A 115,343-nucleotide genomic window follows, 5' to 3' on the forward strand; every position below is an offset into this window, starting at 1 on the left:
GCCGGCGCGCTCGGCGATCGCGAGGAACAGGAACGAACCGAGCGGAATCCCCAGATAGCTGCCGCCGACTTGCGCGACGTTCGCGAACGGGCGGCTGCGGGCGTCGGTCGTGCAGATCGCGATGCCGTTCGCGTAGATGCCGTGGCTCGCGGACAGCAGCGACAGCAGCATCAGCGACACGACGATCGCGCCCGCCGCGTGCGCCGGCGGCAGCAAGCCGATGCACGCGATGAGGGCCGCCATGCCGAGTTGCAGCAGCGCGAGACTGCCCTGATAGCGGTTGCCGCGCAGCGGCAGCGCGTGACGCTCGCACCACGGCGCCCACAGGAATTTGCCGACCCAGGGCAGCATCGCGAGCGACAGCCAGCTCAACTGGGCGAGGTCGGCCCCCGCGTGCCGGAAGTAGCCGACGACGCCCTGCATCGTCAGCGCGCTGACCATGCCCTGGTGCGCGTAGTACGACCAGTACGGCAGATAGCGCTTCATGCGGCGGCTCCTCGCCGGCGCTGCAGCTTCGCTCTGCGTTGGTCGAGGAGCGCGCGCCGGTTCGCGTCGTCGGCCTGGGCCGGCGCGTGCGCGCCGCCGAGATGCGCGGCGAGCGCGTGCGGCGACGCATGCGTGAAGAGATCCGTCACCGCGAGCGACGCGTAGCCCGCGTGCCGAAGCTTGACGTGCCATTGGACGAGTTCGAGCGACGACGCGCCGGCTTCGAAGAAGCTCTGTCGCGCGGCGATCGGCAGGCCGAGCGTCTGTTCGAAATGCTGGCGCAGCCGGCCGACGAGCGCGGCGTCGACCGGCGCGTCGTCGCGAAGCGCGGTGATCGGCGCCGCGGGCGCGGCGGCGGCGGAGCCGACGGCGCCCCCGCCGTGCATCGACCGCGCGCCGGCCTGGCCGACACGCGGCACGAGGACGTCGAGCGGCAGCCGCCACGCCGATGCGTCGGTCGCGAGCCGCTGCAGCAGCGCGACGTACTGATCGAACATCGCGCGCAACCGATCGGGCTCGAACAGCGCTTCGACCGCATCCCAGTTGAAGCGCAGCTCGCCTTCCGATTCGTAGACCTGGTGATCGAGCCATACCTGCGGCGTCTGCGAGATGCCCGAGCGCGGTTCGAGCCACGACGCATGGGCGAGGAAGCGGTCGTGATCGAAGCCGAGCGCGCTCGTGAACACGACCGGCATCTCGGCGGCGGCCCGGCCGTGCCGCTGCGCGAGCTGGCGCATCACCCAGAGCGCCGACACGTCGCGGTGCGCGAGGTCTTGCCACAGCCGCTGCTGCAGCCGCTGCGCGCTCCCGAGCCAGTCGTTCGCGGGCTGCCACGCGAGCAACAGCAGCGACGTGAAGTCGCCGAGCACCTGCTCGATCTGCGGATGCACCGGCTGCCGATCGAACAGCGTGAGGTTCACGCACAGCTCGCGCTGCGCGCTCCACGCGGACAGCACGGCCGAATACGCGGCGAGCAGCAGGGCCGACGGCGTCAGGCTCGCCGCGCCGGCGCTCGCCTTCAGCGCGTGCCATTGCGCGCGCGACAGGCGCGCCGACAGCCGCATGAAGCGCGGCGTCCCGATTTCCGCGGGCGTGCGGCGAAGCGGCAGTTGCGGCGCGGAGGGCAGGCCGTCGAGCCGGCGCTGCCAGTAGGCGAGCGACGCTTCGCTGGCGCGCCGGCCAGCGACGTGCGTCACGTAATCGCGAAAGCCGATGTCGAGCGGCGGCAGCGCGCGTTCGGGCGCGACATACAGTTGCTCGAGCTCGGCGAGCAGGATCTGCATGCTGAGACCGTCGAGCATCAGATTGTCGAGACACACGTAGAGCCGGCTGCGCTCGCCGCCGTCCTCGGCTGCTTGCACGTCGAACACGGGCCAGCGCGCGGGATCGAGGACCTGATGCGCGAGCCGCTCGCGCAGCGCGGCGGCGTCGGGACCGTCGAGGCTCGTGACGCGATGGCGCGTCAACGCGAACGGCGGCGCTTCGGCGAGCACCTGCTGCCGGCCGTCGCGGACGACCGCGCGCAGCATGTCGTGGCGCGCGATCAGGCGGTTCCACGCCGCTTCGAAACGCACGACGTCGAGCCGCTCGACTTCGAATTCGACGAAGAAGTGCGAGCCGACGCCGCCCAGCGCGAAGCCGGCCTGGCGGCCGACGAGATACGCCTGCTGGACGTCGGTGAGCGGGAACGGCTGGAAGCGCGACGCGGCGTCGGGCCGCAGCGCGTCAGTTGCCGGCTCGATGCGCGGGCGCAGCGTCGCGGCGAAGGCGGCGAGCGTCGGGTAGTCGAACAGATCGCCGAGCCGCGCCGTGTAGCCTGCCCGATCAAGTTCGCCGATCAGGCGCGTCGCGAGCAGGCTGTCGCCGCCGAGCTGCAGGAAGTGGCTGTGCCGATGCACCGCGTCGACTTGCAGCAAGCGTTGCCACAGCGCGGCGACGGCCGTTTCGGCGTCGCCCTGCGGCGCTTGCCGCGCGGCGTCGGCGTCGGCATCGGCGACAGCGGCGGCGGGCGCGCAGCGGGCCAGCAGCGCCTTGTGGTCGATCTTGCCGTTCGCGGTGAGCGGCAGGGCGTCGATGAAATAGAGGCGCTGCGGCAGCATGTAGGACGGCAGATGCGCGGCGAGCGCCGCGCTCAGCTTTCGCGGATCGGGCGTGCGCACGATGGCGGGCGCGCGCAGCACGAAGCGCCGGTGCGCGCCGACGTCGTCCGACTGCTCGCACGCGAGCGCGCGATCGTCGAATGCATGTCGCCAGTCTTCCGCGCGGCGCAGGCTGTGCTGCGCGGCGGCGCCGCCCGCGAGCAGGTCGGCGCTGACGAGCGCGAGCGCCGATGCATCGCGCAGCTCGGTCACGTAGACGAGCGCCGACGGCGCGGCCAGCCCGGCGAGTTCGTCGAGCGCCGCATCGCCGAGGCGGTGCAGCGCGTTGTTGGCCCAGACCACGTCGGCGCCGTGCGCGAGATCGTTCAGCGACGCGGGGTCCGCGCGCCGCGCTTGCGCATGCGGGAACGCGGCGAGGCGCGCCTGCGCGCGCAGCACCATGTCCTGCGACGCGTCGATGGCCGTGTAGGCCAGCCGTTGTGCGTCGAGGCGGCGCAGCAGCGCTTCGCCGAACAGGCCGCTGCGCGCGCCGATCTCGACGAGCCGTGCGGGCCGCCCCAGCGAGCGGGATAGCGCCGCGACCGCGGTGGCGAGCGCATCGATCGCTTGCCCGGCGCCATCGCTGCGCAGCAGCAGCGATTCCGGCGACCAGAACGGATGGTCGAGCAGCGTGTGCGCCGGGCGCAGCCCGCGCAGGATCGCGCCGAGCGCGTCGTGGTGAGTGAGCAGCGCGTCGGCGGTCGTGAAGAGCGGGTCGTCGGCGCGCGGCCGGCGGCGCGCGTGGTCGTAGCGCGGGCCGCGGCGATACGCGCCGTCCCGTTCGGCGAGGCGGCCGTGCGCGGCCAGCAGCGCGAGCCAGCGCGCGAACAGCGCACGCCACGCCGGCTGCGCGCGATAGCGCGCGAGCGCCGTGTCGACGTCGAGCGGCGCGTCGAAGGTCACGCCTTCGCGTTGCAGATGGTCGTGCAGGAAATCGGCGACGAGATGTTCGATGGCCACGTCGGACTTCGCGTCGGTGTCGGTGTCGGCGTCGCGGCTGGCGTCCGCGCTTGCGCTCGCGTTGCCGATGGCGTCGATGGCGCGGCCTGCGTGTGTGTCCGCATCCGCATCCGCGTCCGGATCGGCTTCCCGAGCGGAGCCGCAATCGCCCGCGGGCGCGAACAGCGCGCGAAAGTCGGACGGCCATGCCGGACCCGCGCGCCGTTCGTCGAACAGCGCGTCGCCTGACGGCACGACGAACGCCGCAAGCGATTTGTCGCGTTCGCCGACCGCGAGCGCGATGCCGGTCTTGACGCCGTCGATGCGATTGAGCGCCGCGTCGATCTCGCCGAGCTCGATCCGGTAGCCGCCGATCTTCACCTGCTTGTCGCGCCGGCCGAGAAATTCCAGTGTGCCGTCGGGCCAGTAGCAGCCGTGATCGCCCGTCCGATACCAGCGGCCGCTCGCGTCGTCGACGAATTGCCGCGCGGTGCGTTCGGCGTCGTTGAAGTAGCCGAGCGCGACGCCTTCGCCGCCGATCCACAGCTCGCCCGGCACCCAGTCCGGGCAATCGCGGCCCTGCTCGTCGACGACGCGATAGCGCTGGTTCGCGAGCGGATAGCCATAAGGGATCGAGCGCCAGGGCGGCGGCACGTCGCCGACGTCGTAGGCGTTCGACCAGATCGACGCCTCGGTCGCGCCGCCCATGGCGACGAGCTCGCCGTCCGCGCGAAACGCACGGTAGCGCGCAGGCAGATCCAGACCGATCCAGTCGCCGGACAACATCGCGACGCGCAGGTTCGACGGCGCGCGCAGCCCCAAGCCTTCGGCGTACGTGACGAGCATGTCGAACAGCGCGGGCACGCTGTTCCATACGGTCACGCGATGGCGGTCGAGCAGTTCGCACCAGACGGCCGGATCGCGCCGCTGCGCTTCGTCGACCAGTACGAGCGCGCCGCCCGCCGCGAGCACGCCGAAGATGTCGTAGACCGACAGATCGAAGTGCAGCGCGGACAGCGCGAGCACGCGATCGCCCGCGCCGACGCGGTAGCGCCGGTTCAGCTCCGCGCATGTGTTGAGCGCGCCGCGATGCGAGATCACGACGCCCTTCGGCGTGCCGGTCGAGCCGGACGTGTAGATCACGTACGCCGGCGTGCGCGGATCGACCGCGACGGGATCGCGCAGCGCGTCGGCCGCGACGGCGTCCTGCCACGCGAGATAGCGCGCCGGATCGTCCGGCGCCGCGATCGCCGCCGGATCGTCGCGGCAGACGAGCACCCGCTTCACGCGAGCGTCGTCGTAGATCTTGCGGCGGCGTTCTTCCGGCTGGTCGAGCGGCACGGGAACGTAGACCGCGCCCACGTGCAACACGCCGAGCACCGCGACGATCTGCCCGATGCCCTTCGACATGCTGACGGCGACCGTATCGCCCGCTTCCACGCCGCACGCCGCGAGCGCGCCCGCGCAGCGGCGCGCCTGTTCGGCGAGCGTCGCGTAGCTGATTCGCGCGTCGCGATGGATCAGCGCGACGGCGTCGGGCGCGCGCCCGGCCGCGTGGAAGAAGCCGTCGTGCAGGCAACCGTCCGGCACCGGCCGCGCGGTGTCGTTGACGCGCGCGCGGACCGCGCGCTGCGCGTCGGGCATCGGATCGGGCAGCGGCTTGCGCCAGGCGCTGGCGTCACGCACGAGATGCCGCACGAGCGCGACGTACGCATCGAACAGCGCATCGACGAGGCTCGCCGGAAAGAGCGCGTCGACGCTGTCCCACTGCAGCCATGCCGACGCGCCGTGTTCGAACGCGAGATGGTCGATCCATACTTGCGGCGTTTGCGAGATGCCCCACCTGGGCTCGCCGAGCGCGGCGGCGGTGTCGCGGCCGTACAGCGGGCGGCCGAGATTGCTCGTGAACACGACGGGCGCGCCGTGCGGATGACGCTGTTCCTTGCGCAGCTCGCGCAGCAGCTCGACGCCCGACCAGTGGCGATGCTCGTATGCGTCGGCGAACGTCGCCTGGTTCGCGCGCGCGAGCGAGTCGAACGGCGCGCCTTCGGCGGCGAGATCGATCAGCAGGATGTTCGTGAAATCGGCGATCATCCGCTCGACGGCCGGATCGAGCGGCTGTCGATCGAACAGCGTCAGGTTCAGCAGCAGGCGTGGCTCGCCGCTCCAGCGCGCGAGCACCGCGCCGAAGCACGTCGCGAGCGCCATCGTCGGCGTGACGCCGCACGCGCTCGCCTGCGCCTTGAACGCGCGCCAGTCGGCCTCGCCGAGCGCCGCGCGGCGGCGGCTGAAGCGAACCGGCGCGACGCGCTCGGGCTCCTGGGCGAGCGGCAGACGCGGCGCGGCCGGCAGTTCGGGCAGCTTCGCGCGCCAGTAACGCTGCGCCGCTTCGCGCGCGGCCGCGCTGTCGTGCTGCAGATGCGCGACGTAGCTGCGAAAGTCGTAACCGCTGCCGATGTCCGGCAACGCGCGGCCGCTGGCGAGCGCCGCGAGCTCGTCGAACACCAGCGTGAAGCTCGCCGCGTCGAGCACGAGCAGATCGAGGTCGACGTGCAGGCGGTGCCGCCCGCCGGGAAGCAGCGACAACTGGAAGTCGAACGTCTCGCCGTGCTCGACGTCGAGCACGCGATGGCCGAGGCGTTCGCGCAATGCGGCGAGCGCGTGCTCGCGTTCCGCATCGCCGCAGGCGCGCAAATCGTGCACGGCGACGCCGGGCCAGCTCGAACCCGCACGCCATTGCTGGCGGCCGTCCGCGCGGAATGCGACGCTCAGCATCGGATGGCGGGCGATCAGCGCGCGGACGGCGGATTCCAGCCTGTCCGGCGTGAGCCCCGCGCCGTCGAACTCCTGATACAGATGGCAGCCGACGCCGCCGAGCGGCTGCTGCGCGGCGCGGCCGACGAGATACGCATGCTGGACGGGCGTGAGCGCGAACGGTTCGCCGTCGCGCATCGTCGGCCATGCCTGCGGCGCGGCGGGCCGCTCGGCGACGCGCGCGGGGCTGCGCCGCATCAGCGCGAGCCAGCCGGCGAGCGTCGGCTCGCGGTACAGCTCGCGCAGCGTCAGCGTGTGGCCGCGCGCGCGCAGCCGGTTCAGCCACGCCATCAGGCGCATCGAGTCGAGGCCCAGTTGCAGCAGGTTGGCGTCGGCGTCCAGTTGTTCGGGGTCGACGGACAGATCGGCGGCAAGCTCGCCGCGCAGCGATGCGCCGTCGAGCGCGATGCAACCGGCTTCGACGGCTGGATCGGGGGCGAGGCTCGTATGAAGGTCGGACATGAATGAAGATCCCGAGTCGGTTGTGATGCGAAACCCTGAACGCAAAGACACCCCGTCGACGCATACGCCGCCGCCCGTTTGCGGGCGATGGCGCGATGCTTCGTGCAGTCGTCGGTCATCGGATGAGTGGCGGCGGCATGCGCACGCGACGCGGCGCGACGGCGGCTGCGGCGTGTGCGATGCGCGACGCCGCGTGCCGGTTCGATGGGCGCGGCGTTCCCGCGCGCGTCGCTAAGGACTTCGGCGCGTGCCGCGCGTCGCGGCCGACGTGCGTGCGCGGCCGCTGCGCTGCTCGAGCCAGGCTTGCGCCTGCGCGCGCGCTTCGATGTGCGTCGCGGCGACGCGGAACGGATAGGGCGCGTGCTCGGCGCGATCCCACGCACGGGCTTTCTCTTCGTAGGCGCGCCGCCGCGCGAGGTCCGCCTCGATGCGGATCGCGCCGGCGCAAAGCCGCTGCTGCGCGACGTTGTCGCGACACCATTGAACGTAGGCGGATACGAAGCGCGGCGAATGACGCGGCAATTCCTCGCCGTCCATCAGCAGCACGAACGGCTCGGCGCGCGTGTACAGCGCCTTGAACTGCGCGAGCCGCGCGTCCGCTTCCGTATCGGGAACCTGCGCAGGCATGTGCAGGTACACGAGCGGCCAGGAGCGGGTGTCGATGAAGTCGTTCATGAGTCCCTCGTCGGTAACGCCACGCAAGCGAGAAGACTCGGGACAGACGACGTGTCGGACGGTTTTCGGGCAAGACGCGCAATCGATTCGCGGTTGCCTGAAAGAACCGTTGACGGATCTGCGATCCGTCATCTGCCTGCCCCGAGTGCAACGGCGCTGTGCGACGCGCGCTGCCTCGATTTGCGGTGTCTCTTATGACTGTGAACGATAAGCATTATTGTTTAGAAGCTCTACCCGAAACGGATTTATTTCCGCTCGCATCGGTATCTTGCCGCCGCCCCAATGGAACTCGCCCGGCACGGCTGGCGATGCATCCGCGCCGGGCGGGCAAGGCGGGCAAGGGCGGCGAAAAGCGCGTGCGGGCGCGGACGGGCCGTGCCGCGAAAGAGAACGTCGCGAAGGACTGCGTCGCGAAAAGCCCGAACGCCGCCGAACCGATTGTCAGCGGCGCTGCTTGAACGCCGAGGGATTGACGCCGAACTGCTTCTGGAACGCCGCGGTGAAGTGGCTCGCGTTCGCGTAGCCCATGTCGGCGGCGACGGTCATCACCGGCGTGTCCGCGCTCGACAGCCGGCGGCGCGCTTCGTGCATTCGCTCCTGCTGGAAGAGCCCGTAGACGCTGTGATCGAACAGCCGCCGGAACCCGCGCTTGAGCTTGAGCACGCTGAGCCCCGTTTCCTTCGCGAGCATCGCGATCGTCGGCGCGCGGCTCAGATCCGCGAGCAGAAGATCCCGCGCGCGCAGCAGCTTCTGCCGCTCCGCCGCCGGCAGCGGCCACGCATGCGGCGCGGCGTCGCCATGCGCTTCGATCACGAGGCTCGCGAGCGCGAGGCTCTGTCCGAGCAGCCACATCGACGGGCGGCCTGCGCGGCCGTGCGCGCACCGATGCCTGTCCTGCAGCGCGTGGCTCAACGATTGCGCGGTCGCGCGCATCTCCGCGTCGCACCGGCACGGCGCGCAGCAGCGCCCCGAATCGAGCTTGCGCTCGAGCGCCGCGTCGAGCTCGGGTGCGAGCTCGCGCACGAGATCCGGCCGGATCGACACAGTCACGCTTTCGATCTGGCCCGAATGCATTGCGCGGCCGCTGCAATCCGGCGTGTAGCTGATGCATCCCGTGCCCGCTGACAGCACGTGCTCGGTTTCGCTGCTGCCGGCGTCGATCGAGAAGCGCGAGCGACCTTGCAGCGCGCAGCAGAAATGAACGCGGCCCCAGTCGTCGCGGATATTCATCGAGATCGGCTGCCGCAGCTCGCCTTGCCAGACGAGCACATCGATGCCGTCTTGCAGCGCGACTCTGAGCAGTCGGCAATCGGGCGCGGACTCGGCGGGCGGCGTCGGACTGGCGAGCAGCGTCGATATCGCGACTTCGGGTTTCGCAAGCGTAGAACTGGAAGAAGGCATCGGTGGTCGTCTCCGCGCGGCATACCGATTGGGGTGGAAGTCGACCCGATCGGGGTAGAAGTGTAAATGCGAATTGTTATCATTATTGCAATTCCAGTCGCCGCCGTCGAGACAATCTGCTCGTTCCGGAGAGTCAGTCTGTCTCGGCGGCTTCTCGCGCCCTTCGGGCGCGTGACGGTCTCGTCTCGCCGTGGCGCGCGCCCACGGCGAGACAGGATTTCTTCGTGACGCACGATTGCACGATGAGTCCGCCCGGCCGTCCTTCGAGATCAACAAGGAGTGTGTGTGATGCGGTATCAGCGAGCCTGGCGGGGCAGGCTCCCGGCGTCGAACGCCTTTGCGATGGCAGTCGCGATTTCTCTCATTCCTTTGTCGAGCGTCGCTCATGCAAGCGCCGCCGGCACGCCGTCGGCGAAGCGGTCGGGCAGCGGTCCGGCCGGGGCCGGGGCCGGCGCGGCGTCCGGCGTGACGGCGGCCGGCGAGCTGTCCGCCGTGACCGTCACCGCGAGCAAACGCGATCAGCCGCTCGCGACGCTCAACGGCGCGGCGGTCGTCGTCGAACAACCGGCGCTCGACGATGCGCAGGTCGCGAACACACTCGATCTCGCGCGGGTGCTGCCCGGCGTGCAGATCACGAGCGGCGGCTCGATGCTGTTTCCGATGATCGGCCTGCGCGGCATCTCGTCCGCGCAGGATTTCTACAACCCGGCGTTGACCGTGTATGTCGACGGCGTGCCGCAATTGCCGACGTTTTCGTCGCAGACGCTCCTCAGCGTCGATCGCGTCGAGTTGCTCAAGGGGCCGCAAGGCACGCTGTACGGCAAGAGCGCGGAAGGCGGCGTGCTGAACATCGTCACGCTGCCGCCCGACAACACGCCGCGCGTGCATCTGCGGGCGGGCGTCTCGAGCCGCGGCGGCAACGTCGAGCAGGCGGAGGTCGCGGGGCCGCTCGTCAAGGATTTGCTGTACGGCGCGGTGTCGCTCGCGCACGTCGACGCGCCCGGCGATTTGCGCAATCCGGCCAGCGGCGCGAATCATCAGGGCGGTTCACGCTCGTTCGCCGGCAGCGCGAAGCTGCGCCTCGCGCCGTCCGGCGCGCCGTGGGAAGTGAACGTGTCGGTCGGGCGCGATTGCGCGAAGGCGACGCAGGACATCTATGTGCCCTTCGACGACATCGGCAGCCGCACCGCGGACATCGATCCGCGGCTGCCCGCGCAATATGCGGAGTCGTACATGCGCCGCTGCGGGAACAGCTATGCGCTGTCCGGGCGCTACGATTTCGGCCAGTGGCGTCTGTCCGCGATTTCCGCCTGGCAGACGGTCGACATCGAGCGGCGCTTTCCGTTTCTCCAGTATTTCTCGCAGCAGCCGGAGGACTGGCGGCAGAACGTCCAGGAACTGCGGCTCGCGACGCACGCGCCCGGCCGGCGCTGGGACGCGGTGTTCGGCCTCTATCGGCAGGACGTGCATCAGTCGCGCACGTACGTCAACGACATGGTGATTCCGTCGGTCGTCAATCTGTCGACGACCGCATCGAGCAACGAAAGCAAGTCGCTCGCCGCGTACGGCGACGTCACGTGGCACGTGACGGACGCGCTCGATCTGTCGGCCGGCCTGCGGGCGTCGCGCGATCAGGCGTGGACGCAGTTCGCCGGCGCCGCGATGGCGTCCGCGTCGACGTATGCGCCTTTCGCCGGCGTGAGCGGCACGGCCGGCAACCGGATTCTCGGCAAAGTGTCCGCCGGCTATCAGATCGATCCGGCGTGGCGCGTCTATGCGAACGTGTCGCAAGGCTATAAGCCGGGCGGCTTCAATCTCGCGCCGTCGAGCCTCGCGGATGCGCAGGCCTATGGTCCGGAGCGTGCGGTCAGCTATGAGCTCGGCGCGCGCTATGACGGGCGGTCACTGCGCGGCAGCGTCGCGCTCTATCGGATCGACATCCGCAATGCCCAGCTCTACAGCAGCGATTCGCTCGGTTATCAGTCGCTGCGCAACGTTGGCGACACGCGCTCGACGGGCGTCGAGTTCGGCGTCGAATGGGGTATCGCGCGAGGCTGGACGGCCGGGCTCGACGGCTTCGTCAATCACGCGACGTTCCGCAGCTACACCGATCCGTTCGGCTGCGCCACGTGCTCGGGCAACGACGTTCCGTTCGCGCCTCGCTACGGCTTCACGCTGAACGTCGGCGGCGAAGTGCCGACGATGGTCGGCACGGTCCGGCCGCGTGTCGCGGTGCGCTGGCTCGGCGCGCAGCACTTCGACGTCGCGAACAAACTGCGCCAGGGCGGCTATGCGCTGGTCGACGCGTCGCTCGGCTGGCGTCCGCGCCGCGACGTCGAGCTTACGCTCTATGCGCAGAACCTGACGAACCGCGACTACCGCACGTATGCGTTCCGTGCGCCGACAGGCAATCTCGCGCAGGTCGGACTCGGACGCACGGTCGGCGTGACGGTTGCGTTCGATTATTGACCGTGCGCGACGCGGCCGGCCGCATGGCTCGCCGCGTCGCAGGCGATGAGCGCGGCTGCATGCCGCGCGTAGTGTGTTTCGTCGGCGCAGGCCGTGTACGTCGTTCCATGCCGTTGCAAATCGTCGCGCGTGCACGTGGGCGCGCCGCTTCGATCCCATTTAGCTCCGCCCGCTGCCGGGCTCACGAGGAATCGCCATGTCCGAACCACCGACCGAAGCCGTCCATTCAGACCGCCGAAGACGCGCGGATGCCCGCCCAAGCCCGTGGAGCATCATGCGCCCGGTGCGTGCGCAAATCCGTTTCGCGATGGCCGTCTCGTCGCTCGCGACGCTGCTGAACGTCGCATTCCTGCTGTCGCTCGCATGGACGGTCCGGCAGCTCGTCGAGCGGCCGCATGTCTGGCCGGCGTGGCCGGTCGCGGGCGCCGTCCTGTGCCTCGCCGGCAGCTATTTTCTGCGGCTGGGCGCGTTCAGCCAATCGCACTACGCGGCATTCCGCCTCGAAAAGATCCTGCGCAGCGATCTGGCGGACCGCCTGACGCGCGTGTCGCTCGGCACGCTGCAGCAGGCCGGTGCGGGCGCGCTGTCGAAGGTCATCCACGACGACGTGAAGGCGCTCCACATTTTCGTCGCCGACAGCACGCCGCTCTATGCGCGCGCGTTCGTCGGGCCGGCGTGCACGCTCGTCGTGCTGCTGTGGCTCGACTGGCGGCTCGCCGCCGGCGCGGCCGCGGTGATGGCGATCGGATTCGGCGTGCTGACGCTCGCGATGCGCAACGCCGTCGAGATGAGCCGGCTGTACAACGACGCGCGCGAGCGAGTGAGCGCGGCCGTCATCGAGTTCGTGCAGGCGATGCCTGTCGTGCGCACGTTCGACGCCGGCTATTCGACGTTCGGCCGCTTTCAGCATGCGCTCGACGCATATCTCGACGTGCTGACGCGCTGGTATCGGCAGGCGGGCTTCTCCGCGCGTTTCTCGTTCGCGATGCTCAATCCGCTGCCGACGCTGCTCGTGCTGCTGTGGCTCGGCGCGTGGCTGATCGCGCGCGATGCATCGGATTTCGGCGCGTGGATCGCGGTGCTGCTCGTCGGCACCGGGATGGCGGAAGCGATGATGCCGATGATGATGCTCAATCACATGGTCGACAAGGCGAAGCTGAGCGTCGCGCGGATTCAGCAGACGATGGCGCTGCCGACGCTGCCGATGCCCGTCGATGGGCGCGCGCCGGCCGATGCGAGCGTGACGTTCGAGAATGTCGGCTTCGGCTATGGCGCGCCCGCGGATGCGAAGCCGGGAACCGTGCCCGCCCGCCGCCATGCCGGCCATGACGATGAAGGAGGCGGCAACGGCAACGGTGACGCCCGCGTGCTGCGCAACGTGAGCTTCCACGTCCCGCAGGGCTCGACGACCGCGCTCGTCGGCCCGTCGGGCGCGGGCAAGACGACCGTCGCGCGGCTGATTCCGCGCTTCTGGGACGTCGATGCGGGGCGCGTGCTCGTCGGCGGCGTCGACGTGCGCGACATGACGGCCGACGTGCTGATGTCGCAGCTCGCGTTCGTGTTCCAGGACACGTTCCTGTTCGCCGACACGATCGCGAACAACATCCGCGTCGGCTCGCCGAACCGCACGATGGACGACGTGATCGCGGCAGCGAAGGCCGCGCAGGCGCACGACTTCATCATGTGCTTGCCGAACGGGTACGACACGCTCGCGGGCGAGCGCGGCGCATTCCTGTCGGGCGGGCAGCGGCAGCGCATCACGATCGCGCGCGCGATCCTGCAGAACCGTCCGATCCTCGTGCTCGACGAGGCGACCGCGTTTTCCGATCCGGAAAACGAGGCCGAGCTGATGCGCGCGCTGTCCGCGCTGATGCGCGGCAAGACGGTGATCATGGTCGCGCATCGCCTGTCGACGATTCGTCATGCCGATCAGATTCTCGTGTTCGATCGGGGCGCGCTCGTCGAAGCGGGCCGCCACGACGCGCTGTTGTCGATGCGAGGCGTTTACGCGCGGCTGTGGGACAGCCATGAACGCGCGCAGCGCTGGGCGCTGCGCGGCGGCGCGCAAGAGAATCGGACCGGCATCGAAATGGAGCGCACGCGATGAAACACGAATCGACCGAAACCCGGCGCCCCGCATCGTGGCGCCTGACGTATCGACGACTGACGAGCGTCGCGGGCCCGAATGCAGGCGCGCTGCGCGCGAGCATCGTCGGCCTGTGCATCGCCGCGGCCGCGCAGGGACTCGCGCTTGCCTGCCTGTTTCCGTTGATCGCCGCGATCGTCGACAAGCGGCCGACCGCGTCGGCGCTCGGCTGGCTGAGCGCGATGACGCTGATCGCGGCGTTCGCGACATGCGCGCGCTGGCGCGCGCAAGGCTTCGAATACAACGGGCGAATGGCGTACACGACGCACGCGCTGCGCATGCGGCTCGGCGAGCAACTGCGCCACATGCCGCTCGACCTGCTGCAGGACAAGCGCTCGGGCGAGATGAACGCGCTGCTGCTCGGCAGCGTCGACGAGAACCTCAACTACACGCTCGCGATCGTCAACATGATCGCGCTCGCGACCATTACGCCTTGCGTCGTCGCGCTCGCCACGCTGTTCGTCGACTGGCGCATGGGCCTGATCCTGCTGCTCGTGTTCCCCGCGATCGTGCCGCTTTACCGCTGGCGCCGGCCGGCGCTCGGGCGCGGGATGCGCGCGCTCGCGGACGCGCACAGTCGATTGAACGCCGACATCGTCGAATTCACGCAAGGGCTGCCGGTGCTGCGCGCGGCGTGCAGCGACGCGTCGAAAGCGTCGACGCTCGCCGACGGCTGCGCGAAACTGCTCGATATGCAGACGGCCGCGCATCGCAGGAGCGCGAAGCCGAATCTCATTGTCGCGAGCGTCGTCGAGCTCGGCCTGCAACTCGTCGTCGCGGCGGCCGTCACGTGGGTGGTGATGGGCACGCTCGAACTGTCGGCCGTCGCGGCCGTGATGGTGATCGTCGTGCGTTTCTCCGAGCCGATGGCGACGTTGATCGGCTATACGGCGGTTATCGAGATGATCGAAGCCGCGCTGGAACGCATCGAAGCGCTGCTTGCGATCGAGCCGCTGCCGGCGCGGCAGCCGCCGTGCGTGCCGACCCGCTTCGAGCTGCGTTTCGACGACGTGTCGTTCCGTTACGCGCGCGCGACGGGCGATGCGCTCGGCGGCTTCAGCGCGACGCTGCCGGCGAACGGGATGACGGCGCTCGTCGGTCCGTCGGGTTCAGGCAAGTCGACGATCGCGCGCTTGCTGCTGCGTCATGCCGATCCGCAGCGCGGTTCGATCGAGATCGGCGGCGTCGACATCCGGCAGATTCCGGAAACGGCGCTGAATGCGTTGGTTTCAGTCGTGTTTCAGGACGTCTATCTGTTCGACGACACAGTGCTCGCGAACATTCGCATGGCGCGGCCGGACGCGACCGACGAGGAAGTCGAAGCCGCGGCGCGCGCCGCGCAGTGCCACGAATTCATCGAACGCCTGCCGCTGCGCTGGCAGACGCGGCTCGGCGAGATCGGCGGCAGGCTGTCGGGCGGCGAACGCCAGCGCATCTCGATCGCGCGCGCATTGCTGAAGGACGCGCCGATCGTGATTCTCGACGAGCCCACCGCGGCGCTCGATGTCGAAAGCGAACTGGCGGTGCAGCGTGCGATCGATGCGCTCGTGCGGAACAAGACCGTCGTCGTGATCGCGCATCGCCTGTCGACGATCGTCGGCGCGGACCGGATTCTCGTGATCGACGGCGGGCGGCTCGTGCAGCAGGGGCGGCATGACGAGCTGATCGCGATCGATGGACGCTATCGGGCGATGTGGGAGGCGCAGTATCGGGCGAAGGCGGCGTTCGACGGGTTCGGCGCCGGGCCGGGCGATCGTCTTGCGCTATTGCCGGCGACGACGGATGGCGCGGTGGCGCCAAGCCGCTGACCAGGGCAGGGGCGCTTGACATGCACGCGGCTTCCTTCGGGCGAAATCGCGTGCGATCCGATTGCCGCGATTCGGCGTGGCGGCATGCGCGCGTGCCCGGCCGCGAGTCGCCGCCAGCGGCGCGCGCTTCGTACTCGGCGTCACGAAATGGCCGTACTGGCCGGGCAGCCCGGTCGCGGCGGGCGACGCGCCGATCATCCGCCATGCGTTGTTCCGCGTCGTGCGGAAGTAGATGAACGCTGCCTGCCCGTTACGGGCGCGATCGACAAGCACGACGTATTCACGAGCCAGTTCGTCGAGACCGTTCGCGCCGAGCATCTGCCGCAGGCGCTCGCCATACACGCGCTGCCCGGCGAGCGGCACTTTCAGGCGTCGCGTGATTTCCTGCGCGAACATCGTTTCGATGCCTGTTTTAGGTGCGGTAATGCAACTGACCGGAAACGATCGACCGGCACGTCGACGAATGCTCGTCGCGCCTGAGCGCGGAGTGTATCTCCGCGACGCTGCGTCGAAGTCGCGCCGTCGCGACGGCTGGCACGAACGTGGACGCATGACGGCTGGTCGTGTCCGAAGCAGGCGCGCGCACCGTTTTTCCGGCGACTCGGCATAATGAAGCGTCGCTTTCTTCCATTTATCCGGAGCGCCCCTTGTATCCACCGATCGAACCCTACGCACACGGCTTCCTCGACACCGGCGATGGCCATCGCGTGTATTGGGAGCAGTGCGGCAACCCCGACGGCAAGCCGGCCGTCTTCCTGCACGGCGGCCCGGGCGGCGGCTGCAGCGCCGATCACCGCCGCCTCTTCGACCCCGCGCGCTACAACGTGCTGCTGTTCGACCAGCGCGGCTGCGGCCGCTCGACGCCGCACGCGAGCCTCGAGAACAACACGACGTGGCATCTCGTCGACGACATCGAGCGGCTGCGCGAGATGCTCGGCGTCGAGCGCTGGCTCGTGTTCGGCGGCTCGTGGGGCAGCGCGCTCGCGCTCGCGTATGGCGAGGCGCATCCGGCGCGCGTGACCGAGCTCGTCGTGCGCGGCATCTTCACGGTGCGCCGCTCCGAGCTGCTCTGGTATTACCAGGAAGGCGCGTCGTGGCTGTTTCCGGACCTGTGGGAGGATTTCATCGCGCCCATTCCGCCCGCCGAGCGCGCGGACCTGATCGCCGCGTATCGCCGCCGGCTGACGGGCGACGACGAAGCGGCGAAGCGCGAAGCCGCGCGCGCATGGAGCGTCTGGGAAGGCCGGACGATCACGCTGCTGCCGAACGCCGCGCACGAGGCGCATTTCGGCGACGCGCATTACGCGCTTGCGTTCGCCCGCATCGAAAACCACTACTTCGTTCATCAAGGCTTCATGGAAGACGGGCAGTTGCTGCGCGACGCGCATCGTCTCGCGGACATTCCGGGCGTGATCGTTCAGGGGCGCTACGACGTCGCGACGCCCGCGCGCACCGCGTGGGAGCTCGCGAAGGCGTGGCCGCGCGCGTCGCTCGAGATCGTGCCCGACGCGGGCCACGCGTACGACGAGCCGGGCATCCTGCGCGCGCTGATCGCGGCGACCGACCGCTTCGCGCGCGGGCGCTGATCCGCCGTTCCCGAACCTCGGCGCACGTCGCCGCCGCGCAGCGGTGCGCGCGCCGCTTCGAACATTCGTTCGAAATCCTGCCGAATGTAAGCCGCAGAACAGAGGCGCGTGCGTGCGCATGACGATACTCGAAGCGAGTTCAACGAAGTGCGGCGATTCGCCGGGGCCATCGGCGAAGAGGGGGAATCGTGAACGCAGGTTTCGTGCAGGACCGCATCAATCAAGCCGTCTGGCGCAGCCGCAGCGCGCTGCGCGGATACGGGCGCGCATCCGGCTGGACCGATCCGGGCGAGGCGGCGGCGATCGCGTGGATCGCCGAGCGCGTGCGCGACGAGCCGATTCTCGACGTCGGCGTCGGCGGCGGGCGCACCGTGCCGCTATTGAAGACGATCAGCGCCGACTATACCGCCGTCGACTACACGCCCGAGCTCGTCGAGATCTGCCGGCGCAATCATCCGGGCACGCGCGTCCAGCGAATGGACGCGCGCGACATGTCGGCGTTCGCCGACGAGAGCTTCTCGCTCGTCGTGTTCAGCTACAACGGCATCGACGCGGTCGATCACGATGGCCGGATCGCGATCCTGAAGGAGTTCGCGCGCGTGCTGAGGCCGGGCGGCTTCGCGCTGTTCTCGACGCACAATCTCGCGGGGCCCGGCTATCGCGAAGGGCTGTCGCGGCTCGCCCGCCTGCCGCGGCGCTCGGCGAACCCGCTCGCGATCGCGATCGCGCTCGACGCGGCGAGGATCGCGTATTCGCTGCCGATCGGCGCGTTCAATTATTTCCGCCATTCGCGTTTCAATCGCGCGTTCGACGGCTATGCGATGCGTGTGTGCGCCGCGCACAAGTTCGGGATACTCATCATGTACACCGATTTCGCGACCCAGCAGCGTCAGCTCGCCGACGTCGGCCTGAAGCTGCGCGCGGCGTTCGGCGGATCGACCGGCGAGCCTGTGCGGCGCGATCAGAATCTCGGCGACGAAGCGTGGTTTCACTTCGTCGCGAGCAAGCCGTGCATGTAGGCCGCCGCCGTCGCCGTTGGTTTAACTGTCGCCGCCGCTTTCGCCCTGCAGCGTGAACACCGCCACCGCGCCGTGCAGCGCGTGTGCCTGTTCGGCGAGCGCGTGCGCCGCCGCGGACGCCTCTTCGACGAGCGCCGCGTTCTGCTGCGTCACGTTGTCCATTTGCGCGACCGCGTGATTGACCTGTTCGATGCCGATGCTCTGCTCGTTCGACGCCGACGCGATCTCGCCGACGATGCCCGTCACCTGCCGCACCGAATCGACGATCTCGCCGATGATCCGCCCCGCATCGTCGACGAGCGCGGAGCCCGCGCCGACGCGCTCGGTCGACTGCTCGATCAGCGTCTTGATTTCGCGCGCCGCCGTCGCGCTGCGTTGCGCGAGCGTGCGCACCTCGCCCGCGACGACCGCGAAGCCGCGCCCCTGCTCGCCCGCGCGCGCCGCCTCGACGGCCGCGTTCAATGCCAGGATGTTGGTCTGGAACGCGATGCCGTCGATCACCGCGATGATCTCGGCGACCTTGCCCGAGCTGTCCGCGATGCCGCGCATCGTGTCGACGACCTGGCGCATCACGTCGCCGCCGCGCGTGGCTGTCGTCGATGCGTCGGCGGCAACCGCGCACGCGTGCTGCGCATGCTCGGCGTTGCGGCGCACGGTAGACGTGAGCTCGTCCATGCTGGCCGCCGTTTCCTCGAGCGACGCCGCCTGTTCCTCGGTGCGCGACGACAGATCGAGATTGCCCGACGCGATCTGCGCGCTCGCGGTGGCGACGCCGTCCGCGTTGTGTCGCACGTCGCGCACGACGTGCGACAGGCTCGCCTGCATGTCCTTCAGCGCGGCGAGCAGCTCGGCGATTTCGTCGTCGCCGCGCGCGTCGATCGGCGTCGACAGATCGCCCGTCGCAACCCGCCGCACGCATGCGAGCGCGCGCGACAGCGGCCGCGTGACGGCGCCGCTGAACCAGACGCCTCCGGCGAGCGCGAGCGCGAACACGACGAGCGTCGCGACGATGCTGATCGTCGTTGCGCGCACGGCGTCGCTCGCGGCGTCGGCCGACACGCGCGCGCTGTCGGCGGCGATGTCCTGCGCGGCCTTTTCAAGCAGCTCGGCGGGCGCGCGATCGACGCCCGCGACGGCCTGGTCGCTCGCGGACGGATCGAACCCCGATGCCTTGAATACTTCGAATCCCTTACGATAGCCTTGCCCCATTTCCGCGTGCGCCGACGCGAACTGCTCGATCAGCCTGCGGCTCTCACTGTCCGGCAGCTTCGATTTCAGCTCGGCGGCGAGCGCGTCGACGGTCCGCTCGCGCTGCTGGAACGCGCGCCAGTACTTGTCGAGTTTCGCCGGGTCCTTGCCGCGCAGCAGCGTGTCCTTCCATTCCTGCACTTGCAGCTTGAACGCGGCGAGCATCGCGGATGGCCGCGGTGTTGACATCAATCACGAATGGGGACGAGGGCGCAAGCGAGCTGCGTCGCGCGATCCGGATGCGCGGTGTCGCGCGTCGGCGTCGTGCGTGTTTCGTGCGTGTTTCGCGTGCCGCGAACGGCGAATGACGACGCGGCGAGCGGCCGTTCTCGTGGCAACGCATGTGCGTTCCGTATGTCAACAGACCCTAGGCATCACCGCCTCCGTCGTTGCCGCCACTGCCACTGCCACCGCTACCACCACTACCGCGCCGGCCGCCCCGCGCGCTCCCTTCGCTCGCCGCGAGCTTGCGCCACAGCGTCGTCTTGCTGATGCCGAGCATCGCGCATGTGCGATCGCGATCGCCGCCGCATGCGTCGAGCGCGGCGCGGATCTCGTCGGCTTCCGCGCGCCGGCGGCGCTGCACGAGCGTCGGGCGCCGCGCATCGGCGTCGCCGTCGGCATGGCCGACATTCGCGCCGCCGCCGCGTCCGCCATCGCCGCCCGCCGCGAACGCATCGAGCGCGAGCACCTCGGGCGCGATCGCGCGCAGCGTGTCGACGCTCACGGCCGCGCTGCCGCGCTCGTTTGCGTCGGCGAGCTCCACCGCGATCCGCTCGATCACGTTCTGCAACTCGCGCACGTTGCCGGGCCATCGATAGCGGATCAGCGCGGCGTTCGCGGCATCGAGCGCGCGCGCCGCGTCATTCGCGTCGCGCAGCCGCTCGGCGAGCCGCGGCTCGCGGCGCGCGGCCTGCGCGAGCAGCGTCGCGGCGAGCGCGGGAATGTCGGCCGCGCGCTCGCGCAGCGGCGGCAGCCCGATGTTCAGGATGTTCAGCCGGTAATAGAGATCCGCGCGAAACGTGCCCGCCTCGACGGCCGCGAAGAGCGGCCGGTGCGTCGCCGCGACGACGCGGATGTCGACCGGAACCGGCTCGGTCGAGCCGACGCGCACGACCTCGCGCTCCTGCAGCACGCGCAGCAGCCGGCTTTGCAGCGACGGCGGCATCTCGCCGATCTCGTCGAGAAACAGCGTGCCGCGGTGCGCGGCCTCGAAGAGCCCCGCCTTGCCGCCGCGCCGCGCGCCGGTGAACGCGCCTTCCTCGTAGCCGAACAGCTCGCTCTCCAGCAGCGATTCCGGAAACGCGCCGCAGTTCACCGCGACGAACGGATACTTGCGGCGCGCGGACAGCGCATGCAGGCTCTGCGCGATCATCTCCTTGCCGGTGCCGCTCTCGCCCAGGATCAGCACGGTCGCGTCCGATTTCGCGTAGCGCCGCGCGAGCTCGCGCGCGTGCGCGATCGCGGGCGTCGCGCCGACGACGTCGTCGAGCCGGTAGCGCGCGGTGAACTGCTGCGCGTGCTGATGCGAGCGCAGCGTGCGGTCGAGCCGCTCCACCGCGCGCGATTCCTGGAACGTCAGCACGCTGCCGGGCGCGCCGCCGCTCGCGGCGAGCGGCCCGCGATGGACGACGTAGCGCACGCCGCGCACGGTCGCGAGCGTGTCGCCGTCGGCCGCGCGCAGCGTGCGCAGCTCGGGCGTCAGATCGTGCAGCGCGCGGCCGACGGCGGCCGACGGCGACACGCCGAGCGCGAGCGCGAGCCGCTCGTTGATCGCCTCGACGCGGCCCTCGCGGTCGAGCGCGACGACGCCGTCGCGCAGATGCTGCAGCAGGTTGTCGAGCCGCTCGCGGCGCAGCGCTTCCGCGTGCGTCGCGTGCGCGACTTCGAGCGCCGTGTTGACGGCCGCGCGCACCGACGCGTGCGAATAGACGAACACCGCGCCCATCCCGGCGTTCGCCGCGAGATCGGTGACGAGCCCCGGCCCGACGACGGTCTCGATGCCGCGCTCGCGCATTTCGAGCACGCGCGTTTCCGCCTCCTGCGCGCTCTGGTACGACGCGAACACGATGTCGAGCCCGTATGCGGCCGCGAAGCTGCGCACCTCGGGCGGCGTCTCGCCGTAGCTGACGAGCGCGATCCGGCTCGCGTCGCGCCGCGCGCGGGCGAGCGCGTGCATCACGTCGAAGCCGGTCGGATTGACGAGCACGACGGGCACGCGCACGCGCGCCTTCAGATAGGTGCCGTTCGAGCCGGCGGCGACGATCGCGTCGGGGCGCTCGCCGCCCGCCGTCGCGAGCGCGGTGATCGCTTCCTCGTAGCCGCGCGCGACGATCCGCAGGTCGGCGCGCTCTTCGTATTCGTCGGCGATGTCGCGAAAGAGCGCGCGCAGCCGGCTGATGCCGACCGCCCAGACGCGCGGCCGCACGCCGGTTTCGGGTAGGGTGCTCATGCTGGATGGATGAAGGGCGCGGCGCGCGCCGCGCCCGAACGAAGAGAATCGATGCGGCGCATTATCGCGCATGAATTTCAATTCTGGAATCCGGATTTCGAAATTGAAATCGTCTGATCGGTGCGCCGAATCCGGAAAGCGCGCAGAATCAGCGGGTTAGCGGCCGGCGGCGCGTCTGGCCCGGACCTTGCTATTTATCGGCATCTTTCAGGAGGAGTCGATGGGCAACCCACAACTGATCAGCGCCGGCGCGAAATTCCGCGCGGCGGTCGCGGCCGAGCAGCCGCTGCAGGTGGTCGGCGCGATCACCGCGTACGCCGCGAAGATGGCCGAAGCGGTCGGCTTCAAGGCGGTCTATCTGTCGGGCGGCGGTGTCGCCGCGAACTCGCTCGGCATTCCCGATCTCGGCATCAGCACGATGGACGACGTGCTCGTCGACGCGAACCGGATCACGAACGCGACGAACCTGCCGCTCCTCGTCGACATCGATACCGGCTGGGGCGGCGCGTTCAACATCGCGCGCACGATCCGCTCGTTCATCAAGGCGGGCGTCGGCGCCGTGCACCTCGAGGACCAGGTCGGGCAGAAGCGCTGCGGCCACCGTCCGGGCAAGGAATGCGTGCCGACGGGCGAGATGGTCGACCGGATCAAGGCGGCCGTCGACGCGCGCACCGACGAGACCTTCGTGATCATGGCGCGCACCGACGCGGCGGCGGCCGAGGGCATCGATTCGGCGATCGAGCGCGCGATCGCGTACGTCGAGGCGGGCGCGGACATGATCTTCCCCGAGGCGATGAAGACGCTCGACGACTACCGCCGCTTCAAGGAAGCGGTGAAGGTGCCGATCCTCGCGAACCTGACCGAGTTCGGCTCGACGCCGCTCTTCACGCTCGACGAGCTGAAGGGCGCGAACGTCGACATCGCGCTCTACTGCTGCGGCGCGTATCGCGCGATGAACAAGGCCGCGCTGAACTTCTACGAGACGGTGCGCCGCGACGGCACGCAAAAGGCCGCGGTGCAGACGATGCAGACGCGCGCGGAGTTGTACGAGTATCTCGGCTACTACGCATACGAAGAGAAGCTTGACCAGCTTTTCAGCCAAGGCCGGAACTGATGCACGGAAGCACCGAAGCACGGATTCAAGGATTCGAACCCAGGAGAGTATAAGGATGAGCGAGACGAAGGAAGCAGCAGCAACGGGCGCCGCGAGCGGTTTCAAGCCGAAGAAGTCGGTCGCGCTGTCGGGCGTCGCGGCGGGCAACACCGCGCTGTGCACGGTCGGCAAGACCGGCAACGATCTGCATTATCGCGGCTATGACATTCTCGATATCGCCGGCTCGAGCGAATTCGAGGAGATCGCGCACCTGCTCGTGCACGAGACGCTGCCGAACGTGACGGAACTGGCCGCGTACAAGGCGAAGCTGCGCGCGATGCGCGGCCTGCCCGCGAACGTGAAGGCGGCGCTCGAATGGATTCCGGCGTCCGCGCATCCGATGGACGTGATGCGCACCGGCGTATCGGTGCTCGGCACCGTGCTGCCCGAGAAGGACGACCACAACCTGCCGGGCGCGCGCGACATCGCGGACCGGCTGATGGCGTCGCTCGGCTCGATGCTGCTGTACTGGTATCACTACTCGCACAACGGCCGCCGCATCGAGACGGAAACCGACGACGACTCGATCGGCGGTCACTTCCTGCACCTGCTGCACGGCAAGACGCCGTCGAAATCGTGGGTCGACGCGATGCATACGTCGCTGATCCTGTACGCGGAGCACGAGTTCAACGCGTCGACATTCACGGGCCGCGTGATCGCCGGCACGGGCTCGGACATGTACTCGTCGATCACGGGCGCGATCGGCGCGCTGCGCGGGCCGAAGCACGGCGGCGCGAACGAAGTCGCATACGAGATCCAGAACCGCTACCGCACGCCCGACGAGGCGGAAGTCGACATCCGCCGCCGCGTCGAGAACAAGGAAGTCGTGATCGGCTTCGGCCACCCGGTCTACACGATCTCCGATCCGCGCAACAAGGTGATCAAGGAGGTCGCGCGCAAGCTGTCGAAGGAAGCGGGCGACCTGAAGCTCTTCAGCATCGCCGAGCGGCTCGAATCGGTGATGTGGGCGATCAAGAAGATGTTCCCGAACCTCGACTGGTTCAGCGCGGTGTCGTATCACATGATGGGCGTGCCGACCGCGATGTTTACGCCGCTCTTCGTGATCGCGCGCACGTCCGGCTGGAGCGCGCACATCATCGAGCAGCGGGTCGACAACAAGATCATCCGCCCGAGCGCGAACTACACCGGCCCGGAAGACCTGAAGTTCGTGCCGATCGAGAAGCGCTGATCGGCGGCACCCGGCGGCCGGGCGCGACGCCCGGCCGTTTCGCGACGATCGTTACCCAGTCTGTCCCCACGCAATGAACACTGCCAACCGCAAACCCCTGCCCGGCACGCCGCTCGATTACTTCGACGCGCGCGCCGCCGTCGACGCGATCCGCCCGGGCGCGTACGACACCTTGCCGTACACGTCGCGCGTGCTCGCCGAGAACCTCGTGCGCCGCTGCGACCCGGCGATCCTCGCCGATTCGCTGAAACAGCTCGTCGAGCGCAAGCGCGAGCGCGATTTCCCGTGGTTCCCGGCGCGCGTCGTCTGCCACGACATCCTCGGCCAGACCGCGCTCGTCGATCTCGCGGGCCTGCGCGACGCGATCGCGGAACGCGGCGGCGATCCGGCGAAGGTGAATCCGGTCGTGCCGGTGCAACTGATCGTCGATCACTCGCTCGCCGTCGAGTGCGGCGGCTTCGATCCGGACGCGTTCGCGAAGAACCGCGCGATCGAGGATCGCCGCAACGAGGATCGCTTCCACTTCATCGAGTGGACGAAGAAGGCGTTCGAGAACGTCGACGTGATTCCGCCCGGCAACGGCATCATGCACCAGATCAACCTGGAGAAGATGTCGCCCGTGATCCAGGCGCAGGACGGCGTGGCGTACCCGGACACCTGCGTCGGCACCGACAGCCACACGCCGCACGTCGACGCGCTCGGCGTGATCGCGATCGGCGTGGGCGGCCTGGAGGCGGAGAACGTGATGCTCGGCCGCGCGTCGTGGATGCGGCTGCCGGACATCGTCGGCGTCGAGCTGACCGGCAAGCGCCAGCCCGGCATCACCGCGACCGACGTCGTGCTCGCGCTGACCGAATTCCTGCGCCGCGAGAAAGTGGTCGGCGCGTATCTCGAATTCCGCGGCGAGGGCGCGAAGAGCCTCACGCTCGGCGATCGCGCGACGATCTCGAACATGGCGCCCGAATACGGCGCAACCGCCGCGATGTTCTTCATCGACGGGCAGACGATCGATTACCTGCGCCTGACGGGGCGCAGCGACGAGCAGGTGAAGCTCGTCGAAACCTACGCGAAGGCGGCGGGCCTGTGGGCAGACAGCCTCGCGAACGCGCAATACGAGCGCACGCTGACGTTCGATCTGTCGAGCGTCGTGCGCAACATGGCCGGCCCGTCGAATCCGCACAAGCGGCTGCCGACGTCCGAGCTTGCCGCGCGCGGGATCGCGGGCCGGTGGGAAGAGAAGCCGGGCGAGATGCCCGACGGCGCGGTGATCATCGCCGCGATCACGAGCTGCACGAACACGAGCAACCCGCGCAACGTGATCGCCGCGGCCTTGCTCGCGCGCAACGCGAACGCGCGCGGCCTCGCGCGCAAGCCGTGGGTGAAGAGCTCGCTCGCGCCCGGCTCGAAGGCGGTCGAGCTGTATCTGAAGGAAGCGAACCTGCTGCCGGAGCTGGAGAAGCTCGGCTTCGGCATCGTCGCGTTCGCGTGCACGACCTGCAACGGGATGTCCGGCGCGCTCGATCCCAGGATCCAGCGGGAGATCGTCGAGCGCGACCTGTACGCCACCGCCGTGCTGTCCGGCAACCGCAACTTCGACGGCCGCATCCATCCGTATGCGAAGCAGGCGTTCCTCGCGTCGCCGCCGCTCGTCGTCGCGTACGCGATCGCGGGCACGATCCGCTTCGACATCGAGAAGGACGCGCTCGGCCACGACGCGAACGGCCAGCCCGTCACGCTGAAGGACATCTGGCCGACCGACGAGGAGATCGACGCGATCGTCGCCTCGAGCGTGAAGCCCGGGCAGTTCCGCGCCGTCTACGAGCCGATGTTCGCGCGCGCGGCCGACGCCGGCGAGCGCGCGGCGCCCCTCTACGACTGGCGGCCGCAGAGCACGTACATCCGCCGTCCGCCGTACTGGGAGGGCGCGCTCGCGGGCGAGCGCACGCTCGCGGGCATGCGTGCGCTCGCCGTGCTCGGCGACAACATCACGACCGACCACCTGTCGCCGTCGAACGCGATCCTGCCGACGAGCGCGGCGGGCGAATACCTCGCGAAGATGGGCCTGCCGGAAGAGGACTTCAACTCGTACGCGACGCACCGCGGAGACCACCTGACCGCGCAGCGCGCGACGTTCGCGAATCCGACGCTCGTCAACGAGATGGCGGTCGTCGACGGCGAAGTGAAGAAGGGCTCGCTCGCGCGCGTCGAGCCGGACGGCAGCGTGATGCGGATGTGGGAGGCGATCGAGACCTACATGAACCGCAAGCAGCCGCTCGTCGTGATCGCGGGCGCGGATTACGGCCAGGGCTCGTCGCGCGACTGGGCGGCGAAGGGCGTGCGGCTCGCGGGCGTCGAGGCGATCGTCGCGGAGGGCTTCGAGCGGATCCACCGCACGAACCTGATCGGCATGGGCGTGCTGCCGCTCGAGTTCAAGCCGGGCACGAACCGCACGACGCTTGCGATCGACGGCACCGAGACGTTCGACGTGATCGGCGGGCGCACGCCGCGCGCGGAGCTCACGCTCGTGATCCGCCGCAAGAGCGGCGAGCGCGTGGAGGTGCCCGTCACGTGCCGGCTCGACACGGCCGAGGAAGTGTCGATCTACGACGCGGGCGGCGTGCTGCAGCGCTTCGCGCAGGACTTCCTCGAATCGTCGAAGGCGGCGTGACGGCGCGGTGACGCGCTTCATCGGGCGAACGGGCCCGAATCACTTGCTTTCACTTGCTTTGCATGGGATCGGAGCCGGTGCTGAAGCACTCGCTCCGCTCGACACAGGACCTCACGAATCATGGCCCACGTACCCCAAATCAAGATTCCCGCGACCTACCTGCGCGGCGGCACCAGCAAGGGCGTGTTCTTCCGGCTGCAGGATCTGCCCGAAGCCGCGCGGCAGCCGGGCGCCGCGCGCGACGCGCTGCTCTCGCGCGTGATCGGCAGCCCGGACCCGTACGGCAAGCAGATCGACGGGATGGGCGGCGCGAGCTCGAGCACGAGCAAGACGGTGATCGTCGCGAAGAGCGCGCGGCCCGATCACGATGTCGATTACCTGTTCGGCCAGGTGTCGATCGACAAGCCGTTCGTCGACTGGAGCGGCAACTGCGGCAACCTGTCGGCGGCGGTCGGCCCGTTCGCGATCGCGGGCGGCCTGATCGACCCGGCGCGCGTGCCGGAGAACGGCGTCGCGACCGTGCGGATCTGGCAGGCGAACATCGGCAAGACGATCGTCGCGCACGTGCCGGTCACGAACGGCGCGGTGCAGGAGACGGGCGACTTCGAGCTCGACGGCGTCACGTTCCCGGCCGCCGAAGTGCAGCTCGAATTCATGGACCCGGCGGCCGACGAGGAAGGCGCGGGCGGCGCGATGTTCCCGACGGGCAATCTCGTCGACGATCTCGACGTGCCCGGCGTCGGCACGCTGAAGGCGACGATGATCAACGCGGGCATTCCGACGATCTTCGTCGACGCCGGGGCGATCGGCTACGCCGGCACCGAGCTGCAGGACGCGATCAATTCGGACGCGAAGGCGCTCGCGATGTTCGAGACGATCCGCGCGCACGGCGCGCTGCGCATGGGCCTCATCGCGTCGCTCGACGAGATCGCGACGCGCCAGCACACGCCGAAGGTGGCGTTCGTCGCGAAGCCGGCCGACTACATCGCGTCGAGCGGCAAGCGCGTCGCGGCCGCCGACGTCGATCTGCTCGTGCGCGCGCTGTCGATGGGCAAGCTGCATCACGCGATGATGGGCACGGCGGCTGTCGCGATCGGCGCCGCGGCCGCGATTCCGGGCACGCTCGTGAACCTCGCGGCGGGCGGCGGCGCGCGCCACGCGGTGCGCTTCGGCCATCCGTCGGGCACGCTGCGCGTCGGCGCCGAAGCGAAGCAGGACGGCGGCGAGTGGGCCGTCACGAAGGCGATCATGAGCCGCAGCGCGCGCGTGCTGATGGAGGGCTGGGTGCGCGTGCCGGGCGACGCGTTCTGACGCGGCGGGGCTCGGGCGGCGGCGGCGATCGGGCGTTCGGGCGTTCGGCGGCTTTGCCGCTGCGCGCCCACCCCGAGCCGGGCGCGGCGCGCCGCCGCGCCCTATGCCTTCTCTTCGGCCGCGCCCGGCTCGCGCCCGTCGCCGACCCGGTTGATCGTTCCCTGCGCGACCGCGACGAGCCGCTCGTGGTCGCCGTCGATCACGAACACGTGGCACTGGCAGGTCGCCTGATTCCGCCCCGCATAAATCAGCTTCGCGCGCGCGATCAGCGTGCCGACGACGGCCGGGCGCAGGTAATTGATCTTGTATTCCCCCGTGACGACGCGCGGCCCGAGCGCGAGCGCGCCCGCGAACGTCAGCGCGTTGTCCGCGAGATAGCTGATGACGCCGCCGTGGACGAAGCCGTACTGCTGCCTGAGCTCGTCGCGGATCGGCAGGCGCAGCGACGCCTCGTCGCCGCCGATGTGCACGAGCTCGGTGCCGAGCAGCATGCTGAAGGGTTGCGCGCGCAGGGCGCCGCGCGCGTGGTCCACGATGTCGGTCATCGACGTTCCTTCGCTATCGATTGAATTGATACGTTGAACAATGCGGCGCGGCGCGCGCGCCGCCGATGCAATCCGGCTCTTTGCGCTCCACTCTAGGAAGGGGGCGGGCGATACGCAAGGAAATTCGTCGTGCCGGCGCCCGCTCGCGGCGACGCGCCACGCGCATCGCGCCGGTCATGCGCCCGGCGGGCCACTACCAATTCTGGTAGATAGCGAAAGCGCGCAGGCGAACTAACCTTAGTACGCAGACCAATCGACGACATGAAAGCGCCCCGCCGCGCCGGCGGGCGCACGGGGACAACCGCGTTGCCGCCGTGGACCGACGACGCGCCGGTTCAGAAGGATAACGAATGGCAAATCACGGGCTGCGAGCAGCACGTCACGAGACACCGTGTCGCCGCGCGGCGGCGAACGCGTCATTCATCGACGAATTTCCCGATCCTGCGCACATACGACAGCCGGAGGCACTTCGCCGCTGCAGGAGAGATCGCGGGGCTGTCGACCATCGTCCATTTTCAGCGAGGAAAACATGAGTCAAGCACACGGTCATCCGGTCACGCCTTACGGCGTCGCGATCCATCAGGCGATCGCGGACGGCGATCTCGCGCAGATGAAGTCGCTGCGCACGCAGGCACAGGCGCTGCTCGGCCAGCAAGGCAATCTCGCCACCGCGCTCGAGCTCCTCGAAATCGAGATCGCCAGGCTCGAACGGAGCAAGTAGCCGCGCGTCCGCCGCCTCGGCCCGCCGTGTCGCCGCGGAGGCGTTTCAGCGTGTCGTCGTCGTTCAACCACTCGCGTCAAGGAGACTCACATGTCCGAAGATCTTCGCGTCGGTCTTTTTGCGGTTCGCTACTTCGTCGGCACCGGGCTGCCCGGCGCGCCGCAGCTCGTGCTCAATCTGGTGGTCGACACGGCCGAACACAGCGTCGTCGGCGCCGCGGCGATCTCGCAGGCCGTGAGCCCGCCGCTGCACTTCCATGCCGATGTCTGGGGCACCTACGTGTTCCGGCTCGGCCCGCCGCCGCGCCGCGACGGCAGCGGCGCGATCGTGCAGATCGCGCTGCAGGGCAACCAGGGCGGGCCGCACTCGAATTCGATGATCACGTTCTACGGCGATCTGCTGCTGAAGGGCGACGGCAAGACGGGCATCGCGTCGTACCGCTACTACTCGAACGGCACCTGGCACGAAGTCGAGAACGTGCCGGTCAAGGCCGACCCCGAACTCGTGCCGCTCGAGCCGGGGCCCGTCATCGGCGGATCTCCGCGGACCGCGTACGGGCCGGTGCCGTTGTACGGAGTGACGATCCAGTATGCGGCGGCGTCCGGCGATCTCGCGCACATGAAGACGCTCGCCACCTATGCGCGGCAGCAACTGGACAGCCACGACGACATCGCGGCCGCGCTGGCCGCGCTGAAGACGGAAATCGCCAGGCTCGAAAGCCGGCAGTGAGCGGCACGGCCTTGCATCGACATCATTCGTTCATCTTCGTGGAGCAAACGTCATGGCTACTACCGGCCTCTTTCCCGTTCAACTTCGCGTTGCGACGCCCAATCTCGGCGCGCCCGTCCTCTGGCTGTATCTGCTCGTCAATGCTGTGGAGAAGACCGTTTCGGGCTTCGCCCGCATCACCCAGCCGATCTATCCGCCGCCGCATTTCCGCGCGCGCGTCGTCGGACAGTTCCATCAAGTGAGGATCGATCCCCTGGCGCCGCCGTCGATCGCGCTCACCCTCACGGGCAGCCCGACCGGCCCCATCGCGCCGCAGGTCGTGATCCTGGAGCTCAATGGGCTGCTGAACGACGACTGGCAATCGGGCACGGCGAACTACCGCTACTTCTACGAAGGCCGCTGGCATTCGATCGAGCACGCGATCGTGTCGAAGGACAACTCGCTGATCCCGCTCGATCCGCCGCACGAGCACGTGGTGCCGATGTACGGCGTCGGCCTGCAGGAAGCGAGGGCGTCCGGCGACCTGAGCCGGATGAAGGCGATCGCGCAGCAGGCCGAGCAGCAGCTCGCCGATCACGACGCGATCGCCGCCGAGCTCGAGACGCTCGAAGCGGAAATCGCGCGGCTCGAAGCGCGCCGCTGAGCGCGCCCGCGCCGCTTGCCGCACGCGCGGGCCCGTCCGCGCGTGCGGCCGCCACCGTCCCACAAGGAGACATCGACATGAGCACAACGGACGCGCGCCCGGCCCGCTACCTGATCGACAGCGACTATCAACGCTTCGTCCCGGTTCATGCCGTTTGGGAAATCACGCTCGCCTGCGATCTCAAGTGCCTACATTGCGGTTCGCGGGCGGGGCGCCGGCGGACCAACGAGCTGAGCACGGCCGAATGCCTCGAAGTGATCGAGGCGCTCGCGCGGCTCGGCACGCGCGAAGTCTCGCTGATCGGCGGCGAGGCGTATCTGCGCAAGGACTGGACGCAACTGATCCGCGCGATCCGCTCGCACGGCATGTATTGCGCGATCCAGACGGGCGGCCGCAATCTGACGCCGAAGCGCCTGGCGGAAGCGGTCGACGCGGGCCTGAACGGCGTCGGCGTGTCGCTCGACGGGCTCGCGCCGCTGCACGACAAGGTGCGCAACGTGCCGGGCGCGTTCGAGCGCGCGCTCGACACGCTGCGCCGCGCGCGCGACGCGGGCCTCGCGGTGAGCGTCAACACGCAGATCGGCGCGCAGACGATGGCGGACCTGCCCGCGCTGATGGACACGATCATCGAACTCGGCGCGACGCACTGGCAAATCCAGTTGACGGTCGCGATGGGCAACGCGGTCGACAACGACGAGGTGCTGCTGCAGCCGTACCGGCTGGCCGAGCTGATGCCGCTCCTCGCGAAGCTGTATACGGACGGCGTGAGCCGCGGGCTGCTGATGACGGTCGGCAACAACATCGGCTATTACGGGCCGTACGAGCACCTCTGGCGCGGCTTCGGCGACGAGCGCGTGCACTGGACCGGCTGCGCGGCCGGCCAGACCGTGATCGCGCTCGAAGCGGACGGCACGGTGAAGGGCTGCCCGTCGCTCGCGACGGTCGGCTTCTCCGGCGGCAACGTGCGCGACATGTCGCTCGAGGACATCTGGCGCACGAGCGAGGGCATCCATTTCGGCCGGCTGCGCTCGGTCGACGATCTGTGGGGCTTCTGCCGCACCTGCTACTACGCGGACGTGTGCCGCGGCGGCTGCACGTGGACCTCGCATTCGCTGCTCGGCAAGCCGGGCAACAATCCGTACTGCCACTATCGCGTGCTCGAGCTGCAGAAGCAGGGGCTGCGCGAGCGGATCGAGAAGGTGCAGGACGCGGGCCCGGCGTCGTTCGCGGTAGGCCGCTTCGATCTCGTGACCGAGCGCATCGCCGATGGCGAGCCGGTGTCGAGCATCGTCCGCTCGGGGCAGGTGATCGAGCTCGCCTGGAAGAACAAGGGCAAGCGCTCGCCGGACGTCGGGCGCGTGCCGTCGAGAATGAAGCTGTGCCGCAACTGCGACGGCTACGTGCATGCGAGCGAGCATACCTGTCCGCATTGCGGCAGCGACATCGACGCGGCGGCGCGCGCCCACGAGCAGGACACGCGGCGCCGGCACGCGCTGATGAACGACCTGGAGCGTCTGCTCGGCCTGTCGGCGTCGACGTTCGACGGCGCGTGACGCTCGCGAGGCCGGACGCGCTCGCGCCCGGCCTCGCCGTTTCGGCGGACGCCGGGCGACCAGAGAGCCCCCGCGCCGCGTAGGTGATCGCTCAAGTCCGCCGCCGAAATGCCGCTAACGCCAAGGCAGCATCTTTTCTTGGCTCTAACGGAATTTCATGTTCAGCAAAATCAAGCTCGCATCCGGCCTGCTCGGCGTGCTCGTCGTCTTCTGCCTGTTTCTGATCGCGGTCGAGGGGCTCGGCTTCTGGTCGCTGTCCGCGTCGCGCAGCAATGTCGACGATCTATCCAACGTCGCGATCAAGCAGGTCGACGCGACGACCGTCGCGACCCAGCACATGCTCGACGCTCGCACCAACCTGTCGCGCGCCAGCACGCGGATGGTGAAGGGCGATCCGATGCCCACCGAGACGCTCCAGCACGTGCGCGACCAGCTCGCGCTCGCCGATCGCGCGTTCGCCGCCTTCACGGCCGCGCCGACGATCAGCGCCGAGAACACCGAGCGCGCGGCGGCGCTCACCGAGCGCTACCGCAAGTACCACGCGGCGCTCGTCGATCTCGCGCAGTTCCTCGAATCCAACAACATGCAGGCGTTTCTCGATCAGCCGACGCAGCAGATCCAGGACGCGTATCTCGGCGAGTTGCGCACGTTCTCCGAATTCAGCGGCCGCACGAGCGAGCACGCGCTCGGCATGATCGACACCGGGATGCGCTGGTTCGAGACGGTCGGCGCGGTGCTGCTCGCGCTGATGTTCGCATGCATCGCGGGGATCTACGCCGTCGCGCGGCGCGCGGTGGTCGCGCCGCTCGCGCAGACGGGCGTGCATTTCGAGCAGATCGCGCAAGGCCGCCTCGACGGGAGGGTGGCGCCGCACGGCATCCACGAAATCGAGCGGCTGCTGCGCGGGCTCGCCGAGATGCAGGCGAGCGTCGCGGGCACCGTGCGCGTCGTGCGCAACGCGTCGAACGCGATCCACCTCGGCGCGGCCGAGATCGCGAGCGGCAACGCGGACCTGTCCGCGCGCACGTCGAGCCAGGCCGCGTCGCTCGAGCAAACGGCGGCGAGCATGGAGGAGCTGACCGCCACCGTGCGGCAGAACAGCGACAGTGCGCGCGCGGCGAGCGCGCTCGCCGACGACGCGCTGCGAACGACGAAGAACGGCGGCGCGATCGTCGACGACGTGATCGACAAGATGCACGGCATCGCGCGCAGCTCGGGCCGGATCGCGGAGATCATCGCGGTGATCGACGGGATCGCATTCCAGACCAACATCCTCGCGCTGAACGCGGCCGTCGAGGCGGCGCGCGCGGGCGAGGAGGGGCGCGGCTTCGCGGTGGTCGCGGGCGAGGTGCGCGCGCTCGCGCAGCGCAGCGCGCAGTCGGCCAAGGAGATCAAGCTGCTGATCGAGGAATCGGTCACGCAGATCGACGGCGGCTCCGAACTCGTCGAGCGCGCGGGCGAGGCGATGCGCTCGGTGTCCGCGTCGATCGAGCGGGTCGCGCAGACGATGGCCGAGATCACGGCCGCATCGATCGAGCAGAGCGCGGGGATCGAGCAGGTCAACCAGGCGGTCACGCAGATGGAGCAACTGACGCAGCAGAACGCGGCGCTCGTCGAGGAAGTCGCGGCGGCGGCCGGCTCGCTCAACGAGCAAACCGAGCAGTTGCAGCAGTCGGTCTCGGTGTTCGAGCTCGGCGACGCGCGCGAGCGCCGGCCCGCCGGCGGCGCGGCGCTCGCCGGCGCGGGCGCGCCGCAGCTCGCGGGCGCATAGTCGCGCATGCATCGGGGGCGCGGGGCGGGCGGGACGGATCGCGCATCATCGTTCGCGCCGCCCGTCTCGCATCGGGGGCGCGCTCATGCGGCCCGCCCCGGCTTCGCGCCGACGAGCAGCCGCACCACGACGGCCGCCGCGAGCGCGAACGCGCCGCTCACGCCCAGCGCGACCGCGAAGCCGCTCGCGAAGCCCGCGGGCGCGATTCGCGCGAGCGCCGCGCCCGTGCGCGGCGGCAGGCCGCGTACCGCCTGCGCGAGATCGCCCGCGAGCAGGCTCGACATGAAGTGCGCGTCGAGCGCGCCGAGCAGCTCCGGCGCGTGCGCGACGCGCGCGGCGAGCGCCGCGTGGGTCCGCGCGGCGAGCACCGCGCCGAGCACGCCGACCGACATCACGATTGCGGAAAAACGCGTCGTCGTGCTGATCCCGGACGCCATCCCGGTCCGCTCCGGCGGCACGCACGCCATGATCGCCTTTTGCGTGTCGCCGTTGAGGATGCCCGCGCCGCAGCCGGTGATCAGCATGCCGAGCGCGACGGGCCCGTAATGCGACGCGCCCGCGAGCGCGGCGGTCGCGACATTGCCGATGCCGATCAGCGCGAGCCCGCCGCCGAGCACGGTCGCGGCCGGCGCGCGCGCCGACAGCGCCGCGCCGAGCGACGGCCCGACGATCATCGCGAGCGCGAACGGCAGCATGCCGAGCCCCGCGCCGATTGCCGACATCCCGAAGCCGATCTGCAGATAGAGCGGCAGGAACGTCATCATCACCTGCGCGCACGCCGCGTAGCCGAACATCGCAAGCAGCGCGCCGACGAAGCGCGGCTCGCGAAACAGCGTGAGATCGATCACCGGACGTCGCTGCCAGCGCTCGGCGGCGACGAACGCCGCGACGAGCGCCGCGCTCGCCGCGAAGCGCGCGAGCGTGCCGGGCGCGGTCCAGCCGCGCGACGGCGCGTCGATCAGCGCCCAGATGCCGAGCGCGAGCGCCGAGCCGAACAGCACGCTGCCCGGCGCGTCGATGCGCTTCGCGTGCGGATCGCGCGATTCGTCGATCGTCGCGCAAACGGCCGCGGCGAGCGCGACACACACCGGCAGGTTCAGCAGGAAGATCCAGCGCCATCCGATCCATTGCGCGATCGCGCCGCCGACGAGCGGCGCGACCGTCGTCGCGATGCCCATGCACATGCCCCAGATCGCCCACGCGCGCGCGCGGTCGCGGCCGTCGGGGAAGCGGTTCGCGATCACGGCGAGCGCCGACGTCAGCAGCATCGCGGCGCCGACGCCCTTGACCGCGCGCGCGACGTTGAGCAACGCGGCCGACGGCGCGAGCCCGCAGCCGAGCGACGCGACGAAGAACACCGCGAGCCCGGCGAGCAGCACGCGCCTGCGGCCCGCGCGGTCGGCGAGGCCGCCCGCCGGCAGCAGACAGGCGGCGAACGCGGTCATGTACGCGCTCACGACCCATTCGATGTCCGCGAAGCTCGCGTGGAACGTGCGGGCGATCGACGGCAGCGACACCGCGACGACGTTCGTGTCGAGCACGATCAGCGAGCAGGCCGCGGACGCGGTGGCGAGCGCGCGCCACGCGGTGCTGCGGCGGGCGTGCGCGAGCGCCGCGGAGCCGGGCGCGGATGCGGGGGCGGGGGCAGACGCGGAGGCGGCGGGCGAGCCGCAAGCGTGACGGAGGGGCTCGATCGGAGCGGGGCGGGAAGGCGCGTCGTGCATGCCGGACACCATGATGCGAAGGGGAGAGCGGCATGTTAGGCTCAGCGGTTGTTGCGTGTCATTGCTACAGAAATCCATCTTTATTGCTTGATGAAGCAATAAGCGGGAGCAATAAATGGATCGCCTCGAACTGCGCCACGTCCGGGCGTTTCTCTGCGTCGCGCGGCATCTGCACTTCGCGCGCGCGGCGGACGAGCTCGACGTCGCGCCGCCCGCGCTGACGCGGCTCATCCAGGATGCGGAGCGGCTTCTCGGCGTGCGGCTCTTTCATCGCACGCGGCGCTCGGTCGCGCTGAGCGCGGCGGGTGCGGTCTACCTCGGCGAAGCGCAGGCGGCGCTCGCGCATCTCGCGCGCGGCCGCGAGCTGGCGGCGCTTGCCGAGCGCGGCGAAATCGGGCGGATCGAGGTTGGGTACGTGTCGTCGGCCGCGTATGCGGGCGTGCTGCAACGCACGGTCGGCGCGTTTCGCGACGCGCATCCGCGCATCGGCGTCGACGTGCGCGAAGTGCCGATGGGCGATGTCGCCGCGCAGCTCGACGCTGGCACGCTCGACGTCGCATACGTGCGCCCGCCGCTGCCGCTGCCGGACGGCGTGTCGACGCACACAGTGCACCGCGACGTGTTCGTCGTCGCGGTGCACGAGCATTCGCCGCTCGCGGCGCGCGCGTCGATCCGGCCGGCCGCGCTCGCGGGCGAGCGCTTCGTCGTGCCCGAGCAGGCGCTCGGCACGCTGGAGGTGGCGCGCCGCGGGCGTTTCGAGCCGGTCGTCGACGCGCGGCCGGGCGCGCTCGTCGCGGTGCTCGCGCACGTGTCGGTCAGCGGAGCCGCCGCGATCGTGCCGCAGTCGCTCGTCGGCTGCGTGTCGCTGCCGGGCGTCGCGTACCGGCCGATCGAAGGCAAGCCGATTCCGTCGGAAGTGGCGATTGCGTATCGCAAGCACGAGAAGGCGCCCGCGGTGCGCGCGTTCGTGCGGTACGTGCGGCAGGCGGCGCTTTAGCGCAGGGGCGCGCGCGGTTGCATGTGCTCCGGCGGCGATGTCAGTCGACGCACGTCACGCGCCTCGCGCGCGGCGCGTCACGCTCCCGCAGGCAACGACGCGTATGCGGTCGCGAGGTGATACGGCGTCGTCGACGGCATGTCCGCGCGCGACACGCCGCCCTGCGCGGTCCTGCATTCGTACCAGCCGCGCGGATGCAGGAACCGCTCGGCAAAGCGCGCGATCTGACGGGCGAGCGCGTCCGGCTCGCCGCCGTGCGTCGCGAGCGCGCGCAGATATTCGGTCTGCGCCCAGATCCGCTGCGTGCCGTCCAGGCATGCGCCGCGCGCGTCGGTCGCCGCGCAGACGCCGCCCGTGTCCGGATCGACGCCGTGCCGTTGCGCGAACGCGTATGCACGCGCGAGCGCGTCGGGCAGGCCGGTCGACGCGAGCCGCGCGCCCGCCGCGCTGACGAGATAGAACCACTCGAACTGATGGCCGGGCTCGAAGCGATTGTCGGCGCAGCCGAGCGGCAGCTCCGCGACGCAGCCGGTATGCGGATCGACGAACGTGCGCTCGACCGCCTGCGCGGTGCGCAGCAGCGCGTCGTCGAACGCGGTCTCGCCGAACGCGCGGCTCGCGGCGAGCCAGCCTTCGGTCAGGTGCATCAACGGATTCTGCAGCGGGCCGCCCGCCGTCGCGGCGAAGTCGTCGCTGCGCGCGGAGTCGAGGAGCGCGCTGCCCGGTTGCGGCGCGAAGCGCTCGACGATCAGCGCCGCCGCGCGTTGCGCGACGTCGCGCGCGTCGCGATTGCCGGACGCCGCGAAATATTCGGCGCACGCGAACACGACGAACGCGTGCGTATACAGATCCTTCGTGCGGTCGAGCGGCGCGCCCTGCGCATCGACGCTGTAGAACCAGCCGTCGTGGCGAGGATCGCGAAAGTGGCGGCACAATGCGGCAAAGAGCGTGTGCGCGTGCTGGGCGTCGCCCGCCTGCGAGAACACGAACAACTGGCGCGCGCACGCCATCGCGCGATAGCGGGTGACGGGCAGCGGCGCGTGCGTGTCCGGCGCGACGGCCTCGAACGGCAGTTGCAGCGCCGGGTTGAAGCCGGGTCCGCGCCAGAGCGGCAAGACGATTTGCGCGAAGTGGCGGCGCAATCGGGCGGCCTGGTCGGAAACGGAGACGAGTGCGGACATGACGGATGACGACGCGGTTGACAGTGGAAGAACGCGGCACCGCGCGCGCGGGCCGAGCGGCAAGGATAAAGCATGCGGCCCGCCGCCGTCGAACCTGGGAGAGCATGGATGCTGAACAACGTCGAACTCATCATGCGGCTGATTCTCGCGGCGGCGCTCGGCAGCGTGATCGGCATCGAGCGCGAGCGCCTGTCATGGGCGGCCGGGCTGCGCACGCACATGCTCGTGTGCGTCGGCTCGGCGCTCATCATGATCGTGTCGGCGTTCGGCTTCGCCGACGTGCTCGGCCAGGCGCACATCGACCTCGATCCGTCGCGGATGGCGGCGCAGGTGGTGTCGGGGATCGGCTTTCTCGGCGCGGGATCGATCCTGCTGCGCGGCGAGATCGTCCGCGGGCTGACGACGGCCGCGAGCCTCTGGTCGGTCGCGGCAGTCGGGCTCGCGGTGGGCGGCGGGCTGTACGCGGCGGCGATCGCGGCGACGGTCATCATTCTCTTGATCCTCGCCGGCATCAAGCCGCTCGAGCGGCGCTACCTGACCGTGCGCCAGCGCCGCCATCTCGTGCTGCTGGTCGAGCGCGGCACGCTGACGTTCGATTCGCTGCACGCGGCGCTCGGCGTCGACAGCGCGCGCGTCAAGCGCTTCATCGTCCAGCAGAGCGAGGATGCGGCGGACAGCGACGAAGTGACGATCGCGCTTGGCCGCGTGTCGGACGTCGAATACGAGAGCATTTGCGCGCGCTTGCGGCAGTTGCCGGGCGTGAAGGGCTTCACCGAGCAGACGAGCGGCTTGCCGGACGATTGACGCGCGGGCTCGCGCGGCGGGCATGAGACAATGCCGCCTTCCTGAAATTGTTCGAAGCCGAGTCCGGCGCGCGTGCGGCGCGCCGCTGAACGATCCATGACCGATTCCGCAGCATCCCCACGTTCCCGTTCTTCCCGTTCTTCCCGTTCGTCCACGACTCGGCGGCGGCCGCGCGCCGCTGCGGCGAGCGGCCCCGCGCAGTCGCGCGCGGCGGCCCGGCCCGGCCGCGACGCCACCGCGAGCGACGCGCTCCGCGACGAGCACACGCTCGATCTGTTCGGCGTCGCGGCCGGAGACAGCGCGCGCACGGACGAAGCGGCCGCCGGCGTGGCCGTCGACGATGCCGAACGAGATGCGGCGCGCGCGCAACAGCGCGGGCTCGACGGTTTCGATCGGCCGCAGGGCGGCGGCACGCTTGCGACGGCGCGCGGGGCCGACCCGGCGGGCGAACAGGCGGATCTGCTGAGCGGATTCGTAGAAGCGCCGGCAGCGGATACGCGGGATGCGCAACGCGACGCCGGCGGGCGCGCCGCTGCCGATGCGGCGGACGAGCGCCCGCCTGCGGCGGGTGCGGCGAACGAAGGCGCGGGCGCCGCGACGCGTTCCGGCGAGCCCGCGGCGGCCGACGCGGACGCCGGGCAGCGCGACGTGTCCGCGGCCGACGCATCCGGGCCGGCGGCGACGAAGTCCACTGCGGCCGACGCGACGGCTGCCCGGCCGCCTCGTTCGCGCCGCTCGTCCGCGCGTCGCGCGGACAGCACCAAGCGGGCGGCCGAACGCGAGGCTCCCGAAGGCGAGGTGGCTGAAGGGGAAACGGCGGGAGGCGGGGCGGCCGGGAATCGCGCTGTGCCGGCCGGCGCGGCTCGCAGCGCGTCGCCCGAGCCCGTCGCGCGTCAGGATGCGGCAACGCGCGATCGGGCGACCGAAGCGGTTGCGGCCCCGGCGGCGACGGATCGCGAGCCGGCGAACGCGGAGCGCGCCGATTCGAGTCCGGCGAATCCGCAGCCGGCTTTGCCGCTCGCGGGCGGCGTCGCGGTCGATGCGCCGGCGGCGTCGAAATCCCGGAAGGCGCCCGACACGAGCGGCAACTCAAAGCCGGCCGCATCGAACGGCCGCGCGGCTGGCCGCGCCGATCGTTCCGGCACCTCCGGCAGCCGCGTCGGCGCCGTGGACAGCGTCGACGCGCCGCCCCTGTCTGCCGTCCCGGCCGCATCGTCCATGTCGTCTGGGTCATCTGCGCCCACTGCGGCGTCCATGCCGCACGCACCGTCAACGCCGTCTCCGTCCGTATCGCCCACGTCGCCCGTGCCGTCGGCTGCGCTCGCCGTCTCATCCGATCTCGACGCGCACCTGCACCCGCTCGCCGACCGGGTCCGCGCGCTCCAATCGGAAACGATCGACCTGCGCCGGGCGGCCGATGCGGAGATGCGCCGCGTGAACCGCCTGCTGCTCGCGCTCGCGGTGGCTCTGCTCGTCGCGATCGTCGCGCTGGTCGTCCAGGCGGTGCAAATGTCGGCGCAGCGCGATCGATTTGCTGCGATGCAGCAACGCATCGACAGGCTCGTCGCCGCACAGGTGACCCACGACGCGACGATCAAGATGCTGTCGCAGCGCCAGGACGAGCTCGGCGCGCAGGTCGACCGCCTGACGAGCCGCATGTCGAGCGCCGCGCCGCCGGTCAAGCGGGCGCATGCCCCGCGCCGCGGGCGCTGATTGAAAGAGGGATGCAACGAACCACCGCGGCGCGATGCCGCACGCACGTTGCGAGGTCGCAACGGGCCGGCCTCCATTCGCGGCGGGAAAGGGCGATTTGCGAGATTTTTGCTGCGACGCACTAGATGTTCCTAGGGAAAACACCTAGAATCTCATCTAAGGGAAAACCCTTGACGTTAGCTGACAGGAGTCGCAAATGAGCCTCATCTTCGCGCTGCTTCAAAAGATCGAAGACCTTTTCACGTCGCCGCATCTGCCGCTCGACGCCGACTATTCGTACAAGGCCCGCCACGCCGAGGCGGAGCGGGTGCGCAAGTCGCACGTCTCGCAGATCGGCCTGATCCGCCGTTGATAGCGGCGCCGGCAGGCCGATCGCGATGGCGAAGGCCGTCGCGGCAGGCGAACAATCAGCGTCCGACCCACCCGCCAACGGCGAAGCGAATCCCGATTCGCGCAATCCCGCATCGCCCGCTACACTGACTGATAGACCCGCTTCTTCGAACAGGTGCGGCATGTTGCAGATGCGCCCGATGACCCAGACGGAATTCCGCGAATACCGCGAGCGCGCGGCGCGTGGCTACGCGCGGGACCTGATCGAATCCGGCCAGAGCGCGCCCGACGAAGCCGACGAACGCGCGCTCGCGTGCATCGACACGCTGCTGCCCGACGGGCTCCTCACCGACGACCAGGTGCTGCTGACGCTGAGCGAATCCGCCGACGGCGTCGTGCTCGGCCACCTGTGGTACGGCGTCGTCACCGAAGGGCCGCATCGGTCGCTCTTCATCTACGATCTCGAAATCGAGCCCGCCTTTCGCCGCCAGGGCTGGGCGACGCGCGTGCTGCAGGCGCTCGAGGACGACGCGCGGCAGCTCCACGTGAGCGAGATCGGCTTGTCGGTGTTCAATCACAACGCGGCCGCGCTCGCGCTGTATCGCGAGCTGGGCTTCGCCGCCGCGACGACGACGTTCGTCAAGTCGATCGAATCGCTCTGATCCCGGTTCGGGCTTCCGATTACGCCGGCTCCTTGAGCCGCTTGTCGCGCCGGCACCGCGAAAGCGGCAACTGCTTCGCCTTCTGCACCTTCACGATCCGCCGTTCCTGCTTGTCGGTGACCACCGTGAGGCACGCGCATGCATAGCCGTGCGAGCCGTTGGTTTCGACGTATTGCTTGCCCGCCATGTCGGGAATCAGGTCCATCCCTTCGGCTTCGGGGCCGCCCATCGCGCTGAGCGTCCACGAGCCGGTGCGGTCGTCGAGCCACCAGTTGCCGGGCGTCGGATTCTGCAGCCAGCCGCAGCGGATTTCGGCGTGCGCTTGTGGAAGGCCGATCAGCGCGACGGCCAGTGCGGCGAGCAGAGGGCGGCCGGCGCGGCGCGAACGGGAAATCGTCGCGGGCGCCGGCGCGCGCCGGGCGATGCGGCGGGCAATGAATGCGATCATGCGGCTTGAGGGGCGGCGCGTGTCGGCACGCCGTCGTATTCGTCGATGCGTGAAGTCTAGCGTAGCAGCGCTTGCGGCCGTGTCGCAATTTGTCGCCCGTCGCCGTCGCGAGCGGCGCGCGATGCATGCCCCAAGCGCGCCGCGCAGTTCGCGCATGTCCGCGCTTTGTTCATTCAGCGCGCGTCGCCTTTCCAGCGCCGCAGCAACAGCGCGTTCGTCACGACGCTCACGCTCGAGAACGCCATCGCCGCGCCCGCGATCATCGGGTTCAGCCAGCCGAGCGCCGCGAGCGGAATCCCGACCAGGTTGTAGACGAACGCCCAGAAGAGGTTCTGCTGGATCTTCCGGTACGTGCGGCGCGAGATGTCGATCGCGTCCGCGACGAGCGCCGGATCGCCGCGCATCAGCGTGATGCCCGCCGTGTGCATCGCGACGTCGGTGCCCGTCGCCATCGCGATGCCGACGTCGGCGGCGGCGAGCGCGGGCGCGTCGTTGATGCCGTCGCCGACCATCGCGACCGCGCCGTCGCCCGCCGTCCGCTTCATCTGCGCGACGACGCGCGCCTTGTCGTCCGGCAGCACCTGCGCGTGCACTTCGTCGATGCCGAGCGACGCGGCGACGGCCGCCGCGCTGCCGCGGTTGTCGCCCGTGACGAGCGCGCTCCTGACGCCGCGCGCGGCGAGCCGCTCGATCGCTCGCCGCGCGTGCGGCTTCACCGTGTCGCCGAACGCGACGAGTGCGAGCGCCGCGCGCGGCGCGTCGGCGCGCATCAGCCACGACACCGTGTTGCCCGCCGCTTCGAGCGCCGCCGCGCGGCGCGCGACGTCGTCGGGCACGGCGATGCCGAGCTCGTCGCGCCAGCGCGTGCTGCCGAGCGCGAGGTGGCGCGCGTCGACGCGCGCCTCGACGCCGCGGCCCGCGACCGCGCGCGACGTGTCGGCGCGCGCGTCGGCGAGGCGCGAGCGGCGCGCGTCGGCGTCGGCGCCGAACGCGGCGACGACCGCGCGCGCGAGCGGATGCGCGCTGTCGCGCTGGACGGCGGCGGCGAGCGCGAGCGCGTCGGCGTGCGGGATGCCGATCGCGTCGAACGCGGTGACGGTCGGCTTGCCTTCCGTCAGCGTGCCGGTCTTGTCGAAGGCGACGATGCGCGTGCGCTGCGCGAGCTCGAGCGCCTGCGCGTCCTTGATCAGCACGCCGCGCCGCGCGGCCACGCCCGTGCCCGCCATGATCGCGGCGGGCGTCGCGAGGCCGAGCGCGCACGGGCACGCGATCACGAGCACCGCGACCGCGTTGAGGATCGCCGTCTCGACGCCCGCGCCGGCCGCGAGCCAGCCGGCGAACGTGACGAACGCGATCGCGACGATCGCGGGCACGAACACGGCGCTCACGCGGTCGACGAGGCGCTGGATCGGCGCTTTCCCGGCCTGCGCGGATTCGACGAGGCGGATGATGCGCGCGAGCGTCGTCTCGGCGCCGACCGCGGTCGTCGCGACAGTGAGCGCGCCTTCGCCGTTGATCGAGCCGGCGGTCACGCGCTCGCCCGGCTCCTTCGCAACGGGCAGGCTCTCGCCCGTGATCAGCGATTCGTCGACGTGCGTGACGCCCGCCTCGATCCGGCCGTCGACGGGCACGCGCTCGCCCGGCAGCACGCGCACGACGGTGCCGACGCGCACCTGCGCGAGCGGCACGTCGCGCTCGACGCCGCGCTCGACGATGCGCGCGCGATCGGGGCGCAGCGCGTTGAGCGCGCGGATCGCGTCGGTGGTCTGCCGCTTCGCGCGCGCTTCGAGCCACTTGCCGAAGCGCACGAGCGTGACGATCACGGCGGACGCCTCGAAGTACAGGTGCGCGGCCTGGCCGGGGTCGCGCAGCATCAGCCAGATGCTCAGCCCGTACGCGGCCGACGTGCCGAGCGCGACGAGCAGGTCCATGTTGCCGGCGCGGGCCTTCAGCGCATGCCACGCGGCGCGGTAGAAGCGCGCGCCGAAGCCGAACTGCACGATCGACGCGAGCACGAGCTGCAGCCACGCGGGCAGCGCGGCGTCGACGCCGAACGGTGCGGCGAACATCGGCAGCGCGAGCGGCGCGGTCAGCGCGGCGGACGCGATCACGAGCGCGCGCTCGCGGCGCGCTTCGGCGCGCTTGCGGTCGTCGGCGCCCGGCGATGCGGGGCGGGGGGCGGGCGCGGCCACGGTCGCGTGGGATGCCGTGGCCGCGGGGGCGGAAGCCGCGACGATCGGTGACGCGCGGTAGCCCGCTCGCTTCACCGCCTCGATCAACTGCGCGGCTTCGACGTGCGCGTCGGCATCGACGGTTGCCTTTTCGGTGGCGAGGTTGACCGTCGCGCGGGCGACGCCGGGGATTTGCGACAGCGCCTTTTCGACGCGGCCGGCGCACGATGCGCAGGTCATGCCGTCGATATCCAGTTCGGACGTCTTCGTCGCCACGGCGCGCTCCGGGGGCGCAACGGTCGATTCGTCGACCGCGAAAGCAGCGGGCGACGCTTGTGAGCGCCCCGCGCCGTCGAGCGGGCATGCGGCCGGCGTCGGCGCGGCGTCGGCGCGCGCGTCTCGCACTACGTCCGCTCGATACCCGGCGCGCTCGACGGCCGCGACGAGCGTCTGCGGATCGACGTCGCGCGCGACGTCCGCCTCCGCGCTCGTCGTCGCGAGATCCACCTTCGCACCCGTCACGCCGGGCACGTTCGCGAGCGCCTGCTCGACGCGCCGCGCGCAGCCGCCGCAGGTCATTCCGCCGAGGGCCAGCGTGACGGTCGCCGTGCGCGGCGCGACGGCGTCGTCATCTTCGTCTTCGCGCCGTGCATCCGCGTGCCGGCGCGCGGCGGGCGCCGGCGCGACCGTCGCGCGGTATCCGGCCGCGTCGAGCGCGTCGATGAGGCGGGCCGCGTCGACCGCGGACGCCGCGTCGACAGTCGCCGTGCCTGCGTCGAGATCCACCGCCGCGCCAGTTACGCCCGGCACCCGGGCGAGCGCCTGCTCGACCCGCGACGTACAGCCGCCGCAGTGCATGCCTTCGACGAGCAGCGTCGTCGTGACCGGGGCGGCGGGAGCGAACAGTTTTGTCATCTGCAATCCGATTCGATGTGGCGGGCGATGCCGCCAATGATCCGAAGTATCAACTTTCCCATGATGGGAAGGTCAAGCGCGAGATCGGGGACCGATGCCGGATGCCGGAGGCGGGCGGAGCGGGGCGATCGTGGCGGGGCCGCCGCGCACGGCGTCCGCGGGGCGTTCGGGCGGTCGGCGTGGTCCTTCGGGCTTGCGCGGGGCCGCGGCGTTTGGTCGCGCATCGGCGGCGGGCGCAGTCATCTCCGCCAGCCCCTTCTCCTCTGCGCGCCACATGAACGTTCACCGAATCGTTTACTCGAAGCACCGCAAGGAGGAATCATGTCGACGAACACGAAACGACTGACGGCCGCGGCGCTTGGCGCCGCGTTGGCGTTCGGCGCGCCGTTCGCGCGCGCCGCGAGCTTCGACTGCGCGCGCGCCGCGAGCGCCGCCGAGCGCGCGATCTGCCGGACGCCCGCGCTCGGCGAGCAGGACGTTCGAATGGCCACGTACTACGAGCTGCTGCAGAACGCACGGCCGGCCGACGAAGGCATGGCGTACCGCGAGTTCCGCAACGCGCTGCGCGACGAGCAGCAGAATTGGCGGCAGCGCGTGCGCGACGCGTGCGGCGCGCGGATCGATTGCCTGACGGCAGCGTACGCCGCGCGGATCGCCGCGCTGCGCGGCGTCGCCGCCGAGCGGCTCGCGCTGCGGATGACGGGCGGGAGTGCGGCGTCGCCCGGCGCGGCCGACGCGACGTACGCGATCGAAGGCGAGCCGATCAAGCTGACGAACGGCGAATCGGTGCGCTCGGCCGCGCCGGGATCGGCGATGAAGCGCGTGACGACGCTCGTCGCGCGGAGCGCCCCGGCGACGATCGCCGGCCATCCGGTCGAGGCCGTCCTGCTGAGCGACGATCCGGGCGGCAGCGGCCGGTTCCTGTACGTCGCGACCGCGCAGCCGGGCGGCGGCGCGCCGGCCGTGCTGCTCGGCGATCGGGTGAAGCCCGTCTCGGTGTCGATCGAGCGCGCGGCGTCGCCCGGCGCGATCGTCGTCGTCGAATATCTGGATCGCCCGGAAGGCGCGCCGTTCGCGCAGGCGCCGACGATCAAGGTCGTGCGGCGCTTCGCGCTCGAACAAGGCCGGCTCGTCGAGCAGCGCGGGTAGCGGGCCGCCGATGGGGCCGGCGGCCCGATTGCGCGCCGGCGCGACGCGCCGTGCGCGCCACGCACGTTCGATCGACCCGCCGGCCGGCTCGACAAGCGGGGCGTCACCGCGCACGCGTCGCCCATCCTCCACCGTCGCCCGATCCCAAATATTGACCACGCAACGCCGCGCGCCCGTGCGCCGCGCCGCCCGAATCGCCCCTATCTCGCGATCAGGCGTTGTTTTTGCCGGGGCGACGAGAGTACGATACTGCCGATCAAAAAACAAAGAGCTGATCAAGCAACAGCCGGCCGGCACGCACGCTACGAGGAAAACACCGCGCCCTACGCGCCGGCCGCCGATCAACACGCGCGGCCAGGCCGCGCGTTCGCCGTGGCCACCCAATGACAACAAACCGACGAGAACCCACTGTTTCTCTGCGGCGCGCTTGCGCGTCGCTTGCCGCGCTGGCGCTGCTCGCGGCCTGCACGTCGACGCCCGAGGCGATCCAGCGCAAGACGGGCTGGATGCGCAGCGAGGTCGCCGATTCCTATATCTATGCCTACCCGCTCGTGCTGATGGACGTCGCGAAGGAAGCCGCGACGGCCGACGGCACGCCCGTCAACACGCTGCGCCATGCGCAGGCGCTGCCTGCGCCGGGCACCGCGAACCCGCCGCTAGCGAGCGGCGACATGCTCGATTCGACCGCGTGGCTCGACGTCGCCGACGAGCCGGTCGTCGTCGTGCTGCCCGACGGGCGCGGCCGCTATCTCGACGCCCGCGCGCTCGACATGTGGACCAACGTGCTGTGGTCGAGCGGCCCGTCGGCGAATCCGCGTTCGGGCGCGAGCCGCGCGCGCTCGCTCGCGTTCGTCGGCGCGGGCTGGGAAGGCTCGCTGCCGGACGGGCTCACGCGCGTCGACGTGCCCGCGCGCAACGTGTGGCTCGACGTGCGGGTCCAGACGAGCGGCGGGCGCGACCTCGCCGCCGCGAAGAAGCTGCAGCGCGCGATCCGCGTCGAGCCGCTGTCCGTCTACACGGGCGACGCCCGCGGCGCGTCGCCCGCCGCGCGTGCGGGCGCGGGGGCGGCCGGGCCCGCATCGGGCGCCCCCGCACCCGTCGCGCAGGTCGCGGCGCTCGATCCGCCCGCGTTCTTCTCGCGCGTCGCGCGCGCGTTGCTGGACAACCCGCCGCCCGCCGCCGACGCGCACGCGCAGGAAATCCTCGCCGACATCGGCGTGACGGCGGGCGCGCCGGTGCAATGGAAGGGCGACAAGCTGATCGGCGCCGAGAACGGCGCGGCCGAGGCGCGCGAGCGGCTCGCCGCGCTGCCGCCGAACGCGCTCACCGCGAACGGCTGGAGCTGGCTCGGCGACAGCGTCGGCAACTACGGGCAGGACTACGCATTGCGGGCATACGCGGCGTCGACGCAATTCGGCGCGGGAACGCGCGACGACGAGGCCGTCGCCGTCGTGAAGGCCGACAGCGCGGGCCGGCCGCTGAACGGCGCGTACCGCTACGTGATCCGCTTTGCGCCGAACGCGCTGCCGCCCGCGCGCGCGTTCTGGTCGCTCGCGCCGTACACGCCGGACGGCGCGGTGCCCGAGCTCGGCCGCGCGCGCCGCTCGATCGGCGAGCGCGACCGGCTGCACCGCAGCCGCGACGGCTCGCTCGAGATCGTCGTGTCCGCGACGCCGCCCGGCAAGGGCTACGCGTCGAACTGGCTGCCCGCGCCGCGCGCCGACTTCGAGCTCGCGCTGCGGCTCTACGCGCCGAAGCGGCAAGCCGCCGATGGCAACTGGCAGCCGCCCGCCGTGGTCCGCAAGTGACCGTGCGTGCGCGCCGCCCGGCCATGCGGCCGGGCACGGCGCGCGCCGCCGCTGCCGCCTTGCTGCGCCGAGCGCGGCGCAGCGCCTATACTGACGAAAGCCGGACGCTCCCGTCCCGATTTCCTCGCTGCCGTTTCGACGGCGATTCAGTTCCGTAATGGCATTCAACAAAGAAACCGTCCAATCGACCTTGCAACAGCTCGGCGCAGCCGCCCGGTCGCGCCGCGCGAAGCGCACCGGCATCGGCGTGCTGATCTTCCTCGTGGTGTTCGGGCTGCTCGGCTTTTTCGCCGCGCCGCCGTTGATCCGGCACGTCGCCGAGCAGCAGTTGAGCGAGCAGCTCGACCGCCCCGCGACGATCGCGCGCATCGCGTTCAATCCCTACACGCTGCGGCTCGAGGCCGACGGCGTGCATGTCGGCGAGCGCGGCGGGCAGGGCGGGTTCGTCGACATCGGCAAGCTCGTCGTGCGCGCGTCGTGGACGTCGCTCGCGCGCTTCGCGCCGATCGTCGACGAGGTGCGGCTCGATCAGCCGCGCTTTCGGATCGTCCGCTACGATGCGCAGCGCTTGAACTTCACCGATCTGGTCGACAAGTTCTCGAAGCCGTCGCCGCAGCCGTCGCCGAAGCCGGTGCGCTTCTCGGTGTCGAACATCCAGATCAACGACGGTCGCATCGAGTTCGACGACCGGCTGCTGAACGCGAAGCACGTGGTCGACCAATGGACGGTCGGCATTCCGTTCATCGCGACGCTGCCGTCGAAGACCGACATCTTCGTCGAGCCGAAGCTGCGCGCGCGCCTCGACGGCAGCCCGATCGCGATCGACGGCAAGACGAAGCCGTTCGCGCAGTCGCGCGAATCGTCGATCAACCTGAAGTTCGACGGGCTCGACATGCCGCGCCTGCTGTCGTATGCGCCGACGAAGCTGCCCGTCGACGTGCGCGCGGGCAGGCTGTCGAGCGATCTCGACGTGAAATTCGCGATGGCGGGCGACACGCCTTCGCTGCGCGTATCGGGCACCGTCGACCTGAACGACGCGCAGGTGACGAGCCGCGCGAACGAGCCGCTCTTCGCCGCGCACGCGGTGCACGTGGCGGCCGCGCAGCTCGAGCCGCTGCGCAACGTGCTGCATTTCGACGACATCCGGATCGACCAGCCGGTCGTATCGCTCGCGCGCGACAAGGCGGGCGTGCTGAACGTGATGAAGCTCGCGGGCGGCGCGAACGGCGCGCCGGCTGCGTCGCGCGCCGCCGCCGCGAGCGCCGCCGCCGGGAAGGCGCAGCCGCTCGATCTGACGATCAAGCGCTTCGCGATCAACGACGGCACGCTGAACCTGAACGACGCGTCGCTCGCGACGCCCGCCGCGATCTCGCTCAGGCACGTCGCGACGACGCTTGCCGACTTCACGCTCGCAGGCAAGACGCCCGCGCGCTACACGCTCGCGACCGACGTCGCGAGCGGCGGCTCGCTGAAGGCCGAGGGCGCGTTCAGCCTCGCCGCGCGGCAGGCGGACACGTTGCTCGTCGTCGACGCGCTCGCGCTGCCCGTCGTGCAGCCGTATCTCGCGGGCGCGACGTCCGCGCGCGTGCTCGACGGCGCGCTCAGCACGTCGGTCAAAGCGAAGGCGGACTGGTCGAAAACGCCGCTCGACGCGCAGGTGAGCGACAGCGAGCTCGGCCTGAAATCGCTGAGGATCGCGCTGCCGAACGCGAAGACGCCGGCCGTCGCGCTGCCCGACGCGCGCGTGAAGGTGACGAAGATCGATTTCGCCGCGCGCACCGCCGAGATCGCGAGCGTCGACGCGACGGGCCTCGCGCTCGACGTCGCGCGGCTGCAGAACGGCCAGATCGACCTCGCGTCGCTCGCGGGCGAAGGCGGCAAGGCAGCGGGCGCGAAGCCGGCCGCGTCGACGAAGGCGGCCGCGCCCGCATGGCGCTACAGGATCGACGAGCTGAACGTGAAGGACGCGAAGGCGAATTTCACCGACCGCTCGACGCCGCACCCCGTGAAGCTCGCGATCGCGCCGCTCGCGCTGAACGTCAGGCAGATCAGCGAGGACCTGTCGAAACCGTTGCCCGTCAAGCTGACGGCGACGCTGAACCGCAAGGGCTCGCTCGACCTGTCGGGCAACGTGACGGGCTCGCCGCTGAAGGTCGGCCTGAAGCTGAACGGCAACCGGCTCGACGCGGCCGCGTTCGAGCCGTACTTCGGCAGCATGCTGAACGCGACGGTCGCGAGCGCGCTGCTGAATGCGAAGGGCGATCTGAGCGTCGAGCGGACGAGGCAGTCGATGAAGGCGTCGTATCGCGGCGACGCGGCGCTCGTCGACGTGCGGATGCTCGACAAGGCGACGTCCGATCCGTTCGCCGGCTGGCGCTCGCTCGCGCTCTCGAACCTGAAGGCGAACTACGACGACGTGCGCGGCACCGACGTCGACGCGTCGCGCGTGACGTTCTCGAACTTCTACGGCCGCGTGCTGCTCGACGCGCAAGGCAAGCTGAACCTGCGCGAGGTCGTCGCGAAGGAAAGCGGCCCCGCGCAGTCGCTCACGCGCGACGCGAGCGGCAAGGAGCCGATACCGCTCACGCCGCAGGCGAAGGCGGCGAGCGCCGCGTCGGCGCCCGTGCTCGCGTCGGCCGCCGCGGCATCGCCCGCGTCGGGCGGCGCGGTCGTGCGCGCGGCCGCGCCGCCGCAGCACCCGGTGCGGCTGCACTTCGGCCAGTTGCTGCTGCAAAGCGGCCGCGTCACGTACACCGACAACTTCATCAAGCCGAACTACACGGCGAACCTCGTCGCGATCAACGGCACGGTCGGCGCGTTCGGCACCGATTCGACGGCGCCCGCGCCCGTCGACGTCAACGCGAACCTCGCCGGGAACGGCCCGATCACGATCAAGGGGACGGTGAATCCGCTGATCGGGAAGCCGTCGCTCGACCTGACCGCGACCGCGCACGACATCGAGCTCACGAACCTGACGCCGTATTCGGCGAAGTACGCGGGCTATCCGATCACGAAGGGCAAGCTGAACGTCGATCTGAATTACAAGCTCGACAACGATCTGCTGACCGCGAACAACCACATCTTCATCGATCAACTGACGTTCGGCGAGTACGTCGACAACGACACCGCGACGAAGCTGCCGGTGCGGCTCGCGATCGCGCTGCTGAAGAACTCGCGCGGCGAGATCGACGTGAACATTCCGGTGTCCGGATCATTGTCGAATCCGGAGTTCAGCATCGGCGGGCTGATCTGGCGCGCGGTGCTGAACCTGATCGCGAAGGCGGTCACCTCGCCGTTCACGCTGCTCGCGCACGCGTTCGGCGGCAGCGGCGAGGAGCTCGGCTACGTCGAGTTCGATCCGGGCCGCGCGAACCTGTCCGATGCGTCGCAGAAGAAGCTCGACACGATCTCGAAGATGCTCGCGGAAAAGCCGTCGATCCGCCTCGACCTGATCGGCCGCGTCGATCCGGACAAGGACCTGCCGGGGCTGCGCGACGCGTACGTCGAGCGGCTCGTGCGGCAGCAGAAGCTGAAGGACGTGGTCGGCCAGGGCGAGAGCGTTGACCCGGTGACGGTGAAGGTCGATCCCGCCGAGTACACGAAGTACCTGACGAAGGCGTACAAGGCGGCCGATTTCAAGAAGCCGCGCAACATGATCGGCCTGACGAAGACGCTGCCCGACGACGACATGAGGAAGGCGCTCGCCGATCACGCGAGCGTGGACGACTCGAGCCTGCGCGCGCTCGCGCAGGCGCGCGCGCAGGCGGTGCGCCAGTATCTGGAGGGCAAGGTCGACCCGAGCCGGATGTTCATCGTCGCGCCGAAGCTCGACGCGAAGGGCATCGAGGACAAGGGGGCGACGACGCGCGTCGACTTCGGCCTGAAGTGACGCCGCACGCCGTCAGCGCGCGGCGGCGACCGGATCGCGCTTGTCGAGCTCCTTGCGCGCGGCGAGCGGGATGCGCGGGTCGTCCCACGCGGTCAGCCACTCGACTTCCTTCGCAGTGAACACCTGACCGTAATTGCGCAGCGCGTATTGCAGCGCATCGATGATGTGATGACGGATGATCTCGGGCGTGCGCGCGTCGTCGAGCACGCAGCGGAAGGCTTCCAGCGTGGCCATCGTGATGCTCCGGATAAGGACGATCCCGTTATCGCATGACAATAGTCGGACGCCAACCCGAAAAAAATTGCTGCGGCGCGATAGACGCCGCGCCGGGCGGCAACGATGGGGCGGCGCCCGTCCGCGTGCGCTTTCGCACGATCGCCGACGACTTCACACACTTTCGTTGCCGCGCGCGGCTTCGCGGGCCGCCTGTGGCGCGGGCTTTGAGCGGGAGAGGGATGGCGAGGCGTCGCGCGCCTCGCGGCGCTCGTTCAGCGGTCGAGGCCGAGGCCCGGCAGCACGCGCGTGCCTTCGAGCGCGACCGCGTGCAGCAGGCGCGGCTCGAGCCCGAGCGAGCGCAGGATCGTCGGCGCGACCTGCGTCGTCAGCACCGGCGCGTCGATCGTGCGGCCCTGGCGGAAGCCCGCGTACGACACGACGAGGCCGAGGTGGCTGTCGTCCGGCGCGTTGCCGCCATGCTCTTCATCCTTCTTCTTGCTCGACGTGTAGATCACGCCCGGGTTCGGCTGCACGACGATGTCCGGCGTGCGGCCGAGCGCCGGATTGCCGAAGCGCGCGGCGACGCTCGGGCCATACAGGATGTACGCCTGCGGGCCGTCCGCGCAGATCCCAGGCGCGTTGCAGCCGAGGTTCGCCTTCAGCTTCGCGACGACCGCGCTCAACTGGCTCTGGTCGCGCAGCCAGACGAGGCCGACGTCGTCGGTCTGCACGAAGCCCGTGCCGACGAGGCCCGTGCCGTCGTTCAGGTTGCCCGACGTGGTGTTGTTCTGGCCGAAGTTGCCGTTCGGGTCGAGGAAGTTGTTCGCTTCGAGGAGCGCAGTCAGCGTGTCGCCGTGCTTCACGAGCTTCGTGTGATCGGTCGGCGACTGGCCGTGCTTCGCAGTGACGATCACGACCGTCGAGTCGTACAGCCCGCGCTGCTTGAGCTCGGCGACGATGCGGCCGAGCGCGCCGTCGACGTACGCGATCGCGTTCGCGACTTCCGGCCCCGGCGTGAAGCTCGCGTCGAGATAGCCGCCGCCCGATGCCACCGTCGCCTTCTGCGCGACGGACAGCGTCTGGAAGTTCGTGCCGAACACGGTCGGCACGGGCGCGGCCGCGTTGCCCGTCGAGTTCTTGCCGTCGATCTGGTTGACGATCGCCTGCACGTGGTAGTCGTCGAACTTTTCGGTATGCGTATAGATGTCGGTGTAGTTGGTGCTCGTCGCCGGGTCGATCGAGTTGATCTCGGTGCGCGCGAGATCGTCGACGCCCTTGCCCGACGGGCCGTTCACCCAGTCGTAGCCCCATGCGTGCTTGTCCGCCCACGCGGTGCGCGAGCCGCGGATGTGCTCCTTGACGACTTCGAACACCGTGTTCGTCTTCACGTAGTCGTGCGGATAGACGCTCACGCACTGGCCGTTCACGCGCGCGTGCGGGATCGCCTGCGGATTGAACGCGCCGCCGCCGTCGAGATGCGTGAGCGCGCCGCCGTTCTGCGCGTCGATGCCGGTCGTTTCGTCGAACACGACGTTCCAGCCTTGCTTGCCCGAGCACGTCGTATCAGACGGCGCGTACAGCGTGCGGTCGTAGGATACGTCGTAGAAGAGGCCCGCGCTCTTCGGCGAGCCGCCCGTCAGGAGCGCGGCCAGGCCCGGAAACGAATCCGACAGGCCCGGCGTGTGCGCGTTCGTGTACGTGACGCCCGACTTCGCGAGCAGCGCGAGATTCGGGCACGTGTTCGCGCCGATGCAGCGCGCGACGTCCTGCTCGTGCAGACCGTCGATGCTGACCAGCAGCACGCGCTTCGCATCGGCGAGGCGGCTGTCGTGATCCCGATCCTGCACGGTGGCGGCCGAAGCTACGCTCGCGAATGCGAGCGCGCACGCGCCGAGCCATGCGCCGATTTCGAACTGCTTACTGTTGCTTTTCATCGTTGACCTCATCGTTAGTACGGCTGTGTCCCACCCGGAGCCGCAATCTGCACGCGGATTGCGAATGTGTCGTGACGTGCCGCTTTCGTTTGTCTGTCGATGCGAGCCGCGGCGCGCCACGCGTGCGCGACGAGAGGCGCGGTGAAGTTGTGAGAATTTGTATCGGCGCGCGGACGCGATTGGCGATCGCGCGCGAGCGCTCAGCCCGGCTGCGCGTTCTGCAGGACGATTCGATAGCCGTCCGGATCTTCGAACGTCACGCCTTTGCGATCCCAGTACGGATTCACCGAGCGGCACGGCGTGGCGCCATGCGCGAGCATCCGTTCGACTGCCTCAGCCCACACGGGGCGCTCGGGAAGATAGAAAACGAGCAGATGCTCGGGGCTCGGCGCGCGCGCGACCGTCACGCCGTGCTGATGCGTGAATTCGATTTGCCACGGATAGCCGGCGCGGCCGACGATCGCGCCGTCGAAGCCTTCGTGATGCTCGAAGCGGGCGACGACGTCAAAGTCGAGCGCCTGCGTATAGAAGCGCACGAGTGTGTCGATGTCGTTGGTCGGCCGGGCGACGCGCAGGACGGGGAGATTCATCACGGCACTCCTGTATTCGAAGATTCGGCGCGAGGGGTTTCGCGGCAACGCCGTCTTCAGCATAGGCCGAAAAATTCGGCGGCGGCCCTGCGCAACGTCGCCGTGCGTGTCGTGCGTGTCGTGCGTGCCGTGTGGCGCGCCCGCCGGTTACTTCGCGGTTTCGTCGAGGCCGCGCTGCAGCAGCTCGGTCAGCAATCCGGTCATCCCGTCCGGATGCGCGGCCGCCCGTTCGTTCAGGCGCGCGACGAGCTCGATGTTGAGCTTGCACGCGAACGGCACGAGACCCTGCGCCTGCTCGAGCTTGCGCCGCTCGCGGCGATCGGCCGCAGCTTCTTCGGCGCCCTTGCCGAAGCGCGCGGACGTCGTTTGCTTCATCGCGTGCGTCAGCTTCAACGCCTTGTTCTTTTCGAGATCGGTTTTCTTCATCGCCATCGCGGTCACCTCTTGCAGGAAAGGATGCGATTGTACGCATTGCCGGGCGGCCCGCGCGCGTTTGCCGATACAATGCGGCAGCCACTCGTATGACCGACCTGATCCGATCCATGGGCAATCCCACCCGGGCCTTTCTGCTGGGCCCTCTGCTGAAGGGCGTCTCGCGCTCCTTCTATCTGACGCTGCGCGTGCTTCCCGAAGGCATGCGCGACCCGATCGGCCTCGCGTACCTGCTCGCGCGCGCGGCCGACACGATCGCCGACACGTCGCTGATCCCGCCCGCGCAGCGGCTCGAACTGCTGCTGTCGCTGCGCGCGCAGGTCAACGGCACGCCCGATCCGGACGCGCTCGCGCGGATCGCGGGCGAAGTCGCGGGGCAGCAGACGCAATCGGACGAGAAAACGCTGCTCGAATCGCTCGGCCCCGCGCTCGCGGTGCTGTCGCAACTGGGCGCGGCCGATCGCGGCGCGGTGCGCGGCGTCGTGACGACGCTCACCGAAGGGATGGAATTCGATCTGCGCACGTTCCCCGACGAATCGTCGGGCCGGCTCGCCGCGCTGCGCGAATGGCCGGAGCTCGATCGCTACACGTACCTCGTCGCCGGCTGCGTCGGCGAGTTCTGGACGACGATGACGTGCGCGCATCTGCCCGGCCTGCTGACCGAGCGCGAGGACACGATGGCCGAGCGCGGCATCCGTTTCGGCAAGGCGCTGCAGATGACCAACGTGCTGCGCGACTGCGGGAAGGATCTGCGGATCGGCCGCTGCTATCTGCCGCAGGCGATGCTTGACGAATACGGGCTGCGCGCGGACGACCTGCTGCGCCCGGACGCATCGCTGCGCGCGCGGCCGCTGATGCATGCGCTCGTGCGCACGACGCTCGCGCATTTCCGCGCGGGCATCGACTATACGTTCGCGATTCCGCGCCGCGCGCCGCGCTTGCGGCTCGCCTGTTTCTGGCCGATCGCGATCGGCCTGCGGACGCTCGCGCTGCTCGCGTCGAACGACGCGTGGCTCGATCCGGCGCGCGCGTCGAAGGTGCGGCGAGGCGACGTCTACCGGATCATCGCGTATTCGTTGCCGCTCGCGATGTCGAACGGCGCGCTGCGCGCGTGGCTCGAGCGCCTGATCGCGGACGTCGAGGCGCGGCTCGCGGCGTGACGCCGCGCCGCACGTCCTGCGTGTGGCGCGCGAGGATCTGCACGAGGCGCCCCGATGCGCGATCCTGCCCGGTCATGAAATCCGACAGGCAGGCGATGCCCGCGCCATCGAGCGCGAGCTGCCTGGGCGTCTCGCCGCTCGACGGCCACACGGCCGGGGCGATGCGGTAGGGCTCGCCGTCCGCGGCGAGAATCGGCCACACGTTCAGCGATTCGGCGATGCCAAACGTGACTTTCCATATTCATGCGGAACACATGCCGTCTGATGAGAGCCTGGTCGGGCTTTCCGGCGACTGCGTCAAACTCTGTACGAATGTCCTTAAAGCAGAACTCAAGAACGTTCACGTCATCTATGTGGATGTTCGGCACGGACATGGGCATCCCGTTTTCGCGGAAGTCCAATATCGCCTTGAGTCGTTTCGCACGCCCCCGGTCATGAACCAGTTCATGGAAGCCCTGGAGAACGCCATCGTTCGCCGCACGGGTCTTGCGGCGCGCATCCGTTGTTTTGGTTACGCCGCGTCGAGCATTCACGCCCGAAATTAGCAGGTCTGGAGAAGAATCGTGTCCACCGTTACCTTTCCATGCCAGCAGGCTGGGGATTTCACGATTACCGCAATCAGCGATGGCTACCTCACCGCCAGCCTCGATTTCCTCTCGAATATCGACACGTCCGAGGCTTCCAGAATGCAGAGTGACGCAGGGCAGAAGGAGCTTTCCGCTGTGCATATCAACTGCTACGTGGTGCGCGGAGCGGGCCACACGATTCTCATCGACGCTGGGGCTGGGGGCATCAAGCAATGGGGCGGCCGCCTGAAGACCAATTTATTGCTTGCTGGCATCGAACCATCCACGATCGACACAATTCTGCTCACACACGCCCATCCCGACCATGTCGGGGGGCTGGTGAATATGGCCGGACAAGTTGCCTTTCCGAATGCGGAACTGGTTGCTCATCAACGAGAGGTCAAATTTTGGCAGGATGATGGAAATCTGAGTCGTGCCAGCGAGCGGGCCCGCGGTAACTTCCTGATAGCGCGTCAAGTGTTCGACGGCTACAGCGACAGGCTCCGTACTTTCGATGAAGGAGAAGTGTTGCCCGGTATCAGGGCAATGCCGCTACCGGGGCACACGGATGGACACACTGGATATGTCCTCGAATCCGGTGATCAGGGCCTTCTTGTCTGGGGGGATATCGTTCATTTTCCTCACATCCAGATTAAACGGCCGGACGTATCGATTGCATTCGATCAAGACTCGTCCCAGGCAGCTACCACGCGATCGCGGCTTCTGGACATGGTCAGCTCGGAGGGGCTTTTGATCGCCGGCATGCATTTGGGAGAACCTGGTTTCGCGCGAATAAAACGAACGAGGGGGAAATACGGCCTGCTTTACGAGACCGCAGCATGAGGCCACGATCTGCTATAACGATCGCGTGGTGGTCCCGAGCGCAGGCCGGCGGCGCCGGACTTGAAATCCGGCGCCGCGTCACCATCTACCCGCCGATCAATTTCGATCATCGGCAATCCGACCAAGAGGAAATCACGATGCGTCTTCTGCTCGCCTTGCTGCTGCCTTGGCTGCAGTTTTTCACGATCGGCCGCCCGTTCGCGGGCATCATCTGCCTGATTCTTCAAATCACGCTGATCGGCTGGTTGCCTGCCGCGATCTGGTCGGTGTACGCGCTCAGCCAGTACAAGACCGACAAGAAGATCGAAGAGGCGCTCGGCCGGCGTTCCTGAGCTTGCGGCTGGCGGCGCGCGTGTCGAGCACATGCCGCCGCCCTGTCCCGCCCCGCGCCTACTTCACCGCAAACAGCGTCGCATACATGAACAGCTTGAACGCATAACCGAGCGTCACCGCGCCCGCGACGCCGCCCATCCACAGCAGCCCGAACCACATCCAGCCTGGCAGCCGCGTGCCGCGCGCGACGGCGCGCGGCTCAGTGGTGGTAGTAATGCTGGTCTTCATGGCGCACCTTTCCACGGAACACCCAATAGCCCATCGTCGTGTACGCGAGGATGATCGGGATGATGACGGCCGCGCCGATCAGCGTGAACGTCTGGCTCGAACGCGGCGCCGCGGCTTCCCACAGCGTCATGCCTTGCGGAATCGCATACGGCCACAGGCTCACGAGCAGCCCGACGTAGCCGAGGAACACCAGCGCGAGCGCGAGCACGAACGGCGTCGTGTCGTGGCGCTCGCGCACCGCGCGGCGCATCAGCACCGCGCACGCCGCGACGAGGAACGGCACCGGCAGCAGCCGCCAGAACAGCCCCGTCGCGAACCAGCGCTGCGCGATGCTCGTGTCCTGCAGCGGCGTCCACAGGCTCACCACCGCGATGAAGCCGAGCAGCACCACGGTGAGCGGCCACACGACGCGATGCAGCCGCCGTTGCAGGTCGCCCTCCGTCTTCGCGACGAGCCAGCAGCAGCCGAGCAGCGCATAGGTCGCGACGAGCCCCAGGCCCGTGAGCAGGCTGAACGGCGTGAGCCAGCCGAACGCGTCGCCCGCGAAGCGGCCGCCGTCGACCGGGATGCCTTGCAGGAACGCGCCGAGCGCGACGCCCTGAAAGAACGTCGCGCCCGTCGAGCCGCCGATGAACGCGAGATCCCACAGGTGCTTTGTGCGGCGCGCCTTCGTGCGGATCTCGAACGACACGCCGCGGAAGATCAGGCACACGAGCATGAACACGAGCGGCAGATAGAGCGCGGAGAGCACGATCGAATAGACGATCGGGAACACCGCGAAGAGCGCCGCGCCGCCGAGCACGAGCCACGTCTCGTTGCCGTCCCACACGGGCGCGACGGTGTTCATCATCAGATCCCGCTCGTGTTCGGCGGGGAAGAACGGAAACACGATGCCGATGCCCAGATCGAAGCCGTCGAGCACGACATACATGAACAGGCCGAGTGCGATGATCGCGGCCCAGATTACGGTGACATCCATTTGCTAACCTCGCTTGGCTTGTTGGCGCGCCGGCTTCACGCGGCGTCGATCAACTGGTTCGCGGCCGACAGCGGGCGGCGGGCGGTGTGCCCGGGCCGCGCGTCGTGCGCATCGTCGGGCGTGTCGCCCGGCAGCGCGGGGCCCTTTCTCATCAGCTTCAGCAGGTAGTAGACGCCCGTGCCGAACACGAGGAAGTACACGACGACGAACGTCATCAGCGATACGCTGACCTGCTGCGTCGACAGCGGCGACACCGCGTGCGACGTGCGCATCACGCCGTAGACGACCCACGGCTGGCGGCCCACTTCGGTCGTCACCCAGCCGGCGAGCAGCGAGATGAAACCTGTCGGGCCCATCGCGAGCGCGAACTTCTGGAACCACTTCGCTTCATAGAGGCGGCCGCGCCGGCGCAGCAGCCACGCGAGCGCGGCGAGGCCGATCATCGCGAAGCCGAGCCCGACCATGATCCGGAAGCTCCAGAACACGACGGTCGAATTCGGCCGGTCTTCGGGCGGGAATGACTTCAGCCCGCGAATTTCGCCGTCCCAGCTATGCGTGAGGATCAGGCTGCCGAGATGCGGAATCGACACCGCGTAGCGCGTGGTTTCCGCCTTCATGTCGGGGATGCCGAACAGGTTCAGCGCGGTGCCGCCTTGCTCGGTTTCCCACAGGCCCTCGATCGCGGCGAGCTTCGCGGGCTGATGGCGCAGCGTGTTGATGCCGTGCTGGTCGCCGATCACCGCTTGCAGCGGCGCGAGCACGAGCAAGAGCCACAGCGACATCGAGAACATCTTCTTCACGGCCCTGTCGCGGCGGCCCTTCAGCAGGTGCCACGCGGCCGTCGCGGCCACGACGAGCGCGGCGACGACGAACGCGGCGATCGCCATGTGCGCGAGCCGGTACGGGAACGACGGGTTGAAGATGATCGCGAACCAGTCGGTCGGCACGACCTGGCCGTCGACGATCTCGAAGCCCTGCGGCGTCTGCATCCAACTGTTCGACGCGAGAATCCAGAACGTCGAGATCAGCGTGCCGATCGCGACCATCAGCGTCGCGCCGAAGTGCGCGCGCGGGCTCACGCGGTTCCAGCCGAACAGCATGATGCCGAGGAAGCCCGCTTCGAGGAAGAACGCGGTCATCACCTCGTACATCAGCAGCGGGCCGGTGACGGAGCCGGCGAAGCTCGAGAAGCCGGACCAGTTCGTGCCGAACTGATACGCCATCACGACGCCGGACACGACGCCCATGCCGAACGCGACCGCGAAGATCTTCGACCAGAACAGGCAGAGGCTTTTGTAGTACGCCTTGCCGGTCTTGAGCCAGCGGTATTCGAGCACGGCGACGAAGCTCGAGAGCCCGATGCTCAGTGCGGGAAAGACGATATGGAAGGAGACTGTGAATGCGAACTGCACGCGGGCCAGATCGAGGGCCGAAAAAGCGGTTTCCATGCGAGTAGACCGAAGCTGACGACACCCGCCGGCGGGGCTGCCGGCGGCCCCTGCGCCGCGCGCGCAAGGCCGCAGCTCTAGAGTCGGAACGGAGTATCGCGCTCGGTGTTGCGGTGCGAAATGCGCCAACTCGTCGCAGATGTCCAGCGCCGGCAAGCGCTTTGTCGACTTAAATCGTTGATTGGTATCAAGTTTGAAGCGATTTTGTGTGATAGTCGCGGGCGCGGCGGGTTGACGCGCCTGCGTCAATTGACCGCGCTGCGGCGAAGGCGTCCGCGCGGCGCGAGCTCGGCCGCTTCAGCCGCGCCCGGCGGCGCGACGCGCAATTGCGTACACTCGAACACTCCGCTTCGCCGCACGGCGGATGTTCCTTCTTCGACTAGACTCCCACGGGACCCCAGATGATCGATTTACGCAGCGATACCGTGACGCGCCCGAGCGCGCCGATGCTGGCCGCGATGACGGCCGCCGAAGTGGGCGACGACGTATGGGGCGACGACCCCACCGTCGCGCGCCTGCAGGCCGTGGTCGCCGAGCGCGCGGGCAAGGAGGCGGCGCTGTTCTTTCCGAGCGGCACGCAGAGCAACCTCGCGGCGCTGATGTCGCATTGCGGACGCGGCGACGAATACATCGTCGGCCAGGCCGCGCACACGTACAAGTACGAGGGCGGCGGCGCGGCGGTGCTCGGCAGCATCCAGCCGCAGCCGATCGAGAACGCCCCGGACGGCACGCTGCCGCTCGAGAAGATCGCGGCAGCGATCAAGCCGATCGACGATCACTTCGCCCGCTCGCGCCTCCTCGCGCTCGAGAACACGATCGGCGGCAAGGTGCTGCCGGCGGGCTACGTCGACGAGGCGGTCGCGCTCGCGCGCAGCCGCGGGCTCGCCACCCATCTCGACGGCGCGCGCGCGTGCAACGCGGCCGTCGCGTCGGGCCGCACGCTCGCCGAGCTGTGCGCGCCGTTCGATTCGATCTCGATCTGCTTCTCGAAGGGGCTCGGCGCGCCGGTCGGCTCGGTGCTCGTCGGCAGCCGCGCGCTGATCGACCGCGCGCACCGCTGGCGCAAGGTGCTGGGCGGCGGCATGCGCCAGGCGGGCGTGCTCGCGGCCGCGTGCCTGTACGCGCTCGATCACAACGTCGAGCGCCTCGCCGACGATCACGCGAACGCCGAGCGCCTCGCGCAAGGGCTCGCGCGGATCGAGCCGGTGAAGGTGCTGTCGCAGGCGACGAACATGGTGTTCGCGCAGATTCCCGAAGCCGATTGCGCGCCGCTCGAGGCGTGGCTCAACGAGCGCGGCATCCTCACGCAGATGCTGTATGCGTCGCGCTTCGTCACGCATTGCGACGTGTCACCTGAGGACATCGACACGGCCGTCGCGGCGATCAGCGCGTACTTCGCGCGTTCGCGCGCCTGACGGCCGCCGCCGCGGGCCGCGCGGCCGCCTTCGCGGCGCCGCGCGGCAGCGGCGCGAGCAGTTGCTGCGCGGCCTCGACGACCCGCGACGACAGCGATTCCATCTTCGGCGACTGCACGGTCCACGCGTGCCAGTACAGCGACACGTCGGTCGAATGCGCGGGCGCGAGATCGACGAGCCGCTGCCCGGCGAGCGGCGCCGTGCCGAGCAGCAGCTCGGGCACCATCGCATAGCCCAGCCCGTGCCGCACGGCGGCGAAGTGCGCGTGCGTGCCCGGCACGTAGTGGCACGGAAACGCGCCGTCCGGCAGGCCGAGCTTGTCGCGCAGAAACGACGATTGCAGCGTGTCGCGCCGGCCGTGCGCGACGACGGGCGCGTCGCGCGCGCTCTCGCGCGTCAAGCCCTGCGGGAACCAGCGCGCGGCGAATTCCTCCGCGGCGATCAGCCGGTAGCGCATCGTGCCGAGCGGCGTCGAGAAGCAGCCGCGCATCGGCTTGCTCTGCGTCGTCACGCAGCCGATCGCCATCCCGCTTTCGAGCAGCGCGAACGTGTGCTCCTGATCCTCGACGATCAGCTCGAACAGCACCCGCTCGCCGGCGAGCACTGAGGTCAGCGCCGGCAGGAACCACGAGCCGAGGCTGTCCGAGTTGAGCGCGATCGCGACCGCGATCGTCGAGCCGCGTTCGGCTTCGAGCTCGGCCTGCAGATCCGCCTGCAACAGCGCCATGCGGCGCAGATGCTGCAGCACGCGCTGGCCGGCGGACGTCGGCCGGCACGGCCGCGTGCGCAGCAAGAGCGGCGCGCCGAGGCTCGCTTCCAGCGCGCGCACGCGCTGCGTGACGGCCGACGCGGTCACGTGCAGCCGCGCCGCCGCCTGCTCGAAGCTGCCGGTATCGGCGACGGCGACGAGCGCCGCCGCCTGTTTCGGATCGATCGTCATCTGTCGCTCGCTTTGCGCCGGCTGAACCGGCATCCTAAATAAAATTTAGCGTAATCAATTTAAGCTAAATATTGTACCGACATCGGAATCCTCCCCGGACAATGCGCGCGTGCGCATCGTGCGCTGCAACATCCGCGCGGCGCCGCACGCCGCATCTGCAAAGGAAGGATTTCGACATGACCGATCACACGCCGAACCCGTCGCGGCAAACCCCGCCGACGCCGCCTCGAGGGCCTGCACCGAAGCGCCGCCGCCGCTATTTCCGCACGCTCGCGGGCCTCGTGCTCGGCGCGGCGATCGCCGGCGGCGCGGTCGGCGCGTGGACGCTGCATCGCATCTGGACGGAGCTGCCTTCCGTCGAGCCGCTCGCCGTCTACCGGCCGGCGCTGCCGCTGCGGATCTTCTCTCGCGACGGCGAATTGCTCGCCGAATACGGCGTCGAGCGCCGCGAGTTCGTGCCGCTCGAACGCATCCCGCCGCTCGTGCGGCACGCGCTGCTCGCGGCCGAGGACGCGCAGTTCTATGCGCACGGCGCGGTCGATATCGGCGGGCTCGCGCGCGCGACGGTCGCGAACGTCGTCACCGGCCAGCCGGGGCAGGGCGGCAGCACGATCACGATGCAGGTCGCGCGCAACTTCTTTCTGACGCGCGACAAGGTGCTGAGCCGCAAGCTCGCCGAGATCCTGATGTCGTACAAGCTCGAGCGCGCGTACAGCAAGGACAAGCTGCTCGAGCTGTACATGAACGAGATCTACCTCGGCGAGCGCGCGTACGGGTTCGCGGCCGCCGCGTCGGTCTACTTCGGCAAGCCGCTCGATGCGCTCACGCCCGGCGAGGCGGCCGTGCTCGCCGGCCTGCCGAAGGCGCCGTCCGCGTTCAATCCGGTCGTCAATCCGGCGCGCGCGACGACGCGCCGCGACTACGTGCTCGGCCGCATGCGCGCGCTCGGGTATCTCGACGAAGCCGCATACCGGCAGGCCGTCGACGCGCCGGTCGCGCTCGCGACCACGCCGCCGCCCGGCATCCTTGCCGCGCCGTACGTCGCCGAGCGCGCGCGCCGGATGATGGTCGAGCGCTTCCACGACGACGCGTACACGCTCGGCCTCGACGTGACGACGACGATCGCGATGCGCGACCAGCGCGCAGCCGACGCGGCGCTCGCGCGCGGGCTCAAGCTTGGCGGCCGGCGCGACGCGAAGGACGCGAAGGACGCGCTCGAAGGCGCGCTCGTGTCGGTCGACGCGGCGACGGGCGACATCCTCGCGCTCTCGGGCGGCGCGGATTTCTCGCACAACGTGTTCGACCACGCGCTGCAGGCGTATCGGCAGCCGGGCTCGAGCTTCAAGCCGTTCGTCTATTCGGCCGCGCTGGAGAAAGGGATGTTTCCCGGCGTGCTGATCGACGACACGCAGCGCACGCTGTCGCGCGACGAGACGGGCGCGAATCCGTGGCGGCCGCGCAATTTCGGCAACCACTACGAAGGCTTCATTCCGGTGCGGCGCGGGCTGATGCGCTCGAAGAACCTCGTCGCGGTGAGCCTGATGCAGGTTGCGCAGCCGGATTTCGTCCAGCAGCACGCGGCGCGCTTCGGCTTCGAGCCGCTGCGCAATCCCGCGTCGCTGCCGCTCGCGCTCGGCGCGGGCTCGGCGACGCCGCTGCAGGTCGCGACCGCCTACGGCGTGTTCGCGAACGGCGGCGTGCGCATGGAGCCGCGCCTGATCGAATCGGTCCGGCAGCGGCAGGGCGGCGTGCTGTTCGACGCGCGGCCGCCGGCCGGCGTGCGCGCCATCTCGGAGCGCAACGCGTTCGTGATGGACAGCATGCTGCGCGACGTCGTCGCGCATGGCACCGCGCGCCGCGCGGTCGCGCTCAAGCGCGCCGACGCGGCCGGCAAGACCGGCACGTCGAACGGCTCGAAGGACGTGTGGTTCGCCGGCTATTCGTCCGGCGTCGTGTCGGTCGTCTGGATGGGCTACGACACGCCGCGCAGCCTCGGCCGCGCGACGGGCGCGTCGGCCGCGCTGCCCGTGTGGGTCGACTACATGAAGACCGCGATCGACGGCCGCGGCGCGATCGAGCGCACGCCGCCCGCGGACGTCGCGCTCGTCGACGGCGATTTCATCTACGCCGAATATGCGGGCGGCGGCAAGTGCTCGCCGTCGCTGCCGCCATTCGTGCGCAGCCCGTTCGCGTGCGACGCGGCGCGGCGGGGAGCGGCGGACGGCGACGCGCCGGCCAGCGCGACCGATGCGGCGCGCGTGCCGACGCCGCCCGCCGTCGACGCGGCCGAGCGCGCGCGCGTGCTCGAACTGTTCCGCACCGAAGACTGAGGGCAGGCGCACATGCATACGCTCTACCTGATCGCGATCGTCGCCGAAGCGATGTCGGGCGCGCTGATGGGCATGCGGCGCGGGATGGACCGGTTTGGTCTCGCGCTCGTCGGCGCGGTGACCGCGCTGGGCGGCGGCACCGTGCGCGACGTGCTGCTCGGCCGCTATCCGCTGACCTGGGTCGCGCACCCCGAATACCTGCTGCTGACGCTCGCGGCGGCGACGTTCGCGTCGATGACGGCGACGCACGTCGCGCGGCTGAAGTCGCTGTTCACGGCCGTCGACGCGCTCGGGCTCGCGGCGTTTTCGATCATCGGCTGCGACGTCGCGGCGACCGTGAACGGCAGCCCGGTCGTGATCGTGCTCGCCGGCGCGATCACCGGCGTCTGCGGCGGGATGCTGCGCGATCTGCTCTGCAACGAGATGCCGCTCGTGCTGCGCAGGGAGCTGTACGCGAGCGTCGCGCTGCTGACGGGCGGGCTATATGTCGGCATGAAGGCGGTCGGCGCCGCGGAAGGTTTCGCGACCGTCGCCGCGCTGGCCGCGGGATTCGCGCTCCGGATGCTCGCCGTGCGGCGCGGCTGGCGGTTGAAGGCGTTTCACACGGCCGACGCCGGCTGACGCCGCCGCCGCGCGCGCTGTAGTCGCTCATTGGCCGCTCATTGGCCGCTCAGGCGGGCACGATGACGGGCGCGACGCCGTCGCCCGCATCGACGAGCCGCACGCGAAAGCCGTAGCAACGTTCGATCAGCGCGGGGCGCAGCACGTCGGCGGGCGCGCCGTCGGCGACGATCGCGCCGCCCGCGAGCATCGCGATGCGATCCGCATGGCGCGCGGCGAGATTCGGATCGTGGACGATCGTCAGCACGCCGAGGCGCCAGTCGCGCGACAGGCGCCGAACCGTGTCGAGCAATTGATGCTGGTGCGCGAGGTCGAGCGCGGCGGTGGGTTCGTCGAGCAGCAGGTAGCGCGGCGCGCGTGCCGCGTCCGCCGACGGCCAGAGCTGCGCGAGCACGCGCGCGAACTGCACGCGGGCGAGCTCGCCGCCCGACAGCGTCGTCACGTCGCGCGTGTCGAGTGTCGATGCGCCGGCGAGCGCGAGCGCCTGCGACGCGATCTCGCCGTCCTCGCGCGCGAGTGCGCCCGCGCGGCGCGCGTGCGGGTAGCGGCCGAGCAGCACGATGTCGCGCGCGCCGAACGCGAACGCGGGCCGCGAGGCCTGCGGCAGCACCGCGCGCAGCCGCGCGAGGCGCGTCGCGTCGATCGTGTGAAGCGGCTCGCCGTTCAGCGCGACGTCGCCGCGCACCGTCGCGCCGCGCGCGCGGCCGCCGGCCGGCAGGTCGCCCGCGAGCGCGCCGAGCAGCGTGCTCTTGCCCGCGCCGTTGCGGCCGAGCAATGCGGTGACGCAGCCGGGCGCGATCCGGATCGACAGATCGTCGAGGACGACGCGGCCGTCGCGCGCGACGTGAAGGTGTTCGGCAGTCAGCATGGCGTTCGATCGGATGTCGGTTCGCGCGGCGGCGCGGCGGGTCGAGAAAGGCTGCGTGCGTTCCCGTTCGGAATTGGGGCGGCGAATGTCTTGACGCGGCAGGATGCTTGACGCGCGCGGGCGTTTGCCGCACGCGGACGATCTGGTTGCGTGCGCAACGTCATGCTCCCAACGCGCCGCGCCGCTTCCTCAGCAGCGCGAGAAAGAACGGCGCGCCGATCAGCGCGGTGAGGATGCCGAGCGGAATCTCGGCCGGCGCGGCGAGCGTTCGCGCGGCGAGATCGGCGGCCACCGTGAGCAGCGCGCCGAAAAGCGCCGCGCCCGGCATCACGATCCGCTGATCGGGGCCGGCCGCGAGCCGCACGCAATGCGGCGCGACGAGCCCGATGAAGCCGATCGCGCCGGTGCACGACACGAGCGCGCCGACGCACATCGCGGCTCCGACGAGCACGCGCCGCTTCACGCGCGGCACCGGCACGCCGAGATGCATCGCTTCGCTTTCGCCGAGCTGCAGCGCGTTCAGCGCGTGCCGCTCGCGCGCGAGCAGCGCGCCGCCGGCGAGCGCGAACGGCGCGACGGCGGCGATCGTGCGCCATTGCGCGCCGCCGACGCTGCCGAGGCTCCAGAACGTCAGCGAGCGCAGTTGCACGTCGTCGGCGATGTACGTGAGGAGCCCGATCGCCGCGCCGGCGAGCGCGTTGATCGCGATGCCGGCGAGCAGCAGCAGCGGCAGCGCGAGCCGGCCGCGCGCGACCGCGAGCCGGTAGACGAGCGCCGCGACCGCGAGCGCGCCGGCGAACGCGGCGACGGGCAGCAGGCCGAGCGCGACCGGCGCCGCGACGAGCGGGCCGAGCACGATCAGCGCCGACGCGCCGAGCGCCGCGCCGCTCGATACGCCGATCAGGCCCGGATCGGCGAGCGGATTGCGAAAGAGCCCCTGCATTGCCGCGCCGGCCGCGCCGAAGCCGGCGCCGACGAGGAGCGCGAGCGCGACGCGCGGCACGCGGATGTCGACGAGCACCGCGCGCGCCTGGCGCAGCGCGGCGTCGCCCGCGAGCTGTGCGTCGGTCGCGGCGAGCGCGTCGAGCAGTTGCGCGGGCGAGAGCCGGTACGCGCCGAGGCAGAGCGCGGCGATCGACGCGGCGGCGAGCGTGGCGGCGAGCGCGGCGAGCGTCCATCGCGCGCGCCGCCGGCGCAGTGCGGCGATGGCCGACGAGGCGAGCGCCGGACGGCGCTCGGCGGGCGTCGGGTCGACCGAAGGGGAACGGGCGGCGAGGCTCATCGTGAGGAATCGAACGGGATGGGCGGCGAGACGGCCGACGCGCGTGCACGGCAGCCGCCGACAAGCGGCGCGTCGCGGCGCGCGATGTCATGCGCGTTGGCGCTGGCCGAATGAGCGCGTGCAGCCAGGACAACTTCAGGAACCCGAACGATCGCGAATGTGCGATGTGCGGTGCGGCGTGCCGCGACGCGCTGGATCACACGCCGTCGAAGCCGCGCGTTCATGCGAGCACGCTGTTCAAGCGCCGCTGCAACGCGGCGACCGCCTGCGGCAGACGCGGCCCGAAGCCGAGCAGAAACAGCGCATCGAGCGACACGACGCGCCGCGCGCGCGCGGCCGGCGTCGCGTCGAAGCCGGGCGCGGCGAGCAGCGCATCGCGTCCGCCGGCCGCCTGCAGCCCTTCGTCCGAGATCAGCACGACGTCGGGCGCCGCCGCGACGAGCGCCTCGGCGGTCAGCGGCTTGTAGTGATCGAATCCCTGCATCGCGTTGTGCGCGCCCGCATAGCGGATCATCGCGTCGGCGGCCGTCTGTTGGCCGGCGGCGAGCGCCTGGTTGCCGGTGTGGTTCAGCACGAACAGCACGCGCGCGGGCGTGCGCTGCGGCGTGTGCGGCGGCGCGGCGTCCACTGCCGCGCGCGTCGCGAGCCAGTCGCGATCGAAGCGGGCGAGCAGCATGTCGCCTGTGGCCTGCAGCGACAGCGCATCGGCGACGCCGCGAATCTTGCGGCGCACCGATTCGACGTCGTGCGCCTCGTCGAACGTCGTGACGGCGACGCCCGCGCGCGTGAGCTGCGACAGCGCGGCCAACGGGCCGGCTTCCGCCGACGCGAGCACGAGATCGGGCCGCAGCGACAGCAATCCCTCCGCCGACAGCGCGCGTTGATAGCCGACCTTCGGCAACCGGCGCGCGGCCTCCGGATACGTGCACGTGGTATCGGTGCCGACGAGTTCGTAGCGTGCGGTTCGCGCGCCGCCGAGCGCGTAGATCGTCTCGGCGAGCGCACCGCCGATCGCGACGACGCGCTTCGGCGGCGCGCTCGCCGGCGCGCGCGCGAACGCGCCCGGATGCGCGGCCGCGAACACGAGCGCGCCCGTGCCCGCGAGCCACGCGCGCCGGCGTGCATCGATGCGCGGCGGCTTGCTCATCGCGCGGCCTCGGCGGCGGCTGAGCCGGTCGCGCCGGTCGCGCAGGCCGCATCTGCCGCGTCCGCCGTATCCGCCCCATCTGTCGCGTCGATTTTCGGCAGCGCGCCGACCAGCTCGCGCCAACCCGCGAGTTCCGGCTGCCCCGGCTTGCGCGCGCCGAACAGCATCGCGATGTTGTCGCCCGCCGCGTCGAACAGCTCGACCGACGTGACGACGCCGTCGCTCGTCGGCTTCCTCACGGCCCATGCGGACGCGACGAGATCCTCGCGCAGATGAAGGTTGAAATCCTTGTCGAGCACGTTGATCCACGCGCCCATGCGGCGGATGTTCGTCACGGTGCCGGTATGGATCTGGATCATGCCGCGGTTGCCGACGAACACCATGATCGGCAGCCGCGTCTGCGCGGCGCGCTCCAGCACGCGCCGCGCCGCGTCGGTCGCGACGCGATGCGCGCGCGCCGCGCCGGCGAGCCGCAGTGCCTGCGTGCGCGACACGCCGAAGCGGCGCACGACGCCGTGGAACTGGTGCGTGTCCGTCATCGCGTCCCATGCGGCGCGCAGGCCCGCGGCGTCGACGTCGCCGTCGGGCCGCTCGGCGCACGCGCGCGGCGCGGGCTCGACCGCGAACGTCGGCGATTGCGCGGGCATCCGCCAGCGCGACACGAACGCGTCGAACGCATCGTGATCGCTGTGCTTGCGCAGGTAGACCTTGTGCACCGCATCGCCTTGCGCGTCGAAGAACTGCAGGCTCTTCATCACGCCGTGCGCGGTCGGCTCGTGGACGGCGAAGCCCGCCGCCCAGTTGTGATAGAAGATCCGCAGGTCGATCGCGCCGAGCGCGAGGCCGACCGGGCCGTCGTGGCTCATCTGATCGAACGCGCCGTCCTTCTCGTGCACGGCGGCCGCGTTGCGCGTGAGCGCCATCACGCCGGCGAGGCGCGGCGTCTCCTCGAACAGCTCGACGAAGCTCGGCTCGAGCCGCACGACGCGCTCGCCCGCGAATGCGGCGAGCGCCTCGCCTTCGCTCACGCCGAGCAGTTGCGCGACGTCGCGGTTGCGCAGCTTGCGGGTTTCTTTCAGATGCAGGAACGCGTCGCGCAGTTCGCCGGGCGCGAGCGCGCGGGTGGACGAAGAGGCGGGAGCGGCGGTGTTCATCATGTCGGAGATCCTCGATGGCCGGACGAACCGGTTGGATAAAAAGCGTGCGGGCCGCATCAGAAATCCACCTTCATGCTGAGCGCGACGCTGCGGCCCGGGGCGGTGTATGCGTCGAGCACGTTCGAATTGGCGGCGATGCCGCGCACGTCCGACCAGTTCCAGTACTTGCGGTCGAACAGGTTGTGAATGCCCAGGTAGGCGCTCACGTGCTTGTTGAACCGATAGCCGCCGCGCAGGTCGACGACGAGCGACGACGGCGGCGTGTAGCACGTCTTGTTCTGGCACGCGGCCGACGACACGTCGCGGCCGCGCTTGCCCGCCTGGAACAGCACGTCGGCCTGCGCGAACCAGCGCTCGCCCGGCTCGTAGCGCACGCCGAACACGGCGGAGAACGGATTGACCGTGTCGAGCGGCTCGCTCGCCGCGCCGTTGTCCTGCGTCGTGCCCTTCGTGAACGCCATCGCGCTCTTCAGCGTGAAGCCGTTCGGCATCACCCACTCGGCGCGCCCTTCGAAGCCGTGGATGCGCGCGTTCGCGAAGTTCACGTACTGGAACACGAGCGGATCGTTCGGCCGGCCGCTGCCGCCGATCGTGCGCTGCGAGATGAAGTTCCGATAGCGGCCGGCGAACGCGGCGACGCTGTAGCGCAGCGGCCCGTAGCCCGTTCCGAGCGTGCCGCGCAGGCCCGCTTCGAGCGTGTCGCTCGTCTCGGGCTTCAGGTTCGGATTGCCGATCGATGTATAGCCATAGATCGGATTCGAGAAGCTGTTGTTGACCTGGTCGGGCGTCGGCGTGCGAAAGCCGTGCGCGTACTGCGCGTATGGAATCAGCGCGGGCGCCACTTCGTAGAGCACCGCGACGCGCGGCGACAGCTCGTGATCGCTCGAGCTGACCGTCTTGCCGGTGAAGAGCGGATCGCCTGCAGCCGGGCTTAGCCGATACGCGTCGAAGCGCAGGCCCGGCGTGACGAGCAGCTTGCCGAAGCCGATCTGGTCCTGCACGAACGCGCCGAGCAGCGTGTAGTCGGTATCCGGAAACGCCTTGTTCGGGAACGATTCGCCGGGGCTCGCGATGGTGCCGTCGCGCAGGCTCTCGATGCGATCGAGGCTGCCGTCGACGCCGTACAGCAGCTTGTGCGCGAGCGGCCCGGTCGCGAAGCCGCTCTCGGCGAATGCGGAGCCGCCGAACGCGCGCTCGCTGTAGTGGTTCGAGCGCGAGCGCGATTGCAGGCCGCCGCCGCGCGTCTCGAACGCGTCCTGATCCTGCTTCGACTCCTGATAGTAGAGCTGCACGTGCGCGGTCTGGAACCCGCGCGCGGCGGCGTCGTGGAAATCGTAGTCGACGCTGAAGCGGTTGCGCTCGAGCCTGTCGTTCGCGGCGAGGCCGAGCGTCGTGGGCGGATTGATCGCCGACAGCACGTTCGTGTCGATTCGGCGCCGCACCGTCTCGGCGGTGAGCTTGAACGTGTCGCGCGACGTCGGCGTGATCGTCAGCTTGCCGAGCAGCGATTCCGTGTAGACGTCCTGAGGATTCGCGGTCGTGCGCTTCGTGCTCGCGGAATTGTCGTCGCCGTGCGTGTCGGCCTCGTGGCCGCGGCGGCCGGATGCGATCAGCATCCCCTGCACGCGGTCGTTGCCGCCCGCCGCCGCCACGGTCGCGCCGACGCTGCGGTCGACCGAGTCGTAGCTCGGCCGGAACGAGAAATAGGTCTTCTTCCGATAGATCGACAGCAGATCGGACGGATTTTTCGTGATGAAGTTGACGGCGCCCGTCAGACCGTCGCTGCCGTACAGCGTCGACGCCGGGCCGCGCAGGATCTCGATGCGCTCGAGCGTGTCGAGATCGGCGTAATCGCCGCGGCCGGCCTCGAGCGGACCGAACGAGAACGCGCTCGGCAGCCGGATGCCGTCTTCCATCAGCAGCACGCGGTTGCCTTCCAGGCCGCGGATGTTGATGCTCGAATCGCCGTCGCGGCCGCCGCCGAGCGCGGCGTTCGCCGGCCGGTACGCGGTGCGGCGCACGGTGACGCCCGGCTCGTAGCGCAGCGCGTCCTTGATGTTGTCGGCCTGCTGTTCTTCTAGGTCCGAATCGGTGATCACCGATACGCTCGCCGCGGTGCGGCTTGCGGCCGATGCGGTGCGCGTCGCGGTGACGGTGATCGGGTCGAGCGCGTGCGCGTCGGCGCGCGTGGCGGTCGTTGCGTGCCGCACTTGCGGCGCGGACGCGGCGAGCGGCGGCGCGGCGGCTGCGGGTTCGGAAGCGGCGCCCGCGGCGCGCGCGGCCGCGGCGTAGAGGCCGAAGGCCCCGAACAGCGCGGCGCGAAGCGGCCGCCGCGCCAACAGAGGTTGATGCACGGTGTGGTCTCCCAGTGACGTTTGAGCCCGGAGGCTGGCTGGGTGACGCGTGCACCTGGCTGGCGCCCGCGCGCCTTTATGGCGCGGGCAGGTTGAAAGGAAAAGTTCGTGAAAACGAACAGGAAGTGTAATTGAGAATCATTCGCAATTCAATCGGCAAAAATGGCGTTGCCGACTGGGCGGAGGGGCGGCGAGTGACGGGGGCGTCGTGAGGCTGCCCGGCTGAAGGCGATGTCGAGCGTCGTCGTGCGCCATATTGTTCGCAACTAACGGTCTGGCGCGACCGGCGCCTTCGGCGAGAGGGGCCCGCGAGATTAAGGCCAGCGCGCGCGAGGCTGGGCGATGTCAGCCAGCGGTCGAGCATTTGTCAGGACGGGGACGCGCGCACGGCGTCGCCGTCGCGGCGAATATCGCGCCGCTCGCAGCCCGCCGCGTTGCACCGCCGCCGCGCGATCCGCCCGCGCGGGCATGCGTCACGCCATCGATTCGAGCCGAATCAGCAGCTTGCGCACGTGCGCGAGAAACGCGTCGTGCGCTTCCCGGTCGTGCGGGGCCTCGAGGCGCGACGTCTCCGCGAGCTGGATCTGCCGGTCGAATTCGTCGGCGAGCGCCTGGCGCGTTTCGAGCGGAAGCACGCGAATCAACGAGACGAACAGCAACTCCTGAGCGTGAAGCACGCCGGACAGCGCCTGGACGTTCATGCCGACCTCCGTCGAAGAGAGCGCAGCGGCGCCGCGGGATCGCGGGCCGCCCGTCTCTTCATACTAGGTCCACCGCGCGCAAAAGCCGAGCGGCCGAGCGGCGCGCGGTTTCGCCGCGTCGCGAAGCGCGGGCGTCTGGCCGCGGCGCGGACGAAGCGGCGCGATGCGCGCCATGCCCGTCATGCGTGTGCGCACTCGCCGAGCATCCATTCGCGCAGCAGCCGCAGCGACGCGCTCGTCTGCAGCCGCTCCGGCGCGTAGCACAGGTAATGGCCCTGCTCGTCGACGTCGACGGGCGCGTCGAGCGGCTGCACGAGCGTGCCGGCCGCGAGCGGCGCGCGAATCAGGAACGCGGGAATGAGCGCGATCCCGAGCCCCGCCTGCGCCGCCTGGATCAGCACCGAGTATTGCTCGAAGCGCGGGCCGGCGAGCGCGTTCATCTGCGTGACGCGATGCCGGTCCGCCCACGCGAGCCACGCGCATTCGGCCTGCTCGTGCACGAGACGCGGCGCGGCGGCGATGTCCGCGGGTTCGCGCAGCGCGTGGCGCTCGGCGAATTCGGGCGCGCACACGGGCACGAACGTGCGGCCGTCGAGATAGTCGCACTGGACGCCTTCCCAGCGGCCGTCGCCGTAGCGGATCGCCGCATCGAGCCCGAGCGGGAACGGGTCGCCCGGCGCGAGGTGGCGCCGGAAGCTCAGCGTGAGGTCGGGCGCGGTTTCGAGAAAGCGCGGCAGGCGCGGCACGAGCCATTTCGTCGTGAAGGTCGGCACGCTCGCGATCGTCAGCAGATCGCTGTCCTCGCGCGCACTCAGCAATTCGAGCGATGCATTGCCGATCTCGCGCAGCGGCCCCGCGACGCGCGCCTGATAGACCCGCCCCGCGCGCGTGAGCGCGAGATTGCGGCCTTCGCGCACGAACAGCCTCACGCCGAGCAGCGCCTCGAGGCTCGCGATCTGCCGGCTGACCGCGCTTGGCGTGAGGCCGAGCTCGCGCGCCGCGTACGAAAAATTCAGATGTTTCGCAGAACTGGCGAATGCATGCAGCTCGGCGACGTTCGGATACAGATGCTTCATCGCGAAGTATTCCGTCGATGCAAAGAGCGATGCGGAGTTTGTACGTTTTTTTCATGACGATGCCATGTCGCGCGCCCACACTGGCGGCCGTCGTCGCGATCCGCGCAACGCCTGCCCCGGCGGGCGTTTCGCGTGACGCTTCCTTTCGTCGCCCGTGAGTGCCGCCATGCGTCCATCCACCACCGCCGAGCTTGCCGGCGGTATTCCGTTTCGTCGCAGCAAGCGCCGCCCGTCGTTCGGCGCCATCGTCGTCAACGGCGTCGTCGCGCTGTTCGCGCTGTATCTGCTGATGCCGATCGTGCTGCTGCTGATCGGATCGGTCGGGCAGAGCTGGACGAACACGCTGCTGCCCGTCGGCTTCACGTGGCGCTGGTTCGCCGAACTTGCCGCCGATCCGAGCTTCCGGCGCGCGTTCGGCGTGAGTTTCGTCGTCGCGCTCGCGTGCTGCGCGCTCGACACGGTGGTCGGCGTGCCGCTCGCGTATGCGCTGCATCATCGCGCGCTTCGCGGCCGCGGCATGGCCGCGCGCGTCGTGATGCTGATGCCGGTCGGCGTGCCGGCGCTCACGCTCGGCTTCGGCTACATCGTGGTCTTCGGCTCAGACGCGCTGCCGTGGCTCGGCACGCTGCCGCTGATGATCGCCGCGCATGCGGTGCTGACGCTGCCGTATCTGCTGCAGACACTGTTGAGCGATCTGCGCCACCTCGATCTCGCGAAGCTCGAAGCCTGTGCGGCGACGCTCGGCGCGCCGCCGCTGCGGCAGTTTTTCACGATCGTGCTGCCGAACTTGCGGCAGAGCCTCTTTTCCGGGCTCGTGATGGTCGCGGCGCTGTCGATCGGCGAGTTCCAGGTATCGAACCTGATTGCCGGCTTTCGCTACCGCAATTTCCCCGTCGTGCTGCTGCAGGCGTTCTACGGCGCGTCCGGCATTGCCTGCGCGGCGACCGTCGTGCTGCTGCTGCTCGCCGTATTCGCGACGCTCGCGTCGATCCACACCGTGCAACGACTGAAGTGAAGCCATGAGCCTCGAATTCGACAACGTCAGTTTCAGATACCCCGGCGCGGCGCACGGCGTCGACGCCGTCACGCTGCGCGCGCAGCCGGGCGAGCTGCTCGCCGTGATCGGCCGCAGCGGTTCCGGCAAATCGACGCTGCTGCGGCTGAGCGCGGGTCTCCTCGACGGCTACGCCGGGCGCATCGCGATCGGCGGCGCCGACATGGCGGGCGTGCCGGTGTGGCGGCGCGAGGTCGGCATGGTGTTTCAGCAGTACGCATTGTTTCCGCATCTGTCCGTCGCCGACAACGTCGCGTACGGGCTGCGCATGCGCGGCGTCGCGGCCGCCGAGCGCCGGCGGCGCGCGCTCGAGATGCTCGAGCGCGTCGGCCTCGCCGCGCATGCGGCGCGAAGCACGACGCAACTGTCGGGCGGCCAGCAGCAGCGCGTGGCGCTTGCCCGCGCGCTCGTGATCGAGCCGGCGCTGCTGCTGCTCGACGAGCCGCTCGCCGCGCTCGACGCGGGCATCCGGCATCAATTGCGCGACGAGATCCGCGCGCTGCAGCGCGCGTGCCGCGCGACGACGCTCTTCGTCACGCACGATCAGGATGAGGCGCTCAGCATGGCGGATCGCGTCGCGATCGTCGACGGCGGGCGCGTGCTGCAAGTGGGCACGCCGCGCAGCCTGTACGAGCGGCCGGTATCCGCGCAAGTCGCGCGCTTCATCGGCCATTCGACGATCCTGCGCGGCCGCGTGCAATCGAGCGGTACGGTCGACGTGCGCTTCGCGACGCTGTGCGCGGACACGGGCGCGCATCAGCCGGGCGCGGAAGTCGCCGTGCTGGTGCGCCCCGAGCACGTGGAGCCCGATCCGCCCGCTCAGCGCGTGAACCGCATTGAAGGCGCGCTGGGCGAAGTCCGCTACTTCGGCGCGACGCATCGCTACGACTTCGTGCCGCATGGCGCGGCGCATCCGCTGCTGTGCGAGGGCCGCGTGCTCGCCGCGCGCGGCGTCGCGATCGAGCCGCGCCATCTGCTCGTGCTGCCCGCGTAGGGCAGCGCGCAATGATTGTTTCGTTCAACGGAGATTCACGATGTCTGCAAGTCGATCATTTCTGACGGCGCTGCGCCGCGCCGCGCTCGCGTTCGGCATGTGCGCGACGCTCGCCGCGAACGGCGCGTCCGCCGCGCCGCTCTATGCGGGCGAAGACACGCTCTATGCGAAGGCCGCCGACGAGGGGCTCGTCGTGTCGTTCGACACCGGCCCCGAATGGGCGAACTGGAAGGCGCTGTTCGCGGAGTTCCGCAAGCGCTATCCGAAGATCGAGCTCACGTACAACGACATCGGCTCGGCGGCGACGGTCGTCGCGCTCGACAAGTCGCGCCGCCGTCCGCAGGCGGACACCGCGTACTATTTCGCGGCATCGGCGCTCGACGCGGTGGGCAAGGACGTCGTCGCGCCGTTCAAGCCGATCAACTTCGACAAGCTCCCACCCGTGTTTCGCGAAGCCGACGGCCGCTGGTTCACCGTGCATTCGCTGAACGTCGCGTTCCTCGTCAACCGCAAGCTCGTGAAGAACGTGCCGCAACGCTGGTCCGATCTGCTCAAGCGCGAGTACAAGAACGCGGTCGTCTATCTCGATCCGCGCTCGACCGGGCAGGGGCAGGTGGTCGTGTTCGCGGCGGCGTCCGCGCTCGGCGGCGGTGTCGACAATCCGAAGCCCGGCGCGGAGTTCTTCGGAAAACTGAAGAATGCGGGCAACGTGCTGCGCGTCGAGGGCACGACGCCGTATGCGAAGTTCGTCAAGGGCGAGATCCCGATCCTGATCGGCTACGAGAACGACGGCCTGAAGGCGAAGTACGCGGACGGCATGGGCGACGCCGTCGACGTCGTGATTCCGCAGGACGGCAGCGTGTCCGCGCCGTATGCGATGAGCCTCGTGAAGAACGGGCCGAATCCCGCTGCCGCGCAGCTATGGTTGAACTTCGTGATGAGCGACGCCGGCCAGGCGCTGTTCGCGCGCGGCTACGTGCGGCCCGCGGTGCCGGGCGTCGCGCTCGCGCCCGACGTCGCGGCGAAGATGCCGAACGCGCCGCAGGTGCGCCCGCTCGACGTCGCGAAGGCCGCCGCGCGCAAGGCCGAAGTCGACAGGCTGTGGTCGCAGGCGGCGCTTGGCCAGTAAGGAGCGCGACGTGCAACGATCGTCTCTCGAACGCGGCCTGTTGCGCCGCTTCGGCGCGGCGCCGGCGGGCGGGCTGCTTGCGCTTTTCTTCGTGCTGCCGCTCGCCGCGCTCGTGAGCGCGGCGTTCGCGGAAGGCGGCCGCGCGTTCGCCGCCGTGCTGCGCGACCCGCTCGTCGGCGACGCGATCGGCCGCTCGCTCGCGCTCGCGGTCGGCACGGGCACGCTGTCGACGTGCGTCGGCGTGCCGCTCGCGCTGGCGCTTGCCGATCAGACGCCCGCGCGGCGCCGCTGGTCGCTCGCACTGCTCGGCGTGCCGCTTGCGTTTTCCGGGCTCGTGATCGCGTATGGCTTCATCCTGACGTTCGGCCGCGCGGGCTTCGTCACGACGCTGCTCGCCGGCTTCGGCGCGGATGCGGCGAAGGTTGGCGGCATGATCTACACGACGTTCGGCCTCGTCGTCGCATATGCGTACTACCTGATTCCGCGCGTCGCGCTGATGCTGTTTCCGGCATTCGCGAATCTCGACCGCAGGCCGCTCGAAGCGGCGATGTCGCTCGGCGCGAAGCCGTGGCGCGCGTGGCTCGACGTCGCGTGGCGCGAGCTGTGGCCGTCGGTCATGGCCGCGTGGTGCCTCGTCACGGCGATCGCGCTCGGCACGTATGGCACCGCGCTCGCGCTCGCCGGCACGCAGATCAACATCCTGCCGCTGCTGATGTACCTGAAGCTGTCCGACGGGCAGACCGATTTTTCGCAGGCCGCCGTGCTGTCGATCGTGTTGACGGCGCTGTGCACATGCGTGCTCGCGATGGGGGAATACGTTGGGCGACGACATCGCTGAATACAAGCCGGATGCGGACGACGCGCTCGCGCGCGTCGCGCTGCGCCAGCGGGGGCCGCGCCGCCATCTGATGCCGGTCGGCCTGATCGGGCCGCGCGACGCGACCGGCGAGCAGTTGCGCATCGCCGAGGCGATCGCGCACGCGCTCGCCGCGACGGGGCTCGCGATCGTCGGCGGCGGCAAGGGCGGCGTGATGGAGGCGGCGGCGCTCGGCGCGCGGCGCGCAAACGGGCTTGCGATCGGCCTGTTGCCCGAGGACGACGCCAACGGCGCGAATCCGCATCTGAGCATCGCGCTGCCGACGGGGCTCGGCATCACGCGCAACGCGCTGATCGCGCGCGCGTCGCTGTGCCTGATCGCGGTCGGCGGCGGGCTCGGCACGCTGTCCGAGATCGCGCTCGGCCTGCAGTGGGGCAAGCCGGTCTTCACGATTTGCGATGCGCCGCAGGTGGCGGGCGTCGAGAACTTCGACGCGCTCGATCCGCTGCTCGCGCGCGTCGCGCAGTGGCTCGCCGATTCGGCGTAGCCGCATCGGGGTTTGGGGGAATGAAGGCGCTTCATTCGTTTGATTCTATTTGGAAGGAATCCTATTCATGAAAAAGGCGGCAGCAGCATTGCTGGTGACGGGGAGCGTGTGCGCCGGCGCGCATGCGCAAGGCACGGTGACGCTCTACGGGATCGTCGACGCGGGGCTCGGCTATACGAGCGACCAGCGCGTCGCGCAGAGCAAGGGGGCGCTCGGCTCGCCCGTCAGCTACCGGAATGAGTCGAGCTACAGCTTCGCGAGCGGCACCTGGTCGGGCAGCCGCTGGGGGCTGAAGGGCAAGGAGGATCTGGGCGGCGGCCTCGCAGCCGTGTTCCAGCTCGAGAACGGCTTCAACATCGGCACCGGACAGGCGGGGCAGGGCGGGCGGATGTTCGGCCGGCAGGCGTGGATGGGGCTGTCGAGCGAACGCTACGGGACGCTCACGATGGGCCGCCAGTACGATCCGATCGTCGACTTCGTCGGCACGATCAGCGCGGGCACGTTCCTGACCGGCATGGGCGCGCATCCGGGCGATCTCGACAACATCGACAACCAGGCGCGCGAGAACAATTCGATCAAGTACGTGAGCCCGAAGTTCGGCGGCCTCACGTTCGGCGCGCTGTACGGCTTCGGCAATCAGGCGGGCAGCGTGAAGAACCAGAGCACGTGGAGCGTCGGCGGCCAGTACGTGAACGGGCCGTTCTCGCTCGGCGCCGCGTACCTGTATGCGACGAACGCGTATGGCGCGAACGGCGGCGCGTGGACGGGCTCGTACGACGGCACGTTCGCTTCGTCGATCAACGAAGGCTTCGCATCGGCGAAGAGCATGCAGATCGTCGCGGCAGCGAGCACCTATCAGATCGGCGCGGTGACGCTCGGCCTGTCGTACAGCAACACGCAGTACAAATCCGGCGCGTTCTCGACGTTCAACGGCACCGCGACGTACAACTCGATCGGCGGCACCGTGTCGTGGCAGGCGACGCCCGAGCTGCGCGTCGCAGCGGGCTACGATTTCACGCGCGGCAGCTCGATCGACGGCCAGTCCGCGCCGAAATACCATCAGGTGAACTTCGCGTCGTACTACTACCTGTCGAAGCGCACCGCGCTGTATGGTCTCGTCGGCTATCAGAAGGCGAGCGGCAAGACGCTCGACGCGTACGGAAACGTCGTCGCGGCGACGGCGTCGGTCGGCGACGTCGGCAACGGCATCTCGTCGGCGGGCGATACGCAGACGCTCGTGCGCATCGGCGTGCGCCACACGTTCTGACGCGCGCTGCGCGCGAGCGCCGGCCGCTTCGCGCAGGCGGCCGGTGCGTGAAACGCGCGTTATTCCGCGGTCGCCGTCTCGGTCGCCTGCGCGAGGCTCAGCACCGTCTGCGCGATCGACTGCGTCGTCGCGAGCGTGTTGATCACGCCGGCGCGCAGCGCGCCGAGAATGCCCGTCGCCTTCGTCGGCTCGCTCGCGGTCGCGATCACGTTCGGAATCCGCTTCAGGTCTTCGAGCGTGAGCCCGATCACGCGGCCGCGCAGCATCGTCGTCGCCGGGCGGCCGTGGATGTCGATGAAGTCGTAGCCCATGATGTCGCCGACGGCGCCCGCGCGCTTCGCCTCCGCCATCTCCTCGGGCGTGAACCAGCCCATGCGGACCATGTTGCTGTCCTCGAGGATGTCGCCGATGCCGACGAGCGCGATCGATGCGCGGCGCGCCTTGTCGAGCGACTGGCGCACGACGTCGTTCTCGAGCAGCGCGGTGAAGAGCTGCGGATCATTGACGAGCGCGGGCGCGTACAGCGTCTCGCTCTCGCCGCCGAAGCGCGCGGCGAGGCGCCGGCAGATGTGGTCGGCGTTCATCGTCTCGCCGCCGCGATACGAGCCGCCGATCGCGGAGACGAACGAGCAGTTGCGCTGCGTCGTCGATACCGCATGCCGCGACACCGCGCTCACGTTGCGGCCCATGCCGACCGCGACGATCGTGCCGTCCGCGAGCACGCGGTCGAGATAGCTCGCGACGAGCCCCGCGAGCAGCTCGCGCTGGCTGTCCTGATCCTTGTGATCGACCGAGATGATCGCGCGCTGGATGCCGAAGCGCGTGACGAGTTCCTGTTCGAGATCCTGCACCGCGCGCGGATGATGGCGCACGCGAATCTCGACGATGCCCTCCTCGATCGCGCGCTTGAGCAGCCGGCCCACCTTCGGGCGCGAGATCGCGAACTTCTGCGCGAGTTCTTCCTGCGTCAACCCGTCGACGTAATAGCACTTCGCGAGTTGCGTGAGTTCTTCGTTCGTCATGTCGTTGTCGAGTGGAGCGGCGCGCCGCGCGGCGTCATGAACCGCAGTGCGCGTCGTTCGGGCCGGCCTGGGTGAGGCCCGCCCGGCGTTCGTAGTCGGCGATCCGCTGCACCTTCGGCTGCGAGCGGCCGCCGTCGAATTCTGCCCTAAGCCACGCGTCGACGATGCTGTTCGCGAGCTCGGTGCCGATCACGCGCGCGCCCATCGTGATGATCTGCGCGTCGTTGCTGCGCCGCGCGCGCTCGGCCGAGTAGGTGTCGTGGCACTGCGCCGCGCGGATGCCCGGCACCTTGTTCGCGGAGATCGCGACGCCGATGCCCGTGCCGCACAGCAGGATCGCACGGGCAAACTCGCCCGTAGCGACGCGCTGCGCGACTTCGATCGCGATGTCGGGGTACAGCACCGCCTCGTCCGCGCTGTGCGTGCCGAAGTCGGTCAGCTCGACTTCGGGATGCGCCGCGCGCAGGTGCCGCTTGATCGACTCCTTGAGCGCGTAGGCCGCTTCGTCGCAGCCGATCGCCACTTTCATGGTGGACCTCCGGAGGGCGGGGTGAATGCGCAAATGCACAGGGTTGAGCAATTATAACGACCGGTCTGAACATTTGGCAAATGGCGAAATTTTGCTCCCATGGTACGCCGAATCGATAATTTGCTTGAAAATCAAACAACTAGTGCGTTATTTGTGATTGTGGTTAGCGTTTACCAGTAATTGACACTCGAAAAAACCGATGACTACCATGCGGTCACGCTGTATCAAATCATCGTGAATGAGCAAAAGTTCATTCGTCATCCGGGATACGACAGTGACTCCTGTTCTGCTCGAAGCAAGCCAGGTAGCGAAGCGGTTCAACGGCGTGAGCGCGTTGCGCGACGGACGCCTGAGCCTCGCGGCCGGGCGCGTGCATGCGCTGTGCGGCGGCAACGGCACCGGAAAATCCACGTTCCTGAACATCCTGATGGGGCTCCTGCGCCGCGACGAGGGCACGATCCGGCTGAACGGCCGCGACGTCGATTTCGCGTCGCCCGCCGAAGCGCTCGCGAGCCGGATGGCGATCATCACGCAGGAGCTGTCGCCGGTGCCGGGGATGACGGTCGCCGAGAACCTGTATCTCGGGCGCGAGCCGACCCGCGCGCGCGTCGTCGTCGATTTCCGCACGCTGAAGCGCCGCGCGCAGGATCTGCTCGACCGCCTCGGCTTCGCGATCGACGCGGGCGCGCCGATGCGGCGGCTGAGCCTCGCGCAGACGCAGCTCGTCGAGATCGCGAAGGCGTTCAGCCACGATTGCCAGGTGATGATCATGGACGAGCCGACGTCCGCGATCGGCGAGCGCGAGACCGAGACGCTGTTCGCCGCGATCCGCAACGTCACCGCGCACGGCACCGGGATCATCTACGTGTCGCATCGGCTGAGCGAGCTGTTCGACATCGCCGACGACTACACGGTGTTTCGCGACGGCGCGTACGTCGAGAGCGGCCGCCTCGCCGACATCGATCGCGCGCATCTCGTGCGGGCGATCGTCGGCCGCGAGATGCCCGTCGTCGACAAGGCGCGCCGGCCCGCGCACGGCGAGCCGTGCCTGAAGGTCGCGGGCCTCGCGCGCGCGGGCGAGTTCGAAGACGTGAGCCTCGACGTGCGGCGCGGCGAGATCCTCGGCATCTACGGGCTGATGGGCTCGGGCCGCAGCGAATTCCTCAATTGCGTGTACGGCCTGACGCGGCCCGACGCGGGCGCCGCGACGCTCGACGGCAAGCCGCTGCCGCACGGCGAGCCAGCGCGGTCGATCCGCGCGGGCATCGCGCTCGTCACCGAGGACCGCAAGGATTCGGGCCTCGTGCTGTCCGGCAGCGTGCAGGAGAACATCGCGATGGCCGCGTACCGTCGCCTGTCGCGCGGCGGCGTGATCCGGCGCTCGCTCGTGCGGCGGCTCGCGCAATCGATGGTCGAGCGGCTGCGGATCAAGGCCGCTTCGCTGCGCATGCCCGTATCGGCGATGAGCGGCGGCAACCAGCAGAAGGTCGTGCTCGCGAAATGCCTGTCGACCGAGCCCATGCTGCTGCTCTGCGACGAGCCGACGCGCGGCATCGACGAAGGCGCGAAACAGGAGATCTATCGGCTCCTCGACGCGTTCGCGCGCGACGGCGGCGCGGTGATCGTCGTGTCGTCGGAGGCGCCCGAGCTGCTGTATCTGAGCGACCGGATCGCCGTGTTCAAGGGCGGCCGCGTCGCCGCCGTTCGCCCGGGCGACGGCGCCACTCAGGAATCCCTGCTCCATCTCGCCTCATGAACAAGACCATGAACACTCAGACCCTGTCCCGTCTCGGCGCGGCGCCCAGGCGCGTCAACGTCGCGGAGCTCGCGAGCCGCTTCGGCATCCCGATCATCTTCGTCGCGCTGTGCGTCGTGCTCGCGTTCGCGAGCCCGTACTTCCTCACGTGGCGCAACTGGAGCGACATCCTGCGGCAGACGTCGATCAACGGCATTCTCGCGATCGGCATGACATACGTGATCCTGACGAAAGGCATCGACCTGTCGGTCGGCTCGGTGCTCGCGCTCGCCGGCATCGTGAGCGGTCTCGCCGGCGCGGCGGGGCACGGGCTCGCGGCGTCGCTCGCGGTCGGCATCGCATGCGGCGCGGCGCTCGGCGCGATCAACGGCGTGACGATCGCGCGCTTCAATGTGCCGCCGTTCGTCGCGACGCTCGGCATGCTGAGCGTCGCGCGCGGCGTCACGTACATCGTCAACGACGGCAGCCCCGTCGCGAACCTGCCCGACGATTATCTGTCGCTCGGCATCGGCAAGCTCGGCCCGCTCGGCATGCCGGTGCTGATCTTCGCGGCGGTCGCGCTCGCGTGCTGGTGGGTGCTGCGCTACACGACGTACGGCCGCTATCTGTATGCGGTCGGCGGCAACGAGAAGAGCGCGCGGACGTCCGGCATCGGCGTGCGCAAGGTCGTGTTCTCGGTGTACGTCGTGTCGGGCGCGCTCGCCGGCCTCGCGGGGATGATCCTCGCCGCGCGCACGACGTCCGCGCTGCCGCAGGCGGGCGTGTCATACGAGCTCGATGCGATCGCGGCCGTCGTGATCGGCGGCACGAGCCTGTCGGGCGGACAGGGCGGCGTCGTCGGCACGCTGTTCGGCGCGTTGTTGATCGGCGTGATCAACAACGGTCTGAATCTGCTCGGCGTGTCGTCGTATTACCAGCAGATCGCCAAGGGACTCATCATCGTGCTGGCCGTGCTCATCGACGTGGCCCGCAAACAGCAGCGCTGACGCAGCGCATTCCTACCCGGAGGAGACGACAATGCAAACACGAAAGACCTGGTTCGGCCGCATCGCGGCGGCCGCGGCGCTCGGCGCGACGCTCGCGATCATGGCGGCGGGGGGCGCGGCGCACGCGGCGAGCGGACCCTATCGCGTCGGCGCGGCGGTCTACGGGATGAAAGGCCAGTTCATGCAGAACTGGGTGCGCGAGATCAAGGCGCATCCCGCGGTGAAGAGCGGCGCCGTGCAGCTCACGGTGTTCGACGGCAACTACGACGCGCTCACGCAGAACAACCAGATCGAGACGATGCTCACGCAGCAGTACAGCGGCATCCTGTTCGTGCCGATCGACACGAAGGCGGGAATCGGCGTGGCGACGCGCGCGGGGGCGTCGGACACGCCGCTCATCGCATCGAACACGATGCTCGCGACGCCGAAGGTGCCGTACATCGGCAACGACGACGTCGAGGGCGGCCGTCTGCAGGCCGAAGCGCTCGCGAAGCGGATCGGCGGCAAGGGCAGCGTCGTGATCATCCAGGGGCCGATCGGCCAGTCCGCGCAGATCGATCGCGAGAAGGGCGAGATGGAGGTGCTCGCGAAATATCCGGGCATCAAGGTGATCGAGAAGAAGACCGCGAACTGGTCGCGCGCGGAAGCGATGAACCTGATGGAAGACTGGCTCAACGCGCATCCGAAGCAGATCAATGGCGTGATCGCGCAGAACGACGACATGGCGCTCGGCGCGCTGCAGGCGATCAAGAATCGCGGGCTCACGCCGAAGGACATCCCGATCACGTCGATCGACGGGATGCCCGACGCGATCCAGGCCGCGAAGCGCGGCGAGATCACGACGTTCCTGCAGGACGCGCAGGCGCAGTCGCAAGGCGCGCTCGATCTGGTGCTGCGGCAGCTCGTCGGCGCGAGCTACAAGCCGCAGTCGGTGATCTGGCAGCGCTACGCGAAGGATCTGAAGTGGGACGGCGGCACCGCGAAGCGCTACATCCTGCCGTGGGTGCCCGTCACGCCGGCGAACGCCGATCAGTTGTACAAGCAGGTCACGGGCGGTTGAGGGCGGCGGCCATGACGAATCTCTGGGACAGGGCGTTCGATCTGACGGGGCGCGTCGCGCTCGTGACGGGCGGCGCGGCGGGCATCGGCCACGCGTGCGCGCAATTGCTCGCGCAGCGCGGCGCGAGCGTCGCGCTCGTCGATCGGCATCCCGAGACGATGCGGATCGCGGCGACGCTCGAAGGCGGCGCCGCGCGCCATAGCGGCATGTCGCTCGACTTGCGCGATTGCTCGGCCGCGCAGGCGGCGGTCGAGCTCGTCGCGTCGCGCTTCGGCGGCGTCGATATGCTCGTCAACAGCGCAGGCGTCGCGCTGCTCGACAAGGCGCTCGACGTCGGCGAGGCCGCGTGGGACGCGACGATGGCGATCAACGTGAAGGCGTCGTTCTTCGTCGCGCAGGCGGTCGCGCGGCAGATGATCGCGGGCGGCCGCGGCGGGCGGATCGTCAATCTCGCGTCGCAGGCGAGCGTCGTCGGCCTCGACCGGCATGCCGCGTATTGCGCGAGCAAGGCCGCGATCGTCGGGATGACGAAGGTGCTCGCGCTCGAATGGGCGCCGCACGGGATCACCGTGAACGCGGTGTCGCCGACGATCGTCGAGACCGAGCTCGGCAAGCAGGCGTGGGCGGGCGAAGCCGGCGAGCGCGCGAAGCGCGAGATCCCGGCTGGCCGCTTCGCGCAGCCGGGCGAGATCGCCGCGCTCGTGCTCTATCTGCTGAGCGACGCGGCCGCGATGATGACGGGCGAGAACGTCGTCATCGACGGCGGCTACACGGTGCGCTGAAGCGGCGGCGGGCCGCGCGGCGGCCGCCGTCATTGCCGGAACTCCGGAACCGATCGACCAATACTCAGGAGACGTTGGATGTCACAGATAGCCGAAGCGCCGCCGCAACGCGCGGCCGAGCGCAGCGATGCGCCCGCGCTGCCCGCCACGATGCGCGCCGTGGTCTGCCACGGCCCGCAGGACTACCGCCTCGAACAGGTGCCGGTGCCGAAGCCGGGGCCGGACGAGATCCTGACCGAAGTGGAGCGCGTCGGCATCTGCATGGGCGACATCAAGACGTTCCGCGGCGCGCCGTCGTTCTGGGGCGACGCGGTGCAGCCGCGCTACGTGAAGCCGCCGATGATTCCCGGCCACGAGTTCGTGTGCCGCGTCGTCGCGCTCGGGCCGCGCGCCGAGCGGCGCGGCGTGAAGGTGGGCGAGCGCGTGATCTCCGAGCAGATCGTGCCGTGCTGGGGCTGCCGCTTCTGCGGGCACGGCCAGTACTGGATGTGCCAGAAGCACGATCTGTACGGATTCCAGAACAACGTGCACGGCGCGATGGCCGAGTACATGATCTTCACGAAGGAGGCGATCGTGCACCGCGTGCCCGATTCGATCCCGACCGACGAGGCGATCCTGATCGAGCCGCTGTCGTGCTCGCTGCATGCGGCCGATCGCGCGGACGTCGGCTTCGACGACGTGGTCGTCGTCGCGGGCGCGGGCACGCTCGGGCTCGGCATCATCGGCGCGGTGCGGCTGCGCCATCCGAAGAAGCTGATCGTGCTCGACATGAAGCCGGAGCGCGCAGCGCTCGCGCTCAGGATGGGCGCGGACGAAGTATGGAATCCGGGCGAGGAGAACGTGATCGAGAAGATCCGCGCGATCACCGAAGGCTACGGCTGCGACATCTACATCGAGGCGACCGGCCACCATCGCGCGGTCGGCCAGGGGCTCGCGATGCTGCGCAAGCTCGGCCGCTTCGTCGAGTTCAGCGTGTTCAACGACGACGCGAGCGTCGACTGGTCGATCATCGGCGACCGCAAGGAGCTCGACGTGCTCGGCTCGCATCTCGGCCCGTACATGTATCCGCGCGCGATCGAGTTCATCGCGTCGCGCAAGATCGACGTGCGCGGCATCGTCACGCACACGTTTCCGCTGTCGCGCTTCGCGGAGGCGTTCGCGGTGATGGAGCGCGGCGAGCAATCGTTGAAGGTCGTCCTGGATCCGCGAGGTTAATTGCATGAATCGTGTCATCAATCATCCCGACTACGTCGTCGAGGACATGCTGCGCGGGATCGTCGCCGCGCATCCGGCGCTCTCGCTCGACGCCGACAACCCGCGCGTGATCGGCGTCGCGACGCCGGCGCCGGGCAAGGTCGGCGTCGTCACGGGCGGCGGCTCGGGGCACGAGCCCGCGTTTCTCGGCTACGCGGGGCCGGGGCTCGTCGATGCGGTGGCGGTCGGCGAGATCTTCTCGTCGCCGACCGCGAAGAGCTTTCTCGACGCGTTCCGGCGCGCCGATCGCGGCGCGGGCGTCGCATGCCTGTACGGCAACTACGCGGGCGACAACATGAACGTGAAGATGGCGGTCAGGATGGCGGCCGCGCAGGGCATCGACGTGAAGACCGTCGTCGCGAACGACGACGTCGCGTCGGCGCCGCGCGACGAGCGCGCGAAGCGGCGCGGCGTCGCGGGCGAGATCCTGATGTGGAAGGCGGGCGGCGCGAGGGCGGCGGCGGGCGGCGATCTCGACGCCGTGGTCGCGAGCGCGAAGAAGGCGATCGACAACACGCGCTCGGTCGGCATCGGCCTGTCCGCGTGCACGATTCCGGCGAACGGCAAGGCGAACTTCCACATCGCCGACGGCGAGATGGAAGTCGGCATCGGTCATCACGGCGAGCACGGCGTGCGCGTGATGCGCACGGTGAGCGCGAAGGACATGGCCGCGATGATGCTAGACATCGTGCTGCCGGATTTCCCGCTCGAACGCGGCGAGGAGGTGGCGGTGCTCGTGTCGGGGCTCGGCGCGACGCCGCTGATGGAGCAATACATTCTGTACGCCGAAGTAGCGGAACGGCTCGCGGCGGCGGGGCTGAAGATCGGTTTTCGCCTCGTCGGCAATCTGTTCACGTCGCTCGAGATGATGGGCGTCACGCTGACGATCACCCGGCTCGACGACGAGCTGAAGCAACTGTTCGCCGCGCCGTGCAGCAGCATCGGCCTCACCGTGGGAGAACGCGCATGAATACCGCCACCGTTCAGCGCCTGCCGCTCGCCGGCGCGGGCTTCGTCGTGCGCGAACTCGTCGACGTGATCCAGCGCAATCGCGATCACCTGTCCGAAATCGATGCGGCGATCGGCGACGGCGATCACGGCATCAACATGAGCAAGGGCTTCGGCCAGTGTGGCGCGCGGCTCGACGCGCGCGGCGCGACGAGCCTGCCGGATGCGCTCGACGTGTTGTCGACGTCGCTGATGGACGGGATCGGCGGATCGATGGGGCCGCTTTACGGCAGCTTCTTCCTGGATTTCGCCGCGGCGCTCAAGGGGCGCGACACGCTCGACGCGGCGCTGTTCGGGCAAGCGTTGTCCGCGGGGTTGGCCGGCGTGCAGGCGATCAGCGATGCGAAGGTCGGCGACAAGACGCTGATCGACACGCTCGCGCCCGCAAATGCCGCGTTTCATGAGGCGCTGCGCGCGGGCGACGATTTCCGGCACGCGCTCGCCGCGATGAGCGCGGCCGCCGAGCGCGGCAAGGAATCGACGCGCTGGCTGCAGGCGAGGATCGGGCGCGCGTCGAGGCTCGGCGAGCGGTCGGTCGGCACGCTCGATGCGGGTGCGGCGTCGTGCTGCCTGATTCTGTGCAGCATCGCGAGCTCGATCGGCGCGCGGTTGAACTGAAATCGGGCAGGCCGCTGCGTCAGCGCGCGAGCGTCTTGCGGAAGAACACGATCCGCTCGGTCTCGCCGAAGCCGAGTGCGCGGTGCAGCGCATGCGACGCGGCGTTCTCGGGCGGCCGGCTCGACGAACACGCGTGCGAGGGCGCGTCGCGCTGCTGCGCGATGTCGCGCGCCTGCGCGGCGCGAATCGTGAAAGAGGGCGGGGGGTGCGTCAAGCTGCCGCGGTTGCCGTGCGTGCGGCGTTCACCGCGTGCGCGACGCGCTCGACGAAATCGCGGTCGACGCTCATGAGCGCCTCGTGCTTGCCGCCCGGCATGTCGACGATCAGCCGGTGCGTGACGTCCTGCGTCATCCATGCAAGATAGCCGACGACAACGAGCATCACGCCCGCGACGAGCAGCGCGCCCGAACCGAACGTGCCGCCCGCGGCCGCGGCGGCGGCGCCGGTCAGCGAGATCGCGCACGGCACGATCTTGTTCTTCCTGACGGTGCGAACCTCGACGCCGCGGATCTCGCGCAGCGCGAAAATTTGCCCTGCGGCGGACAGGCTGTTGCGCGTGACCGTGACGCCGCGTTCGTTGAAGGCGTTTTCCATCAAAAAGGGTGTGAATCGAAAACGCGCAGCGTAGCAGATTTGACCGACGTATGAACGGGACCCGGCGACGCACGGATCGAGACCGAAGACGAACGGCGCGGCAGGCGGCCGGGAAATAAACGGTAATAAAGCGAAAAAAGCGACAGCAACGATCGTCGGCCGGCTCTTCGCGCGATCGGGCCGAATCGCGTCTTGCCGCATCGCGCGGCATCGCGCGTCGTTGTGGTACGGCTTGCGCGCCGCGGGCGCGGCGAACGCCTGCGCGCGGTCAGTACAGCGCGGTGCCGCCTTCGTACAGGCGGCCGGGCACGTGCGACGCGACCGCCTCGGCGATTTCCGCCTCGGTGCTCTCGGCCGGCACGATGCGCCGACGCGCGGGCGCATCGAGGTGCATCGTCCATTCGACGAGCCGGTATGGGCGCCCCCACGGGCGCTGCATCGCGATCGACACGCGGCAGCTTTGCACCGGGAACGCGTGCTCGTGCGTGAGTAACGTGCGCAGGCTGCTGAAAACGGTATCTTCGACCATCGTTTCCTCCGATCCTGTCTTGCGTTGGACGGTCTTCGCCGCCGCAATCCGGATAAAAAAAAGCCGCCGATGCTCAGGCGGCCAACAGGGGGGTGTGAGCATCCTCTCAACCCAGAATTAAGCGAAACTTAAAAGCGGCAAAAAAAACGCCCCGCGCGAGGCGGGGCGTTTTTGCCGTAGTGTGCCGCGAGTTGTCGAGCAAATGCTCAGAACTTGTGGCGGATACCGACGCGTGCGGCGAACTGGTTCTTCGAACCCGTGCCCGACGTGTTGAAGTAGCTCGTGCTCGAGCCGATCTGCGCTTGCAGGTTGTTGCCCGACGCTTCCTGGTAGATCGCGAGCAGGTACACGTCCGTGCGCTTGCTGAGCGCGTAGTCGAGCGCGCCGTTGACCTGGTTCCAGTGGCCCGAGTTCGCACCCGACACGCGCGAGTACGTGTAGCCGACGCCGGCCGACAGCGCCGGCGTGAACGCGTACTTGCCGCCCGCTTCGTACGCGTTGTACGTCGTGCTGCCGCCCGTGACCGGCTCGAGGCGCGTGTTCGTCCACAGCGCCCAGAGGGTTGCCGGGCCCCAGATGTAGCGGCCGCCGACGCCGAAGCTGCGCAGGTCGCGCACGTTGCTGATCGTCAGGTTCGCGATGTTGGTCGTGAACGCAGGCGTCGCCTGGCCCGGATAGCGGATGTCGGTGTACGCGGCGCCCAGGCCGATCGGGCCGTTCGCGTAGTTCAGGCCGAAGCTGTATGCGCGCGACGAGCCGGGCGTCGTCGTCGTGCCGTTCGTCGTCGCCGGCGCGCCCGCGAACGACGTCGAGTTCGAGAAGCCGTACAACGCGCCGAACGTGAAGCCCGCGTAGTTCGCGCTCTGGAACTTCACCGCATTGTTGATGCGGCTCGACGTCAACTGGTCGATGTCGTTCACGTGGTACGCGTAGTTGCCCGCGACCGTATTGCCGCCCGTCGAGTAGTTCGAGCCGAGGATGTCGGTCGTGAACGAGTACTGGCGGCCGAATGTCAGCGTGCCGGCGTCCTTGTGCGACAGGCCGACATAGGCCTGGCGGCCGAAGATCGCGCCGCCCTGGCCGATCGTGCCGTTGCCGCTGTTGAAGCCGTTTTCGAGCACGAAGATCGCCTTCAGGCCGCCGCCGAGGTCTTCGGCGCCGCGCAGGCCCCAACGGCTGCCCTGGGCGATGCCGTCGTCGTACTTGAAGAGCTTGCTGCTGCCGCCTGCGCTCTTGCTGTGGTTCACGTAGCTGACGCCGGCGTCGATGAGGCCGTACAGCGTCACGCTGCTTTGTGCGTGTGCCGCGCTCGCGGTTGCGGCGAGGATAGCGGTGGTCAACAGTTTCTTGTTCAAGGCAAATCTCCGAGCAGTAAGAATGTTTGCGGTTCCGCGGCGCTCTTTAAGGCGTTTGGAAGGGGAACGGAAGCGCACTGTATCGACGGGGCGCTTAATGAATATGACAATTGCTGTCATGTTCACAGTGTGTCGCGCCCACGCCACACGTGATGATGGCGACTTGCGCCGGCCGCGTTATGCCGATTTCGCTGGTTGATTGACCGGGCGCAGGAATATATGTATGAAAATTGCTTGGTTTGTCCGTTCGGCGCCACATGCGACGATGCGCGCTTTCCACATGACGGGATGCGAGGACAAGCGATGCAACGATTTGCTTCGATCATCCGCCGGGCGGCCGGCGGCGCAGTGCTGGCGATCGCCGCGACGCTCGCGCATGCGGGCGGCCCGGCGCTGAAGATCGGCACGATGAGCGGCCCCGACGCGCAGATCTGGGCGGAAGTCACGAAGGTCGCCGCGCGCGACGGGCTCGCGATCAAGGTGATCGAATTCAACGATTACGTGCAGCCGAACGCGGCGCTCGACGCGGGCGACCTCGACGCGAACGGCTTCCAGCACCAGCCGTTCCTCGACAGCCAGATCAGGCAGCGCGGCTACCGGATCGTGAACGTCGGGCTGACGTACACGTCGCCGATGGGGTTCTATTCGAAGAAGCTCAAGTCGCTGAAGGATCTGCCCGTCGGCGCGAAAGTCGGGATCCAGAACGATCCGTCGAACGGCAACCGCGCGCTCCTGCTGCTGCAGAAGTACGGCATCGTCAAGCTGAAGCCGGGCGCCGGCGCGAACGGCGTGAACGCGACGCCGCTCGACGTCGCCGAGAATCCGAAGAAGATCAAGCTCGTCGAGCTCGACGCCGCGCAACTGCCGCGCGCGCTGCCGGACCTCGACGCGGCGTCGATCAATACCGACTACGCGGTGAAGGCGGGGTTGTCGCCGGTGAAGGACGCGATCGCGATCGAGGATCTGAAGGGCCCGTATGCGAACCTGATCGCCGTGCGCGCGCAGGACAAGGACAAGCCGTGGGTGAAGAAGCTCGTCGCCGCGTACGAATCGGACGACGTGCGCAAATTCATCGAAACGAAATTCAACGGCGCGATCATTCCGGCGTTCTGACGAACAGGCCGACAGGGGCGGACGGCGCGCTGCGCGCGTCCGAAGGCGCGGCGGCGCGCGCGGGTGGGCGATCGCTCACCGCGGCATCCGGCCGCGGCTTGCCGCGTGCGGCCACGATCCATCGCGATCCGCTGCGATCCGTTGCGATCCGCCAGGACCCGCTGCGGATTGCCACTGCTTTGCGACGGACGCCGACCGGTCCGTTCAGGCCGACAGCAGCGACCCGGTGCGGATCGGCGTCGCGCCGGCGATCCGCGCGACTTCCATCCCGGCCGTCGCGAAACGCGCGATCTGCCGCGCGTACAGCACGCCGGACACGCTGCTCTTCAGCGTGACGACGCGATCGGTCAGCGGATCGACGATGTCAGCCACGTCCTGGCCCGCCTCGATCCACACACCCACCGGCGTGCGGAACACGATCACGCCCGACACCGGCGCGACGAGCGGATCGGTGCCCGCGAGCGGTGTTGCCGCGAATTCGAGCGGCGGCTGCGGCGCGGGCGTGCCATCGATCGCGCCGCGCAGCGTCAGGTATTCGACAATCGCCTGCGCGTCGTGCTCGGCGAGCTCGTACGACACGTCGCGCTCGCTGCGCAGCTCGACCGTCACCGAGATCGTGCCGTTCGGGATCGGATGGCGCTCGCCGAAGCGGCTGCGCAGCTCGGACCAGCAGAAGCTGTGGATCTCGTCGAACGGATTGCCGACCGAGTTCAGCGCGAGCAGCGACGCCTTCGCGCCCAGATAGCGCGACAGCGGCTCGACGTTTTCCCACAGGTCCGGATTCGTGTAGATGTGCATCACCGCGTCGCAGTCGCAGTGCAGGTCGAGCACGATGTCGGCGTCGTACGACAGACGCTGCAGCGCGAGCCGCTGCGATTCGAGCTCGGTGCGCGGCTTCTGCTCGGCGAGCGCCTCGCCCATCGCGCGTCGCACGGCGGCGAGGTTCGCGCTTGCGTCGTGCGTGAGGTGCCCTTCGATGCGCGGGATCACGAGCGCGGCGAGGTCATGGAAATTGCGGTTGAAGTTCTGCATCGAGCCGAGCTCGAAGCGGCCGAGATGATCGCCGAACACGTGCTGCGCGAGGCCGATCGGGTTCGCGACCGGCACGACGACGATCTCGTCGCGCAGCCTGCCCGCCGCCTCGAGCACCGCGAGCTTGCGGCGCAACAGCGTCGCGACGAGCATGCCGGGCAGTTCGTCCGCGTGCAGCGACGCCTGGATGTACACCTTCTTCCCGCTGCGCGGGCCGTAATGAAAACTCGTGATGTGGCGCGCCGTGCCGACGGCCGGCGAGATCAGCGGATGGGTCTGCGTTTGCATGATGGGAGACAGCGGCGCAGCCGCCGCGGCGTCGTTCGATGTCGGTGAATGAACGATTGTACGTGGATCGTCGCGGCTGCACCAAGCTTGTGCCGGCCGATTGCGGTTTTTCTGCTCGATCAATGACTTGCGTCGAAGTCGGCGCACGCGCCGGATCAAAATTATGACGATTTTTTAATCGATACACTGTTTGCCGCAGCACGTGTGGGGCGTCGATTTTTTTCGCCGCGCGAACCGCGGCGGCTCAGGCTCGGCCGAGGATCGATCCTATGTCAGTGAGCGAATTGCAGTGGCCGGGCAGCCGGGCCGGCGAGCCCGTCGCGCGCGGAAAAACCGCCTATCTGCCGTACATCGACGGTCTGCGCGCGTGGGCGGTGCTGTCCGTCATGCTGTATCACCTGGACGCGCGCTGGCTGCCAGGCGGGTTTTCCGGCGTCGACATTTTTTTCGTGATTTCCGGTTTCGTCGTGAGCGCGTCGGTCGCGGACCGCGGGTCGATGTCGTTCGGGCAATTTCTTTTGTTTTTCTACGCACGGCGCATGCGGCGGATCCTGCCCGCGCTCGTCGCGGTCCTGCTCGCGACCGCGCTGATCTCGACGCTCTTCATTCCGGCGTCCCACCTGAGCGACCGGAACCGGACGACCGGGCTGCTCGCGTTCTTCGGCTTGAGCAACGTGATCCTCGGCGCGCCGGGCGGCGATTATTTTTCGCCGAAGGCCGAATTCAATCCGTACACGCATACATGGTCGCTCGGCGTCGAGGAGCAGTTCTATCTGCTGTTCCCGCTGCTGTTCCGGACGTGGCTCGCGGGCGGGAAGCGCCGATACGTGTCGACCGCGCTGTTCGCGGCGGGGCTTTGCGCGTCGCTGGCGTGGAGCGTCTGGACAGGCCCCGCGAAGCACGCGCAAGCGTTCTACCTGATCTTCGGGCGCTTCTGGGAACTCGCGGCGGGCGTGCTGCTGTATCAGTGCGTCGCGCGCTTCGGCCGCTCGCCGGGCAAGCCGGCGGCGCGCGCGGCGGCGGCTTTCGGGATCGGAGCGGGCCTGTGGGCGTCGGCGATTGCGGTGCTGGCCGGATGCGTCGCATCGAAGCCGGCGCTTTATCCGTTTCCCGGCGCGATCGTGCCCGTCGCCGGCGCGCTCGGGCTGCTCGGCCTGCTGCACGGGCGCGCGCGTGCGGGCCCGATCGCCGCGGTGCTCGAGCACCGCGCGCTGCGGTTCGTCGGCAGGATGTCGTATTCGCTCTATCTGTGGCATTGGCCGGTCTTCGTCGTGTTCCGCTGGACGGCCGGGCTCGATTCGGCAGGCAGCAAGGCGAGCGCGCTGCTCATGGCGTTCGCGCTGGCGAGCGCGTCGTACCGTTTCGTCGAGACGCCGTTGCGGCGCGGCGCGGCGGCGCGCCGCGCGCCTCGCTTCGCCGTGCTCGCGTGGGGAGCGGGCGCGATGGCGGCGGGCGCGGCGTTCTCGTCGATGCTGGCCGTCGCGCAGCCGCAGCTCTCGCTCAGCACGGTCGCGCGGCATCGGCTCGACTGGTATCCGTACGGCATCGATACGAACGCCGCATATCCGGGATGCGTCGCCGACGTCGACGAGCGCGACGTGAGCGGCGGCAAGCTATGGATCTACACGCGCAAGCATTGCGGCCGGCCGCCGGAAAGCAGGCATCGCCTGTTCGTGATAGGCGATTCGCACGCGATGGCGTATGCGGGCATGTTCAAGCAGTTCGTCGTGCGCACGGGCATCACGGTCTATTCGTACAACAACGCGGGCTGCCCGTTCGTCAGCCTTCAGCCGTGGCGCGAGCGCGGCGATCCCGGGTGCCGCCGGTACGGCGACGCGGCGCAGAACGACATGCTGTCGAGACTCGAGCCGGGAGACATCGTGTTTCTTCCGTCGCTTCGGCTGCCGCGGCTCGTCACGCAATGGGCGTTCGTCGGCGACGACGACGCGCACCGGCTGTCGTTCGGCCGCGAGGCGGCGCAAGCGCGCGAACGGGCGATTGCCGATGCGATTGCCGTGTTGGGGGACATCGAGCGAAGAGGCGCGCGGATCGTGCTGGAAGCGCCGCCGCCCGTGTTCCGGACGGTGCCGTACCGCTGCTCGGACTGGTTCAATCGGCGCAATGCGATCTGCGCGCGCGGCCCGCTCATCAGCCGCGGCGAGATCGACGCGCTGCGGGCGCCCGTGCTGGCGGCATACGCGCGGATCGCGGCGCACGTGCCGGACGTTCGTGTATGGGATCCGCTGCCGCTTCTGTGCGGCGAGAGGACGTGCTCCGCGTATGACGGCGCGCGGCCGCTGTTTTTCGACGGCGATCACATCAGCGGTTATGGCAACCTGCGCGTGCTGCCGGGTTTCGAGGCGTTCATGCGCGAGTTGATCGAGGCTGCGTAGCGGCTTGGCCGGCCGGGGGCGGCAATCGCATGAAAAAACGGGCTTCGCCGCGAAGCGAAGCCCGTTCCCGCCGCGACCGCGGCGCGCCGCATTGGGGTGCCGCCCGCGCGCCAGCTTACTTGCCGTAAACGTCGAAGTCGAAGTACTTCTTTGCGATCTTGTCGTACGTGCCGTCCTTGCGCATGTCGGCGATCGCCTTGTCGATCTTCGCCTTCAGGTCGGTGTCTTCCTTGCGCAGGCCGATGCCCGCGCCTTCGCCGAGCGTCTTCGGATCGTCGAGGTCCGTGCCGGCGAACGCGTAATCCTTGCCGCGCGGCGTCTTCAGAAAGCCGATGTCGGCCTGCACCGCGTCCTGCAGCGCCGCGTCGAGGCGGCCCGCGATCAGGTCGGCGTAGACCTGGTCCTGGTTCTGGTACGGCTGCACCTTCACGCCCTTCGGCGCCCAGTGGACCTTCGCGTAGGTTTCCTGGATCGTGCCCTGCTCGACGCCGACCGTCTTGCCCTGGAGCGACTCGGCCGTCGGCATCAGGTTCGCGCCCTTCTTCGTGACGAGGCGCGTCGGCGTGTTGAACAGCTTCGACGAGAACGCGATCTGCTCTTCACGCTGCGGCGTCATCGACATCGACGACAGCACGCCGTCGAACTTGCGCGCCTTCAGCGCCGGGATCATGCCGTCGAAGTCGTTCTCGATCCACACGCACTTTGCTTTCACACGCTTGCAGATCTCGTTGCCGAGATCGACGTCGAAGCCGACCACCTTGCCGTCCGGGCCTTTCGATTCGAAAGGCGGATAGCTCGCGTCGACGCCGAAGCGGATCGTCGACCAATCCTTCGCCTGCACGCCGCCTGCCGACACCGCCAGCAGGGCCACGGTCAAAGCCGCCAAGATTTTTTTCACTGTCATTCCTTGTGTAGTTCGATGGTTGCGCGCGGTCGTGCCGCGGTGCGCTTCGGCCCGGCGCGGCTGCGGCCGGGCTGACTGGTGCCCTCGTCCGGTGCGGGACGAACGGTGCGCCAAGATTACCAAGACAAAATAGCCGGAGGCTGCTTAGTGGAAGCCCCGATAGCGATCGGGCGAGCGCCGCGGCGGCTTGTGCGGCGCGGCGTGCCGTTGCCGGCTGGGGAATGATCTACGTCAACGTTTCGTCGGCCGCCTGCCGCAGGCAGGCGATGAACTGCGTGACGGCGGGTGTCGGCAGCAGGTCTCGGCGCGACAGGATCGACAGGGCGTAGCTCGGCAGCATGTCGTCGAGGCGCGCGGCGCGGATGCCGAGCGGCGCGACCATCGCCGCGAGCGGCTTCGTGAAGCAGCCGATCACGTCCGAGCGCGCGACGAGGCCGAGCGTCACCGCGAACGACGACAGCGCGCGCAGCCGCCGCTGCGGCAGCGGCAGCCCGTGCGCGTTGAACATCGACATCATCACGCTGTGCGGGAAGTGATCGGCGCCGGCCGTGACGATCCGTTCGGCGTCGAGCAACTCGGCGAGCCGCCGAGCGCCCGCGAGCGGATGGCCCTCGCGCATCGCGACGACGAATTGCGTCGAGCACAGCGGCAGTTGCGCGAAGTCGCGCTCAAGCGCGGGGATGTGGTGGATCGCGGCCAGGTCGAGCTCGCCGTTGCGCAGCCGCGCGAGCGCGTCGGGCACTGTCATTTCCTCGAGCGATAGGCTCACGCGCGGCATCGTCGCGCGGAACTTCATCACCGCGCGCTTGCTCGACCGCCTCGACGGTGCGGCGCATGTCGCCGAGCTCGCGCGCGGCGGCGCGCAGGCTCTTGTGATGGGCGGCGGAGACGAACACCTGCAGATGCTGGAGCTTCATGACGGCGAAGGCGGGGTGATAACCGCAGTTTATCGCGGTGAAAAAAACGGCATCTTATTGAATCGTTATGGCGTTGCTATAGTGACCCGTTTCCGCGCGTCCGATTGCCCGGACGCCGCCGTCACGGAGCCTTTCGATGAACGACGCCCGCTTTACCGAGGTCGACGACCTCGCCCCGCTCGCCGACGAACTGCGCGAGATCCGCCATCGCATCCACCGTCATCCGGAACTCGCGTACGAGGAGGTCGAGACGGCCGCGCTCGTCGCCGGCAAGCTCGAGGCGTGGGGCTGGCAGGTGACGCGCGGCGTCGGCGCGACGGGCGTCGTCGGCACGCTGCGCGCGGGCGACGGCGCGCGCAGCATCGGCGTGCGCGCGGACATGGACGCGCTGCCGATCGCCGAGGCGACCGGGCTGCCGTACGCGAGCGCCGTGCCCGGCAAGATGCACGCGTGCGGCCACGACGGCCACACGACGATGCTGCTCGGCGCCGCGCGGCGGCTCGCGCAGACGCGCAACTTCTCCGGCACCGTCCATCTGTATTTCCAGCCGGCCGAGGAGCACGGCGTCGACAGCGGCGCGAAGCGGATGATCGACGACGGCCTCTTCGAGCGCTTCCCTTGCGACGCGGTATTCGGGATGCACAACCATCCGGGCGTCGAGCCGGGCGTGTTCCTCACGCGGCGCGGGGCGTTCATGTCGGCGGGCGACAAGGCGGTGATCGACGTCCGCGGCGTGGGCGGCCACGCGGCGCGGCCGCATCTGGCGGTCGATCCCGTGGTCGTCGCGGCGAGCATCGTGATGGCGCTGCAGACGATCGTCGCGCGCAACGTCGATCCCGCGCAGCCCGCCGTCGTCACGGTCGGCTCGCTGCACGCCGGCACCGCGAACAACGTCATTCCGAGCCGCGCGCGGCTCGAACTGTCGGTGCGCTCGTTCGATCCCGCGGTGCGCGCGCTGCTCAGGCGCCGCATCGCCGAGCTCGTCGACGCGCAGGCGGCGAGCTACGGCGCGAGCGCGAGCGTCGAGTACATCGAAGGCTATCCGGTCGTCGTCAATTCGGATGCCGAAACCGATTTCGCCGCGCAGGTCGCGAAGGAACTGGTCGGCGAGCGCAACGTCGTCGAGCAGGCCGACATCCTGATGAGCAGCGAGGATTTCGCGTTCATGCTGCAGCGGCGGCCGGGCTCGTTCGTGCGGCTCGGCAACGGCGCGGGCGAGGACGGCTGCATGGTGCACAACCCGACATACGACTTCAACGATCGCAATCTCGTGACGGGCGCGGCGTTCTGGGCGCGGCTCGTCGAGCGATATCTGGCGCGATGCGAGACGGGCACGGGAAGGGCATGAGCGACGAATGGTGGATGCCGGTTGACCGCTCGCGGGCCGGTTGCGATCGCAGCTTACGATGCGCCGCGCGCGTCGGCAACGCACGCCCGCCGTCGGCCGATCGAAGCCGATCGAAGCCGATCGAAGCTGGACGGACCGGCGAACGCCGATGCTGATCGCGCCCGTCGGCATGTATCTGCGCCGCCGCCTCGCCGACGACGCGCCGGGTGCCGGCCACCACGGGATCGATGGCGGCGCGCTGCGCGAGTTGTTCGCGCAGCACGGCCGCACGGTGCTGCTGCTGACGCTCACGGTGACGGGCGGCACCGTGTCGACGTACATCCTGACGTTCTACATGCCGACCTACGCGATCCACACGCTCGGCCTGCCGATGAAGCTGTCGATGTTCGTCGGCGTCGCGTCCGGCTGCGTGATGCTCGCCACGTGCCCGCTGTTTGGCTGGCTGTCCGACCGGATCGGCAGCCGGCGCCTGCTGTCTTCGTCGGGCGCGGCGTGCTCGTCGCGCTGCTGTTTCCGGCATTCGCGCTGATGAACCGTTATCCGTCGCTCGCGGTCGTGATGCCGCTCACCGCGCTGATGCTGCTGTTCTACTCGATGGGCTCCGCGTCCGAGTTCGCGCTGATGTGCGAGTCGTTTCCGCGCCGCGTGCGCGCCACGGGCATCTCGATCGCCTACGCGCTCGCGGTGACGATGTTCGGCGGCACCGCGCAACTCGCCGCGACGTGGCTCGTGCGCGTGACGGGCAGCAAGCTTGCGCCGGCCGCGTATGTGGCCGCGTGCGTGATCGTGTCGCTCGTCGCGGTCGGGATGCTGCGCGAGACGGCGGCGGAAGCGGTCGATTGAGGCCGGCGGGGCGGACGGCGGGGCGGCGCGCGAGCAATTCGCGGCGCGCCTTCGTCAGAGGCGGGACGCGACGCGGAAAATGGGAAAAGAAGACGGCCGATCGGCGGAGCCGACGAATCTCGACGCTCGGCCCCGAACTTCGAGGTGCGCTTGGGGGGCCGGGGGGCGGAGCATATTGGGCATGGCGTAAAGGTAACGCCCGAAGTCTGAAGCATGGGGCCGGAGCCGAGGCTGGAATTGGAGCTGAGGCCGAATCCCGAATCCAGAATCCCGACCCTCGCTACCTGCCGCGCCGCCCTATCCCCGCTCCCGCGCACCCGGCGACCGCGCGCCGCAAGCGCGCAGGATCAGCCGCACGACTTCGTCGGTCGTCGCGTCGAACGCCTTCGCCGCAAGCGCGCGCTTGCCGGACAGCGCGACGATCTGCGCATCGAAGTCCGCGTAATGCTGGGTCGTCGCCCAGATCATGTAGAGCAGCGTCTTCGGCTCGACCGGCTCGATCAGCCCGCGCGCGATCCAGCGCTCGATCAACGCGATCCGCGTATCCATCCACGGCTTCACGCGCTCGAGCAGCAGGTCCTGCATGTGCGTCGCGCCGCTGATGATCTCGTTCGCCCACACCTTCGAGCCGAGCGGCCGCTCGCGCGATAGCGCCATCTTCGCCCGCACGTAGCCGCCGAGCGCGGCGACCGGATCGTCGCAGACGTCGAAGCTGTCGGCGGCGGCATGCCAGTCCTCGAGCAGGTCGTCGAGCACGCGCCGGTACAGCGCGAGCTTCGTCGGAAAGTAATAGTGCAGGTTCGCCTTCGGCAGCCCGGCGCGCTCGGCGATCCGTGCGGTGCTCGCGCCCTCGAAGCCGCGCTCGGCGAACACCGCTTCCGCGCACGCGAGCAGGTGCGCCTCGTTCAGCTCGCGGATGTGCGCCTTGCGCGCGCGGCTCGGCGCGCGCGCCGCTTTCGTCCGGGCGTGCGGCGCGGGCGCGTCGGGGGGCGTCGTCGGATCGTCGTGTGGCATGGCATGCGCTCGTATCGGCGGCAACCGGAGGCCGACATTGTAGACGCCGCGGCGTCCAGCGGACGCGTCGCGGCCTGCCGGCGGGCGTCCGGCGGCGGATTTGCGACAGCTTTTTTTAATTCATTGAATTCACGGCGCTAATGCGCTATAACCTGACCATTCGGACAGGATTCGATCGGCTAGCGGCGCTGCTTGATAAAGCAAAACAAAGATAGGGCCGTGCAAGCGCCGCTGAGCCGTTCTGGCCGAAGATGAAGTGGAGAGTGCGCGCTTGGGGGCGGGGCGGCTCCCAAGCGCGCTTGTGTCAGCCGCGTCGCGCGACGAGTTGCGACACGGTCTGCGACGCTTCCAGCAGCGGATCGAGGAACGCCTTCACCATCTGCTTCGCGGTGTGCCGCTGCGCGTTGCCGCTGATGTTCATCGCGGCGATCACCTGCCCGCGCCGGTTGCGGATCGGCGCCGACAACGAAATCAACCCCGCTTCCAGTTCCTGATCGACGATCGCCCAGCCTTGGCTGCGCACGTGCGCGATTTCGTCCTTCAGCGCGACGGGATCGGTGAGCGTGCGCGGCGTGTACGCGCGCAGCGTGCTTTGCGCGAGCGTGTCGTCGAGCGCGGCGTCGTCGAGCGACGACAGCAGCACGCGGCCCATCGACGTGCAGTACGCGGGCAGCCGGCTGCCGATCGACAGATTGATCGTCATGATCTTGTGCGTCGGCACGCGCAGCACGTATACGATTTCGGTGCGGTCGAGCACGGCCGCCGAGCAGCTTTCGTGAATGCGCTCGGACAACTGCTCCATCACCGGCTCCGCGAGATTCCAGAACGGCATCGACGTCAGATACGCGAACCCGAGATCGAGGATCTTCGGCGTGAGCCGGAACAGGCGGCCGTCGGCCTCGACGTAGCCGAGCGTCTGCAGCGTCAGCAGGATGCGCCGCGCGCCCGCGCGGGTCAGGCCGGTCGCGGACGCGACCTCGGTGAGCGTCTGCTCGGGGTGCTCCGCGTCGAACGCGCGAATCACCGCGAGTCCGCGCGCGAACGACTGGACATAGGAGTCGCCGGGTTTGGCCTGAAATTCTGTGCTCATGGCGGGTGGGAATGATGTGCAGCGGAGAAGATTAGCGCATGGGGTCGGGTTGCGCCAACCCGCGCCCCGCATAGGCCCGACGCTTGACGGGAGGCCATGCGCTCCCTATGATCGCACGGAAAACGTTCGATTAACGATCTTATGTTCATATATCGAACTTTCATCGCGTGAATTCGAGGCGAGCGGGGGCGGCGATGCCGAGCCGGCTCGCGGGATCAGACCGACCGGAGACGACATGACCGAAGCATTCCTGTGTGACGCAATCCGCACGCCCATCGGCCGCTACGGCGGCGCGCTGGCCCCGGTGCGGGCCGACGATCTCGGCGCGGTGCCGCTCAAGGCGCTCGTCGAGCGCAACCGCGACGTCGACTGGGCCGCCGTCGACGATGTCGTCTACGGCTGCGCGAACCAGGCCGGCGAGGACAACCGCAACGTCGCGCGCATGTCGCTGCTGCTCGCCGGCCTGCCCCACGCCGTGCCCGGCGCGACGGTCAACCGCCTCTGCGGCTCCGGGATGGACGCGATCGGCATCGCCGCGCGCGCGATCAAGGCGGGCGAGGCGGACCTGATGATCGCGGGCGGCGTCGAGAGCATGAGCCGCGCGCCGTTCGTCATGGGCAAGGCGACGAGCGCGTTCTCGCGGCAGGCCGAGATCTTCGATACGACGATCGGCTGGCGCTTCGTCAATCCGCTGATGAAACAGCGGTACGGCGTCGATTCGATGCCGGAGACGGCCGAGCACGTCGCGGCCGACTACCGCGTGAGCCGCGCCGACCAGGACGCGTTCGCGCTGCGCAGCCAGCAGAAGGCGGCGCGCGCGCAGGCCGACGGCACGCTCGCGCAGGAGATCGTGCCGGTGACGATCGCGCAGAAGAAGGGCGAGCCGCTCGTCGTGGCGCGCGACGAGCATCCGCGCGAGACGACGCTCGACGCGCTCGCGAAGCTCAAGGGCGTCGTGCGGGCGGACGGCACGGTGACGGCGGGCAACGCGTCGGGCGTGAACGACGGCGCATGCGCGCTGCTCGTCGCGAGCGAGGCGGCCGCGCGGCGTCACGGCCTCGCGCCGCGCGCGCGCGTGCTGGGGATCGCGACGGCGGGCGTCGAGCCGCGGGTGATGGGGATCGGCCCGGCGCCGGCGACGCAGAAGCTGCTTGCGCGGCTCGGGATGACGCTTGCGCAGTTCGACGTGATCGAGCTGAACGAGGCGTTCGCCTCGCAAGGGCTGGCGGTGCTGCGGCTGCTGGGCGTCGCGGACGACGATCCGCGCGTGAATCCGAACGGCGGCGCGATCGCGCTCGGGCATCCGCTTGGCGCGTCGGGCGTGCGGCTCGTGACGACCGCGACGTATCAACTGCATCGCACGGGCGGCCGCTTCGCGCTCTGCACGATGTGCATCGGCGTCGGGCAAGGCATCGCGATCGCGATCGAACGCGTGTGATGCGCGCCGCCGCGCGTCGCGCGGCGGCTTCCCTCAGGCGGCCCGTGCTCGAAAGAGCCGGGCCGTTTGTGTTTCCCGGCTTCGGTGGGCGATTGCGCTGCGTGCCCGCTCCTTCGTCGCCGAGCCGATTCCTCCCGTCCCTTCGCATCGTCCTGCGATGCGCACCGTCGTCCCCTTTACACCGCGCCGCTCCCACACTCGCTTAACTCGTTGGCGCAAAAGATGAATTCGCGCCTTGCGGAAATGTCGGGATAACTGAATCAGACACATTTCGCATCCATTTCAAAGAGGGAGTATTTTCGACGGTGAATATCATTTTCAATTCCTGAATATTTTACCGACAAGAGTCATGAAATAATTCATGCGAAATTGTTCGATTCCGATCGGAAAGAACCGAATGATCGGGAACAGCCGTCCGGATGCGGCAATGCCGGCTGGGCCGGCCGCGTACCATGAAGGCGGCGCTTCCGGGCGCATTGGTTGACGCATGTCAATACCAAAGTTGCCGTGTCGGGCTTTCCCATGACGAGGTCAATTTTTTTGAATTTCTGCCGAAATAAAGAGTACAGGCTCATCGAAAGCAATTCGATTGATTCATTCGGCCGATGAAAGCAGTTAAAGGACGCAGATCCCATATTCGGAGCGCTCATGCGTAACAACCAACCTGTCACCCGCCACGAGTTCGATTTTCCCGACGACGCGACGCTGATGTCGACGACCGATCCGCACGGCCGCATCGCGTATGCGAACGCGACGTTCGTGCACATCAGCGGCTTCTCGAGCGACGAGCTCGTCGGCGCGCCGCACAACGTCGTCCGCCATCCCGACATGCCGCGCGACGCGTTCGCCGACATGTGGGCGACGTTGAAGCGCGGCGAGCCGTGGACCGCGCTCGTCAAGAACCGCCGCATGAACGGCGATCACTACTGGGTGCGCGCGAATGCGGTGCCCGTGATTCGCGGCGGACAGACGCAAGGCTACATGTCCGTGCGCACGAAGCCCGCACGCGCCGAGATCGCCGCCGCCGACGCGCTCTATCGCGATTTCCGCGAGGGTCGCGCGGGCAGCCGGCGCTTCCACAAGGGCCTGGTCGTGCGCGCCGGGCTGCTGCGCGTGTGCTCGCTGCTGCAGACGATGTCGGTACGCGCGCGCATCCATCTGCCGATCGTCGCGCTGATGCCGGCGATCGTCGGCGCCGCGTGGGCGGCCGGCATGACGGGCGCGCCGCTCGCGCAGCTCGCGGGCGCGACGCTCGGCGGCGCGGCGCTCGCCGCATGGTGGCTCGACGCGCAGATCGCGCGTCCGCTGCGCACGCTGCGCCAACAGGCGCTCGACGTCGCGACGGGGGCGAGCCGCGAGGGCGTCAACATGAACCGCGTCGACGAGATCGGGATGACGCTGCGCACGATCAACCAGCTCGGGCTGATGTTCCGCTGGCTGATCGAGGACGTGAGCGAGCAGGTGCTGACCGTGCAGCGCGCGATCAACGAGATCGCGCAGGGCAACCACGATCTGAGCGCGCGCACCGAGCAGGCGGCGGCGAGCGTCCAGCAGACGGCCGCTTCGATGGCGCAGATGACGGCGACCGTGTCGAGCAACGCCGAGACCGCGACGCAGGCGAACCAACTGTCCGAATCGGCGAGCCGCGCGGCGGAGCGCGGCGGGCGGGCGGTGCGCGAGGTGGTGAGCACGATGGGCGAGATCACCGAGAGCTCGCACCGGATCGCGGAGATCATCGGTGTGATCGACGGCATCGCGTTCCAGACCAATATCCTTGCGCTGAACGCGGCCGTCGAGGCGGCGCGCGCGGGCGAGCAGGGGCGCGGCTTCGCGGTGGTCGCGGGCGAGGTGCGCGCGCTCGCGCAGCGCAGCGCGAATGCGGCGAAGGAGATCAAGACGCTGATCGGCGCGAGCGTCGAGCGGGTCGAATCCGGCGCGCAGACCGTCGACTACGCGGGCAGGACGATGGACGAGATCGTGTCGCAGGTGAAGCGCGTATCCGATCTGATCGCCGAGATCAGCGCGTCGACGACCGAGCAGCGCGCGGGCGTCACGCAGGTCGACGACGCGGTCGTCCATCTCGACAACATCACGCAGCAGAACGCGGCGCTCGTCGAACAGAGCGCGGCGGCGTCGGAGAGCCTGCGGCAGCAGGCGTCGCTGCTCGTCGACGCGGTGGGCGTGTTTCGCTGATGCATCGGGCGACGCGTATGTGTCGCCGATTCCCGTGGCTGCCGGCGCGCGAAGCGCCGGCGGCGTTTCGGACGGTCGCGCCGCCTGTGCGGCGCGCGCGACGCATCACACGTCACACGGCAACGCACATGTACTTGATCACGACGTAATCGTCGATCCCGTAGTGCGAGCCCTCGCGGCCGAGCCCCGACTGCTTGACGCCGCCGAACGGCGCGACCTCGTTCGAGATGATCCCGGCGTTGATGCCGACCATCCCGTATTCGAGCGCCTCGGCGATGCGCCAGACGCGGCCGATGTCGCGGCTGTAGAAGTACGCGGCGAGGCCGAACTCGGTGTCGTTCGCGTAGCGGATCGCTTCTTCGTCGGTCGAGAACCTGAACAGCGGCGCGAGCGGGCCGAACGTCTCTTCCTTCGCGACCTTCATGTCGGGCGTGACGCCCGTCAGCACGGTCGGCTCGAAGAAGCCGTGGCCGAGCGCGTGGCGCTTGCCGCCCGTCGTCACGCGCGCGCCCTTGTCGAGCGCGTCGGCGATGTGCGATTCGACCTTCTGCACCGCCGCGCCGTTGATGAGCGGCCCCTGCACGACGCCCGCTTCGGTGCCGAGCCCGACCTTCAGCTTCGCGACGGCGGCGGTCAGCTTCCCGGCGAACGCGTCGTAGACCTTCTCGTGCACGTAGAAGCGGTTCGTGCACACGCAGGTCTGCCCGCTGTTGCGGTACTTCGACGCGATCGCGCCCTCGACCGCCGCGTCGAGATCCGCGTCGTCGAACACGATGAACGGCGCGTTGCCGCCGAGCTCGAGCGACACCTTCTTGACCGTCGCCGCGCATTGCGCCATCAGCAGGCGGCCGACCGCCGTCGAGCCGGTGAACGACAGCTTGCGCACGACCGGGTTCGACGTGAGCTCGCCGCCGATCGCCTTCGGGTCGCCCGTGACGACGCTGAACACGCCGGCCGGCACGCCCGCGCGCTCGGCGAGCACCGCCATCGCGAGCGCGGAGAACGGCGTCGCCTCGGCCGGCTTCACGACGATCGGGCAGCCGGCCGCGAGCGCCGGGCCGACCTTGCGGGTGATCATCGCCGCCGGGAAGTTCCACGGCGTGATCGCCGCGCACACGCCCACGGGCTCCTTCGTCACGACGATCCGCTTGTCGGCGGCGGGCGACGGGATCGTGTCGCCGTACACGCGCTTGCCTTCCTCGGCGAACCATTCGAGGAACGACGCCGCGTAGCCGATCTCGCCCTTCGCCTCGGCGAGCGGCTTGCCTTGCTCGGTCGTCAGGATCAGCGCGAGGTCGTCCGCGTGCGCGACCATCAGATCGTGCCATTTGCGCAGGATCGCCGCGCGCTCCTTCGCGGTCTTCTTGCGCCATGCGGGCCACGCGGCGTTCGCCGCGTCGATCGCGCGGCGCGTCTCGGCCGCGCCCATCGCGGGCGCCGTGCCGATCAGCGCGCCCGTTGCCGGGTTGCGGACCTCGAACGTCGCGCCGCCGTCGGCGCCCTGCCATTCGCCCGCGACGAACGCGCGCTCGCGCAGCAGCGCGGGATCTTTCAGTGCAAGGGTTTCGTGAGTGGTAGTCATCGTGTGTCGACCGTATCCGGAAACGATTGGCGCCGCCCGCGCGCGACGCGGCGGGGGCCGCGACGCGCGCGGGCGGCGAAAGACTCAGGCGGGCACGCCCACCGCTTCCTTCAGCACGCTCTCGAGAATGCCGAGCGCTTCGTCGAACACGGCATCCTGGATGGTGAGAGGAAAGAGGAACCGTATCACGTTCGCGTCGACGCCGCAGATGAGCAGCAGCAGCCCGCGTTCGAGCGCGAGCGTCTGCACGCGCTTCGTGAACGCGGCGTCGGACGCGCGCGTGTCCGGATCGACGAATTCCGCGGCGACCATCGCGCCCGGGCCGCGCACGTCGGCGATCTGCGGCACGTCGGCGCGCAATGCCGCGAGCTTCGCCTTGAGCTTGTCGCCGAGCGCGTTCGCGCGCTCGGCGAGCTTCTCCTCGTCGATCACGTCGAGCACCGCGTGCGCGGCGGCGACGGCGAGCGGATTGCCCGCGTACGTGCCGCCCAGGCCGCCCGGCGCGGCCGCGTCCATCACGTCCGCGCGGCCGACGACGCCCGACAGCGGCATCCCGCCCGCGAGGCTCTTCGCGATCGTCATCAGATCGGCGCGCGCGTCGTAGTGCTCCATCGCGAACAGCTTGCCCGTGCGCGCAAAGCCCGTCTGCACTTCGTCGGCGATGAGGAGGATGCCGTGCGCGTCGCACAGCTTGCGCAGCGCGCAGACGAACTCGGCGGGCGCCGGGTTGAAGCCGCCTTCGCCCTGCACCGGCTCGAAGATAATCGCGGCGACGCGCTTCGGATCGATGTCGGCCTTGAACAGCGTCTCGACGGCGGCGATCGAATCGGCGCTCGACACGCCGCGCAGCGCGTTCGGATACGGCGCGTGGAACACGTCGCCCGGGAACGGGCCGAAGCCGATCTTGTACGGCGCGACCTTGCCCGTGAGCGCCATGCCCATCATCGTGCGGCCGTGGAAGCCGCCCGCGAACGCGATCACGCCCGGCCGGCCGGTGTAGGCGCGCGCGATCTTCACCGCGTTCTCGACGGCTTCCGCGCCCGTCGTGAAGAACGCGGTCTTCTTCGGCTGCGCGATCGGCGCGCGCGCGTTGATCTTCTCGGCGAGCTCGACGTACGACGCGTAAGGCACGATCTGATAGGCGGTGTGCGTGAACTGCTCGAGCTGCCCGGCGATCGCCTTCACGATCTTCGGATGGCGATGGCCCGTGTTCAGGACCGCGATGCCGGCCGCGAAATCGATGAAGCGGCGGCCCTCGACGTCCCACAGCTCGGCGTTCTCGGCGCGCGCGGCGTAGAAATCGCACATCACGCCGACGCCACGCGGCGTCGCGGCGTTCTTGCGGGCGTGCAGATCGGCATTGTTCACAGTCGTCTCTCCTCGGGGTTCGGATGCGCCGGCGGCGACGGCCGCTGGCGGGCACGTCGTCCGGCGTGCGCGTTGAAACGACTATAATCAAACTTGGCTCTGAAAATCAGAGCCATTTTAATAAATATGTAGGAGCCAATTATGCGGGTGAGCGTGCTGTCGGACTGGCTGGCGCAGCGGATCGTGCGCGGCGGCGGCGCGCAGCCGATCTACCGCCAATTGCACCGGCTGCTGCAGCAGGCGATCCTGACCCGCGAACTGCCGGCGGGCGCGCGCGTGCCGTCGTCGCGGCTGCTCGCGGCGGAGCTCGGGATCGCGCGCAACACCGTCACGCAGGTCTACGAGCAGCTCGCGCTCGAAGGCTACGTGAGCTCGGCGACGGGGCGCGGCACGTTCGTCGCGGACAGCGCGCCGGACGAAATCGTCGGCGCGCCGGCCGAATCGCCGCCGGGTGCGCGCGGCGTGGCGGCGTCGACCGCCGGGGCGGCGGCCGGCGTGGAATCCGACCCTGCTTCCGAGGCCGGCTTCGCGCCCCGTTCGCTGTCCGCGCGCGGCGCGCGCCTCGTCGGCGGCGCGGGCGTGTCGAAGCGGCAGGGCGGCGCGTTCATGCCGGGCGTGCCAGACGTGTCGCGCTTTCCGGCGCGTGTGTGGACGCGGCTGCACAACAAGTACTGGCGGCGGCTGCGCCCCGAGCTGCTGACCTATGCGCCGGGCGGCGGCCTCGCGCCGCTGCGCGAGGCGCTCGCCGATTATCTGCGCACGTCGCGCTCGGTGCGCTGCGCGCCCGGGCAGATCATCGTGACGACGGGCATTCATCAGTCGATCGATCTCGCGGTGCGCCTGCTGACCGATCCGGGCGACGTGATCTGGACCGAAGACCCGTGCTATTGGGGCGTGCGCAGCGTGATGCACGTGTCGGGCCTGACGACGCGGCCGATTCCCGTCGACGAGGAAGGGATCGCGCCCGCGGCCGCCGATTTCGCGGCGCCGCCGAAGCTGATGCTCGTCACGCCGTCGCATCAGTATCCGCTCGGGATGGTGATGAGCCTCGCGCGCCGGCGGATGCTGCTCGAATACGCGCGCCAGCATGGCGCGTGGATCATCGAAGACGACTACGACAGCGAGTTCCGCTACGGCAGCCGGCCGCTCGCGTCGCTGCAGGGGCTCGACACGGCCGGGCAGGTGATCTACGTCGGCAGCTTCAGCAAGACGCTGTTTCCGGGGCTGCGGGTCGGCTATCTGGTCGCGCCGGAGCCGCTCGCCGAAAGCTTCGCGACCGCGAGCGCCGAGTTGTACCGCGAGGGGCAACTGTTGCAGCAGGCGGTGCTCGCCGAGTTCATCGCGGAAGGGCATTTCGTGTCGCACATCCGCAAGATGCGCACGCTGTACGGGCAGCGCCGGCAGACGCTGCTCGACGCGCTCGCGCGCCGCTACGGCAACGCGCTGCCGGCCGTCGGCGGCGATGCCGGGCTGCATCTCGTGATGCGGCTGCCGGACGGCGCCGACGACCGCGCGGTCGCGCGCGCGGCGCTCGAGCGGGACATCGTCGTGCGCGCGCTGTCCGGCTATTACGCGGATGCGACGCGCGCGGCGTCGGGGCTGCTGCTTGGCTACGCGTGCGTGCCGGAGGACGAGATCGCGCGCGCGTTCGACACGCTGTCGCAGGCGATCGACGACGTGGTGTTCGGGCGCGCGGCGGCGACGGCGGCGGCTTGACGCAGGCGCGTAGCGGGGCGGCGGGGGCCGGTGGGGGCGGCGCGCGTTGCACGCGCCGCGTCGGCAAACCCCGCGCCGGCCGAACCCGCGAACCGGCCGATTCCGCGCAAAGCCGGCGTTTGCGTCAGATCCGGATCAGCATCGCGCCCGCGACGACGAGCGCGCACGCGGCGAGCCGCCGCGCGTTGGGCCGCTCGCGCAGCGCGAGCCAGCCGATCGCGACCGCGAAGATCGAGCTCGTCTCGCGCAGCGCGGACACGGTCGCCACCGGCAGGTGCCGGTACGCGACGATCGCGATCGCATACGCGGCAAGCGACAGCGTGCCGGCGACGAGCCCGCGCGACACGGCGGCGCGCGAGCCGGCGAGCGCGCGCACGCCGCCGCGCAGCCGGCAGATCAGCGCGAACTGCGGCACGTTCCACAGCAGGTACACCCATGCGACGTATGCGAGCGGGTTGCCGGCGAGCCGCACGCCGCGGCCGTCGACGACCGAGTACGCGGCGATGAAGAGGCCTGTGACGATCGCGTACGGCACGCTTTCGCCGGAAAAGCGCAAGCCGCGCTTGAACGCGAGCGACACGATGCCGAGCGACACGAACGCGATGCCGGCGAGCGCGAACGGCGTCGGCTTTTCGCCGAGCACGACGAGCGCCAGCGCGCAGACGACGAGCGGCGACAGGCCGCGCGCGATCGGATAGATCTGGCTGAACTCGCCGCTGCGGTACGCGCGCAGCAGCGCGACGCAATAGCCGAGCTCGAGGAGCGCCGACGCCGCGATGTACGGCCACGCGACGGCGGGCGGCAGCGGCAGCGCGAGCGCGAGCGCCGCGCCGGCGAGCAGATACGGCACCGACATCGTGCCGAGCTGCGCGACGCGGTCTTCGCTCACGTGCAGGAGCGCGTTCCATACCGCGTGCAGCAGCGCGGAGAACAGGACGAGCAGGACGAACAGTTGATCCATCGACGCGTGTGCAGGCGGCCGACAGCGGCGGGCCGGGATGGCGAAGCGCACGATTATCGTCGCGTTTGCGATTTCGCGTCGGCTCGCGCGGGGCGCGCGTCTTGTCTCATGTCGCATGCCGCGCCGTGTGTCGCCCGGAAAATGAGCACAGCGGGCGCGCGGCGGGCGCACGGCCGGCTCGCGCGCAACTGCGCGCCGGATTGTCGATAATAGAGCGTTCTGTCTTTTATCGGATTTGGTGATGACCGAGACCAAGCAAACCGACGCGGCGCCGCCGCGCCTCACGAGCCTGTCGCACGGCGGCGGCTGCGGCTGCAAGATCGCGCCCGGCGTGCTGTCGGAGCTGCTCAGGCGCAATGCGCCGCCCGCGCTCTTTCCCGATCTGCTCGTAGGCACCGAGACGTCCGACGACGCGGCCGTCTACCGCCTGAACGACGAGCAGGCGATCGTCGCGACCACCGATTTCTTCATGCCGATCGTCGACGATCCGTTCGACTTCGGCCGCATCGCCGCGACGAACGCGCTGTCCGACGTCTACGCGATGGGCGGCAAGCCGATCCTCGCGCTCGCGCTCGTCGGCATGCCGATCAACGTGCTGCCGCACGAGACGATCGCCGCGGTGCTGCGCGGCGGCGAGGCGGTGTGCGCGGACGCGGGCATCCCGGTGGCGGGCGGCCATTCGATCGATTCGGTCGAGCCGATCTACGGGCTCGCGGCGCTTGGCGTCGTCCATCCGGCGCGCGTGAAGCGCAACGCGGCCGCGCGCGCGGGCGACGTGCTCGTGCTCGGCAAGCCGCTCGGCGTCGGCGTGCTGTCCGCCGCGTTGAAGAAGGACCGGCTCGACGCGCAAGGCTACGCGCAGATGATCGCGACGACAACGAAGCTCAATCGGCCGGGCACGGCGCTCGCCGCGCTGCCTGGCGTGCATGCGCTGACCGATGTGACGGGCTTCGGCCTGCTCGGCCACACCCTCGAGCTTGCGCGCGGCGCGGGGCTGACCGCGCGCGTGCGCTACGGCGCGCTGCCGTGGCTCGCGGGCGTCGAGGCGTTCGCGGCCGACGGCGTGTTCACCGGCGCGTCCGGCCGCAACTGGGCCGCGTATGGTCACGACGTGCGCCTGGGCGACGGCCTGCCCGCGGTCGCGCAGGCGCTGCTGACCGACCCGCAGACATCGGGCGGGCTGCTCGTCGCGTGCGCGCCCGACGCGGTCGATGAAGTGCTCGCCTGCTTCGCCGGCGACGGCTTCGATCGCGCAGCGGTGATCGGCGAAATGGCCGACGGGCCGGCGCGCGTCGACGTGAGCTGACGCGCGCGCGTCAGCGTTTGTCGCGTTCGCCGAATTTCGCCAGCAGGAAATCGATCGCGCTGCGCAGCTTGGCCGTCGGCGACGGTCCTGCGCGTAGACGAGATGCATCGGCGACGGCGCGAGCGGCCACGCGCTCAGGACGGGCGCGAGGCGGCCGGCTTTCGCCACCCGCATCGGCTCGCGGTGGCGACATGACTGCCGCCGCTGCCGTATCCGCATACGCCGCCGCTTTCGCTCACGTCCGGATATTGACCTCCTTTATACTGCTCGCGCAGTCTCGAATGCCGTTCTCATCGAACTCATTTTTAATAAGGAACGCTAATGCTGACTCGCTCGATACTTTCCGCCGCCGTGTTTTCGCTTGCCGCGTGCGCGACGGCGCCGTCCGTTGCGCAGAACAACGGCGACGCATTCGCCGAAGCCGGTGCCCAGGGCCGCCCGGTGAAGGTGATGATCATCTCGATGTTCGGCCCGGAGGGCCAGGCGTGGCTCGATCGTCTCGGCCCGTGGAAGAGCGTCGCGGTGCCCGGCCTGTCGCCCGACTACCCGGACGTGCATTGCAACAGGCAGGACGTGTGCGTCGTCACGACGGGCATGGGCTATGCGAACGCCGCGTCGACGATCATGGCGCTCACGTTCTCGCGCCGCTTCGATCTGCGGCAGACGTACTTCCTGATCTCGGGCATCGCGGGCGTCGATCCGGCGCGCGGCACGCTCGGCACCGCCGCGTGGGCGAAGTACCTCGTCGATTTCGGCCTGCAATGGGAACTCGACGCGCGCGAGATTCCCGCGGGCTGGAACGGCGGCTATCTCGGCATCAACACGAAGAGCCCGAACGACAAGCCGCCGCTCGACTACCGCACCGAAGTGTTCCAGTTGAACGGCAAGCTCGCGGACGCCGCGTATGCGCTGTCGCGCAACGTGCAGCTCGCCGACAGCGCGCAGGCGCAGGCCGCGCGGGCGAAGTTCAACTACGCGCCCGCGAACCAGCCGCCCGTCGTGACCCGCTGCGACACGTCGTCGGGCAACACGTGGTTTTCCGGCACGCTGCTCGGCGAGCGCGCGCGCCAGTGGACGAAAATCCTCACCGACAACAAGGGCACGTACTGCATGACCGCGCAGGAAGACAACGCGACGTTCGAAGCGCTCAAGCGCGCGGCGGGCGTGAACCGCGTCGACCTGAGCCGCGTCGCGGTGCTGCGCACCGGCTCGGACTTCGATCGCCCGTATCAAGGCCAGACGAGCGCCGACAATCTGCTGAACTACGCGGACCAGGGCGGCTTCCCGCTCGCGACCGAGAACCTGTATCGCGCGGGCAATCCGCTCGTGCAGGACATCGTCACGCACTGGAGCGAATGGAAGGACGGCGTGCCGCGCCGCTGACGAATGCGGCGCGCGCGACGCGCGCCATCAGCGCCGGTCAGCGCGACGGCGAGCTCGAGCGGAACGGTTTCCAGACGGGCGTGCTGTCGTCCCAGTGATCGAGCTGTGATGGAATCGGGCTGTTCATGATCGTGATCTCACGCTGACGAATGAAGCGGCTGCATGCAGGACGACGCGCCGCGCATCGGTTGCGATGCGCGGCGCGTCGCGTTTACCGGCCCGCGCCCGCGAGCTGGTTCGCGTCGGGGTCCGGGCGGTACGGGCGTTGCGCGACAAGTTCGGCGCCGGGCGGCGCGTACGACATCGACTTGCGCAGCGCGGCGAGCGTGCCGTCGCGTTGCGCCTGTTCGAGTTCCGCGCGGACTTCGGCGCGCGTGCGGATGCCGTGACCGTGCCACGACGTGTCGCCGTAGCTGCCCGCAGGGCCGATCCCGCCGTCCGCGAATGTCGGCGCGGCAACGGCGAGCGCGAAGGCGGCGGCGAGAAGACTGCTGCGTTTCATGATGTGACTCCTGTCGATTCGATGCGCACGTGGAAGCGGTGCGCGACAGGCTGTACTTTAGAAGCGTGCGCCGCGGCGATAAATGGCGATGCCGCGAATTGAATTGTCGCGAGGATGGAACAATCGGAGTCCGTGACGTCGGCAGGAGTTTTTTGAGTACGCGACGGCATGCGACGACGTGCCGTGTCGCGCGTGCGTTTCGATCGGATAGCCGCGCCGCGGATCATTCACGCGAAGCGGCGAGGCGTTCGATGGGTGATGACGGCCGATCGGCGCGTTTTCAATTGGACGCACTTCTTGCAAGCTGTTTGCCG

At 69.5% G+C, this 115,343-nt stretch carries 89 protein-coding genes and 7 pseudogenes (1 of these 96 only partly in view); 52 read left to right on the top strand and 44 right to left on the bottom strand.

Translation table 11 applies throughout. The features are described 5' to 3' along the window. The 3 genes from AQ610_RS20630 to AQ610_RS20640 form a co-directional block, all read right to left on the bottom strand. Positions 1-486, bottom strand: the start of a protein-coding gene (locus tag AQ610_RS20630) for an MFS transporter (RefSeq protein ID WP_006029107.1). It extends 747 nt beyond the left edge of the window; only the first 486 of its 1,233 coding nucleotides appear in the window; its start codon is at positions 484-486; the stop codon falls past the left edge of the window. Further along, a complete protein-coding gene (locus AQ610_RS20635; protein WP_006029106.1) occupies positions 483-6,839 on the bottom strand; it encodes a non-ribosomal peptide synthetase in 6,357 nt (2,118 codons plus the stop codon). The genes AQ610_RS20630 and AQ610_RS20635 overlap by 4 nt, the downstream gene beginning before the upstream one ends. Positions 6,840-7,070: 231 nt before the next feature. Continuing rightward, complete coding sequence (locus tag AQ610_RS20640) at positions 7,071-7,514, bottom strand: hypothetical protein (RefSeq protein WP_006029105.1); 444 nt, start codon at positions 7,512-7,514, stop codon at positions 7,071-7,073. Between the two features lie 194 nt (positions 7,515-7,708). Here AQ610_RS20640 and AQ610_RS36275 point away from each other — a divergent pair, with 194 nt between their 5' ends. Continuing rightward, positions 7,709-7,972 (top strand): hypothetical protein, encoded by a 264-nt coding sequence (locus AQ610_RS36275; protein WP_144411855.1) that lies wholly within the window; start codon positions 7,709-7,711, stop codon positions 7,970-7,972. Here the strand turns inward: AQ610_RS36275 and AQ610_RS20645 are convergent. Beyond that, the gene (locus AQ610_RS20645; protein ID WP_006029104.1) at positions 7,956-8,915 is read right to left on the bottom strand and encodes a helix-turn-helix transcriptional regulator; all 960 of its coding nucleotides are present in this window, start codon (positions 8,913-8,915) and stop codon (positions 7,956-7,958) included. The two genes, AQ610_RS36275 and AQ610_RS20645, sit on opposite strands and share 17 nt — an antisense overlap. 342 nt (positions 8,916-9,257) lie before the next feature. On the opposite strand from AQ610_RS20645, the gene AQ610_RS20650 reads away from it, so the two are divergent. The 3 genes from AQ610_RS20650 (at position 9,258) to AQ610_RS20660 (ending at position 15,338) form a co-directional block, all read left to right on the top strand. Then, positions 9,258-11,384 (top strand): TonB-dependent receptor, encoded by a 2,127-nt coding sequence (locus AQ610_RS20650; RefSeq protein WP_006029103.1) that lies wholly within the window; start codon positions 9,258-9,260, stop codon positions 11,382-11,384. Between the two features lie 274 nt (positions 11,385-11,658). Next, complete coding sequence (locus tag AQ610_RS20655; RefSeq protein WP_009917149.1) at positions 11,659-13,491, top strand: ABC transporter ATP-binding protein; 1,833 nt, start codon at positions 11,659-11,661, stop codon at positions 13,489-13,491. Then, positions 13,488-15,338, top strand: coding sequence for an ABC transporter ATP-binding protein (locus AQ610_RS20660; protein ID WP_006029101.1), 1,851 nt, complete (start codon positions 13,488-13,490; stop codon positions 15,336-15,338). The genes AQ610_RS20655 and AQ610_RS20660 overlap by 4 nt, the downstream gene beginning before the upstream one ends. A 135-nt stretch (positions 15,339-15,473) precedes the next feature. On the opposite strand, the pseudogene AQ610_RS37525 reads toward AQ610_RS20660, so the two are convergent. Further along, positions 15,474-15,764, bottom strand: a pseudogene (locus AQ610_RS37525) (hypothetical protein); the annotation flags it as partial. 221 nt (positions 15,765-15,985) lie between these two features. Here AQ610_RS37525 and pip point away from each other — a divergent pair. Together pip and AQ610_RS20675 are read left to right on the top strand one after the other, a co-directional pair. After that, complete coding sequence (gene pip / locus AQ610_RS20670; RefSeq protein WP_006029098.1) at positions 15,986-16,924, top strand: prolyl aminopeptidase; 939 nt, start codon at positions 15,986-15,988, stop codon at positions 16,922-16,924. Positions 16,925-17,112: 188 nt separating this feature from the next. After that, positions 17,113-17,943, top strand: a complete 831-nt coding sequence (locus AQ610_RS20675) for a class I SAM-dependent methyltransferase (RefSeq protein WP_006029097.1) — start codon at positions 17,113-17,115, stop codon at positions 17,941-17,943. A gap of 21 nt (positions 17,944-17,964) precedes the next feature. Here the strand turns inward: AQ610_RS20675 and AQ610_RS20680 are convergent. After that, positions 17,965-19,362, bottom strand: a pseudogene (locus AQ610_RS20680) (methyl-accepting chemotaxis protein); the annotation flags it as partial. A 196-nt stretch (positions 19,363-19,558) separates the two neighbouring features. Beyond that, positions 19,559-21,643: a propionate catabolism operon regulatory protein PrpR gene (gene prpR / locus AQ610_RS20685; protein ID WP_043283206.1), complete on the bottom strand. Its 2,085-nt coding sequence runs from the start codon at positions 21,641-21,643 to the stop codon at positions 19,559-19,561. A gap of 220 nt (positions 21,644-21,863) precedes the next feature. Between prpR and prpB the strand changes: the two genes are divergently transcribed. The 4 genes from prpB to prpF all read left to right on the top strand — a co-directional run bounded on the left by prpB (position 21,864) and on the right by prpF (position 27,964). Next, complete coding sequence (gene prpB / locus AQ610_RS20690; protein WP_009914176.1) at positions 21,864-22,757, top strand: methylisocitrate lyase; 894 nt, start codon at positions 21,864-21,866, stop codon at positions 22,755-22,757. Positions 22,758-22,812: 55 nt separating this feature from the next. Beyond that, positions 22,813-23,985 carry a bifunctional 2-methylcitrate synthase/citrate synthase gene (prpC, locus tag AQ610_RS20695; protein ID WP_006029093.1) on the top strand — a complete coding sequence of 391 codons (1,173 nt, stop codon included), beginning with the start codon at positions 22,813-22,815 and terminating at the stop codon, positions 23,983-23,985. Between the two features lie 73 nt (positions 23,986-24,058). Continuing rightward, a complete protein-coding gene (gene acnD, locus AQ610_RS20700; protein ID WP_006029092.1) occupies positions 24,059-26,653 on the top strand; it encodes a Fe/S-dependent 2-methylisocitrate dehydratase AcnD in 2,595 nt (864 codons plus the stop codon). Between the two features lie 120 nt (positions 26,654-26,773). Continuing rightward, positions 26,774-27,964 carry a 2-methylaconitate cis-trans isomerase PrpF gene (gene prpF / locus AQ610_RS20705; protein WP_006029091.1) on the top strand — a complete coding sequence of 397 codons (1,191 nt, stop codon included), beginning with the start codon at positions 26,774-26,776 and terminating at the stop codon, positions 27,962-27,964. 101 nt (positions 27,965-28,065) lie between these two features. Here the strand turns inward: prpF and AQ610_RS20710 are convergent, their stop codons facing one another. Further along, on the bottom strand, positions 28,066-28,509 hold the full coding sequence (locus AQ610_RS20710) for a PaaI family thioesterase (RefSeq protein WP_006029090.1): 444 nt from the start codon (positions 28,507-28,509) through the stop codon (positions 28,066-28,068). 529 nt (positions 28,510-29,038) lie between these two features. On the opposite strand from AQ610_RS20710, the gene AQ610_RS20715 reads away from it, so the two are divergent. From AQ610_RS20715 to AQ610_RS20735, 5 genes are all read left to right on the top strand, one after another. Then, the gene (locus AQ610_RS20715; protein WP_006029089.1) at positions 29,039-29,230 is read left to right on the top strand and encodes a DUF1843 domain-containing protein; all 192 of its coding nucleotides are present in this window, start codon (positions 29,039-29,041) and stop codon (positions 29,228-29,230) included. Between the two features lie 90 nt (positions 29,231-29,320). Then, a complete protein-coding gene (locus AQ610_RS20720) occupies positions 29,321-29,959 on the top strand; it encodes a DUF1842 domain-containing protein (protein ID WP_006029088.1) in 639 nt (212 codons plus the stop codon). Positions 29,960-30,011: 52 nt separating this feature from the next. Next, positions 30,012-30,602 carry a DUF1842 domain-containing protein gene (locus AQ610_RS20725; protein WP_006029087.1) on the top strand — a complete coding sequence of 197 codons (591 nt, stop codon included), beginning with the start codon at positions 30,012-30,014 and terminating at the stop codon, positions 30,600-30,602. 77 nt (positions 30,603-30,679) lie between these two features. Then, positions 30,680-32,155 carry a GDL motif peptide-associated radical SAM/SPASM maturase gene (locus AQ610_RS20730; RefSeq protein ID WP_006029086.1) on the top strand — a complete coding sequence of 492 codons (1,476 nt, stop codon included), beginning with the start codon at positions 30,680-30,682 and terminating at the stop codon, positions 32,153-32,155. Between the two features lie 157 nt (positions 32,156-32,312). Then, a complete protein-coding gene (locus AQ610_RS20735) occupies positions 32,313-33,926 on the top strand; it encodes a methyl-accepting chemotaxis protein (protein ID WP_006029085.1) in 1,614 nt (537 codons plus the stop codon). A gap of 83 nt (positions 33,927-34,009) precedes the next feature. Here AQ610_RS20735 and AQ610_RS20740 read toward each other — a convergent pair whose 3' ends face one another. Next, positions 34,010-35,728: an MFS transporter gene (locus tag AQ610_RS20740; protein ID WP_043283204.1), complete on the bottom strand. Its 1,719-nt coding sequence runs from the start codon at positions 35,726-35,728 to the stop codon at positions 34,010-34,012. Positions 35,729-35,765: 37 nt separating this feature from the next. Here AQ610_RS20740 and AQ610_RS20745 point away from each other — a divergent pair, with 37 nt between their 5' ends. Beyond that, on the top strand, positions 35,766-36,647 hold the full coding sequence (locus tag AQ610_RS20745; RefSeq protein WP_006029083.1) for a LysR family transcriptional regulator: 882 nt from the start codon (positions 35,766-35,768) through the stop codon (positions 36,645-36,647). A gap of 77 nt (positions 36,648-36,724) precedes the next feature. Here the strand turns inward: AQ610_RS20745 and AQ610_RS20750 are convergent, their stop codons facing one another. Further along, positions 36,725-37,828 carry an AGE family epimerase/isomerase gene (locus tag AQ610_RS20750; protein WP_006029082.1) on the bottom strand — a complete coding sequence of 368 codons (1,104 nt, stop codon included), beginning with the start codon at positions 37,826-37,828 and terminating at the stop codon, positions 36,725-36,727. Positions 37,829-37,936: 108 nt separating this feature from the next. Here AQ610_RS20750 and AQ610_RS20755 point away from each other — a divergent pair, with 108 nt between their 5' ends. The 4 genes from AQ610_RS20755 (at position 37,937) to AQ610_RS20765 (ending at position 41,337) form a co-directional block, all read left to right on the top strand. Then, positions 37,937-38,632 (top strand): MgtC/SapB family protein, encoded by a 696-nt coding sequence (locus AQ610_RS20755; RefSeq protein ID WP_006029081.1) that lies wholly within the window; start codon positions 37,937-37,939, stop codon positions 38,630-38,632. A gap of 96 nt (positions 38,633-38,728) precedes the next feature. Further along, positions 38,729-40,345, top strand: a complete 1,617-nt coding sequence (locus tag AQ610_RS20760) for a hypothetical protein (RefSeq protein WP_231749044.1) — start codon at positions 38,729-38,731, stop codon at positions 40,343-40,345. Positions 40,346-40,541: 196 nt separating this feature from the next. Continuing rightward, positions 40,542-40,697 (top strand): hypothetical protein, encoded by a 156-nt coding sequence (locus tag AQ610_RS36935; RefSeq protein ID WP_009914188.1) that lies wholly within the window; start codon positions 40,542-40,544, stop codon positions 40,695-40,697. Positions 40,698-40,857: 160 nt separating this feature from the next. After that, positions 40,858-41,337, top strand: a complete 480-nt coding sequence (locus tag AQ610_RS20765; protein WP_006029078.1) for a GNAT family N-acetyltransferase — start codon at positions 40,858-40,860, stop codon at positions 41,335-41,337. A 19-nt stretch (positions 41,338-41,356) separates the two neighbouring features. On the opposite strand, the gene AQ610_RS20770 is transcribed toward AQ610_RS20765, so the two are convergent. Both AQ610_RS20770 and AQ610_RS20775 read right to left on the bottom strand, forming a co-directional pair. Further along, complete coding sequence (locus tag AQ610_RS20770; protein WP_006029077.1) at positions 41,357-41,785, bottom strand: DUF4087 domain-containing protein; 429 nt, start codon at positions 41,783-41,785, stop codon at positions 41,357-41,359. 173 nt (positions 41,786-41,958) lie between these two features. Continuing rightward, positions 41,959-44,871, bottom strand: coding sequence for a heavy metal translocating P-type ATPase (locus AQ610_RS20775; RefSeq protein WP_080595227.1), 2,913 nt, complete (start codon positions 44,869-44,871; stop codon positions 41,959-41,961). 321 nt (positions 44,872-45,192) lie between these two features. On the opposite strand from AQ610_RS20775, the gene AQ610_RS20780 reads away from it, so the two are divergent. From AQ610_RS20780 to AQ610_RS20790, 3 genes are all read left to right on the top strand, one after another. Then, positions 45,193-46,020 (top strand): lysozyme inhibitor LprI family protein, encoded by an 828-nt coding sequence (locus AQ610_RS20780; protein WP_006029075.1) that lies wholly within the window; start codon positions 45,193-45,195, stop codon positions 46,018-46,020. Between the two features lie 383 nt (positions 46,021-46,403). Then, on the top strand, positions 46,404-47,828 hold the full coding sequence (locus AQ610_RS20785) for a DUF1254 domain-containing protein (RefSeq protein ID WP_006029074.1): 1,425 nt from the start codon (positions 46,404-46,406) through the stop codon (positions 47,826-47,828). Between the two features lie 157 nt (positions 47,829-47,985). Next, positions 47,986-51,717, top strand: coding sequence for a DUF748 domain-containing protein (locus AQ610_RS20790; RefSeq protein WP_006029073.1), 3,732 nt, complete (start codon positions 47,986-47,988; stop codon positions 51,715-51,717). Between the two features lie 12 nt (positions 51,718-51,729). On the opposite strand, the gene AQ610_RS20795 is transcribed toward AQ610_RS20790, so the two are convergent. The 4 genes from AQ610_RS20795 to AQ610_RS20810 form a co-directional block, all read right to left on the bottom strand. Beyond that, on the bottom strand, positions 51,730-51,951 hold the full coding sequence (locus tag AQ610_RS20795; RefSeq protein WP_006029072.1) for a hypothetical protein: 222 nt from the start codon (positions 51,949-51,951) through the stop codon (positions 51,730-51,732). A 254-nt stretch (positions 51,952-52,205) separates the two neighbouring features. Further along, the gene (locus tag AQ610_RS20800; RefSeq protein ID WP_006029071.1) at positions 52,206-53,867 is read right to left on the bottom strand and encodes an alkaline phosphatase family protein; all 1,662 of its coding nucleotides are present in this window, start codon (positions 53,865-53,867) and stop codon (positions 52,206-52,208) included. 200 nt (positions 53,868-54,067) lie between these two features. Continuing rightward, complete coding sequence (locus AQ610_RS20805) at positions 54,068-54,457, bottom strand: VOC family protein (protein ID WP_043283226.1); 390 nt, start codon at positions 54,455-54,457, stop codon at positions 54,068-54,070. A 147-nt stretch (positions 54,458-54,604) separates the two neighbouring features. After that, positions 54,605-54,889: a hypothetical protein gene (locus tag AQ610_RS20810; protein ID WP_009914203.1), complete on the bottom strand. Its 285-nt coding sequence runs from the start codon at positions 54,887-54,889 to the stop codon at positions 54,605-54,607. Between the two features lie 89 nt (positions 54,890-54,978). Here AQ610_RS20810 and AQ610_RS20815 point away from each other — a divergent pair, with 89 nt between their 5' ends. After that, positions 54,979-56,049 carry a phytoene/squalene synthase family protein gene (locus tag AQ610_RS20815; protein ID WP_006029068.1) on the top strand — a complete coding sequence of 357 codons (1,071 nt, stop codon included), beginning with the start codon at positions 54,979-54,981 and terminating at the stop codon, positions 56,047-56,049. On the opposite strand, the pseudogene AQ610_RS37530 reads toward AQ610_RS20815, so the two are convergent. Continuing rightward, positions 56,048-56,263 (bottom strand): annotated as a pseudogene (locus tag AQ610_RS37530) (LysR family transcriptional regulator); the annotation flags it as partial. The gene AQ610_RS20815 and the pseudogene AQ610_RS37530 sit on opposite strands and share 2 nt — an antisense overlap. A 4-nt stretch (positions 56,264-56,267) precedes the next feature. Here AQ610_RS37530 and AQ610_RS20820 point away from each other — a divergent pair. From AQ610_RS20820 to AQ610_RS20830, 3 genes are all read left to right on the top strand, one after another. Continuing rightward, positions 56,268-56,594: a hypothetical protein gene (locus AQ610_RS20820; RefSeq protein ID WP_009914206.1), complete on the top strand. Its 327-nt coding sequence runs from the start codon at positions 56,268-56,270 to the stop codon at positions 56,592-56,594. A gap of 18 nt (positions 56,595-56,612) precedes the next feature. Next, positions 56,613-57,458 (top strand): MBL fold metallo-hydrolase, encoded by an 846-nt coding sequence (locus tag AQ610_RS20825; RefSeq protein WP_009914208.1) that lies wholly within the window; start codon positions 56,613-56,615, stop codon positions 57,456-57,458. 137 nt (positions 57,459-57,595) lie between these two features. Beyond that, positions 57,596-57,790: a YqaE/Pmp3 family membrane protein gene (locus tag AQ610_RS20830; RefSeq protein WP_009914210.1), complete on the top strand. Its 195-nt coding sequence runs from the start codon at positions 57,596-57,598 to the stop codon at positions 57,788-57,790. A gap of 58 nt (positions 57,791-57,848) precedes the next feature. Here the strand turns inward: AQ610_RS20830 and AQ610_RS34365 are convergent, their stop codons facing one another. The 3 genes from AQ610_RS34365 to AQ610_RS20840 are packed head-to-tail and all read right to left on the bottom strand — an operon-like array spanning position 57,849 to position 60,446. Beyond that, a complete protein-coding gene (locus tag AQ610_RS34365) occupies positions 57,849-58,019 on the bottom strand; it encodes a hypothetical protein (RefSeq protein WP_015604075.1) in 171 nt (56 codons plus the stop codon). Further along, a complete protein-coding gene (cydB, locus tag AQ610_RS20835) occupies positions 57,991-58,998 on the bottom strand; it encodes a cytochrome d ubiquinol oxidase subunit II (RefSeq protein WP_006029065.1) in 1,008 nt (335 codons plus the stop codon). Before cydB ends, AQ610_RS34365 begins: the two co-directional genes overlap by 29 nt. Before the next feature lie 35 nt (positions 58,999-59,033). Beyond that, on the bottom strand, positions 59,034-60,446 hold the full coding sequence (locus AQ610_RS20840; protein WP_009914212.1) for a cytochrome ubiquinol oxidase subunit I: 1,413 nt from the start codon (positions 60,444-60,446) through the stop codon (positions 59,034-59,036). 401 nt (positions 60,447-60,847) lie between these two features. Here AQ610_RS20840 and ltaE point away from each other — a divergent pair, with 401 nt between their 5' ends. Further along, a complete protein-coding gene (ltaE, locus tag AQ610_RS20845; RefSeq protein WP_043283201.1) occupies positions 60,848-61,861 on the top strand; it encodes a low-specificity L-threonine aldolase in 1,014 nt (337 codons plus the stop codon). On the opposite strand, the gene AQ610_RS20850 is transcribed toward ltaE, so the two are convergent. Next, positions 61,830-62,801 (bottom strand): HTH-type transcriptional regulator ArgP, encoded by a 972-nt coding sequence (locus tag AQ610_RS20850; protein WP_006029062.1) that lies wholly within the window; start codon positions 62,799-62,801, stop codon positions 61,830-61,832. The two genes, ltaE and AQ610_RS20850, sit on opposite strands and share 32 nt — an antisense overlap. Next, positions 62,798-62,989 (bottom strand): annotated as a pseudogene (locus tag AQ610_RS37535) (hypothetical protein). The gene AQ610_RS20850 and the pseudogene AQ610_RS37535 overlap by 4 nt, the downstream one beginning before the upstream one ends. Between AQ610_RS37535 and AQ610_RS20855 the strand changes: the two are divergent. Continuing rightward, positions 62,978-65,131 (top strand): penicillin-binding protein 1A, encoded by a 2,154-nt coding sequence (locus AQ610_RS20855; protein WP_043283223.1) that lies wholly within the window; start codon positions 62,978-62,980, stop codon positions 65,129-65,131. The pseudogene AQ610_RS37535 and the gene AQ610_RS20855 overlap by 12 nt on opposite strands. A 12-nt stretch (positions 65,132-65,143) precedes the next feature. Continuing rightward, on the top strand, positions 65,144-65,752 hold the full coding sequence (locus AQ610_RS20860) for a trimeric intracellular cation channel family protein (protein WP_006029060.1): 609 nt from the start codon (positions 65,144-65,146) through the stop codon (positions 65,750-65,752). Positions 65,753-65,801: 49 nt separating this feature from the next. On the opposite strand, the gene AQ610_RS20865 is transcribed toward AQ610_RS20860, so the two are convergent. The 7 genes from AQ610_RS20865 to AQ610_RS20895 all read right to left on the bottom strand — a co-directional run bounded on the left by AQ610_RS20865 (position 65,802) and on the right by AQ610_RS20895 (position 74,337). Then, the gene (locus AQ610_RS20865) at positions 65,802-66,620 is read right to left on the bottom strand and encodes a heme ABC transporter ATP-binding protein (protein ID WP_006029059.1); all 819 of its coding nucleotides are present in this window, start codon (positions 66,618-66,620) and stop codon (positions 65,802-65,804) included. A gap of 160 nt (positions 66,621-66,780) precedes the next feature. Continuing rightward, complete coding sequence (locus tag AQ610_RS20870) at positions 66,781-67,902, bottom strand: FecCD family ABC transporter permease (RefSeq protein ID WP_006029058.1); 1,122 nt, start codon at positions 67,900-67,902, stop codon at positions 66,781-66,783. Between the two features lie 220 nt (positions 67,903-68,122). Beyond that, the gene (locus tag AQ610_RS20875) at positions 68,123-69,049 is read right to left on the bottom strand and encodes a heme/hemin ABC transporter substrate-binding protein (protein WP_006029057.1); all 927 of its coding nucleotides are present in this window, start codon (positions 69,047-69,049) and stop codon (positions 68,123-68,125) included. Continuing rightward, positions 69,046-70,206 carry a hemin-degrading factor gene (locus tag AQ610_RS20880; protein ID WP_006029056.1) on the bottom strand — a complete coding sequence of 387 codons (1,161 nt, stop codon included), beginning with the start codon at positions 70,204-70,206 and terminating at the stop codon, positions 69,046-69,048. Before AQ610_RS20880 ends, AQ610_RS20875 begins: the two co-directional genes overlap by 4 nt. A 56-nt stretch (positions 70,207-70,262) precedes the next feature. Continuing rightward, positions 70,263-72,545: a TonB-dependent hemoglobin/transferrin/lactoferrin family receptor gene (locus tag AQ610_RS20885; RefSeq protein WP_006029055.1), complete on the bottom strand. Its 2,283-nt coding sequence runs from the start codon at positions 72,543-72,545 to the stop codon at positions 70,263-70,265. A 488-nt stretch (positions 72,546-73,033) separates the two neighbouring features. Further along, positions 73,034-73,261 carry a hypothetical protein gene (locus tag AQ610_RS20890; RefSeq protein WP_006029054.1) on the bottom strand — a complete coding sequence of 76 codons (228 nt, stop codon included), beginning with the start codon at positions 73,259-73,261 and terminating at the stop codon, positions 73,034-73,036. Between the two features lie 179 nt (positions 73,262-73,440). After that, the gene (locus tag AQ610_RS20895) at positions 73,441-74,337 is read right to left on the bottom strand and encodes a LysR substrate-binding domain-containing protein (protein WP_006029053.1); all 897 of its coding nucleotides are present in this window, start codon (positions 74,335-74,337) and stop codon (positions 73,441-73,443) included. A gap of 166 nt (positions 74,338-74,503) precedes the next feature. On the opposite strand from AQ610_RS20895, the gene AQ610_RS20900 reads away from it, so the two are divergent. The 6 genes from AQ610_RS20900 (at position 74,504) to AQ610_RS20925 (ending at position 80,145) form a co-directional block, all read left to right on the top strand. Further along, entirely contained in the window at positions 74,504-75,352 is an 849-nt protein-coding gene (locus AQ610_RS20900) for an ABC transporter permease (RefSeq protein ID WP_006029052.1), read from the top strand. A gap of 4 nt (positions 75,353-75,356) precedes the next feature. Continuing rightward, positions 75,357-76,385 (top strand): ABC transporter ATP-binding protein, encoded by a 1,029-nt coding sequence (locus AQ610_RS20905; protein ID WP_006029051.1) that lies wholly within the window; start codon positions 75,357-75,359, stop codon positions 76,383-76,385. A 40-nt stretch (positions 76,386-76,425) separates the two neighbouring features. After that, entirely contained in the window at positions 76,426-77,514 is a 1,089-nt protein-coding gene (locus AQ610_RS20910; RefSeq protein ID WP_006029050.1) for an extracellular solute-binding protein, read from the top strand. A 10-nt stretch (positions 77,515-77,524) separates the two neighbouring features. Continuing rightward, positions 77,525-78,352, top strand: coding sequence for an ABC transporter permease (locus AQ610_RS20915; protein WP_015603586.1), 828 nt, complete (start codon positions 77,525-77,527; stop codon positions 78,350-78,352). Further along, positions 78,333-78,878: an SLOG cluster 4 domain-containing protein gene (locus AQ610_RS20920; protein WP_006029048.1), complete on the top strand. Its 546-nt coding sequence runs from the start codon at positions 78,333-78,335 to the stop codon at positions 78,876-78,878. Before AQ610_RS20915 ends, AQ610_RS20920 begins: the two co-directional genes overlap by 20 nt. A gap of 67 nt (positions 78,879-78,945) precedes the next feature. After that, positions 78,946-80,145 carry a porin gene (locus tag AQ610_RS20925; RefSeq protein WP_009914233.1) on the top strand — a complete coding sequence of 400 codons (1,200 nt, stop codon included), beginning with the start codon at positions 78,946-78,948 and terminating at the stop codon, positions 80,143-80,145. Between the two features lie 59 nt (positions 80,146-80,204). On the opposite strand, the gene AQ610_RS20930 is transcribed toward AQ610_RS20925, so the two are convergent. Next, entirely contained in the window at positions 80,205-81,167 is a 963-nt protein-coding gene (locus AQ610_RS20930) for a sugar-binding transcriptional regulator (protein WP_006029046.1), read from the bottom strand. Between the two features lie 34 nt (positions 81,168-81,201). Beyond that, positions 81,202-81,696: a ribose 5-phosphate isomerase B gene (rpiB, locus tag AQ610_RS20935; protein WP_006029045.1), complete on the bottom strand. Its 495-nt coding sequence runs from the start codon at positions 81,694-81,696 to the stop codon at positions 81,202-81,204. A 238-nt stretch (positions 81,697-81,934) separates the two neighbouring features. Here rpiB and AQ610_RS20940 point away from each other — a divergent pair, with 238 nt between their 5' ends. The 7 genes from AQ610_RS20940 (at position 81,935) to dhaL (ending at position 89,160) form a co-directional block, all read left to right on the top strand. Beyond that, positions 81,935-83,452 (top strand): sugar ABC transporter ATP-binding protein, encoded by a 1,518-nt coding sequence (locus tag AQ610_RS20940; RefSeq protein ID WP_006029044.1) that lies wholly within the window; start codon positions 81,935-81,937, stop codon positions 83,450-83,452. Next, positions 83,449-84,438, top strand: coding sequence for an ABC transporter permease (locus AQ610_RS20945; RefSeq protein ID WP_006029043.1), 990 nt, complete (start codon positions 83,449-83,451; stop codon positions 84,436-84,438). The genes AQ610_RS20940 and AQ610_RS20945 overlap by 4 nt, the downstream gene beginning before the upstream one ends. A 31-nt stretch (positions 84,439-84,469) precedes the next feature. Then, positions 84,470-85,498, top strand: a complete 1,029-nt coding sequence (locus AQ610_RS20950; RefSeq protein ID WP_006029042.1) for a substrate-binding domain-containing protein — start codon at positions 84,470-84,472, stop codon at positions 85,496-85,498. 11 nt (positions 85,499-85,509) lie between these two features. Beyond that, positions 85,510-86,280, top strand: coding sequence for an SDR family oxidoreductase (locus tag AQ610_RS20955; protein ID WP_006029041.1), 771 nt, complete (start codon positions 85,510-85,512; stop codon positions 86,278-86,280). Positions 86,281-86,358: 78 nt separating this feature from the next. After that, positions 86,359-87,495: an erythritol/L-threitol dehydrogenase gene (locus AQ610_RS20960; protein ID WP_006029040.1), complete on the top strand. Its 1,137-nt coding sequence runs from the start codon at positions 86,359-86,361 to the stop codon at positions 87,493-87,495. 4 nt (positions 87,496-87,499) lie between these two features. Beyond that, positions 87,500-88,504: a dihydroxyacetone kinase subunit DhaK gene (locus AQ610_RS20965; protein ID WP_006029039.1), complete on the top strand. Its 1,005-nt coding sequence runs from the start codon at positions 87,500-87,502 to the stop codon at positions 88,502-88,504. Then, on the top strand, positions 88,501-89,160 hold the full coding sequence (dhaL, locus tag AQ610_RS20970; protein ID WP_006029038.1) for a dihydroxyacetone kinase subunit DhaL: 660 nt from the start codon (positions 88,501-88,503) through the stop codon (positions 89,158-89,160). Before AQ610_RS20965 ends, dhaL begins: the two co-directional genes overlap by 4 nt. 19 nt (positions 89,161-89,179) lie before the next feature. Here the strand turns inward: dhaL and AQ610_RS36285 are convergent. From AQ610_RS36285 to AQ610_RS20990, 4 genes and pseudogenes are all read right to left on the bottom strand, one after another. Beyond that, positions 89,180-89,278 (bottom strand): annotated as a pseudogene (locus AQ610_RS36285) (N-acetyltransferase); the annotation flags it as partial. 92 nt (positions 89,279-89,370) lie between these two features. Continuing rightward, positions 89,371-89,754, bottom strand: coding sequence for a DUF6232 family protein (locus AQ610_RS20980; protein WP_009914237.1), 384 nt, complete (start codon positions 89,752-89,754; stop codon positions 89,371-89,373). A gap of 268 nt (positions 89,755-90,022) precedes the next feature. Continuing rightward, on the bottom strand, positions 90,023-90,283 hold the full coding sequence (locus AQ610_RS20985) for a DUF2866 domain-containing protein (protein ID WP_006029036.1): 261 nt from the start codon (positions 90,281-90,283) through the stop codon (positions 90,023-90,025). A gap of 206 nt (positions 90,284-90,489) precedes the next feature. Further along, positions 90,490-91,638, bottom strand: coding sequence for a porin (locus tag AQ610_RS20990; RefSeq protein ID WP_006029035.1), 1,149 nt, complete (start codon positions 91,636-91,638; stop codon positions 90,490-90,492). A gap of 303 nt (positions 91,639-91,941) precedes the next feature. On the opposite strand from AQ610_RS20990, the gene AQ610_RS20995 reads away from it, so the two are divergent. Beyond that, complete coding sequence (locus tag AQ610_RS20995) at positions 91,942-92,751, top strand: MetQ/NlpA family ABC transporter substrate-binding protein (RefSeq protein WP_006029034.1); 810 nt, start codon at positions 91,942-91,944, stop codon at positions 92,749-92,751. A gap of 204 nt (positions 92,752-92,955) precedes the next feature. Here AQ610_RS20995 and AQ610_RS21000 read toward each other — a convergent pair whose 3' ends face one another. Next, entirely contained in the window at positions 92,956-94,071 is a 1,116-nt protein-coding gene (locus tag AQ610_RS21000) for a succinylglutamate desuccinylase/aspartoacylase family protein (protein ID WP_009914239.1), read from the bottom strand. A 269-nt stretch (positions 94,072-94,340) separates the two neighbouring features. Here AQ610_RS21000 and AQ610_RS21005 point away from each other — a divergent pair, with 269 nt between their 5' ends. Next, entirely contained in the window at positions 94,341-96,464 is a 2,124-nt protein-coding gene (locus tag AQ610_RS21005) for an acyltransferase family protein (RefSeq protein WP_009914240.1), read from the top strand. Between the two features lie 115 nt (positions 96,465-96,579). Here the strand turns inward: AQ610_RS21005 and AQ610_RS21010 are convergent, their stop codons facing one another. Together AQ610_RS21010 and AQ610_RS21015 are read right to left on the bottom strand one after the other, a co-directional pair. Next, positions 96,580-97,362 carry an ABC transporter substrate-binding protein gene (locus AQ610_RS21010; protein ID WP_015603626.1) on the bottom strand — a complete coding sequence of 261 codons (783 nt, stop codon included), beginning with the start codon at positions 97,360-97,362 and terminating at the stop codon, positions 96,580-96,582. A 232-nt stretch (positions 97,363-97,594) separates the two neighbouring features. After that, positions 97,595-98,285, bottom strand: a pseudogene (locus AQ610_RS21015) (LysR substrate-binding domain-containing protein). 136 nt (positions 98,286-98,421) lie between these two features. Here AQ610_RS21015 and AQ610_RS21020 point away from each other — a divergent pair. After that, positions 98,422-99,633: a M20 aminoacylase family protein gene (locus AQ610_RS21020; protein ID WP_006029029.1), complete on the top strand. Its 1,212-nt coding sequence runs from the start codon at positions 98,422-98,424 to the stop codon at positions 99,631-99,633. Between the two features lie 148 nt (positions 99,634-99,781). Beyond that, a pseudogene (locus tag AQ610_RS31935) lies at positions 99,782-100,476 on the top strand (MFS transporter); the annotation flags it as partial. Between the two features lie 297 nt (positions 100,477-100,773). Here the strand turns inward: AQ610_RS31935 and AQ610_RS21035 are convergent. Both AQ610_RS21035 and AQ610_RS21040 read right to left on the bottom strand, forming a co-directional pair. Beyond that, on the bottom strand, positions 100,774-101,490 hold the full coding sequence (locus AQ610_RS21035; protein WP_006029027.1) for a TetR/AcrR family transcriptional regulator: 717 nt from the start codon (positions 101,488-101,490) through the stop codon (positions 100,774-100,776). Between the two features lie 304 nt (positions 101,491-101,794). Then, the gene (locus tag AQ610_RS21040; RefSeq protein ID WP_006029026.1) at positions 101,795-102,580 is read right to left on the bottom strand and encodes an IclR family transcriptional regulator; all 786 of its coding nucleotides are present in this window, start codon (positions 102,578-102,580) and stop codon (positions 101,795-101,797) included. 235 nt (positions 102,581-102,815) lie between these two features. Here AQ610_RS21040 and pcaF point away from each other — a divergent pair, with 235 nt between their 5' ends. Beyond that, positions 102,816-104,018, top strand: coding sequence for a 3-oxoadipyl-CoA thiolase (gene pcaF, locus AQ610_RS21045; protein ID WP_045554701.1), 1,203 nt, complete (start codon positions 102,816-102,818; stop codon positions 104,016-104,018). A 648-nt stretch (positions 104,019-104,666) separates the two neighbouring features. Further along, positions 104,667-106,211: a methyl-accepting chemotaxis protein gene (locus AQ610_RS21050; RefSeq protein WP_006029025.1), complete on the top strand. Its 1,545-nt coding sequence runs from the start codon at positions 104,667-104,669 to the stop codon at positions 106,209-106,211. Positions 106,212-106,323: 112 nt separating this feature from the next. Here AQ610_RS21050 and gabD read toward each other — a convergent pair whose 3' ends face one another. Together gabD and AQ610_RS21060 are read right to left on the bottom strand one after the other, a co-directional pair. Continuing rightward, complete coding sequence (gene gabD / locus AQ610_RS21055; RefSeq protein ID WP_006029024.1) at positions 106,324-107,793, bottom strand: NADP-dependent succinate-semialdehyde dehydrogenase; 1,470 nt, start codon at positions 107,791-107,793, stop codon at positions 106,324-106,326. A gap of 84 nt (positions 107,794-107,877) precedes the next feature. Next, positions 107,878-109,161 carry a 4-aminobutyrate--2-oxoglutarate transaminase gene (locus AQ610_RS21060; RefSeq protein WP_006029023.1) on the bottom strand — a complete coding sequence of 428 codons (1,284 nt, stop codon included), beginning with the start codon at positions 109,159-109,161 and terminating at the stop codon, positions 107,878-107,880. A gap of 141 nt (positions 109,162-109,302) precedes the next feature. Between AQ610_RS21060 and pdxR the strand changes: the two genes are divergently transcribed. Continuing rightward, positions 109,303-110,877 carry a MocR-like pyridoxine biosynthesis transcription factor PdxR gene (gene pdxR / locus AQ610_RS21065; RefSeq protein ID WP_043283199.1) on the top strand — a complete coding sequence of 525 codons (1,575 nt, stop codon included), beginning with the start codon at positions 109,303-109,305 and terminating at the stop codon, positions 110,875-110,877. Positions 110,878-111,001: 124 nt separating this feature from the next. Here pdxR and AQ610_RS21070 read toward each other — a convergent pair whose 3' ends face one another. Next, a complete protein-coding gene (locus AQ610_RS21070) occupies positions 111,002-111,838 on the bottom strand; it encodes an EamA family transporter (RefSeq protein WP_006029021.1) in 837 nt (278 codons plus the stop codon). A gap of 241 nt (positions 111,839-112,079) precedes the next feature. On the opposite strand from AQ610_RS21070, the gene selD reads away from it, so the two are divergent. Next, positions 112,080-113,144 (top strand): selenide, water dikinase SelD, encoded by a 1,065-nt coding sequence (selD, locus tag AQ610_RS21075; RefSeq protein WP_009914253.1) that lies wholly within the window; start codon positions 112,080-112,082, stop codon positions 113,142-113,144. 321 nt (positions 113,145-113,465) lie between these two features. Continuing rightward, a complete protein-coding gene (locus AQ610_RS21080) occupies positions 113,466-114,527 on the top strand; it encodes a purine-nucleoside phosphorylase (RefSeq protein ID WP_006029019.1) in 1,062 nt (353 codons plus the stop codon). A gap of 211 nt (positions 114,528-114,738) precedes the next feature. Here AQ610_RS21080 and AQ610_RS21085 read toward each other — a convergent pair whose 3' ends face one another. After that, entirely contained in the window at positions 114,739-115,029 is a 291-nt protein-coding gene (locus AQ610_RS21085) for a DUF4148 domain-containing protein (protein ID WP_006029018.1), read from the bottom strand. Positions 115,030-115,343 lie beyond the last annotated feature (314 nt).

Origin of the sequence: Burkholderia humptydooensis, assembly GCF_001513745.1 — a bacterium.
Classification (GTDB): domain Bacteria; phylum Pseudomonadota; class Gammaproteobacteria; order Burkholderiales; family Burkholderiaceae; genus Burkholderia; species Burkholderia humptydooensis.

Excerpts from the sequence above, each read along its gene's own strand:
- AQ610_RS20635 (WP_006029106.1), bottom strand. The coding sequence starts at position 6,839 with ATGTCCGACCTTCATACGAGCCTCGCCCCCGATCCAGCCGTCGAAGCC.
- AQ610_RS20640 (WP_006029105.1), bottom strand. The coding sequence starts at position 7,514 with ATGAACGACTTCATCGACACCCGCTCCTGGCCGCTCGTGTACCTGCAC.
- AQ610_RS36275 (WP_144411855.1), top strand. The coding sequence starts at position 7,709 with ATGACTGTGAACGATAAGCATTATTGTTTAGAAGCTCTACCCGAAACG.
- AQ610_RS20645 (WP_006029104.1), bottom strand. The coding sequence starts at position 8,915 with ATGCCTTCTTCCAGTTCTACGCTTGCGAAACCCGAAGTCGCGATATCG.
- AQ610_RS20650 (WP_006029103.1), top strand. The coding sequence starts at position 9,258 with ATGGCAGTCGCGATTTCTCTCATTCCTTTGTCGAGCGTCGCTCATGCA.
- AQ610_RS20655 (WP_009917149.1), top strand. The coding sequence starts at position 11,659 with ATGCGCCCGGTGCGTGCGCAAATCCGTTTCGCGATGGCCGTCTCGTCG.
- AQ610_RS20660 (WP_006029101.1), top strand. The coding sequence starts at position 13,488 with ATGAAACACGAATCGACCGAAACCCGGCGCCCCGCATCGTGGCGCCTG.
- prpR (WP_043283206.1), bottom strand. The coding sequence starts at position 21,643 with ATGAGCACCCTACCCGAAACCGGCGTGCGGCCGCGCGTCTGGGCGGTC.
- prpB (WP_009914176.1), top strand. The coding sequence starts at position 21,864 with ATGGGCAACCCACAACTGATCAGCGCCGGCGCGAAATTCCGCGCGGCG.
- prpC (WP_006029093.1), top strand. The coding sequence starts at position 22,813 with ATGAGCGAGACGAAGGAAGCAGCAGCAACGGGCGCCGCGAGCGGTTTC.
- acnD (WP_006029092.1), top strand. The coding sequence starts at position 24,059 with ATGAACACTGCCAACCGCAAACCCCTGCCCGGCACGCCGCTCGATTAC.
- prpF (WP_006029091.1), top strand. The coding sequence starts at position 26,774 with ATGGCCCACGTACCCCAAATCAAGATTCCCGCGACCTACCTGCGCGGC.
- AQ610_RS20710 (WP_006029090.1), bottom strand. The coding sequence starts at position 28,509 with ATGACCGACATCGTGGACCACGCGCGCGGCGCCCTGCGCGCGCAACCC.
- AQ610_RS20715 (WP_006029089.1), top strand. The coding sequence starts at position 29,039 with ATGAGTCAAGCACACGGTCATCCGGTCACGCCTTACGGCGTCGCGATC.
- AQ610_RS20720 (WP_006029088.1), top strand. The coding sequence starts at position 29,321 with ATGTCCGAAGATCTTCGCGTCGGTCTTTTTGCGGTTCGCTACTTCGTC.
- AQ610_RS20725 (WP_006029087.1), top strand. The coding sequence starts at position 30,012 with ATGGCTACTACCGGCCTCTTTCCCGTTCAACTTCGCGTTGCGACGCCC.
- AQ610_RS20730 (WP_006029086.1), top strand. The coding sequence starts at position 30,680 with ATGAGCACAACGGACGCGCGCCCGGCCCGCTACCTGATCGACAGCGAC.
- AQ610_RS20735 (WP_006029085.1), top strand. The coding sequence starts at position 32,313 with ATGTTCAGCAAAATCAAGCTCGCATCCGGCCTGCTCGGCGTGCTCGTC.
- AQ610_RS20740 (WP_043283204.1), bottom strand. The coding sequence starts at position 35,728 with ATGGATTTCTGTAGCAATGACACGCAACAACCGCTGAGCCTAACATGC.
- AQ610_RS20745 (WP_006029083.1), top strand. The coding sequence starts at position 35,766 with ATGGATCGCCTCGAACTGCGCCACGTCCGGGCGTTTCTCTGCGTCGCG.
- AQ610_RS20750 (WP_006029082.1), bottom strand. The coding sequence starts at position 37,828 with ATGTCCGCACTCGTCTCCGTTTCCGACCAGGCCGCCCGATTGCGCCGC.
- AQ610_RS20755 (WP_006029081.1), top strand. The coding sequence starts at position 37,937 with ATGCTGAACAACGTCGAACTCATCATGCGGCTGATTCTCGCGGCGGCG.
- AQ610_RS20760 (WP_231749044.1), top strand. The coding sequence starts at position 38,729 with ATGACCGATTCCGCAGCATCCCCACGTTCCCGTTCTTCCCGTTCTTCC.
- AQ610_RS36935 (WP_009914188.1), top strand. The coding sequence starts at position 40,542 with ATGAGCCTCATCTTCGCGCTGCTTCAAAAGATCGAAGACCTTTTCACG.
- AQ610_RS20765 (WP_006029078.1), top strand. The coding sequence starts at position 40,858 with ATGTTGCAGATGCGCCCGATGACCCAGACGGAATTCCGCGAATACCGC.
- AQ610_RS20770 (WP_006029077.1), bottom strand. The coding sequence starts at position 41,785 with ATGATCGCATTCATTGCCCGCCGCATCGCCCGGCGCGCGCCGGCGCCC.
- AQ610_RS20775 (WP_080595227.1), bottom strand. The coding sequence starts at position 44,871 with ATGACAAAACTGTTCGCTCCCGCCGCCCCGGTCACGACGACGCTGCTC.
- AQ610_RS20780 (WP_006029075.1), top strand. The coding sequence starts at position 45,193 with ATGTCGACGAACACGAAACGACTGACGGCCGCGGCGCTTGGCGCCGCG.
- AQ610_RS20785 (WP_006029074.1), top strand. The coding sequence starts at position 46,404 with ATGACAACAAACCGACGAGAACCCACTGTTTCTCTGCGGCGCGCTTGC.
- AQ610_RS20790 (WP_006029073.1), top strand. The coding sequence starts at position 47,986 with ATGGCATTCAACAAAGAAACCGTCCAATCGACCTTGCAACAGCTCGGC.
- AQ610_RS20795 (WP_006029072.1), bottom strand. The coding sequence starts at position 51,951 with ATGGCCACGCTGGAAGCCTTCCGCTGCGTGCTCGACGACGCGCGCACG.
- AQ610_RS20800 (WP_006029071.1), bottom strand. The coding sequence starts at position 53,867 with ATGAAAAGCAACAGTAAGCAGTTCGAAATCGGCGCATGGCTCGGCGCG.
- AQ610_RS20805 (WP_043283226.1), bottom strand. The coding sequence starts at position 54,457 with ATGAATCTCCCCGTCCTGCGCGTCGCCCGGCCGACCAACGACATCGAC.
- AQ610_RS20810 (WP_009914203.1), bottom strand. The coding sequence starts at position 54,889 with ATGGCGATGAAGAAAACCGATCTCGAAAAGAACAAGGCGTTGAAGCTG.
- AQ610_RS20815 (WP_006029068.1), top strand. The coding sequence starts at position 54,979 with ATGACCGACCTGATCCGATCCATGGGCAATCCCACCCGGGCCTTTCTG.
- AQ610_RS20820 (WP_009914206.1), top strand. The coding sequence starts at position 56,268 with ATGCCAAACGTGACTTTCCATATTCATGCGGAACACATGCCGTCTGAT.
- AQ610_RS20830 (WP_009914210.1), top strand. The coding sequence starts at position 57,596 with ATGCGTCTTCTGCTCGCCTTGCTGCTGCCTTGGCTGCAGTTTTTCACG.
- AQ610_RS34365 (WP_015604075.1), bottom strand. The coding sequence starts at position 58,019 with ATGAAGACCAGCATTACTACCACCACTGAGCCGCGCGCCGTCGCGCGC.
- cydB (WP_006029065.1), bottom strand. The coding sequence starts at position 58,998 with ATGGATGTCACCGTAATCTGGGCCGCGATCATCGCACTCGGCCTGTTC.
- AQ610_RS20840 (WP_009914212.1), bottom strand. The coding sequence starts at position 60,446 with ATGGAAACCGCTTTTTCGGCCCTCGATCTGGCCCGCGTGCAGTTCGCA.
- ltaE (WP_043283201.1), top strand. The coding sequence starts at position 60,848 with ATGATCGATTTACGCAGCGATACCGTGACGCGCCCGAGCGCGCCGATG.
- AQ610_RS20850 (WP_006029062.1), bottom strand. The coding sequence starts at position 62,801 with ATGACGATCGATCCGAAACAGGCGGCGGCGCTCGTCGCCGTCGCCGAT.
- AQ610_RS20855 (WP_043283223.1), top strand. The coding sequence starts at position 62,978 with ATGACCGATCACACGCCGAACCCGTCGCGGCAAACCCCGCCGACGCCG.
- AQ610_RS20860 (WP_006029060.1), top strand. The coding sequence starts at position 65,144 with ATGCATACGCTCTACCTGATCGCGATCGTCGCCGAAGCGATGTCGGGC.
- AQ610_RS20865 (WP_006029059.1), bottom strand. The coding sequence starts at position 66,620 with ATGCTGACTGCCGAACACCTTCACGTCGCGCGCGACGGCCGCGTCGTC.
- AQ610_RS20870 (WP_006029058.1), bottom strand. The coding sequence starts at position 67,902 with ATGAGCCTCGCCGCCCGTTCCCCTTCGGTCGACCCGACGCCCGCCGAG.
- AQ610_RS20875 (WP_006029057.1), bottom strand. The coding sequence starts at position 69,049 with ATGAGCAAGCCGCCGCGCATCGATGCACGCCGGCGCGCGTGGCTCGCG.
- AQ610_RS20880 (WP_006029056.1), bottom strand. The coding sequence starts at position 70,206 with ATGATGAACACCGCCGCTCCCGCCTCTTCGTCCACCCGCGCGCTCGCG.
- AQ610_RS20890 (WP_006029054.1), bottom strand. The coding sequence starts at position 73,261 with ATGAACGTCCAGGCGCTGTCCGGCGTGCTTCACGCTCAGGAGTTGCTG.
- AQ610_RS20895 (WP_006029053.1), bottom strand. The coding sequence starts at position 74,337 with ATGAAGCATCTGTATCCGAACGTCGCCGAGCTGCATGCATTCGCCAGT.
- AQ610_RS20900 (WP_006029052.1), top strand. The coding sequence starts at position 74,504 with ATGCGTCCATCCACCACCGCCGAGCTTGCCGGCGGTATTCCGTTTCGT.
- AQ610_RS20905 (WP_006029051.1), top strand. The coding sequence starts at position 75,357 with ATGAGCCTCGAATTCGACAACGTCAGTTTCAGATACCCCGGCGCGGCG.
- AQ610_RS20910 (WP_006029050.1), top strand. The coding sequence starts at position 76,426 with ATGTCTGCAAGTCGATCATTTCTGACGGCGCTGCGCCGCGCCGCGCTC.
- AQ610_RS20925 (WP_009914233.1), top strand. The coding sequence starts at position 78,946 with ATGAAAAAGGCGGCAGCAGCATTGCTGGTGACGGGGAGCGTGTGCGCC.
- AQ610_RS20930 (WP_006029046.1), bottom strand. The coding sequence starts at position 81,167 with ATGACGAACGAAGAACTCACGCAACTCGCGAAGTGCTATTACGTCGAC.
- rpiB (WP_006029045.1), bottom strand. The coding sequence starts at position 81,696 with ATGAAAGTGGCGATCGGCTGCGACGAAGCGGCCTACGCGCTCAAGGAG.
- AQ610_RS20940 (WP_006029044.1), top strand. The coding sequence starts at position 81,935 with ATGAGCAAAAGTTCATTCGTCATCCGGGATACGACAGTGACTCCTGTT.
- AQ610_RS20945 (WP_006029043.1), top strand. The coding sequence starts at position 83,449 with ATGAACAAGACCATGAACACTCAGACCCTGTCCCGTCTCGGCGCGGCG.
- AQ610_RS20950 (WP_006029042.1), top strand. The coding sequence starts at position 84,470 with ATGCAAACACGAAAGACCTGGTTCGGCCGCATCGCGGCGGCCGCGGCG.
- AQ610_RS20955 (WP_006029041.1), top strand. The coding sequence starts at position 85,510 with ATGACGAATCTCTGGGACAGGGCGTTCGATCTGACGGGGCGCGTCGCG.
- AQ610_RS20960 (WP_006029040.1), top strand. The coding sequence starts at position 86,359 with ATGTCACAGATAGCCGAAGCGCCGCCGCAACGCGCGGCCGAGCGCAGC.
- AQ610_RS20965 (WP_006029039.1), top strand. The coding sequence starts at position 87,500 with ATGAATCGTGTCATCAATCATCCCGACTACGTCGTCGAGGACATGCTG.
- dhaL (WP_006029038.1), top strand. The coding sequence starts at position 88,501 with ATGAATACCGCCACCGTTCAGCGCCTGCCGCTCGCCGGCGCGGGCTTC.
- AQ610_RS20980 (WP_009914237.1), bottom strand. The coding sequence starts at position 89,754 with ATGGAAAACGCCTTCAACGAACGCGGCGTCACGGTCACGCGCAACAGC.
- AQ610_RS20985 (WP_006029036.1), bottom strand. The coding sequence starts at position 90,283 with ATGGTCGAAGATACCGTTTTCAGCAGCCTGCGCACGTTACTCACGCAC.
- AQ610_RS20995 (WP_006029034.1), top strand. The coding sequence starts at position 91,942 with ATGCAACGATTTGCTTCGATCATCCGCCGGGCGGCCGGCGGCGCAGTG.
- AQ610_RS21000 (WP_009914239.1), bottom strand. The coding sequence starts at position 94,071 with ATGCAAACGCAGACCCATCCGCTGATCTCGCCGGCCGTCGGCACGGCG.
- AQ610_RS21005 (WP_009914240.1), top strand. The coding sequence starts at position 94,341 with ATGTCAGTGAGCGAATTGCAGTGGCCGGGCAGCCGGGCCGGCGAGCCC.
- AQ610_RS21020 (WP_006029029.1), top strand. The coding sequence starts at position 98,422 with ATGAACGACGCCCGCTTTACCGAGGTCGACGACCTCGCCCCGCTCGCC.
- AQ610_RS21035 (WP_006029027.1), bottom strand. The coding sequence starts at position 101,490 with ATGCCACACGACGATCCGACGACGCCCCCCGACGCGCCCGCGCCGCAC.
- AQ610_RS21040 (WP_006029026.1), bottom strand. The coding sequence starts at position 102,580 with ATGAGCACAGAATTTCAGGCCAAACCCGGCGACTCCTATGTCCAGTCG.
- pcaF (WP_045554701.1), top strand. The coding sequence starts at position 102,816 with ATGACCGAAGCATTCCTGTGTGACGCAATCCGCACGCCCATCGGCCGC.
- AQ610_RS21050 (WP_006029025.1), top strand. The coding sequence starts at position 104,667 with ATGCGTAACAACCAACCTGTCACCCGCCACGAGTTCGATTTTCCCGAC.
- gabD (WP_006029024.1), bottom strand. The coding sequence starts at position 107,793 with ATGACTACCACTCACGAAACCCTTGCACTGAAAGATCCCGCGCTGCTG.
- pdxR (WP_043283199.1), top strand. The coding sequence starts at position 109,303 with ATGCGGGTGAGCGTGCTGTCGGACTGGCTGGCGCAGCGGATCGTGCGC.
- AQ610_RS21070 (WP_006029021.1), bottom strand. The coding sequence starts at position 111,838 with ATGGATCAACTGTTCGTCCTGCTCGTCCTGTTCTCCGCGCTGCTGCAC.
- selD (WP_009914253.1), top strand. The coding sequence starts at position 112,080 with ATGACCGAGACCAAGCAAACCGACGCGGCGCCGCCGCGCCTCACGAGC.
- AQ610_RS21080 (WP_006029019.1), top strand. The coding sequence starts at position 113,466 with ATGCTGACTCGCTCGATACTTTCCGCCGCCGTGTTTTCGCTTGCCGCG.
- AQ610_RS21085 (WP_006029018.1), bottom strand. The coding sequence starts at position 115,029 with ATGAAACGCAGCAGTCTTCTCGCCGCCGCCTTCGCGCTCGCCGTTGCC.